Here is a 115,343-nt window from a genome sequence, read left to right on the forward strand (position 1 = left end):
ATCGCTTAGATATGCAGTTGCTTATTGCTGCTCCAGAAAACATCAGCCCAGAAAAAGGGACGACCTATAAACTGGTTCGTAAAGTGTTCAAAGATCACGAGCATGTTCATGTGGTTGGTTTACGAGGTTTCGCCCAACCCGAACAGGGCGAGGAAACAGAAGAAGCGCTCATGGAGTAACGCTTATACCCGAGTCAAAAAAAGCTGCTCAGTAGAGCAGCTTTTTTTGTTTTGCGTTTTATAAACTTAGCTAGAACTGCGCGGCTGAGCCGAATTGTTTGGCTGCGTAGGCGACTCTTTGGCTAGCATCTGGGTAGACTCTCGGTGATCCCAAATTTTCTATATGGTGTAAGCGCGGGAGTAGACCGACACCATTTGCAATTTGAATCGCGAGCCCAGGCCGAGCATTGAGTTCCAGAACCATAGGACCTTCTTCTTTATCAAGTACCATGTCTGTCCCCATATAACCAAGCCCCGTCATCTCCCAGGCACTGGATGCAAGGGTTAATAAACGCTGCCAATGTGGTACTTGTAACGTCGAAAGATCTTTACTTGTATCAGGATGGTGAGTGATGGGATGATCGAATTGAACAGCTCTAACCGCTTTGCCTGTAGCAATATCAATACCCACACCCACGGCACCTTGGTGAAGGTTTGCTTTGCCGTCAGATGCTGCGGTCGAACACCTCATCATGGCCATCACTGGGTAGCCTTTAAATACGATAATACGAACATCTGGCACTCCTTCGTAGCTAAAGCCATTAAAACAGTCATCGAATTTAATCAGATTTTCAACAACCGCAACATCGTTTTTTCCCCCAAGTGAGAATAGGCCAGCCAATGCGTTACTTATATGCCTTTCAACATCTTGTTTGTTTATAGAGGCACCAGAGGGCTTAGTGTAGACTCCATTTTGGTGGGACGTGACTACCAAGATACCTTTACCCCCACTTCCCTGAGCCGGTTTAATAACAAACCCAGGCCAATCTTTAACCATGTTGTGGATGTTCTTAACTTCCGCTTGATGGCTGATAACACCGATTAGCTCAGGTGTAGTGGCTCCGTGCTGCTGAGCAATGATTTTAGTTTTAAGTTTGTCATCAACCAAAGGGTACTTAGAGCGATCATTGTATCGGCCTATGTAGCTGTGATTGCGCTGGTTCATGCCCATAATACCATTAGAGCGTAATTTATTAGGCGACGTAAACTGCGAAGTAAATCGTGACAGCATAGTTTAGTCCTCCGCTAATGGTTTAAAGCGCCTTAGCTCGGTCAGGCGGTACCCTGTGTATGTTCCAAGTAGCAAGATACCGGCTAATACAATCAGCTGAAGACCAATAAAGTTAAATGTCAGATGCTGAATGTATGAATTGGTCATAGCAAGGTAAACAAGCGTCGCAGTGGCAAGCGAACCACCACCTTGGAGAATCACTTCCTTAGCGCCTTCCTCCTCCCATAGAATCGACATACGTTCAATGGTCCACGATAGAATAATCATCGGGAAGAAAGTAATCGAGAGTCCCTCGGTTAAGCCGATCTTAAACGCCACAACCGTAAATACGGAAATAATCATGATTACGGTGATAATAACGGCAGATATTCTGGCGACGAGCAATAAATTTAGCCTAGAAAGGTAGCTGCGGATAATCAACCCTGTACCCACGATCAATAAAAATCCGACGATTCCTGTTAGCAGTTGGGTTTGTACGAAAGCCACTGCTATTAGCACAGGCATGAAAGTTCCTGATGTTTTTAGTCCAATAATCACGCGTAGGAATACCACAATGAGTGCGCCAATAGGAATAAGCATGATGGTCTTAAACATAGCTTGTTCTTCAAGTGGTAAACTGTGTATGGAGAAGTTAAGCAGGCCATCCGCTTCGACTTTATCCAGTGTCGCTTGCTTGGGTGAGACATCTTGAGCAATCATCGAAAAATGAACCTGACTATTTTGCCCACCGACGATATCTAGGAGCGATACGTTTGACTCATCCCAGACTAATATATTCTCATCAATGGCTTGAGTCGCATTTTTGGGATTAAATAGGACCCATTCACTGCCGTCCCAGACTTGGTTCATCAGCTCAATAGTTTGACGGCGGCGGCCGTCCTCCAATTCGATAACACCAACAATTTTGCTTGGAATTTTGGCATAGGCGAGGACTTTATCAACGGCAGAAACCTTGTCCATTTTATTGAGTAGCAGTCCCGCATTCTGACTGTCTGAATCGTTGAGGATTTTAATCAGTTCTCTGGTGAAAGTAACATCGTCCGCTGAACTCTTATTGGCTTGTTCTATAATGGATATGGCGGCGGCTTCGGTAGGTCCATCAAAGGTTGGTGAAATGATTTTCTTTGTAGGTGCTTGTGTTTTTACTTTTGCTTGAGGATCAACAAGAAATTGAGCTTTATAATATATCGTTTGGGCTCCAGCAGCCTGTCGGATTGACCATTCAGCGCGGCGCCCTGAATCAGACTTTATATAGGAGACACCATAGCCTGAGGATGAAGAGGATTCATTGATCAAAGTAAAGCCATTTTGTGTATGAGGAATGGCTAACGAGGCTTTAACTGGTTTAGATTGAGCATTAAATTCTACGCGAGCTTCTATATCCCAGATCTGGCGAGTTTCACCGGGAGTCCAAGGGACACCATATGTCTGGTGACGAAACATACTCAGAGCAATACCTGCCACTATGAGTAAGGCGACAGATATATAAAAGGGGACTTTAGACGTCATAAGCTACCTTATTTTTTTTGTTCAAGTTCCGTTTGAATGTATTTTTTACTTACATCCACCACTGCAATGTCTCGGATGAAATCGCGACCTAGCAATACAGGATGGATCATTTGGGAGCGATCTGCCAAAGTAAACTGTGTCTTTTCGTGAATTTTGCCCAATCTAACCCACAATTCAACCACAGGACGACGTTCTAGTTGACAATTTGTCGCCTGACGTATCTTTGCATAACGAATAATAGGGGCTTCAATCCAATTGTTATCATCCAATGGTGTTATACCATCGGAGAGATGAAAGCGTATCCAATTTTTGCCATTACGTTCAAACTCTTCGACATCGACAGCATTCAGCGATGATGTTTCTGAACCAGTATCGATACGAGCATCAAATTTCTGCTCTACGGAGCCTATGACAACTTTTTCAATTTCACCGAGCATTAGTGCTCTAGTCGAATGAGCTTGGGTCTTTGTAGACGCTGATGGTATGTGGTCTACTCGTGGTTTGCCTGCCTGGACTAGCGTTTGTTGTCTGAGCTTTCGAACTTCAGAGCTAAGTGAGTCAACTTTTGCTGTTAGAGTGGAAATTTGATTATCTTTATCAGACATCTGCGCATGTATTTGGTCAAATCTTTGCGCGGAATTGGTTTCGGAAGCTTGGATCGCAGCCAAGGTTTCTTGATGATATTGTTCACTGTTAGTAAGAGTACAACCGGAAACAAGTGTTATAGCAATTACCGGAGCCAATTTGATTAACATGAAAAATCCTAATAATAGGTTAAAGTGTTCTGATTAGTTTAAAGATTAAAACTGCCAATACTCGCAGAGTGAAACTATCATGATTTCACTACAATGAGTTGTTTTCTTTCCTATATGAAAGAGTTGTATTCATCAGAAGATTCTAAATCTTTTCAAGCTTTAGATTAAGGGGGAGACAGACTCGAAAGGTTAAGAGTCTGTCAAAAATTGTCTTAGTGAGGTTTTTTCGCAACAAGAGTAGCGCGACGAGGAGCAGGATGACCTTCTAAGGTTCTACTTGGATCCTTGGGATCGAGATAATCAGGGAGCGAATTATGTGTCATCCATGAGGTAGTTCGCTGCTCATCAGTCGTCGTAATATTCTCTTCAGCAATAATCACATTTTCAAAGCCGACCTGCTCCAACCAAACTTTGAGAGCTTTCGCTGAAGGAAAAAAGTATACATTACGCATTTGTGCGTATCGGTCTGTTGGGACGAGCACAGAGGTTTCATCGCCTTCAATAACCAGAGTTTCAAGTACCAGCTCTCCTCCAGAAACAAGCTGATCTTTGAGCTGAATGAGGTGATCAAGCGGCGAACGGCGATGGTAGAGAACACCCATACTAAACACAGTATCGAAAGCTTCCAATTTAGGGAGTTGCTCGATTCCAAGTGGCAAAAGGTGGGCGCCCTGATGATCCCCCATGAGTTTGCGCACTGCCTCAAATTGTACAAGGAACAAATGGGAAGGATCGATTCCTACGCATAGGCGGGCGCCTTCTCCGAGCATTCGCCACATATGATAGCCGTTACCGCAGCCTACATCGAGAATGTTGCGATCTTTTAGTGGTGAGATATGAGGTAGAACCCGGTCCCACTTCCAGTCGCTTCGCCATTCCGTATCAATGTGAATACCATGTAGGTGATACGGACCTTTACGCCATGGATGGAAAGTGCGCAATAGATTTTCTAGCTTCTTAAGCTCACACGGTTCCAAAGGCGTATCGTTGGACAGGGTGACTGAATTTTTTATATCGATTTGGTCAGGAGAACCAACAGGAATTTTATTAAGGGCTTTGAGCCAGCGACCAAAGTCACCATGTTCTGAATTTTGCCAATCTGTAAGCTGCTGTGGCAAGACATTAAGCCATGGCTGAAGGCGAGTATCGGTTGCAATTAACTTATAAAAATTGGCAAAGTTAAACATAATATTTCACTGATAATAGAGTTGAGAATGTTTGTGTAAATGTAAGGAGTAAGTGCAATGTTTGACTATTTTATCGCAAACATTGAACCAAAATTAAAGCACTGAAACCAAACATCGAAGCTACTATAGCCAATCTTTGCGAAACGCTCGTTATGTGTGTTTTTGGAGTCAGGGCGCATGATGTTCTCTATCGCACTGCGCTTTTGGCTAATTTCGAGTTCGCTGTAGCCATTGGCACGTTTAAAATCGTGATGTAAGTCGACAAGGAGCTCATTGGATACGGTATCTTCAAAGACAAATTTCTCTGAAATAATCAAAATTCCGCCTGGGCGCAAACCCTTGTATATGTTCTCCAGTAGCGCATAGCGATCGTCAGCTGATAAAAACTGCAGCGTAAAGTTAAGTACGACTACTGAGGCATTATCGATTTCAATATCGCGAATATCGGCTTCTATGACATTTACGGGAGTATCACTGCGGTAAGCGTTGATGTGGAGTTTGCAACGCTCAACCATAGCTGAAGAGTTGTCGACCGCAATAATTTGGCATCCTTCTTGGGTGATGTTTCGACGCATGGATAGCGTGGCTGCACCCAGTGAGCACCCTAAATCATAAATATTGGAATAAGGCTTAACAAAGCGCTCTGCTAACATGCCGATTGCTGAGATAATATTGCTATAGCCGGGTACAGAGCGCTGAATCATATCAGGGAATACTTCTGCGACACGTTCATCAAAGGTAAAATCCCCAATTTTATCGATTGGTGTTGAAAAGATAGTATCAGGGTTACTCTTAGGGTTCATAACAGCTTCTCTCAACTAAAGGCTATCAGCCTTACAGTCCTACAGATTTAAAAAACTGTACATTTTATGTGAATTTTCATCTTCTGTCATGTTTCAAGCGCTTTACGTCATAACTAGCTGACTTCAACACAAGCTAGATTATTGTTGAGACACGCCATTACTGACTAACAAGAGGGCATAGAGTCAGCAGCTAAAACATTTGTATCTGTTTGTTTTCTTTAGTAGCAGGGAAACAATTGAGGTCTGGTAGTGTTACTTTCTCCTGTAGCTGCCGATAAAGATTTGCTGCCAGCTCAGGCGCAAGGATATTATCTGCGGTGTGTATCATTAAATAAGGCTGTTTACCTTGGCTTACCCAGTCTGCAAGTTTGGATAGCCAAGGGACAAAAAAGTCATAGTTGTTGTTTTCTAATGGGTGGCCGATAAACCTCACCATGGGATTGCTGGCTGTAGCGAGTGCGTGAACCGGAACCTTAGGTTTTTTCTTTTGAGCATCGATAATGGCGTCGTTATTGGGTTTTGCGGTAAACACAGGTCGACTGTCCATTATGATTCGGTCGTATTCTTGCTCTATGAGCCAAGCATTAAGTGCGCGTTCTGCATCGCCTTTTAAGAAAAATGCTGGATGCCTGACTTCTATGCCAATGGGAAATTCTTTAGGAAATAGGGCGCAAAATTGTTGAAGTTGGCTCAAATGTTCAGGGCCAAAGGCCGCTGGCAACTGAATGGTCCACTGTCCAATTCGATGATGTAATGGTTCCATGATGGATATAAAATCATGCAATTCCGCTTTGCAACCGCGCAACATCTGCTGATGTGTGATGTTTTTGGGTAACTTAAAGGTAAAGCGGAACTCATCATGTGTTGATGCGTGCCAGTTACGTATTGTTGCGGCATTAGGTGTCGCGTAAAACGTGGTATTGCCTTCTACGGTATGAAAGACGCTGGCGTATTTTTCTAATCGCTCATTGGGCTTTGTGCCACTGCCGTAAAAAGTTTGCTGCCAATTATTATGAGACCACATAGTGAGTCCGAGCCTGACTGGATAAGCATTCATATCTATATTTCGAATAATGATTGATGAGAATTTTGCCGAATCACCCTGAATAAGGCTATAATCAGCGCCAATTTTTCGTATTGCTATTGTTTTAGCCCTCTATTGGTGTAAAAAACACCAATAGATGATAAATCGCAATAACTTGTGCGTTGAGTAGTCGATTTTAAGACACTTTCAGCGTATAAATGGAGCTTTGCACTATCGGTAAAGTTATCACCGATGGGTAGTAATTAACATACTAAAAGAGATTGGGAAATTCATTATGCGTACCCATTACTGTGGTCACTTGAACAAGTCCCTCGCAGGACAAACTGTAGAACTTTGTGGTTGGGTTAATCGTCGCCGCGATTTAGGTGGACTAATTTTCATTGATATGCGAGATCGTGAAGGCATTGTTCAGGTAGTGGTGGATCCAGATATGGCAGATGCGTATGAAGTGGCCAATACACTTCGTAATGAATTCTGTATCAAGCTTACCGGTGAAGTTCGAGTCCGTCCGGATAGTCAGGTCAACAAAGACATGGCGACTGGGGAAGTCGAGGTTATTGCTAAAGGTTTAGACATTATAAACCGCGCTGACGTTCTTCCGTTAGATTTCAATCAGAAAAATACAGAGGAGCAACGCCTTAAGTACCGTTACTTGGACTTACGTCGTCCAGAAATGAGTGACCGTATTAAGCTGCGCGCCAAAGCGTCTAGCTTCGTACGTCGATTCCTAGATGAAAATGGTTTTCTTGACATTGAAACACCAGTACTCACCAAAGCGACCCCTGAAGGTGCTCGTGATTATTTAGTACCCAGTCGAGTCCATAAAGGAAGTTTCTACGCGCTACCTCAATCTCCGCAGCTTTTTAAACAGTTGCTAATGATGTCTGGTTTTGATCGTTATTATCAGATTGTAAAGTGTTTCCGCGATGAAGACTTGCGTGCTGACCGCCAACCAGAGTTTACTCAGATTGATATTGAAACCTCATTTATGACTGCAGATGAGGTCAGAGCTACCACAGAGAAAATGGTTCGTGATATGTGGCAAGAACTGCTTGATGTTGATTTAGGTGCATTTCCAGTAATGCCTTTTTCTGAAGCAATGCGCCGTTTTGGTTCAGATAAGCCTGATTTGCGTAATCCACTAGAGCTAGTTGACGTTGCTGACCTAGTTAAAGATGTTGAATTCAAAGTTTTCTCTGGTCCAGCTAATGATGACAAAGGCCGTGTTGCTGTTATTCGAGTTCCAGGTGGTGCTTCGTTAACTCGTAAGCAAATCGATGGTTATGGTGAGTTCGTTGGAATCTATGGCGCTAAAGGTCTTGCGTGGATGAAGGTTAATGATCGCGCTGGCGGTATGGATGGCATTCAGTCACCTGTTGCTAAATTCTTGAACGAAGAAGTGATCGAAGGCATTTTAGATCGCACCCAAGCTCAATCTGGCGATATTATTTTATTTGGTGCAGACAAAGCGAACACGGTATCGGAAGCGATGGGAGCACTTCGCCTTAAATTGGGTAACGACCTAGAACTTACCGATGAGTCAGCGTGGGCACCATTATGGGTTGTGGACTTCCCAATGTTTGAGGAAGACGATGAAGGTAACCTCCATGCCATGCATCACCCATTCACATCACCACTAGGCGTCAATGCCCAGGAACTGAAAGCAAACCCAGCATCAGCCAACTCTAATGCCTATGATATGGTGATTAACGGCTATGAAGTGGGTGGTGGCTCTGTGCGGATTCATAACGCTGAAATGCAGGCGGCAGTATTTGATATTTTGGGTATTGAAGCTGAAGAGCAGCAGCAGAAGTTTGGTTTCTTACTGGATGCGCTTAAGTTCGGTACTCCGCCACACGCAGGTTTAGCTTTTGGCCTTGACCGCTTAGTTATGCTTTTGTGCGGAACTGAGAACATCCGCGATGTGATTGCATTTCCAAAGACAACCGCGGCAGCTTGTTTGTTAACGGATGCTCCAAGTCTGGCTAATCCTGCTGCATTGGAAGAGTTAGCGATTGCAGTGACGGCTGCCAAAGAGAAAAACGACGCTTAGTCAATATATTCCAATAGTTTTTACTGTCACAAATAAAAAAGCGCTTCGATGAAGCGCTTTTTTAAATGGTTACCTTTTTCCATTCCCCGGGCTTTAGATCACCAAGGCTAAACTCTCCCATTGAATAGCGGATAAGACGCAAAGTAGGGTGTCCAATATGGGCTGTCATTCTTCTTACTTGGCGATTACGGCCTTCAATTATGGTGATTGCTAGCCATGTAGTCGGGATATTGGCCCGAAAACGAACTGGAGGATTACGAGGCCAAATATCAGGTTGCGGGATGACTTCTATTTGTGCGGGAAGTGTCATTCCATCTTTGAGCTCTACACCTTTTCGCAATTTGTCTAAATTTTTTTCTTCCGGTGTGCCATCCACTTGTACCCAATAGGTTTTGGTAGATTTTGATTTCGGTTGGGTAAGCTTGGCTTGCAGTATGCCATCATTTGTTAGCACCATTAGTCCTTCACTGTCACGATCTAATCGACCCGCTGCGTACACCTCTTTGACTAAGATATAGTCGGCAAGTGTCTTCCTACCTTGACCATCAGTAAATTGGCTAAGAGTGTCAAAAGGCTTGTTAAAGAGAATAACCGTGCGATTTTTAGGAGTAACTGGTGGAGGATTACGTTTGGTTTTATTCTTGATAGAAGCTGAGTGTGGTTTGGTTTGCCAGTCTCTCTTTGAGTGTTTAAAACCCGATTTACCAGGGTGACGATTGGTTTTAGAAGACTCACGTTGAGAGCGTGATGACATGTTAACTACCTTGCAAAATTGTGAATGAAGTGTGGGTGAAAATTTTAAACTTAGCTGTTTTAAGCTATCATGTGCGCGCCCAAAGACAGGATTGAAACCGCAAAACGATAGACTATCGTACCAATTTTGTTTAATTATAACGTATTGTTCTCACGGATCTTACGCTAAAACTAGACGTAAGGAAAAGACAAAAGAGACAACAAAGCCGTTTGTAAGTGACTTACCTACGGATACATCAACCAAAGCCGTCTACTGACGCGCTTTGCAAGAACGGATAGGGAAATTTCATGCCTACAGAAAAACCTACAATTATTTACACTATCACAGACGAAGCACCAGCTTTAGCAACGTATTCATTATTGCCTATTATTCAGTCGTTTACTGCTTCTTCTGGTATTGAAGTTGAGACTCGTGATATCTCTCTTGCCGGTCGTATTCTTGCAAACTTTCCTAAGTATTTAACAGAGCAGCAGCGTATTAACGATGCGTTGACTGAGCTTGGTGAGCTGGCTAAAACGCCAGAGGCGAATATCATTAAACTGCCTAACATTTCAGCTTCTATCCCGCAGTTGCAAGCCGCAATCAAAGAGCTACAAGCCAAAGGTTACAACTTGCCTAACTACCCAGAAGAGCCAAGCACGCAAGAAGAAAAAGACATTAAGGCGACGTACGACAAGATTAAAGGTAGCGCCGTAAACCCAGTGCTTCGAGAAGGCAACTCTGACCGCCGCGCCCCTTTATCTGTTAAAAACTACGCGAAGAAAAACCCACATTCAATGGGTGCTTGGGCAAAAGACTCAAAATCCCACGTTTCTAGTATGTCTGGGAACGATTTCTTCGGCAGTGAAAAGTCACACACAGTCAATGGTGCAACGCAAGTTAAGATCGAATTTACCTCTACGGATGGCCAGGTCAAAGAGCTGAAAGCACCTTTCGCAATACAAGATAAAGAAATTATCGATTGCTCTGTGATGAACAAGAAAGCTTTGATTGAGTTTTTCGAAGCAGAAATCGAGGATGCCAAAAAACAGGACGTCTTACTGTCGCTGCACATGAAGGCAACCATGATGAAGGTCTCTGACCCTGTTATTTTTGGTCATGCGGTTCGAGTATATTATAAAGAGGTATTTGCCAAATACGGGGATGTATTTGAACAATTGGGCGTTGATGTAAATAACGGAATTGGTGATGTTTACGCTAAAATAGCCTCCCTTCCTGCTGACCAAAAAGCAGAAATTGAAGCGGCAATTCAAGACGTTTATTGTACCCAGCCTCCGCTGGCTATGGTTGACTCTGACCGTGGTATCACTAACTTGCATGTACCGAGTGATATCATTGTTGATGCGTCAATGCCAGCCATGCTTCGTTCGTCTGGACAAATGTGGGGTCCAGATGGAAAGCAAAGCGATACCAAAGCGATGATTCCAGATCGTAGCTACGCTAGTATTTATCAAGCGGTAATTGATTTCTGTAAGGAAAATGGTGCGTTTGATCCAACTACAATGGGTAGTGTACCCAATGTTGGTTTAATGGCTCAAAAAGCAGAAGAGTACGGCTCGCATGATAAAACATTTATTCTTGATCAAGCAGGTACGATTAAAGTAGTAGATTCTGCAGGGGCTGTTTTACTTGAGCAAGTCGTGGAAGAAGGTGATATTTTCCGCATGTGCCAAGTAAAAGATGCACCTATCCAAGATTGGGTAAAACTGGCGGTGACGCGCGCGCGCGCGACAGGAGCTCCAGCAGTATTCTGGCTAGATGAAAATCGAGCGCATGATGCTCAACTTATCAAGAAGGTGAACACCTATCTACCGCAGCATGATACGTCTGGCCTCGACATCAAAATATTAGCGCCACTTGAAGCGTGTAAGTTTTCTCTGGAGCGAATTAAACTGGGCTTAGATACTATCTCTGTAACAGGTAACGTTCTACGTGATTACTTGACCGATCTGTTCCCTATACTGGAGCTAGGTACATCAGCTAAAATGTTGTCTATTGTACCTCTGATGAATGGTGGTGGTTTGTTTGAAACGGGAGCTGGAGGTTCAGCGCCTAAGCACGTACAGCAAGTTGAGAAAGAAAACCATTTAAGATGGGATTCATTGGGTGAGTTCTTAGCATTAGCGGCTTCTTTGGAGCATCTTGGTACGGTAACGGGTAACGTTAAAGCTAAGGTACTTGCGGATGCTCTAGATCTCGCAACGGGAGAGTTCCTAGATAACAATAAGTCGCCGTCGAGAAAAGTGGGTGAGTTAGATAACCGTGGTAGTCATTATTACCTTGCTACATACTGGGCACAGGCGCTTGCTAAACAAACGTCTGACGCCTCACTAGCAGAAGAGTTCGCTCCAATTGCTCAAGCCCTGTCTTCAAAAGAGGCAGAGATTGTAGCTGAGTTAAATGGTGCACAGGGTAAAGCGGGCGAGTTGGGTGGCTATTATGCGCCAGAGCTTGATAAAGCTGTAAAACTTATGCGTCCAAGTGAAACACTAAATGCTATTATTAATGGTTGATACTGTTTTGTAGATTTGAAACCGCCGAGTTTATCGGCGGTTTTTTTGTATTTGGTACCTTGAGTACCGGATGGTGAAATCTAGCAGCGAATTATTTAACGGCTTGAGCTTCCACGGGAACCACTGAACTTGCGTGGTATCCTTTTGGCCCTTCCTCCACTTCAAATGTTACTTGTTGGCCCGCTTTCAGTGTACGATACCCATCCATTTTGATAGTTGAATAATGGGCGAATACATCTCCATCTTCTCCTTCCGGACAGATAAAACCAAATCCTTTGGCGTTATTAAACCATTTTACTGTACCTGTAGCCATGCTATACATCCCTCATGCATATTGTTACTAACGTTGTGTGATTACACGAACAATCCGTGTGTAAACATAACAGTGAATAATCATTCAGCCGCTGCTAAATTTCCAGTCACTATGTGACCAATGTAGTCAATGCTTGGGAGCAGTCAATAGTGAAAATTGCTTGAACTGTGCATATTTGTAAACAAGTCACCTTTATCGTTTACGTTCTTGCAACTATTTTCACACTGAGACCAGTACTTTATAATAAAGAAAAGGGTTTTTGGTTTCTTTTTAATCAATTAGATAGATAATTCAGCCAGATACAAATCTTTTATTTGCAGCGATACAATTGCTGGATTAGTCTCTAAGTAAGGGCGTAAATTTGCTTTGCTCAATTTGGCCGCACTATAAGAGATAGATCTACATATAAAACGCATTGAAGTGTTAAAATCATATGAAAGGGACGTTGTTTTAAACACGAAGAGTCATGAGCAAGCAATTTGAATGGGTTTCTCCAGACCACGATTTACTGGAGCTTGAAAAGACTAAAGTGTCGCCACCATCTCGGTACAATGTCGTTCTAAACAACGACGATTACACCCCGATGGACTTTGTAATTGAGATCCTAGAGCGCTTTTTTTCGATGGATATAGACAGAGCGACACAAGTAATGCTTAAAGTGCATTACGAAGGTAAAGCGATTTGTGGCACGTATACTGCCGAGGTCGCAGAAACAAAAGTAGCGCAAGTTACAATGTATTCTCAGGAAAACGAGCATCCCTTGCTTTGTACAATGGAGCAAGTGTAGAGCTTAACCAAGCAATTTAAGTTGCTGCTAAGGAGGTACTTATGTTGAATAAAGAGTTAGAGTCGAGTCTTAATGGCGCATTCTCTCGTGCCAGAGACAAGCGACATGAGTTCATGACTGTCGAGCACCTCCTGCTAGCATTGTTAGAAAATGATGCGGCCAGAGAGGCTTTGCTGGCCTGTCAGGCGGATATCGACTCACTGAGGAATGAGTTAGATATCTTTATCGATCAAACAACACCATTAATACCAGAAAATGATGAAACAAGAGAAACGCAACCGACACTGAGTTTTCAGCGCGTCCTGCAGCGTGCAGTATTTCACGTGCAATCATCTGGTCGAAGCGAAGTGACAGGTGCCAATGTTCTGGTTGCCATCTTTAGTGAGCAAGAATCTCACGCAGCTTATTTGATGAAGAAGAATGACATTAGTCGCCTCGATATCGTTAACTTCATTTCTCATGGTATTACTAAAGCGTCTAGCTCAAGCGACGATTCATCTTCTTCCGATTCATACAGTAGTAACGATAGTGCTGAGGAGTCGGGATCCGAAGAACGTCTAGAAAGCTTTGCATCTAACCTCAATTTGCTGGCTAAACAGGGTCAGATTGATCCTCTAATTGGTCGAGACAAAGAGCTTGAGAGAACAATACAAGTTTTATGTCGTCGTCGTAAAAACAATCCTCTATTAGTCGGCGAGGCTGGTGTTGGTAAAACCGCTATTGCTGAAGGACTGGCTTGGAGAATTGTCGAAGGGCAAGTTCCTGAAATCATAAAGCAAAGCGTTATTTACTCTCTAGATATTGGATCCTTACTTGCAGGTACCAAGTATCGAGGTGATTTTGAGAAACGTTTTAAAGCAATTCTCAAACAGTTGGAAAAAGAGGATGATGCCATACTATTCATCGACGAGATTCATACCATCATTGGGGCAGGTGCAGCTTCAGGCGGTCAGGTCGATGCGGCAAATCTGATAAAACCCCTGCTAAGTAGTGGCAAATTACGTTGTATAGGTTCTACAACCTATCAGGAATACAGCAATATTTTTGACAAAGAGCGAGCTCTCTCTCGTCGTTTCCAAAAAATAGATATTGTTGAACCATCACTTGACGACACGACGAAAATTTTAATGGGGCTCAAACCTAAATATGAAGCACACCACGAAGTTCGCTACACCAATAAGGCACTTCGCGCTGCTGTTGAGCTTTCTGCAAAATACATCAATGAGCGTCATTTACCTGATAAAGCCATTGATGTGATTGACGAGGCTGGTGCGCGTCATCGCCTTGCTCCGGCAAGCCGTCGCAAAAAAACCGTCGGGGTTGCTGACATCGAAGCTATGGTTGCCAAGATGGCACGCATTCCAGAGAAGTCAGTATCTTCTTCCGATAAAGAAATCCTGCAAAATCTTGATGATAAAATGAAAATGCTGGTCTTCGGTCAAGACGATGCTATTGATGTCTTGAGCGAGGCTATCAAACTGACTAGAGCAGGACTGGGCGCCGATAATAAACCCGTCGGTTCTTTTTTGTTTGCTGGGCCCACAGGCGTTGGTAAGACTGAAGTTACGCTTCAGCTTTCTAAACTAATGGGGATCGAGCTATTGCGCTTTGATATGTCTGAGTACGGTGAAAGGCACTCTGTTAGCCGATTAATTGGTGCACCTCCTGGTTATGTTGGTTACGATCAAGGCGGTTTATTGACCGATGCTGTTATCAAACATCCACATTCTGTTGTTCTGTTGGATGAAATAGAAAAAGCTCACCCAGACATTTTCAATCTGTTGTTGCAGGTGATGGATAACGGTACGCTCACGGATAACAATGGCCGTAAAGCGGATTTCCGTAACGTTATTTTAGTGATGACAACGAATGCTGGTGTTCAGGAGACAGTCAAAAAATCGATTGGTCTGATCCAGCAAGATCACAGTCATGATGCGATGTCTGAGATTAAAAAAGTGTTTACACCTGAGTTCCGCAACCGATTGGATAATGTAATTTGGTTCAATAGCTTGGATGAGAATGTTATTCATCAAGTCGTTGATAAGTTTATTGTTGAACTACAGGCACAGCTGGATGCAAGAGGAGTTTCGCTTGAAGTTTCAGACAAAGCTCGCCATTGGCTGGCTCTTAAAGGTTATGACAAGGCGATGGGAGCAAGACCAATGGGGCGCGTTATTCAAGAACAGCTCAAAAAGCCGCTTGCGAACGAACTCTTGTTTGGTTCTCTAGTTGATGGTGGGACAGTGAAGGTCGACTTGAGAAAAGATCAGCTCAAGTTCAAGTATATGAGCCAAAAAGAAGTCGCCGTTCATTAATTCTATGACGAGCAATCTAAAGCCAGAGTGCCCAGTGCTCTGGCTTTTTATTTTGACTGATAACTACCTTTTCTTTCGTGGTATATTGAGCATGTCTTAAACCAGCTCCAACGTGTGCTGATAATGGAATTTGTATCCCAGCTCTTCTACGTGAGTTGAGCTAATACGCTTATCATCTTGCTGGACTGCGGGGGGCAACGGGTGCTTAGACTGAACACTATCCAGAGCGGCTTGGTAAAACTCGGCTTTACTCACGGTATTAGGTGTTGTGGCGTTAACAATGGCGTTTGACGTTAATGTAGAGATGAAACTGATCACGCCAATCGCATCAGTAAGATGTAACATGTTTGCTGGTGCACTTGAGCTAACTTGTTTCATTTTTCCAACAAAGCGGCTAGGGTGGCGATCTGGACCCACAAGACCACTACAACGGACAATTGCGTATTTTATGCCTGAGTCAATTACATGTTGCTCTGCTTGAAGCATAACCTTGGACTTTAGAGTGAAATCCTTGTTGTGTGAGGCGATAGACAAAGAGGCATCGTCTTCTGTCATGGTCTTTGCAATTTCAGGATAAACGCCGGTCGAGCTAACCATTATGATTTTTTCCACATGGGCTGATTGACATGCTTTAACCAGCTTATCCCAGTATCGCGTGTATTGTTCTCCATCACCGGTTCTAAATCCTGGTGGAAAACAGCCAATAACAAGATCAGGTTGAGCTCTTTTAATGCTACTCGTGATAGTGTTTACATCACCTTTTAGGTCGATTAATGTACCAGTAAGAAGTACATCATTGATTTCAGATACGCCAGCTTCAGTGGTTCTGCTAACTGCTACTCTATGGCCAATCGTTTGTAGATAGTGAGCGAGTGGTTTACCAAGCCACCCACCACCAATAATTAATATGTCTTTCATACTTATCTCGTCATAGTCTCGGCCTAGTTTGATTACTATCTAAGAGATCCAATAAATAATCAACCACAGTTTTTTAGGCTTAATGTCATCATAGATGAGACATAGCTTCGCTGCGGCTAAACATCATTAACTCTATTATTAATAGATGTATAACTGGGTACAAATTGTTGGGATTGGACGAAGTGGCTTTTGCTGTGTTGGCTTGGGTTCATACCTGTTCTTGTCTCGGCTAGCGACAAGGTGTATATGACGTCTTTAGATTGGCCTCCTTACTCGGGGGAAAATTTACGTGAAAATGGCTATTCTATCGCCATTGCTCGTGAGGCTTTCTCTGCTATGGGCTATGAATCGTAGATTTCGAGCCTTGGGTGAGGGCGGTTTCATTAGCCACCAAATCTGAAAAATATATCGGATATTTCCCCGAGTATTTCTTTGATACTCAAGACTTTGTTTTTTCGGATTCGATTGGTAGCGGGCCACTGGGCTTAGTCGAAAACTCAAATTTCCCAGTAACATGGAGTAAATTAGTCGATCTAAAAACACTTCGTATCGGTGTCGTTCAAGGGTACGTCAATACTAAAGAGTTCGATGATATGGTTGCAAATGGAGAGCTCGATGTAGAGGCATCGAGTAATGACACTAAGAATATTCATAAGGTAGCGAAAAGGCGTTTAGATGCTGCGGTAATAGATTCGAATGTGCTAGAGCATTTGATCAGTGAGGACTCTCAGGAAGCTGTCTTAAGACAGCATTTGCAAATGAACACTAGGCTATTGGACAACAAACAAATCTATGTTGCTTTTCGTAACGAACCGAAAGGAATTGATCTGAAGATGATTTTCAATCAAGGCATAAAAAAGATTGATATCGAGTCGATTATTCATCGGTTGAGCAAGCCAACCGATGCTGAGGGTAACATGGCTCAGTGAGCTAGGCGATTTCGCTGGAGAGTACTCGGAGTACTTTATCTGCGTGTTCCGCAACCTCAATGCCTTCGTCAGTGAGATAACCTCCGTCTGGTTGTGTACATAGCCCCTTATCAAAAAGTCTGCCAACCGCCGCTTGTATCTCATCGGTTGCATCTTGATGTACTTTTATCCCTGTTGCTGAACTTCGAATATCAAACTGAAGTAATAAGTTCAGTTCAGCCATTTTGTCCGCTGTAAATTTCATCTTTGTTCTCTCCATAACATACTACACAGCAACCTTAATCTCTGTAGGGATACAGGGCAACGCTGGCTAGCAAGAATTGTTATCTGTTGCCTGATATTCCATGCTTAACTCGGTAGTAATTAAGTTAAATCGTATCATCATCGATTATTCTTGCTGTTAGTCTGGTCTTAACGCGGGATTGAAATGACATAATTTAATTTCTTGATATGAAAATTAGCACTTGAAAATTACAGTGATAACAGTGATCATTCGCGGCCATAAAACCACAAAATAAAAGATGTTTTATGATGAACTTGAACCACTTTGATTCTTTGTTACCCCCTCAAATGGCTGAACGTGCGGCAGAAATAGGTGTTGGTAAGGTAACCAAAGACCCTATAAAGTCTTTTCTGTTAGCCATTTCAGCTGGTATTCACATTGGTATTGCTTTTGTCTTCTACACAATTGTCACCACAGGAGCGGCTGATCTACCATGGGGAATGACTAGGCTCATTGGTGGACTGGCATTTAGCTTAGGTTTGATACTGGTTGTAGTGACAGGCGGAGAGTTGTTCACCAGCTCAGTATTGACTCTGGTTGCTCGCGCCAGTGGCAAAATCAGCTGGAAGATGCTGTTTAAAAATTGGTTGATAGTTTATAGCGGTAATCTTATGGGAGCCTTGCTTTTAGTTATATGCATGTTGCTCACCAAGCAATACATGTTTGATGATGGCCAAGTTGGGCTCAACGCAATGGCGATTTCACAGCATAAGCTCCATCATGATTTTATCTCGGCTGTCGCTCTCGGCATTATGTGTAACGTATTAGTATGTATAGCCGTTTGGATGACATTTAGTGGGCGTACATTAACTGACAAAATTACGGTGATGATATTGCCAGTGGCTATGTTTGTTTCTTCTGGATTTGAGCATTGTATAGCAAATATGTTTCAGGTACCCATGGCAATAGGTATCAAATTCTTTGCACCTTCAGAGTTTTGGCAAATGACAGGGGTTAATCCGTCTGATTATGCAGACTTGAATTTGATGAATTTTGTAATGAATAATTTAATACCTGTTACCTTAGGAAACATCATAGGTGGCGGTATTTTTGTCGGCGTATGGTACTGGATGATTTATCTTAAAGACTAACACTATGCCTAGCGGTAATCTTGTCTTGGAGATTATGGGTCATACAGGATACTTATTGCTCAGCTCGAAAACTTATCCTGAAAGCTATGACACGGTTATCCACAGATTCTGTGGATAACATCGATACTTATTATTGGTGTTTGAAGTTGACCAATATCTTCCCTTCTTTGTTGATGCAATTGCGAATGGTGAGTGTCAGAGTGAGACTTAGGGATATCGACAACATGACAAATATAGCGATCATGATCAAGAGCTGATATTTGATCGCTATAATCGGGTTTGCCCCCCCTAAAATCTGACCTGTCATCATCCCAGGCAATGTCACTAAGCCTGTCGTTGTCATTGATGCGAGAGTTGGCGCTAATGATTTTCTTATTGCGTCACTGACAAAAGATTGAGTAGCAAACCGAGCTGAAGCTCCAAGTGCAATCGCTGCTTCGTACTCGCCTCGACATGAATCCATGGTAGTGAATAAGTTTTGTAACCCCACAATATTTCCGCTCAGTGAGTTACCCAGCAACATTCCTGCTAGAGGTATTATGTATTGAGCGTTGAAGAGGGGCACTGGCTTTATAATGACTATGCATAATACTGCTAGGATTGGTATTAGGCCGATAAGCAAACTCGCTGACACAGGGTAGATCAATCTTTTATGGGGAAGGTTTGCTTTACTAATAATAGCGCTCGCCCCTATCAAGGTCATAACGAGTAACCACACCGTGTTTATTACGGCGTTGTTAGTATTGAACAAGTATTCTAAATAGAGTCCCACCATAAGTAGTTGAATTGTCATCCTGACAATACTAATGATGATATCGCGCTCAATCTTAAGCCTAAAATAACGGTTGATAAAAAGAGGAATTGTTAGGGTCGAAAAGAACAGAAATAAGAGTGGCCAAGGAATATCTATCACACCACTATTCATTTAAAGCTCCTTATCTACAATGTTATCCGTCAATGGGTTCTATAGTCAGTTCTGATGATCATGAGTTAGAGTCTGTCAGCTTCCTAGCTCAAAATCTTGTCGAAAAATCCTATCAAAGATGGCGTTACACGCAAACAGAAACAGACAAAAAATAATAACATCAAAATGTTATACAGAAACTTCCTTTTTCTTACACTGTTAATATTTCTTCATAACTGTATTTGTGTCTACATAAATTTATTTAATCAGACACATATCTGGATGAGATCAATAAATTGTCAGTTATCTCATTGTTAGAGGGCTGAATTCCTTGAGCCACACAAAAAGTATGGTCTAATCTTTTTATCAATGATTGGGAAATAGCATCATCGTAATTATAAACTCAATCTAATAAACCGAATGATATGTGGGCATGTTTATGAGCGAATTTAACGATACAGAGAGTGGTGAGAAACGTTCTCTAGAGTGGAAAGCGTTCCTCTTCATCACTGTGGTTCTCTTTCCTGTCTTAAGTGTGGTCTTTGTTGGCGGTTATGGCTTCATCATATGGATGTTACAGGTGTTTTTTCTAGGTCCCCCTGGAATGCATGGTATGTAGTCTGAGTCATTTTTCCATAGTGTTAAGCCTGAAATTAGAGAGTAAATCATGAAAGCATTTTTTGTTAAGTTGTGGCGAACAATGATGCGTCCTGCCGTTCACATCAGTTTAGGTGTGTTGACTATGGGTGGTTTTATTGCTGGCGTTATTTTTTGGGGTGGCTTTAACACTGCTCTAGAGGCGACGAATACCGAAGAGTTTTGTATCAGTTGTCATACTATGCGCGACAATGTGTACGTTGAACTTCAAGATACCGTTCACTGGAAAAATCATTCTGGGGTGAGAGCAACCTGTCCTGATTGTCATGTTCCACATAACTGGACAGATAAAATAGCAAGAAAAATGCAGGCATCTAAAGAGGTGTTTGCTCAAGTATTTGGTAACTACAATGAGCCGGGTGCGTTTGAAGAGCGACGAATTGAATTAGCCAAGCATGAATGGGATCGTTTCTCGGCCAACAAGTCATTAGAGTGCAAAAATTGTCACAATTACCAATCGATGGATTTTGAGCAAATGTCACCAGCAGCGCGAATTCAGATGAAGCAAGCGGCTGAAAAAGACCAAAGTTGCGTTGATTGCCATAAAGGCATTGCCCACCAATTGCCAGCAGGTATGGAAAGCATTGGTGGAATAGTCGGCGAGCTTGAGCAGATGACATCTAGCACAGATTATTCAGTCGGTGAGTCACTGGTAAGTGTGCGTCATTTGCCCGTTTATTTTGATCAGCAAGGCGAACAAGAAGCAGGTCTTCTCAATCCGGCCTCAGAGGTTAAGGTTCTTGCAGAGAAAGGCAGTATGGTTAAGGTTGAAATTGATGGTTGGCGAAAAGCAAAGGGCTTCGGACGAGTAATTCAAGAAGATTTTGGTATGAATATCGCGGTTGGTTCATTGGTAAAAGAGGCATCAACGAGCGATGAAATTGTTGTAAAGGGTGAGAAAAAGGTTGATGAACTCACTGGGTTACCATGGGAAAAAGTGGCCGCAACGGTATGGATGAAAAAAGAAGCCATGCTTAATGATGTCACACCTATCTGGGAAAAAGCTAGCCAAGCGTACAAAACCAATTGCTCTGTCTGCCATACCCAACCGGATGAAGCTCACTTTGATGCCAATACATGGCCGGGCATGTTCAACGGTATGCTCGCCTTTGTCAATTTTGATACCGATAGTGAAGCTCTGGTATTGAAGTATCTTCAAAAGCACTCTTCAGATTTTTCTGAAGGTCACCACTAATGGGCATTGGATGGAGTTATTGAAATGGCTATTACACGTCGAAATTTTCTCAAAGGTGTCGCAACAACCAGTGCAGCATCAGTTATTGGTCCTAGTTTATTAGCCTCAACTTCAGCAAGATCAGCAGAAACTAGCGGCACTTGGAAAGTGTCCGGGTCTCACTGGGGAGCGTTTCGTGCACGAATATACGCCGGAAAGGTGCAGGAAATTAAGCCATTAGAGAGTGATACAAACCCTACGGACATGATCAATGGTATCAAAGGCATCATTTATAACCCTTCTCGTATCCGTTATCCAATGGTACGGCTAGATTGGTTGAAAAAGCATAAATATGGTGCAGAGACACGTGGGGATAATCGCTTTGTACGCGTGACATGGGATGAGGCTCTTGATTTGTTCTATCGTGAGTTAGAGAGAGTGCAGAAAGACTATGGCCCATGGGCGTTACATGCAGGACAAACAGGTTGGCGCCAGACAGGTCAGTTTCACAGTTGTACCAGTCATATGCAGCGAGCGGTTGGTATGCATGGCAATTTTATCACCAAGGTTGGTGACTACTCGACAGGAGCAGGACAAACCATTTTGCCATATGTACTTGGCTCAACAGAAGTCTACGCTCAGGGAACCTCTTGGTCGGAGATACTGGATAACTCTGATAACATCATTTTATGGGCCAATGATCCCGTTAAGAACTTGCAGGTTGGCTGGAACTGCGAAACCCATCAATCCTTTCCTTATTTGGAGCAACTAAAAGAAAAAGTGGCCAAAGGAGAGATTAAGGTAGTCTCGATTGATCCAGTAAAAAACAAAACTCAGCGCTTTTTGCAAAATTCTCACTTATATATCAACCCAATGACAGATGTGGCATTTATGCTTGCGGTTTGTCATGTTTTATACAATGAAGACCTATATGACAAAAAGTTTATCGATACGTATTGCCTTGGCTTTGAGGACTTTATTAAGTATGTGCAGGGGCAAAGTAAGGACAAAGTCGAAAAAACGCCGCAGTGGGCTGCTGAGATTTGTGGGATAAGCGCTGATAAGATCCAAGAGTTTGCCAGAATGCTTGTGAACGGAAGAACACAGATCATGATGGGATGGTGTATACAACGTCAGGAGCATGGTGAACAGCCATATTGGGCGGCCGCTGTGGTGGCTGCGATGGTGGGACAGGTTGGTTTACCAGGAGGAGGTATCTCGTACGGCCATCATTACTCTGGTATCGGCGTACCTTCTACAGGATTTGCAGCTCCCGGTGGTTTTCCCAGAAACCTAGATCAGGGGATGAAGCCTAAGTGGGACAACAATGATTTTAATGGTTACAGCAAAACGATTCCTGTGGCTCGTTGGATTGATTGCCTTCTCGAGCCGGGTAAGGAAATTCGCTATAACGGCAGTAAGGTTAAACTTCCGGCGTATAAAATGATGGTGATTTCGGGTAATAACCCTTGGCACCATCATCAAAATCGTAACCGGATGAAGAAAGCGTTTAAACAGCTTCAGACGGTTGTAACAATTGATTTTGCTTGGACTGCGACTTGCCGCTTTTCAGATATTGTCTTACCGGCTTGTACACAATTTGAGCGCAATGACATTGATGTCTATGGTTCGTATTCGGGCAAAGGTTTGATAGCCATGCATCGTTTGGTTGATCCTTTATTTCAATCTAAAACAGACTTCGATATTTTCACTGAATTGACTCGTCGTTTTGGGCGTCATAAAGAGTACACTCGAGGCATGGATGAAATGCAGTGGGTGCGTTCCTTATACAATGATTGTCGTGACTCTAATAAAGGTAAATTTGAACTCCCTGATTTTGACACTTTTTGGCAGCAAAGCGTACTTGATTTTGGCGAAGGCAAACCTTGGGTTCGCCATGCTGATTTCAGGGAAGATCCTGAATTAAATGCACTGGGTACGCCTTCTGGCTTTATTGAAATCACATCACGTAAGATTGGTCGTTACGGGTACGAAAAATGCCAAGAACACCCGATGTGGTTTGAAAAAACCGAGCGTTCACATGGTGGCCCAGGCTCGGATAAATTCCCTTTCTGGCTTCAATCTTGTCACCCTGATAAACGTCTCCATTCGCAAATGTGTGAGTCAGAAGAGTTTCGTTCAACCTATACGGTTCAAGGCCGTGAGCCAGTCTATATTAATCCAAAAGACGCCAAGAAAAAGGGAATCAAAGATGGTGATTTGGTACGCGTGTTTAACGACCGTGGCCAATTGTTAGCAGGGGCCGTATTAAGTGATAGCTATGCACAGGGTGTGATCCGAATTGAAGAAGGCGCTTGGTATGGGCCATTAAATGAAAAAGAAGGGGCAATGTGTACTTACGGTGACCCAAATACGTTGACGCTTGATCTGGGTTCTTCAGAGTTAGCACAGGCGACCTCTGCCAACACTTGTATTGTCAATTTTGAAAAATATACAGGTAAAGTGCCTCCAGTGACTTCATTTGGTGGTCCCACAGAAGTGGCGTAGCCGACTATGACCAAGTGCGAGCTTATGAGGAAGCACTTGGTCCCCTAATCAGTTAAGCCATATTTAATTTTGATATCTTGGAGCCTGATTTTTGCGTTGTCTTTGAAGTATTGATTGAGCTTAGAGACAATCTCTTGAGCGTGTGGGTGGTCTCTTCGAACTGCTGCGTGTAAGGGTGTTGAATCAAGATGGCTGCGACTAAAGTACAGTTTGCCCTTTCCAACTCTCATCTCTTGTACTGCCCATCTTCCTACCGCTTCGTCGGTGACTAAGACATCTGCCCGCTGCGTTAATACTTGTCGTATACTGTTAGCCAAATCGAGGGAATTGATTGGGATCATATCTGGGTATTGGCGTAAATTTCCCGCGTAGGCATAATCGTTAATAAGAGCTACTCTCAATCCCTTTAAACTTTCTAATGACTCAAATTCAAATTTCGTATCGCTACGTGAAACAAAGACCATCCGGTTGTTCATATAGCTATCCGTTAAAAGATAGTCTTTTTCCCTTTGTTCTGTTTTCCAGATAGCAATGATGACATCATTTTGTCCGCCCAGCGTCTCCTTGAGCACACGAGACCAAGGTTTTACCGTATAGTCGAACTCAAGTTCTGCTGCGTCGAGTGCGCCAGTGACTAGATCATAGGCAATACCACTACCATAGGCAGAATTTACTATATAAGGTGGCCAAAGATCTTGCGACACTCTAAGACGTTCATCTTCAGCTAATACGGAACGGCCATACATTAAGCTCATGATAAGTAAAGTATATAGTTGTAGATTTTTAAACTTGTTCACTCTCTCACCCAGCTTGGTTTTATGACTGCTTATAACTAGTTTAGTTCAGGATAAAACAGAAGGTCTCAAACTGAAAAATAGACATAAAAATTGGAGTAACCTAATGTAAATAAAGAAACATCATAAACCTAAGGGAAATCTGTATGTCGTTTTCAGTGACGCTGGAGAACGGCCATAACCTGCGAGTAAGAGACATTAACTTGCATGCACAAGTAGATACAAACGAGGTAACGTTCGTTTACCAAGGGCTGAGCAATGATCCCTGCAGTAGCAGCTACGTTTTGGCGATCACTGAATTTGTGTTTGATCACAATGCCGTCTTGCTTGGTGATGGATTTCAAATGTCTAGCCAAACAACTGGAACCATGGATAATACTGAAGATGTAGGGACACATTCAGATCAATCTAATCCTTATCAACTCTATTCTGCTTCGTCACCCAAACGTTATTACAATTATTTACTGATAGAAGAGGCGACTTGTTATACCTTGTTTGGCTTCACTTCTTGTTATCGCTTTGCTGGCTATTTTGAGTTAGCCGAAGTAGAGCAGCATCAATGGATCAAAATTTGTATTGACGCTGAAGAAACGTGTCCGCAAGATTGGTCATCCAATCAATTAGAATCTATCGCGATTTTAGAAGGAGATTCCTTAGCTGAGCTCTTTGCGGAGTACACACATCTTGTTTCTTGCCACCATAGCGAGAAAAAAGGGGTGAAAAAAGACGCCCCTTTAGTGTGGTGCTATCCACCTGATGTCTCAGAGAGCTTTGTAAAGGATAACCTTAGTCAAATTGAAGATGGTTTTGAAAGTCTCGACTATGTGATGATCGATGAGGGTTATCAAGCTTGTATAGGAGACTGGCTGATTCCATCCGATCAATTTCCTTCTGGAATAAAATCATTGTCCAAGGAAATTAAGCGCTGTGGGAAAAAGCCTGCACTCTGGCTTGCGCCGTTTGTTGTTCACGAAGAGTCAGAGGTTTTTCGTCATCATAGTGATGACTGGTTGGTCACTCACTCGGACGGCTCTTTACTCCGAGTCGAGGATATCGCTTATGAAGGAGGGCGATCTAAATCTGGGTACATACTAGATACGACTAACCCGGATGTTCAAGAGCATCTCACTCACATATTGGCCACTATGCGAAAAGAGTGGGGTATTAAGCTGTTTAAGTTGGATGCCTTATTTTGGGGCTCGGTAAGAGGTTGTCGTCATCAGGATGGGATCACAGGAGTGGAAGCTTATCGATTAGGAATGGAAGCTATTAATGATGGAGTTGGCAACGCTCTGATTTTGGGCTGTAATGCGCCTCTGTGGCCATCGCTGGGAATGGTTGATGCGATGCGAGTCTCTAGCTCCCTAGACTCCGATAATAAGTGTTTTATCGAGGATGCTCGTGAGGCTTTTTTTCGCAGTTGGCAACATAGAAGGCTTTGGCAGATAGCACCAGGTTGCGCCACTTTAATTCCTTTGCAAAATACCCCATTGGAGCAGACACATGTTGAATTTCATCGCAATGCACTGCTCGCGTGTGGAGGCGTGTTAATGTCGGGCGATCCATTGACCCAGCTGGATCATTTTGCAAAAAGTACATTGTCTCGTCTTTTTGTGCGTCATAAACATAACCAAAATTCCGCTCGATTTTCTTCGTTGTCTCTCGATCATGCCTATTTAAGGATGAATGATAGAAATGATTTACATTGTCTATTTAACTTCCACGCCTGTAAGCAGACAATGTGTTTGACGTCGACTATGCCGGTAGATTGGCATGATTACTGGAGCGGCAAGAAGCTTAATGTACAACGCACTGATGTGTTTGAGGTCGAAGTAAAGGCTCTGTCGAGCAAAGCTATTTTAACCAAACGATAAAGGTGAACCCTCGCTAATATGGTTGTGCTGGGCTACTATACCGAGTGTTTTAACCAATAGGTCTCATTGATATTATGTCAATCATCTTGGGTATCGATCCAGGCTCTCGGATCACAGGTTATGGGGTGATTCGTCAAGTAGGGCGTCATCTGCATTATCTGGGTAGTGGTTGTATTCGTACTTCAGAAAAAGACTTACCGGGACGCCTTAAACAAATTTATGCCGGTGTGACCGAAATCATTACCCAGTTTCAACCCGATGTTTTTGCCATTGAACAAGTTTTTATGGCAAGAAATGCGGACTCTGCATTGAAACTTGGTCAAGCGCGAGGCAGTGCCATTGTTGCGGCGGTTAATGCCGAATTACCAGTATATGAATATGCCGCTCGCCTAATAAAGCAGGCTGTAGTGGGAACGGGGGGAGCAGATAAAGATCAAGTTCAACACATGGTTCAGTCTATTTTGAAGTTGCCTGCTAAACCGCAAGCAGATGCAGCGGATGCACTCGGCGCAGCAATATGCCATGCCAATACCAATAAAACCTTGGTGGCTCTTGCTGGACAGGCGGTGAGTGCCCGAAGAGGTCGATATCGTTAACTCTGTAGTATTCAACAAATAAAGAACTGGATGTTTATCCAGTTCTTTATTATTCTGTCATAAATTCTCCAGTAAAGAGTATGGATTGTGATTGGACGTTTGCGTGGAATTTTATTAGAGAAGCAACCCCCAGAGCTATTAATTGAAGTCAATGGCATTGGCTATGAAGTGCAAATGCCGATGAGTTGTTTCTATGAATTGCCAAACATAGGCGAAGAAGCCGTTATCTATACGCATTTTGTTGTGCGAGAAGATGCGCAACTGCTTTATGGCTTCAATACCGTCAAAGAGCGTGCTCTGTTTAGAGAAGTGATCAAAGCAAATGGTGTCGGACCCAAACTTGGGTTGGGAATATTATCTGGTATGACAGCCAGTCAATTTGTATCCAGTGTAGAGCGCGAAGATATCTCGACACTTGTTAAGTTGCCAGGTGTTGGTAAAAAGACTGCTGAACGTTTGGTAGTAGAAATGAAAGATAGGCTCAAGGGATGGGGAGCGGGTGATCTATTTACGCCTCACACTGATGCAGCGCCTGTTGATGCTATAGAGCGTTCGAGTTCGAATAATGCGGAAGAAGAAGCAGTCAGTGCACTACTTGCATTAGGTTATAAACCGACTCAAGCTTCTAAGGTGATCTCTCAAGTGAAAACTCAAGATATGAGTAGTGAAGAGCTTATCCGCGAAGCTCTAAAGTCTATGGTTTAGTACACGGTTAGGAACGTTTAATGATTGAAGCTGATCGCTTAATTGCCCCTGATAGCGCCGTCTATAAAGATGAAGATGTCATCGATAGGGCTATTCGCCCTAAAAAGTTGGCAGATTACCAAGGGCAAGATCATGTCCGTGATCAAATGGAAATTTTTATCAAAGCGGCCAACCTTAGACACGAAGCTTTGGACCACCTGTTGATTTTCGGGCCTCCTGGGTTAGGAAAAACAACATTAGCAAATATTGTTGCCAATGAAATGGGTGTTAATATTCGCACAACGTCGGGCCCAGTTCTTGAGAAAGCTGGCGATTTGGCCGCATTACTGACCAATTTAGAGGAGAATGACGTTCTCTTTATTGATGAGATTCATCGACTTAGTCCCATGGTTGAGGAAGTCTTGTATCCAGCTATGGAAGACTATCAACTTGATATCATGATTGGAGAAGGCCCCGCTGCTCGGTCGATCAAAATTGATTTGCCGCCTTTCACTTTAATCGGCGCGACAACACGAGCGGGATCCTTGACCTCGCCCTTACGAGACCGCTTTGGTATCACTCAGCGATTAGAGTATTACAAGGTTGCTGATCTGCAGCATATTGTTCAGCGCAGTGCGGACTGCCTCGGTTTATCCATGGAAAAAGAAGGCGCGCTTGAAGTCGCTCGTCGAGCTCGAGGAACCCCACGTATTGCTAACCGTTTACTTCGTCGTGTTCGAGACTATGCAGAAGTGAAAGGTAATGGCCATATCTGTGCAGATATGGCTGACAAAGCATTGAATATGCTTGATGTCGACGTACAAGGCTTTGACTATATGGACAGAAAATTGCTGCTTGCCATTATGGAGAAGTTTGCTGGTGGTCCCGTTGGTTTGGATAACATGGCTGCGGCAATCGGAGAAGAAAAAGACACTATAGAGGATGTCTTAGAACCTTACTTGATTCAACAAGGATACTTACAAAGAACACCCAGAGGTCGCATTGCTACTGACAGAGCGTATTTACATTTCGGTATTGAAAAATAAGTTTCCAGGGTCAGTCGCTTGGTGGCTGGCTTCCCTTTATTTGTGATGAGACTCGCAATAATAGAATATTAATAATGTCAGAAAAGTAACTTAAAATTATCAGATGTTAATCAGTTGTTTGTCATAAACATTCTCTTTCTGCCTAAAATAACCGCAAGTTAACAAAAGCTCGTGTAAACTATTGATGTAGATCAAGTTGATTGTTTTTTGAGCAAGAATCTCAAGCAAAACTTGATGTAAATCAAGGCTAAGCCTAAAAACAAACCTTTTGAAAGAGATGGTTATTAGCAGTAGTATTAGTATAAGCTATATTAGCTAAAGCTTAACAATTAACTAACCGTTACGGTACATTTTTGCAACAACATGCTGTTTTTTGGCAACATTGTCTCATTCGTCTCAATGTTTACTGTGCTGCATAAATGTAGAAAGTGTCAGTATAGGCACATAGGAGTAAACATGATTGATGTCGTCGATCTGTCGCGGTTGCAGTTTGCACTGACTGCGATGTATCACTTCCTCTTTGTACCATTGACTCTCGGTATGGCGTTCCTACTAGCCATTATGGAGTCTTTGTACGTAATGACGGACAAGCAAATTTATAAGGATATGACTAAGTTTTGGGGCAAGCTTTTTGGGATAAACTTTGTTCTGGGCGTTGCCACGGGTTTAACCATGGAGTTCCAGTTTGGTACTAACTGGTCATATTATTCTCACTACGTCGGCGATATTTTTGGGGCTCCGCTCGCCATTGAAGCTTTGGTGGCTTTCTTCCTTGAATCAACGTTTGTTGGCCTGTTCTTCTTTGGTTGGGATCGACTGACCAAACGACAGCACCTTGCCGTCACTTGGTTAGTCGCTCTTGGATCGAACTTCTCTGCTCTTTGGATTCTGGTTGCAAACGGGTGGATGCAAAACCCAGTAGGTGCAGAATTCAACTTTGAAACCATGCGGATGGAAATGGTGAGTTTTGCTGAAGTGGTCCTTAACCCTGTCGCTCAAGTTAAGTTCGTTCATACTGTTGCTTCTGGCTACACCACTGGTGCAATGTTTGTTCTGGGTATTAGTGGTTATTACTTGCTTAAAGGACGTGATAAAGCTTTTGCTCGTCGTTCGTTCGCGATAGCTGCATCCTTTGGTATGGCGTCAATTCTGTCCGTGATTGTGCTTGGTGATGAATCCGGTTATGAACTAGGTGAAGTGCAGAAAGTAAAACTGGCTGCAGTTGAAGCTGAGTGGCATACAGAGCCTGCGCCAGCATCATTCACATTGTTTGGCATACCAAACCAAGACACAATGCATACTGATTACGCAATAAAGATCCCTTATGTTATGGGTATCATTGCGACACGTTCTATTGATGAGCAAGTTACAGGGCTTCGTGATTTGAGAGAAGAACATGTGGACAGAATCCGTAATGGTATGTATGCCTACGGTTTGTTGGAAAAACTGCGTGAAGGTGATAAATCGGAAGAAAACATGGCGGCCTTTGATGAAGTTAAAGGTGATTTGGGCTATGGCTTGTTACTTAAACGTTATACAGAAAATGTGGTAGATGCCTCTGAAGACCAAATTCAAGCCGCAGCTGATGATTCGATTCCTACCGTATGGCCGCTGTTCTGGTCGTTTAGAATCATGGTTGCGTGTGGCTTCATTATGTTATTTGTCTTTGGCGCTGCATTTGTCCAAACATGTCGTCAGAAAATTGAGCAGAAGCCATGGGTTCTTAAAGCGGCTTTGTTGAGTATCCCTCTACCTTGGATAGCAATTGAAGCCGGATGGTTTGTTGCTGAGTTTGGCCGTCAGCCATGGGCTGTGGGGGAAATCCTTCCTGTGGATGTGGCAGCGTCTGCTTTGACCGCTGGAGAAATCTGGACGTCTTTGTTTGCAATTTTAGGCCTATACACTGTGTTCTTAATTGCTGAAGTTTACCTCATGCTTAAATTTGCCCGTAAAGGCCCGAGCAGTTTAAAAACGGGACGTTATCATTTTGAGCAGGATATCAATTCTGTTGAAGATAAAGTCAGCCGCCAAGTTGACGCGTAAAGCACGGAGAAAAACATATGTTTGATTATGAAATCTTACGACTTATCTGGTGGGTTTTGATCGGTGTTCTTCTGGTCGGCTTCGCAGTAACAGATGGCTTTGATATGGGTGTTGGCGCGCTGGTACCTGTGATTGGAAAAACAGATAGTGAAAGACGAGTGATGATCAACTCTATCGCTCCGCACTGGGAAGGTAACCAAGTGTGGCTTGTTACCGCAGGTGGTGCGTTGTTCGCCGCATGGCCCTTGGTCTATGCCACTTCCTTTTCAGGTTTTTACCTTGCGATGATACTTACGCTGGCCGCTTTGTGGCTTCGCCCACTAGGCTTGGCGTATCGCTCAAAAATTGAAGACGAGAAGTGGCGTTCAACATGGGACGTGTGTATTTCAGTCAGTGGATTTGTCCCTCCAGTTATTTTCGGTGTGGCTTTTGGTAACCTGCTTCAAGGGGTTCCTTTCCAACTGACAGACTTTTTAATGCCAACATACCACGGTTCTTTCTTTGAATTGCTCAACCCATTTGCACTGCTTTGTGGCTTAGTCAGCTTGTTTATGATCATTATGCAAGGTGCAACTTGGCTACAACTTAAAACAACGGATGCCGTGCATGCTCGTTCGCGCAGTGTTGCGCAGATTATGGGTTTATTGACGGTTGCAGCTTTTGTCGCTGCTGGCTTTTGGATTCAAAGTATTGAAGGGTATGTGATTACCAGCGTAATGGACCATGGTGCGGCATCGAATCCATTAGCAAAAGAAGTTGTTCGTGAGGCTGGTGCGTGGATGAACAATTTTGAGCAATATCCACTTATGTGGGCTGCGCCAATCTTGGGAGTGGTTATGTCCTTGATCACTGTGATTGCCTCACGTCTTGATCGTGGTGGTATCGCCTTCTTTGCTTCAAGTGTAGGGAACGCGGGCATTATTTTCACGGCTGGCTTAGCAATGTTCCCATTCATCATGCCCTCGGATTTAATGCCTAACCACAGTTTAACCATGTGGGATGCGACCTCGTCTGAGCTGACGCTCAACTTAATGACAGGCGTTGCCTTTATCATGGTACCTGTGATCCTCGGCTATACCTCATGGACATACTACAAAATGTTCGGGCGTCTAGATAATAAGTTTATCGAAGACAACAAAGATTCACTGTACTAAGGAGCAAAGACTATGTGGTATTTCGCGTGGATTTTGGGAGTATTACTGGCTTGTGCATTTGGCATCATTAATGCGCTTTGGTTAGAGCATACTGAAATGATGGATAAAGACAGTGAATAGTATTGCCGAGCGAGTGGCTAAGCTGCATGCTCCGTTGGATAAAGTTCTGTTTAGAGCTTTATCTTTGATACTTGGTTTTTATCACGTGGCCCTCCTTATGTGGGATCCAAAACTGTATGCTGATCAAATTGGCGGATTCAACGCAGTTGTTTCGCCACTCATGATTTGGGCAATGTGTTCGAGTATGGTTTTTGGCTTGAATTTCAAGCCAAGGAATTTGTGCTGGCAAGTTCTGTTTAGTCCTTATTTTTCTATATCGATCCTTTCATATTTAACTATGGCTAGGCTTTTCTAAGTTTTCTTGGTTAGATAAGCTTAATTATTCAACAGATAGCACGACTGATATGATCAGCCGTGCTATTTTTGTTTCATGCGATGAAAATACGCCATTATTCCTTGCCTAATTGGTATTGGAGTAAGGTATAGTATCGTTAATCATGCTGACCAAGAGAAAAACGTGGACATCAACCAACCTGTATTCGAACTCCCTGTGACTGTCTATTACGAAGATACTGACATAGGAGGTCTGGCTTATCATGCCAATTATCTAAAGTACTTCGAACGTTGCCGCTCTGAATGGTTAACCCATATTGGTGTCAGCCAAACAAGCCTGAAGGAACAAAACACTATTTTTGTAGTCCGACATGTGGAAATAGACTTTTTACAAGGTGCCCGACTAGAGGATCGCTTAATCGTTAAAGCGACTGTTGCAAAGGCTCAGAAAGCCTCAGTTACCTTCTGTCAGGAGATCGTAAATCATGATGGAGATATATTGTGTAAAGCAATGGTTAAGGTAGCATGCATCGATAGCGAAAAAATGAAGCCGATAGCTTTTCCTCAAAACATTATTATGGAGTTAACTCAAAGTGACCGCTGATATTTCAATGCTTGATTTATTTCTTCAAGCAGGCCTCTTAGTAAAAATAGTGATGCTTACGTTGTTGGGCATGTCTATCGTTTCTTGGGCGATGATCATTAAACGCAGTAAAGTTTTGTCTCAAGCTGCAAAAGGCGCTGAAACTTTTGAGGATCAATTTTGGTCAGGTGCAGACCTTGCGGCTCTTTATCAAAATGCCAAAAAGCGCAAAGACGACATTAGTGGAACCGAGGAAATCTTTTACTCGGGCTTTACCGAATTTGCACGTTTAAGAAAAACTAATTCGGAGTCGCCTGATTTTATTATGGAAGGTACAGGCCGTGCGATGCGAGTCGCGGTTGCTCGTGAAGTCGATGAGTTGGAAACCAACTTGCCATTTCTTGCCACTGTTGGATCTATTAGTCCATATATCGGCTTATTCGGCACCGTTTGGGGTATTATGCATGCCTTTATTGCCTTGGGCGAAGTCAAGCAAGCGACCCTAGCTATGGTTGCGCCAGGTATTGCAGAGGCACTGGTTGCGACTGCCATGGGTTTGTTTGCTGCAATTCCGGCCGTCATGGCCTATAACCGATTAAGCAACAAAGTCGGTAAGTTAGAGCATAGCTATGCCACTTTCTCTGAAGAATTTCATAGCATCTTACACCGCCAAGCTATGGCTGGTCGTGATTCTGCCAGCAGGGGCTAATATCATGGCTGGTTATCAACCTAAAAAACGCAAAATGACGGCAGAAATTAACGTTGTTCCCTACATTGACGTTATGTTGGTTCTGCTTATCATCTTTATGGTGACATCTCCTTTTGTCACTCAAGGTGTTGATGTAGAGTTACCTAAAACCTCAACTGCTAAGCCTGTTTCTGACCTTGCAGGTGACACTGATGCAAGTTTTATCATTGTTGAAATTGATCGAGAGGGTAATCTTGGCGTAAGCGTCAACGATGAAGAGGTGACTCGCGGACTTTCGTTACAAGACGTCATTGTTCGCATCAAGGCTGAACTATCACTTAAGCCTGATTCTCCTGTGGCTGTTGGTGGTGATGCTGCGACTCCGTATGCAGAAGTTGTGTTGGTTTTAGATGAATTAAGTCGAGCGGGGATCCCTAAGGTTGGCTTACTCACCGAGATAAAGGAATAAGCGCGCTCTGGTTATGAAAGATAGTAAGCCGAAAAAAAAGAGTGGTTACGCTAAGTCGATAGTTATCTCTGTATTGCTACATGCATTGTTGGTGGTTGCCCTTATATGGGGGACAGATTTTACTATGTCTAAACCAGAGCCATCAGGCAAAATGGTTGAGGCGGTGGTGATTGATCCCAGCCTTGTTCGTCAGCAAGCCCAACAAATACGAAGCCAAAGAGAAGCCGCTGCAAAGAAAGAGCAACAACGCCTAGATAAATTGCGCCGTGAAAGTGAGCAATTAGAAAAGAGTCGCAAAGCAGAAGAAGAGCGTATCCGCAAGTTAAAGGAGCAGCAAGCCCGTGAAGCAAAAGCCGCTCGTGAAGCTGAGAAAGTAAGACAGCAAAAAGAAAAACAACGTAAAGCGGAGGAGCTGCGTGTTCGCCAAGAAAAAGAGCGGGCCGCTAAGCTAGAGGCGGAGCGGAAGGCTAAAGAAGCCGCTGTAGCGAAAGCGGAGAAAGAGAGAATCGCACGCGAAAAAGCGGCTCAAAAAGCAGAAAAAGAGCGGGTTGCCAAAGAAAAGGCAGCCAAAGAGGCGGCAGAAAAAGCTCGCAAAGAAAAACAGCGTCTGGAGCGAATAGAAAAAGAGCGCAAAGAGCAAGAAGCTGCGCTGAATAATATATTCTCTGGTTTGGAGACTGAAGCAGAGCACAATAGTTCAGCGCGCCAACAGCATGTTCAAAGTGAAGCTCAAAAGTATGGTGCCATTTTCAAAGGGCTTATTGAACAAAACTTGCTTTTGGAGGACAGCTATCGGGGAAAGTCCTGCAAAGTTAACTTACGCCTTATTCCAACGGGCAATGGTGCTATTGTGGGTAATTTGAATATACTCGATGGTGATAGCCGTTTGTGCTCGGCAACTAAGCGAGCTATTGCTCAGGTGGGGACGTTTCCGCTACCAAAAGAGCAAGATGTCATTAATGAATTAAAAAATATTAACTTAACTGTAGAACCTGAGTCATAAGGAAAAGCTTGTGTTTAAGCGACTAGTATTAGGGTGGTTGCTCATTGCGATGAGCGTATTTCAGGTAGCCAATGCGGCTTTAGAACTGGTCATTACAGACGGTATTGACTCAGCTCGGCCAATTGCTATTGTGCCGTTTAAATGGCAAGGGGCTTCACCTTTGCCTCATGATGTTTCCGCGGTCATCGCTTCAGACCTACAGAGAAGTGGTAAATTTAGCCCAGTACCTACAGGTAAGATGCCACAAACACCATACAGTGATAGCCAAGTTGATTTTGAAAAATGGACAGGTTTAGGTGTTGACTCGCTGTTAACTGGAACTATTACACAAAATGCTGATGGTGACTATGTTATCCAATATCAGTTGATTGATGTTGTTCGCGGACAACTGACCCAAGGCCAAAGTAAAACTTTGAGCTCTGATGGTGAGTTGGTGGTGTCAAAGGATCATATCCTATTTAGTAAGCGTGCGACTGTGCCAGGTGAGAGATTACGAGAGTACGCACATCGTATTTCTGATTTAGTATACGAAGAGTTAACGGGCGAGCGAGGCGCATTTTTAACTCGTGTCGCTTATGTGGTTGTTAATGACAAGGATAGCTATGCCTATCAGTTAAGAGTTGCCGACTATGATGGTTACAACGAAAGATTGGTATTGCGCTCAAAACAGCCGTTAATGTCACCTGCTTGGTCTCCAGATGGGAAACAGCTGGCTTATGTAAGTTTCCAAAATGGCCAAGCTGAAATATTCATTATGAATATCTACACGGGGAAACGTGAAAAGATCACTTCCTATCCTCGTCATAATGGTGCGCCACGGTTTTCTCCAGATGGCAATAAACTCGCGCTAGTACTATCTAAAACAGGCAGCTTACAGGTTTATACATTGGATCTGAATACTCGTAAGTTGACCCAAATAACGCGTGGCAGATCAAATAATACTGAACCTTTTTGGCATCCTGATGGTAAATCATTGATCTTTACCTCAGATCGGGGTGGTAAACCACAAATATATAAAGTAGATTTGGCCAGTGGTTCAACGAATCGTTTGACTTGGCAGGGACGTCAGAATCTGGGTGGGCAGATCACACCAGATGGGCGGTTCTTGGTAATGGTCAATCGTACCAACTCCGGGTTCCACTTAGCAAAACAGGATTTGGAAACAGGGTCTGTTCAGGTTTTAACCAAAACTTTGCTAGATGAATCACCGAGCATCTCACCTAATGGTGGTATGGTAATTTACAGTTCCATCTATAACGAAACTAACGTACTTTCGATGGTTTCGATCGATGGACGCTTTAAAGCTCGATTACCAGCAACAAATGGTCGTGTGCGTGCTCCGGCATGGTCACCGTATTTGTAGCCAGTAATATGTATCAAAACGAAGGAAAATATAACAATGCAACTAAACAAAGTTCTTAAAGGGCTATTAATTGCGCTGCCAGTACTTGCAGTTACAGCATGTAGTTCAAGCGATGACGCAGCAAACTCTACTGGCTCTGAAACGAACCAATCAACTTCTGGCTCAGCAAATAGTGTTGATACCACAGTGGTTTCGCCAATTGGTGAAAATGGTCAGCTTTCTGAAGAAGAGCTAAAAGAGCAGGCGCTTCGTGAGTCTCAAACTATCTACTTTGCGTTTGACAACTCTACTATTGCTAGTGACTACGAAGAAATGCTAGCTGCTCACGCTTCTTACCTAAGCAAAAACCCATCAATGAAAGTGACTGTCGAAGGTCATGCTGATGAGCGTGGTACTCCAGAATACAACATTGCACTTGGTGAGCGTCGCGCAAACGCCGTTGCTAAGTACTTGCAAGCTCTAGGTGTTCAAGCTGATCAGATCTCTATCGTGAGCTACGGTGAAGAGAAGCCTCTTCTAATGGGTCAATCTGAAGATGTATACGCTAAAAACCGCCGTGCGGTTCTAGTATACTAATCAAGGATAAGCCATATGTTCAGTAACCTTAAGCGCCTCATTACGCTTATGTTACTGGCAAGTACAGCGAGCCCAGTGTTCGCTGTACCAGCTCCAGTATCAGACGTAAGTGGCAATAATGCTTTGGTCTCTTCTTCTGCCAGTTCGGCAAATGAAACAGAGGTTCAACGTCTTGAGCGCTTGCTCGAAAATCGTAATCGTATGCAACTGCAAATGCAGCAGCAGCTTGACGATATGGCACTGGAGATTAATGATCTTCGTGGTCAGCTTGAAAAAAATAGCTACGATATGCAGCAAATGCTTGAAAGGCAGCGCGAGCTTTTTATCGAGCTTGATAAACTTCGTGGACAAGTGAACTCAGCCCCTGTTGCTGAAGCGGCCAAAGAAACTGCTGCTCCCAAGGGTAAGTTCAGTACCAATGTTGATGAGCAAACTGCTTATCAAAACGCTGTCGATCTTATCTTAAAGAAGCGTGACTACGCAGGTGCTATTTCAGCGTTTCAACAGTTTCAAAAAGATTATCCAGATTCTACCTTTTCTCCTAATGCGCACTATTGGCTAGGACAGCTTTACTTTGCTAAAAAGCAAGACAAAGAAGCTGTGAAGAGTTTTGCTGCAGTTGTTTCATATCCTAAGTCCAATAAACGGGCCGACGCTTTAGTTAAGCTTGGGGATATATCAAAGCGCAATGATAATGCCACACAGGCGACTAAGTACTATCAGCAGGTTATTGATGAATATCCTAGCAGTGCATCAGCTAAGCTTGCCGAAGAGCGGATCAAATAGATAATAGGGAGCGTAAATCGCTCCTTTTTTGTCATGGTATTGAACACTTGGCAACTAATTATGCTTGAAACTGGCATCCCTAACTCAGTGGGGTTAGAATATGCTGATTATTAAAAGTTGCCTAGAGCAAGAGCAATGAGCCACATTTTAGATACAGTTGAAACCGTCTATCCGTTTCCACCCAAGCCTATCCCGTTGTCTGATGAACAAAAGCAGACACACATAAAAAATATAAAGTCTTTGCTGAAAGAAAAAGATGCGGTGTTGATTGCGCACTACTACACGGATCCTGAAATCCAGGCATTGGCTGAAGATACAGGTGGTTTTGTTGGCGACTCATTAGAGATGGCAAAGTTTGGTAATCGTCATCCTGCTAGCACCTTAGTTATTGGCGGTGTTCGCTTTATGGGAGAATCGGCAAAGATATTGACCCCAGAAAAGCGCATCCTTATGCCAACACTTGAGGCAGAGTGCTCCCTTGATTTAGGCTGTCCTGCTGATAAATTCTCACAATTTTGCGATGCTCATCCAGATCATACCGTTGTTGTGTATGCTAACACTTCTGCGGCCGTTAAAGCCCGAGCTGACTGGGTAGTGACTTCCAGTATTGCTTTGGATATTGTCGAGCACCTTGATGCCGAGGGAAAACCAATAATTTGGGGGCCAGATCGCCACTTAGGCTCATATATCGCTAACCAAACTGGTGCTGATATGCTGCTTTGGCATGGCGAGTGTGTGGTTCACGATGAGTTTTCTGCTGATGCGTTACGCAAAATGAAAGCCGTATACCCAGATGCCGCCATCTTAGTCCACCCAGAGTCTCCTGCAAGTGTGGTTGCTTTGGCTGATGCGGTTGGTTCAACAAGTCAGCTTATTAAAGCGGCTAAACAGTTGCCTCAAACCAAGATGATTGTTGCAACAGATAAAGGTATCTTCTTTAAAATGCAACAATTGGTGCCAGAGAAGGAATTAATCGAAGCGCCTACAGCGGGTGCGGGTGCGACTTGTAGAAGTTGCGCTCATTGTCCTTGGATGGCGATGAATGGCCTTCAGGCGATCGAAGAGGCGCTGACCCAGGGTGGAGAAAAGCATGAAATTTTTGTTGATGAAGTGCTGCGAGTCAAATCTCTCATCCCACTGAATCGCATGCTTGATTTTGCTGAGCAGCTGAATCTTACAGTAAAAGGTAACGCTTAAATATCCGAATCAAACAATATAGATTGTAAAAGCCAGCTTGAACGCTGGCTTTTCTTGTTTTCTCAGGAAATTAACTTAATAGCCAATAACTGACAGGGTTATCCGGACACTGATAGGGTCCACATTCAGCAAAAGTAGACAGTATGTTTAGTGCCACGACTGCTAGGGCAAGCAAGCAAACCCACTTACCAAGGCCATTCATGGTGAAAGGTTTCGAGCTCCATTCTTCACGCCACATCATCAAGAGTACCGCGACGGCAAAAATAGTTGCGGCAAATAAGACAAATGCCCAAGTATAATAATGCATACCCAAAACAGGGCTGCCATAGCCAGGTGTTCCCGGAATGACATGTAAGGAAATTTGGCGAAGTGAAGTTGCTGCGCCAAATAGTGCGCCTATTAGTACAATTCCATAGTGGCGCTGCTCAGGGCCGTATTTTACGTTGAGCAAGAAACCAAACATCACCATGATAAAACCGATGCGCTGAAGGAGACAAAGCGGGCAGGGCAGCTCATTTAGTGCAAATTGGAGAACAAACCCAATTAATAGCACTAAAGTCATACCAAATAGGCCCAAGGTATTGAGTAGACTGACGTGATCACGATTCATAGCGCTTTCCCTTACAATAAAATGGAAAGTGCATCATTTGCATGATGATGGAACCAATACACGCTGACTAACACCGTTACGGCAAACATACCAAAGCTTAAAGACTTCTTGCCGGTAAAGGCACAAAGCATTGCTATAAAGAGCATAAGAAAGATTAAAGACATCATATGAAGCCCCTTGCTATGGTGTTGAAACCCTCATTTTGTGGGTTTCTATGACTTATTAGAAACATAGAACTCGCAAGTGACAATTGCGATATCCAAACACACAAACTTAGATTCCATTAAATACAATTATTGAATGGAATCCAACTCCTTGGAGATTATTTCAGTTTAATTAATTCTGCCCGCAGACATTGAGTATTCCATAATTAGGCCGCAAGTCGGTGATGATATCTTCAATGACTGGGTCTAATTGCTCTTTGCTGTCTATGTGTGGCATGGTTATAATATGCGCAACATCGCCTGAGGTTGCTAAGCAGTGTTTACGCCAAACCCAGTCGGAAGGTCGAGGGAAGACAATGGTATTGGAATTTTTATTTCTCCAAGCTTTGATACTGGCTTGTTGGAGTCTTTCAATAACATAGTCAGCCATTTCAAAGCATTGATTTATTTTTCTTCGCCAATCTGCCATCGAGTGGCTTTTAATAGCTGCCCACATAAATAGCACATTATGACCGTTTCTTGAGCCAGTGACAGTTTGATCCCGAGATGATATGTAGTCAATATCGGCAGAGATCTGGTCCACCATACAACGCTTGGCTAGTATAATACCGCATGGAATAGGTGAACCAATCATCTTATGGCCTGAGACGCTGATTGAATCAACACCATCTTCAAAAGAATAAGGTTGTGGGTCGTCAACAAACGGCATAATCATACCACTTAGTGCCGCATCAGCGTGTATATAATAATTCTCTCTATCTAACCCTAATACCGAAAGGTCGTGTTGGATTCGCTCAATATCATCGGTTGCACCACGCATAGTTGTCCCAATATTGGCAAAAATAATGGGGTTGCTCTGCTTGTCGCTTTGTATCTGTTCTATTAAGTGTACGTAATTAATTTCCCCACTAGATAATGAAGATATTTTTCTAGCGGGAATATTGAGCATCTTAACTATTTTTGCTATCGAGTAATGCGTCTCTTCGGAGTAATAAATAGTTCCAGTAGGAAACAGTTCACGGGCTAGGTAACATGAAAATAAGTTTCCTTCAGTTCCACCATTAGAGATATAACCCCAACTCTCTTTATTGGATATCCTAAATAACTTGGAAAAGAATGCCATTACTTCTCGTTCAAATTCAAAAGTATTGAGTTTGTAATTATTTCCAATTCGCCAATCTCCGCAGTTATTGATGGAGAATTTCAAGAATTTTTCGAGAACCGAATAATCAAAGTCAGCAGATTCTGGATAACCGACATTAAAATGTTGATTTTCTTTGCAGTAAAGCCAAAACTCATTGAGCTTACAAAGATCATCATTGGATAACTTCATTATTTAGCCTGTTGTTATGAGTTGAAAAATGATAAGGCGCATAAAGTTTTTATGCGCCTTAAGCTAAGTTGTCATGGATTTCTAGTAGCCTATGATTATCGCTCTTTTCTTTTCTTCTAATCGTGCCCACCAATTAACCACACTGGGCTCATGACTTAACTCTTGGTAATCAATGGTGACGCCAATCTGATTTAGATCTGAGGCAATCTTCATTATTCGGTTGGAATCGAAGCCATAGTTTAGGAGGTTTTTTTCCGGATCGAGTCCTCTAGGGTCATCGAGTAGGGCTTGTACCTTTTCATAAAGCCATTGGTAGCTTAGTACTGTCTTTGGTTCTAACACCGTCTGTGTGTTAATAACGTAACCCGTGTAGTTAGCCACATAACTCAATGCGCTAATGTGATCCTGATATGATAAATCCGCTACAGCGTCACTGACCATAAACGCCTGAATATTTTTCTTCAGGGCATCGGTAGCGGTGATTCTACCGCCTAAGTTAGCATACAAGCCAGTGATCAGCAGTTGGTCTCGACCGAGTTCTTGTAGGTGCTGAGCAAGCTCATCGGACTGCATTGCGCTGTAATGAGACTTACTAATCACGATATCGCCCTCTTCTGGAGCAATATAGGGTGTGATCATCTTTGAGCAAGGGGAGATTTCCTCGAAGCCCCAAAAATCCTCAATTAGAGGATGATCATGGTTTATGGCGTTAAACGTTATTTGCGTGTAGACAATAGGTATGTTTTTTTGTTTTGCCCAGTCTTTGATCTTGGCAATATTGCCTAACAAAGTGGGGAGCAAAACAGAATCTGGATCGTAGATATCAACAAAATAGCGCTGCATGTCATGTATTAGAAGTACAGCTCTGTTGGCTTCTAGCTGCCAGTCTGTTTTGTTTAAAAATGATGTCCTACTGGGCATTGGGTAACTGACGTTTTTTGGTAGTGGCATGGCCTTATTCCTCAAATTTCTTTGGCCTTCGACAAGGCGAATTGATAGATTAGTTAATGCAACAAGTTTCATTTTAGTGCAGTTTGCCAATTTTGCGCTTTAAACTATCCAAATAAACCCGATTTTTTGTCATATTTTGATGTACATTAAAGCTGCCACTTAGTACGTCACACTGGCATTAAAGCTGGAAGCTAAGAGTAACAAGTATTCTATCTATTTAATAAATATATATTTTTATTGTAAATGATTACTGTTTATAAAATAATGCTCTTGACAGTAAATTAATCAACACAGAGCATATGAGTGATTAATTAAACTCTCATGTTGGCTATTACAGTTAAGTGCTATGTCGGTTAAGTTTCTAAATCATTAACTCCATTTAGTTACCCCATGTATCGCTTTGTATAAAACGAGCCACTAAGGCTCCACTAATAAGTAGCAAAAGAAGGTGTGGTATGTTCGATTCTTCAAGTCTTCCCGATGAGCATTCAAAGAGGTTTGTCGCTGTACTCAATAAAAAAGTGGAAATGGGGAGATTATTTAATGCGCTGGGTCATATGTCAGTGGGGCTCGTCGATCAAGTCGGTGATGTTGAAAAACTGTGCTTTCTGCAATACCAAGACAAGGATGAAGGCATACATCCATCGATTTCACATTATCCTTTCATTGTTCTAAAAGCTGATAACTCAAATAAAATCAGAAAAGTGCGCAATGAGCTCCTAGAGCGAAACATTCCGTTTACCGATTTTGCCGATACCATGATTGTTGGCTCGTCACAACAGCAAGTTGTCGCTACGTCGGAAAAAGCAGAACACGAGTTAGAGTATTTCGGCATTTGTATGTTTGGCGATACAGAAGAGCTAAAAGAAATTACTGGAAAGTTTAGCCTTTTTAAGTAGATGGTGACAAGGGCGGGCAAATCTGAACTGATAAAAGTCGCCCTTTTTTATCATTGGCTAAGGGCTTTTCAACATCGCATTTCCATAGTGATCAGGTCCCAAACTTGACCGTCCCAAGAGCGTTCTCCTTTTTCAAGAGCAGTTTCGACAAAGCCTAATGACTCATAACAACGCTTTGCGGTTGTATTTGTGTTAAACACAGCGAGTGATAATAGTTCAGCTCGGTAACTTTGTTTGGTCAGAGTGATGAGATTGGCTAACATCAGTTTTGCGATGCCTTGCCCTCGAAAGTGCTCAGATACAAAAACACGGCATATGCGAAAGTGCGTGTCTGAGACTTTAAATAATTCAACGAATCCAGCCTCTGTCCCTTGTACGACATAGATAAATGGAAAAACATTGGCTTGATTATAGTGCTCATCAATTTGAGTTACATCTAAAGGGAAGTTAAAGCTTGGTCCTCCCCATTGATAATTGAGTTTTTCAGCGTCAATCCAGTGGATAAGTAGGCTGTAATCTTGAGTATTAAATGCTCTCAGTGCCATGGTTGTTTCTCTCGATAGTTATCTTATTGCCAGTAGACTTGGCTAGTTTAAGCTACTATACCTATCTCCCAATAAGCGAGTTTCACACTAATAACCTGATATAAATCACATTTATAGGTTTGTGACTGTTGTTTATCTTTGATAAATCTTAGTTTGTTTTATATTCGTCCACCTTACTGAATCTATGGTGCACTTATGGGCATATGGTTAGTCGTCAAAAAATGGTTTGAGTCGCATGTCTTTCATATTAGTAATAAAAATATTTTTATTTTAAGCATTTTGTATGTTGGGCTTTCATGGTGGCTGCTTTGGCTAGCAGGCGAAGCTGATCTAACACAAAACGGCTCACAGTTTATTTATTACTTGATGGTGACCGCTTCAACTGTGGGTTATGGCGACCTATCACCTTCATCGAATGCAGGCAAATGGGTTGTCGCATTATTTGTCATTCCGGGTGGTTTAAGTTTATTTGCTGCGGTTTTGGGGCGAGCGGCATCTGGAGCAATAGAGTATTGGCGGGCAGGCATATTAGGCAAGCGGAGAATTAGGATGGATAATCACATATTACTTTTGGGTTGGAATGGCCAGCGTACAATACACCTTATTCGTATGTTGCAACATGAAGAAGAAGGGAAACGTCCGATTGTGTTGTGCTGCCGGTCTGAGATTGAGAATCCGTTGCCAGGTCAAATTGGCTTCGTCAAAGTGACCAGTTACACGGATTCCCAAGAAATGAAACTAACCAATGTGGGCGAGGCAAGCTGCATCATTGTCGATAACCTTGAAGATGATATTACTTTATCAGCTGCTCTCTATTGCGCCAATATCAACCCCAATGCTCATCTTTTGGCGTATTTTAAAGATGAAGCCTTAGGCCATTTACTCAGTCAGCATTGCCCAAAAGCGGAATGTATTCCGGCGGTGGGGGCTGAAATGCTTGCTAAATCGGCGGTAGACCCAGGTTCTAGTGCACTCCATCAAGAGCTACTCGCTTCCACTCGAGGTATGACACAATATTCTGTGCTTTACCCACAAGACGCAGCTGACACTCGCGTCGAATCTCTTTTCACATTTATAAAGCAAGAATATCAAGCGACGCTGATCGCCATAGATACAGGCTCTGGTATTAAACTCAACCCTGAATTGACTACCTCAGTGTCAGCGGGCAGTCGCTTATTTTATATTGCGGATGAGCGAATTGAAGCTTTTAACTGGAAATTGTTAATGGAAAAGTAAAGCATTTCCATCAATGGTAGTATTGCTCTAGCCGATACTGCCAAGCCCCCCCACCAACGATACCTGATCCCAGTTTTTCTATTATTCAACCTGCCATTCGATGATTTGGTGACGATTAAATATTTAGCTGGAAAAATAAACCTTTTAAAGAACAATTACTTTTAGAGCATTCACTTTAACTAAGGTGTTTACCTGATATTGCTTGATATCTGTTCGATCCAAAATCTTGCCGAAAACATGACTTTTTATTTTTAAATAGCTTTTCAGTAGGAAATTCGATGCAAAAAAGTTTAATAGTTTTGGCCATGGGTTTATGTACGCCGTTTTTTTCTGTTTCTAGTGAGGTATCAGCGGTTGACGATGCACCGGCTCCAAGAATTATAGGTGGCTCAGCTACGAGTAAAAATGACTGGCCGTTTATGGCGGCTATGGTGGCTAAGTTCACTTCTGATACACAACAAGGCCAATTTTGTGGTGCAAGCTTTATAGGGGGAAGGTATGTGCTAACCGCAGCTCACTGCGTTAACGGTATAGAAGCGGATGAATTTGATGTAGCAGTGGGTGTTCATGACTTAAGCCATATATCTAATGAAGGGCAACGTATTGCTGTTCGTTCCTACTATATGCACCAAGACTACAATGAACGCACGATGAGTAATGATATCGCTATTGTTGAATTAGAACATCCAGTCGCATCACCGCAAGTTAAAGTAGCTGAAGAAGTGGATGTAAATAACTTAAATTCAGGTGATACCCTGACTGTAACAGGGTGGGGAAGGCAAGATGCTTATAACCCCTTGTCGTTTTCCAAGACTCTTTTCAAAGTTGATGTGCCTTTTGTTGACAAAGGGACATGTCAAAATTTAGGGCTCGATTATTTTTTAATTGGTGATGATGCTATTTGTGCTGGTGACTTGGCGGGAGGCAAAGATTCATGCCAAGGGGATAGCGGTGGCCCACTGATGACTAAGATTGGTAATGACTATAAACAAGTCGGGGTTGTGAGCTGGGGCCTTGGCTGCGGGAACCCAAATGCTCCTGGTGTTTATGCGAATGTTGGCCACTTTGAAGGCAATGGCTGGATTGAAAAAAATACTGCCAATGTGAGCTACACGCAAAATACGATACTGAGAGATAGAAGTGGCCAGCATGACGTGCATTTGCCGATAACAAACTTCAGTGCAGAGGCCTTCAATGTTACAGACATTACCTTACCAGCTGGCGTTAGTCTTATAGCGAATAACTGTAGTACCACGTTGAATGCCAGTGAAGTCTGCTCTATTGATGTAAGAGTCGATGCATCCGTAGCGTTAGCTAGCTCCGACCGTGCAACATTGAAAGTGGATACCAACCATAGTGTTGCTGGTGATTTGTTGATGAATATAGTTTATGCAGACGCAAAACCACAGCCAAGCTCGGGTGGCAGTAAAGGTGGTTCATTGTCTTTAGCAATGATGCTGTTAGCGCTGTTTGGTTTAGTTTTGAGAGGAAGAGAGCGGCATGTATAAGCCTTGGTTCGGTGTGGTTTTGATAGTATGTTCTTTTTCCGTCTTTGGGTGTTACTCACAGTCTGAAAGACAAACGGATGAATTGAGGGTGGAGCCTCTTGCGAGTTACTCTGTCAATGCTGACTCAATCGAATTTGATGCACTTTCGAATGGATGCAGTCACAATCGAGACTTTGCTTTTGTAGTTGACCATGAGACAGAACACAGTGGCCAAATTTCTATTATTAGACTTAAAGAGGATAATTGTAGAAAAATGCCCGCCTATAAACGGTTTAAGTTACCCTTGGATAACTCTTTACTTGGTAAGGAAATCATTATTCAAAACCTCATCAATGACATTTATAAAGGTTCAGCCTTATAAAGAAGTCGGCGCTCAATGAGCGCCGTTTTTATATGTTGTTGTTTCGATTGTTTTAGTAGTGAGAATTTAAGCCTAATACTGCCTGCATTAGACTAATTATTTGACTAAATGTGATCTAATGATCAATAACTTGCAGTTTATATGTTTATTCTTGCATTATTTATTTAGCTTATTAATATTTAGCGTTTGTTTAATATGAATATAATGGACAACAACTACGTGAAAGTAAAAATATCATCATTTTTTATAGGCTTAGCCATATCTTTTAGTACTTTTGCCCAGGGACCAGAATTAGCTGACAGAATGGCAAGTGCCAGAATTATAGGTGGAGCTGATGCAGATCCAAATAATTGGCCGTTTATTACCTATGTTAAAGTTGGCACCGAATCTTGTGGTGGTAGCCTTATTGGGGACAAGTATGTTTTAACCGCAGCCCACTGTGTTGCCGAAATAAGCGTTAGTGATGTTAATGTATACATAGGGCCAAATGACAGATATGACAGAGAGCCGACTAAGTATGAGCCTGCTCGCTCATACTATATACACAGTGGCTACAACGTGCCAAAGTTTGCTAATGATATTGCGATTATTGAACTAGAAAACACAGTGACGACACCTCAAATAACACTGGCTACAGAAACAGAGGTGAATACGTTAACTACAGACAGTAATTTGACAGTAGCAGGTTGGGGGCTAACTCAAGAGGATGGAAGTTCTTCCAATACTCTAAAAGAAGTGACTATACCTTATGTTGACAAAGGAACCTGCCAAAATATTGGAGGGGATTACTCCAATGTCGGTCCTTATTCACTTTGTGCTGGTAAAAAAAACAAAGATTCTTGTCAAGGGGATAGCGGAGGCCCTCTGGTGATAGGTGAGCCTGGTTCATATAAGCAAGTTGGTGTTGTTAGTTGGGGAGATGGTTGTGCAAGGAAAGACAAGTATGGCGTCTATTCTAATGTTGGTTACTTTAACACCAATGGTTGGATTGAAAGAAATACATCTGGCGTCAGCCATTCACCAGACATTCTTTTGAAAGAAAAGAGTGGAATTTACGACGATAAAATTGAACTTAGAAACTTGATTCCTGATGACAATTTTACCCATAAACTTAATGTTAGATCTGTTGAGCTTCCACAGGGTGTGACCTTGTTAAACAACAATTGTTCAGCGGAGTTGGAATATGGGGAGGCTTGCACCATTGATATCAGCATTGACGCATCGACTGTTTACGCAAACTCAGATAAAGCAACGTTAAAAGTGCTGACCGATCACCAAGTGTCGAGTGAATTGCCTATTTCTATCGTCTACTCATATGAAGATAGAAACGCTACTTCATATCAGTCAAATAATGATAGTAAAGACGGCGGTGGCTCGACTTCTTTGGCGATGATGCTATTAGCAATGTTTGGCTTTGGTTTACGAGCTAAAAGACAGCGCTAACACAAGTACTTTTTAATCGACACTTGAAGACAAGTAAAAGCCGGCATTTCAGTACCGGCTTTTACGTTACAGCTCTTGATCAACTAGCAGTGCGCCGCGAGCTGTCAGCCCACACAGCATAGGTGGGATTGCATTGAAGATTTCTTCAAATTGCTCTAAGCCTTCAATCCCTTGCTCGGCCAGTGTTACGAGGCAAGTTTCTGGGTCATAAAGCATACTAATCGATAACAAAACACCACCCAGTAACGCATTGTCTTCGCTGTTTTCAGGCATGATAGCTTCCCAGTCATCTTTGGTTAACTGCCAGCCTTGAAGTAAGCCTTCACAAAAATCGCGAGCTTCTTGGTTTACAATATCGGCATCATCAAGCTTGCATTCAGCTGGCCAGACCCATTGGTCTTCAAGAAGGTCTGGGCGATATTCGTTCCACATTGCAATAACTAATTCAATGTAGTTTTCGAGCTGCTCACCATCGCCAAATGGTGACACTTCTTCACCTCCCCAAAGAAAAGGAATCCACTCTTGAGGAGGAAGCAGGTTAGGTGCGGCTGCCATGGCAGTTACAAAACCTTGAGTCTTAGGTTCGTTGATAAGTCTATCTTTTAGCTCGGGTTGGGCGAGTATTTCGTTTAGTGTCAAAGCAAATTCCAAGCGGTCATGTCAATTTGAGGTAATATTAACAGTCCAAAGCAGACATAAAAAGGTCACAGCCTGCGTATATTCGCTATAATCTAAGCCAAACGGTAAAAATTCAAAGGCTTATGGAAATACATTCCTCGCTAAAAAGAAAGAGCTTTTTAGCCCTCACTGTGTATTTGGCCATCGTGATTGCGATTATTGGCTCGGTGAGCTATCTCGTTGTTGAGCCACCAATTAGAGAGCAATTGGAAAAGAATCTCGACTTAAGAACCGAGTTGATTGCAAGTGAAATAGAAGAGCCCCTCAATAGCTCAGTCAGTATTTTGCAGAGCGTAGTTGGTATTGGCAATACCAATGAATCTCAAGCGCATCAGGCAGAAATGCTTTACGAGCTGTTTTCAGTGCTTGATGGCGTGGTAGTCAGTGGTGGGCTTTGGCCAATACCATACTCAATTGATAAGAAAAAAGCTTACAGCAGTTTGTTCTTTAACCGTGCTAGCGACGGCCTAGTCGATCAGGTCTTTTCATGGGATAACCCTGAATCGGGTGGTTATGACAACGAGATATGGTATACCGCTGTGGTTGATAAGCCGCCGGGCACAGTGGTTTGGTCGCAAGTGTATATCGACCCCTTTACCCACGTACAAATGATCACGGCATCATCACCTTATTTTCACGATGGTGAGCCAGCTGGTGTTGCGACCATTGATGTCTCATTGGAGAGTTTGGTCGAATTTGTTAGTAAACACGCTCAAGATTACGAGTTAGGTATCGTACTTAGAGACTCTTACGGCGATGTTATTACCGACTACAACTTTCAGGTTGTGAAAAACATTTACATGAGCAGTACAGAGTTTGGCGATTTTCAGTGGAATATTGATGTTGTGAATGCCAATCGCCTAGTGGATGAAGAAGCGTTTTATGTGGTGACAAAAGTTGAAGCGGGCATCATTCCCATGATGTTATTGTGTGTAGTAATGGGGTATGTGCTCATCAATCGTTTCCTGATTTCTCCAATTGTGCTCATCGCTGAGAAAGTCAATGACTCGCGCACCGGAGCCATCGATGTGCGCTACAATAGCCAAGATGAAATTCGCCAACTGATTGATAACTTTAATCAAAAAACCAAATTCTTAGAACAAGAAAAACAAAAAGCTCAGGCTTCAACAAAAGCCAAAAGTGCCTTCTTGGCAACACTGTCTCACGAGATTCGCACACCGATGAACGGCGTACTGGGTACGGCGCAAATTTTAATGAAAACCGACTTAAGCAAAGAGCAGCTTAAGCATATGAAAACCTTGTATGATTCGGGCGACCATATGATGACCTTACTTAATGAAATTCTAGACTTCTCAAAAATTGAGCAAGGCTTTCTGGAGCTGGAGGAACATCCTTTTCCGCTCGAGTCCATATTGGGCAGCGTGAACAGCGTCTATTTTACTTTGTGTGCTGAAAAAGGACTGCAATTTAAAGTCTACTCTGAAGTTCCTCAGGGCCGCTGGTATATGTCAGACAAAGCGCGTCTTCGCCAAGTCTTGTTTAATCTTCTTAATAACGCTGTAAAATTTACATCACGTGGCTATGTGGAAGTCAATTTTTGCGAGTTCAGTCAACAAGGCCGTAACTTCCTAGAAATTAAAGTCCGTGATACTGGTATAGGGATTGCCAAAGAAGCGCACAACAAAATCTTTAGTCCATTTGAGCAAGCAGAATCATCGACAACGAGGCGATTTGGCGGCACCGGTCTTGGTCTTGCAATCGTCAAACAAATCTCAGAACTCATGGGGGGGGAGATAACGGTGACCAGTGAGCTTGGTATAGGGACTAGCTTTAAAGTCACCTTGGCTATGGAGCCTTGTGAGCCACATTTTCTTGAAATAGAAGAGCACAAGAACTTAAATTATCAGGGCCTTAAAGTGCTTATCGTTGAAGATAACCGAACCAATACCATCATTATGAACACCTTTATGACGAGTAAAGGCTTTGAGTGTGAGGTGGCCGAAAATGGAGAGATTTGTTTAGAAAAGCTGGTAAACAATAACTACGATTTAATTTTAATGGATAACCACATGCCAATAATGGATGGTGTTGAGGCGACCATTGCGATTAGGGCGTTAACCAGTTCAAAGGCAAAAATCGTTATATTAGGCTGCACAGCTGATGTGTTTAAAGAGACTCGCGAGCGTATGGTCGGTTCTGGCGTTGATTATGTCATTTCCAAGCCTATTGATGAAACAGAGCTTGATGATGCCTTGTATCGTTTTTCTGACCGTTTATACCAATATAAGCCGGGCCTGCGAGACAGAAGAGAAGTAGATCCACAACATATGGAGCCTCTTCTGGTTAACTTTTTTATGGCTCTGGATGATAAAGATTTTGTGAGTGCTGAAGAGTATTTCCAACGAATAAGAAACGAAATTGCTAATCCAAAAGATGATTTATTGATACAAACCCTTAACGCAGTACAAGAGAAACTATCAAGCAAAGAAGCGCCAGCCCAGTCTGATTTAGATGTTCTTACCATTTCTCTTAATGATTACTGCGGCTAGCCGTCTACAATACCTCAACGCTAAGGAGCGGAGAAAATCCGCTCGAATCAGCTATTAAATAATCAAACGATCAACGAGCAAGACTTTTTTTCCGAAAGAAGCTTGACCTACTCCAATAGAATCATTAAATTAGCGCCTCGTTGGTTATCGAAATCAACCAAAATTTATTTCGGTGAGTTGTCCGAGTGGCTGAAGGAGCACGCCTGGAAAGTGTGTATACGGCAACGTATCGAGAGTTCGAATCTCTCACTCACCGCCACATTCAAAACCCCAGCAGAAATGCTGGGGTTTGTCGTTTTAAACCATCTTTCTCGTTATTTAGGTATGGGACTCTAAGCCTGCGGAAAGCATCTAATTGTATGCTCGCGCTAGGGTGCCAGTGCCACTCACTTGATAGGCTTGAGAGTCGCAGGTGATCAGTACGGATTCTCCTTTACTCAACACCACGTAATGATGTGGCGCTTCTATGCGTATCTTCCCCTCAATACAGAACAGCACTTCAGCACTTCTTACATAAAGAGTTTGATGATCTGGTGTTGAAAACACAATATCAAAGCAAAAATCGTCCACAGGTACCGGATATGTCCATCTCGATGACTTGACTATCGGCGTCATAATCAAGTTAGAAGCAGGGGTAGATTTTGGCGATAAGTTTCTTAGAAGCTCTTCAGTATCAATATACTTTGAGGTTAAACCTGCTCGTAATACATTGTCTGAGTTGGCCATGATTTCAAGGGCGGTACCTGACAAATAAGCATGAGGCGTTTCCGCATTAAGAAACATCGCTTCCCCAGGGGCTAACTCGACAATATTCAATATGAAGGGGGCAAACAAGCCGACGTCATCTTGATAGTGTGCCATTAGCATTTTTGCTGTGTGAGAGGCTTCTCTGGCTTGACGGCTTTTCGGCGTCTTTCCAATCGCTGATTTCAATGCAAAAAGAGCATCAGCTTTGTCATGACCAGACAGTCGCATGATTTGGGTGAAAAATGCGCTTAAGCCGTTTTCGTTGGGCTGCGTGACCAACACGTTTAGCGGCTCGCTCAATACATCAATATTCAGCTCACGAAACAGCGCGATGATGTCATCAACAGGTCTAAAGCCATTGAGCGTGAGAAAGAAGGTAAGTGCATAAACAAGTTCAGGCTTATGGTTGGGATCTTTGTAGTTTCGGTTGTCAGCATCAATGGGAATACCCAGATCGTTCTCACGTTGAAAACCATCTTCCGCTTTTTGTTTACTCGGATGAACTTGAATAGATAGGGGCGAGTCAGCGGCAATCACTTTTAGCAAATACGGTAGTTCACCGTAACGCATAGCGGTGTAGGTACCCAGCATATTCTTGGTGTTTTTTGCCAATAGTTCGTCAAGCGCAATACCTTTATCCAAAGTACGAGAGCAGCCACGCGGATGAGCGCCCATCCACATTTCGGCTTGCGGTGTATGGTGAGGATTGTCGACATTAAACATCTCATGTAAAGAAGTTAGACTTCCCCAAGGATAGGTGTGAATGACGTTATTGAGTTTATGTATCGACATACTAATTCTCTCTTTACTTGCGGTTCAGTGTTTTGAAACAAACGCTGACAACGGGTCACATTACTCTACGTCTAGGAGCCACTTTTGTGCTGGAGTGAGTCGACTAGCGGTATGCTCTGTTAGCCACTTTTGTTGGTCTTGCTGTGGCTCGTCATTGCGGTCAATGTATAAACCATGCAACACTCGGCGACGGGTTCCGGCATAGTTGATAGTCCCGCCATGCCACGTGTGAGCATTAAAAATCATCACACTTCCTGCTGGACACTCTAAGTAGATTTCATCTGGATGCTCTCCTTCGATATCATCCAAAATGTCTTCGGGTAATTCTTTGCGTAAATGCGTACCAGGGATAATGCGAGGCGCGCCGTTTTCACGCGTCAAGTCGTCAACAGCCCAGATTGAGTTGACCAGATGGACTTTTGGGTAGTCTGGGCGTGGCTTTTTCCAGTCAGCATGCAGCGGCTGGTGGCCACAGTCTGGATGAGCTTCACGAGCGTTCAGGCTGGAGATTTTGAACGCACCACCGAAAATATGCTTACATGCAGAAAGTGCTAGCGGGTGTGCCCAGACTTTTTCCCATACCGTGCCCTTGTTGATAAGGTTGGCGATCCTTGTCACCCCCTCTTCTTGGTGGTGTTCGATGGCAAGGTTATCACCTTCACGTTCCTCTAACATATCGATGGTTCTGCGCATTTCTTCAAGCCAATCGCTATCAACGACATTGTGAATAATAGTGAATCCCAAAGTATCGAGTTCATGAGTCATTTTTTCAGAGAGTTCTAGGTCGGCACCTAGAGCGCTTAAATGCTGTTGAGCAGTCTGTGTCATAGTGGGCACCTTGTTGTGGTTTTGTTCTGTTGGTGATACTCAAATTAATCGAGTATGCGAAGTTTATAAGTAGGGTAATCGTTCGAAATGCTGGATTTTTGTTAGCTGTTTAAGAAAGTGTGATGTATGGCATGTTCTATTTTATTGGGCTCTTTTATCTTGCTTAAGAACATATATAGCAATACATTGTGGTATGTTATGTTGGCTATTTATTGAATGGAAAGGTTCTCTGTACTATCGATTATGCTAGACAAAAAATATTTACTTGAAGCACTCAATCACTATGCAAAGCACTCGGAAAATATTAGTGATGTTTACTTTGCGGGAAACCTACCTAAACCACCTCAGCTAGCCTATCAGGTGCATTTTCCGCGCGTGGAAATGGTACTGATCGGTGAGCTGGATATGGAGGTGGGCAATAGCCTTGGGATCGATACTCAATACACGTTAAAACAAGGTGGAGTGTTATATTTGCCCGCAGAGAGTTGGAATAAGCCTGTGTGGAATAAGCCCGTCGTTACCTTGACGGTAATGGCCGGCAAACAAAGCTTTGGTATGAGTTTACTTAGCTGGGATGGACAACAGTTTGATTCTGCTATTAAAGAAAGTGTCTTGCGTCGTGGTCCGCGAATCGGAGCTTTTATTCTAAATGCCATTGAAGAGCTGATTAAGCAGCCAGAAAGCCAAGACACCAAACGTTTATTGGTAAGTGCTTTGCTTAGCCATATCCTTGATCTGCTTGAAAGACCGGTTGAGACTCTATCCAAAAGTCACGCTTTGTTTGAAGCAGTGAGAGAGCATTTGGAACAACACTATCATGAGCCGCTTACACGTGAATCTGTGGCACAGCATTTTTATGTCTCTCCTAATTATTTATCTCAGCTTTTTCAAAAAGAAGGCCAGCTTAAATTTAATGAATATTTAAACCATGTTCGCCTTGAGAGAGCCAAATATCTGCTTATTGAATACGATATGAAAGTGAAAGAGGTGGCTCATCGCTGTGGATTTAAGGACAGCAATTACTTTTGTCGAGTGTTTAAAAATCAAACTGCGCGTTCTCCATCTGAGTACCGTGCGCAGTATTTAAGCTCGAATATTAGGCCTATGGACTAGAGGATAAGCTCTGCATTAGGGGGCGCATTGCGTATTTTTTCAATCGCGTGCAACACCTGATCGCTGTTGCGCAAAAAATGGGCAATAGAGCAGCGAACTATCCGCGTATGGTTAAACCGTTCAACACCCTCAATATTGATGTCGGCAATAATAACCGCAACATCTGCGGCATCGATGACACTCTCGTCGAGATAATTCTCACTCCCTAGCGCGCCCTGTGTTTCCACAGATATGTTATAGCCAGCTTTTTTACACGTTTTTTCAAGTACTTCGGCAGCCATATAAGTATGTGCTACGCCACTAATACACGCAGTAACGCCTACTATTTTCATTCTGGCGATCCTTTGTTTCCGTCATAGAGTAACGCCCAAACCTCACGGCAATACTGGGCTTATTGCTGGTTAATTATTGGTCATTGTATCATTATTTGATGTTAAAAATTTATCACCGATCACACTAAAGTGCATCTAGCACGTTGGTATTGTCTCCGTATATTTTTTCCCAATCGGCTCTAAATCCAGCCACACCAGAATCGGTCAATGGATGACTAAGTAGAAGATCGAACACATCTGGTGAAATAGTGACAGAGTGTGCGCCAGCAAGAGCGAGCTGGTGTATTTGCTGAACATTCTTGAATGAGGCTCCGAGTACTTTTGCATTGAGATGGTAGTGTTTGATTAATAAACTAATCTCCGCAGCTAGGTTGATTCCATCACTACAAATGTTGTCGAGCCGATTGACATAAGGTGCTAAAAATTCTGCACCGGCAACTGCCGCCATGAGCGCTTGCTGTGGAGTAAGAATAGCGGTAGCTGTGATACGAATGTCTTTTGCGGCAATCAGTTTTATTGCTTTAATACCTTGCTGTGTCACAGGTACCTTGATGATGAGCTCTGGATCAAGTGCTCTCATTGCGATCGCTTCTAGTAACATTGTTTGCGCATCGCTACCCATAACTTGTGCATGCAGCATGCGCTCTCTGCCGATACATTCTCTGATACCCAGCAAAATCTCTTTAAGCGGTCGATTTTCTTGTGCGATGATGGAGGGATTCGTCGTTACACCCGCTAAAGGGTATAGATCAACGGCTCTGCAAATTGCCTCAATATTGGCGGTATCTAACATGTAGATCATATCGAATCTCCTAATAAAAAAGGATGTTTTCCCTTAAAATGCTTACGTAAAATGAAATTCTTTCAAACACTGACTGATCGCCGTTTTACTTTCGGTAAAGTTCACACCAAGCTCACCAAGTTTGCTTGTATCTAAGCGAACATCACGTATTTTTGGGGCATCATATCGCTCCAAGACTTCAGCCAAACGGTGTTGCTGGCCAAGCTCAGTTAAGATGTGCTCAGCTATCTGATATCTGCTCAGCGAGTTGTGTGCGCCAGTGTGGTAAGTTCCATATGGAATGGTGAAAATTTTTGGAAATTGTTCAATCAGTTCGTGGACATAGGTGAGGCCGCGAAATTCATTGCTGCGCTCTTTCATTACCGAACCCTTGATCAATGCTTGAAGGGCATTCCAAATTACATTGGGGTTGATGCTTGTATTGCGTTCCGGTAATCCAAATAGCCAAGTGAAACGAAGAATCCACATATCATCTAGGATTGAACGCAGTGTATTTTCTGCCTCGAGCTTGTTTTGCCCGTAAATCGTATCTGGAATGGGATGATCTGTTTCTTTGTAAGGGCCAGCTTCGGGATTACCGTTAAACACTTGTTCGCTTGAAATAAAAACAAGTTTAGCTTGGTGGGTTTTACATGCTTTGGCAACGTTGATAGCTCCCTGAACATTGACTTGGTAAGCAACGTCAGGGTGTTGGTTACAGAAATCGGTAATGGCGATTGCTGCGGCATGAATGACATAGTCCGGTTCAAAGTCATCAAAGGTTTTGATGACTTTGCTATTGTCGGTGATATCAAGCTGTTTAGAGTCTAAACCAAGGATCTCAAACTCACCTTGATAGCGGTTGATAAAACGCGTGCCGAAGAAGCCTTTCGCTCCCGTAATCAGTATTTTCGCTGTCACAATTATCCTCCTATGATGACATGGTAACCATGGGCTGCGATGTGCTGACGTATGTTCTCTACCACCAGGTTGCTGGGAGCAGGCACGTCTTGTAGCTGATACTCGATGCCCAAGGTTTGGTATTTGGCTGCGCCATATTGGTGAAAGGGCAATAAGTGAATGTCGGTCAATTTAAATGGGCGTAGATAGTCGAGTATCTTGTCGATATTTATCAGATCCATTGTGTAGCCAGGGATAAGAGGGAGGCGAGGGACAAGATGGATCTTATGCTCAGCAAGCTGTTTAAAGTTGTCCAATGCGTGCTCTAAATGAATACCTATAATGGTTTTGGCTTTGTCTGGGTCCATAATTTTGAAGTCAAACAAAACTTGGTCGCATAGCTTGGCTATCTTGATCAAATGTTTCGCATTGCCATGGCCCGAGGTTTCGATGGCTGTTTGATAGCCTAATGTCTTGAGCTTTTCGAGCAACGCAATGGCAAATTTTGCTTGAGAAAGCACTTCGCCACCGGACAAGGTGATACCACCATGTGACGTCGTAAAGAAAATATCATCTTTGGTGACCTCTGCGATCACGTCATCGACGGTCATATCTGTGCCGACTTGTTGCCATGCACCACTTGGGCACTCATCCACATCCATTGCGCAGGTTTTGCATTGAATACACTTGGCTTTATTACGTTGGAAAGTTGTTCTGTGTGATCGCGACTCTGGGTTGGCGCACCAAGGACAGCGCAACGGGCAGCCCTTAAAGAACACCACAGTACGAATTCCAGAACCATCATGCAGAGAATAGCGCTGGATGTTAAAGATTCGCCCAGTAACCGGATGGGGCTCAATTTTGCTGATCATGTTACAGTTCATGAGTGGTGCGGCGAATGATGTCATCTTGAATCTCTTTTGACAGCTCGACGAAAAAAGCGCTATAGCCAGCCACACGTACCACGAGACCCGCGTAATTCTGTGGATTGTTTTGAGCCGCTTTAAGGGTCTCTGCATTCAGTACATTAAATTGAATATGTTGAAGTTTGAGCTTCATAAAAGCACGGATGAAATCAGACAGCTTATTCAGTCCTTGCTGACCTGCTAAAGTGGCGGGTGAAAACTTCACATTGAGCAAGCTGCCATTTGACAGCAAATAATTATCCAGTTTGCTGACAGATTTAAGAACCGCCGTTGGGCCGATTTGATCTTTACCAAGCATGGGTGATAAGCCGCCATCGGCGAGCTGCTCTCCAGATAAGCGGCCATCAGCGGTTGCGCCGACCACTTCACCCAGTGGAACATGGGCTGATACTGTGTAACAACCAGGTGTGAATTTTCCGCCGCGAGGGTTATTATATTTCTCCACTTCGAGGCAGAACATACGCAGTAGCTCTGAACCTAAATTGTCAACCTCATCGATATCATTGCCATACTTGTCATATTTGTTCATAAGACGAGTTCGAATTTGCTTGCCGTCTGGCCCATCGAAGTTCGCATTGAGAATATCGACAAACTCTTTGAAGCTTGAACGCTTTTCTTCAAACACATAACGCTTTAGAGCGTGCAAAGAATCGGAGAGATTGGCAATACCTATCCCTTGCACTCCTGAAAAATTATAGCGTGCCCCGCCATATGTAATGTCTTGACCTGCTTTGACGCAGTCACTAATAAACGAAGAAAGCAGAGGAACAGGTGCCCAGTCGCGGTGGCCAATATCACAGATATTGGAGCCTTCGACCATGAGTTTTACGTAGTGCTTAATCGCAACCCGAATCTCTTTTAACAAAAACTCAAAGCTTATCTCAGGGCTATCCACATTGCGTTGTAATACCAGTTCCATCACCTTAAGTAAGTTGAACATGGCAATATCATGCAGGCCGTATGTTTTTCCGGGAATAGAAAGCTCAACACATCCCACGACTGAATAGTCTCGTGAGTCTTCAAGGGATACACCGCGATTTAAAAAGGCAGGGACCACCACTTCATCATTAAATATTTGGGGGATGCCAGTACCTAAACGAATGGTTTGCGCTGTTTTTAGTAGGAAGTGACGGTCGATGAATTCATTCACACGTACACCCAAGTTAGGTTGAGGCAGTTGAACGCTCTGATAAGCCTCTAAACACAAATTTGATAACGCATTTACCGCACTTTTACCTGTGTGGGTTAGACCACCAAGCAAAATGGTGTAACCGGTTGGAAATCCGGCAAAAAATTTGGCGCTACTGGATGAGCGAAGCAATACGATGTCGTTGGTTTTTATCCATAAGCTTTCCAGCAGTTCTTGTATAAATGCTTGGGATTCTCCGATCTCAATAGACCGTTGGTAGAAAGGCAACATGTATTGATCAAATCGCCCAAGAGACAAGGAGCTTGCGTTTGACTCATATTGTAAAAGGATATTCATGTACCAAAATAGCTGACATGCTTCGTAGAAGGAGTCTGGCTTTTGAGTGGCTATTTTATTTGAGATTAAGGCGATGGTTTCGAGCTCTTGGCGACGCACCGAATCTTGGCACTCATTAGCCATTGTGGTTGCCAGCGCCCCGTAGCGATATATATGGCGAATCGACGCTTGCAACACAATCACAACCGCAGCATAAAATACGTTGTCGTGATGAGTCATTGCAAGGCGTTGCATTTCATCGAGTAGATAACCAAGGCCATGTTTGAGCAGACGCTCAAAGTCTATGATGATATGTCCTTGGCCTTTGTCTGTTTGGTTAACACTAAAAATCTTTTGCCCGATGGCATCTTTTACATCGGCTGGAATTTGCGCATTGATAAAATCTTTCATCGAATGCCCTGACCAGTAGTTTAATAACCTATCTCGATAGACTTGCTTGTCTTGTTCTGAGATGAAAAATTTGTCTTGAGGACGAGATATAAAGGTGTCGAGCTCTTTTGCAATCCAATAAGGGTCCATTTCAGGAGAAGCGATGCCAGCTCGTGCTTTGACGGTGCGATTACCCGCAATCAACTCGTTATCACGAATGGAGATTTCGACGTTATCAAGAATATGGGCGGTGGCGTTGGCACGGCGGATCAGTGTGTGCTGACCTTGAGTGGCTTGATAACTTTCGGTGTAAAGCAAAGCGCGTTCAAGAGATATTTCACGTTGTGATTCAAACAGTGCGGATTTGAGTTGCTCTATTCTTGGAGTGCTCATCTATGTGGCTCCTTGCAATACAATGCCAAAATGGTCTGACACTTTTGGCTGGTTAACCGTGACAATAACGTTATCGAGTGCGATCGCTCAGCCTATTTGCCCTTGGTCTCTTCATTAGGTCTTTCCCTCACCCCTCGCAAAGGGAGGGGGAAAGGGCAGACGATGATTTAATGCTTTGCTAAGCGGTTACTTTTGCTAAATGAGCGTCAATTTTATCCATGACGGCTGCGGAGCGTTTTACTGCGTCACTGACCCCAATACGAACAATGGTTTTACCCTCGAAACGCTCACTGTTTTTGATGTCAATATCTTTAGTTAGGATAACAATATCTGCGGATTTAATAGCACTCTCAGTCAGCTCGTTTTCAATACCAATGGAGCCTTGAGTCTCGACGGTACAATCCCAGCCCTTTGCTTTGGCTGCGGATTCGATGGCTTCTGCAGCCATATAAGTGTGTGCAACGCCTGAAGGACATGCGGTTACTGCTACGATACTCGTCATAATCTTGTTCCTTTTGTTTCTATTCGTGTTGCGATAGGGTGAATGGCACTGAGGCCTTTGTTATTGGATTTGGTCAACCGATTTCGATGTCGACATCGATATCATCAGAGTCTTCTTTAGCCTCTTCTGCTACGGGGCGACGAGCTTTAAGGAAGTTCACCAGCAAAGCGGTAACGAGTGAACCGACCGCCAGCGCGACGATAAAACTAATGCGACCATCGACAACGGGTAAAACGATTAGACCACCCCAAGCCGCGTAGCTCTGAACACCGAGCAGTGCCGCGGTTACGGCCCCAGCCGCGGTGCCAATCATAATGGACGGAATGACGCGCAGTGGGTCGCCGGCTGCGAAAGGAATCGCGCCTTCACTGATGCCCATAGTGCCCATCAAAATAGACGCACGGCCCGCTTCTTGTTCGTTCGAGTCATAGAGCTTTTTATTTAGGAAAGTAGCCAGTCCCATACCGATGGGTGGTACCGCGACGGCAACGGACGAAATACCTGCGACATTGTAGATCCCTTCACCGACACATAAGATCACGAATGCGTAAGCGACTTTGTTTACCGGGCCACCCATATCAAAGGCCAGCATACCGCCCATAATAACCGCCAAAACAACGATGCTTTGATCTTGCATGCTTTTTAGAAAGTCAGTCAGTGCGGCAGTCGCGCTGCCTATCGGCTCGCCTATACCCCAAACAATGGCACTGGCGGTAATGAAAGTACCAATAATGGGAATGACAAAAATGGGCATAATAGAGCGCGCAAAGGTCGGGACTTTTATCTTCTTCAGGTAGAAGACGACGATACCACCGAGAAGACCGGCGAATATCGCACCAAAGAAGCCGGTGTTGTACATATTAGCGCCAATAAAAGCGGCGATGGCAGAAGGCGCAAGCGCAGAACGGTCAGCGATGGAGTAGCCTATATAGGCCGCTAAGATTGGTACCATAAGTTGAAAACCGGCCACCCCAATAGAAAAGAGATCATGTAGCCAGGTTCCCTCTTTTGGTACTGCGCCTTCACCATACAGCATGACGGAAGCCGCGAGTAAAATGCCGCCGGCAACAACGAATGGGATCATATGAGATACGCCAGTCATCAGATGTCGTCTGGTGTCTTTTAAGATAGTGATTAAATCGTTCATAGACCTATCCTTGTGGCCAAGTTATTTTTATTAAATCTGTTTCACGTTAGTTTAGCTATTTAGCTTTGAACCTAATATTGTGAGTATTTATGCTGCTTAGTTAGAGGATTTTTATGCTATTTACTGGATATTTGTTAGGACTTAGGCAAAATTTGATCTCTATCTATATTCTTGTCCAGCTCAAGTTTTGTGAGATAAATAATAAAAAATTAATATTAATCAGTCGTATGCGGATTTTTTCTACTTAGTTATGCTTTGGCTAAACGCAAAGCCACCAAAATAGATAGTAAATTTGATGTTCTTCACACTTAAGCCTGAATATAACAAAAATCCAGTAATTAGCATTTTTATCCAATGGTTGAAGTGAGGTGATTTGATATTGTTGTTACATCAGCTCCGTTTATTACATAGAAGTAAAAAGGACAATACGAAATGAAAACCTTCTCTTTTTGTTGCGAATTATTAAATGGTGTTCATGCACGGCCAGCTAGCCATGTTGAAGCTCTGTGTAACCAGTTTTGTTCGGAGATTACTTGGCAAAACCAGCGCACAGGAATGAGTGGGAACGCGAAAAGCGTATTGTCTCTTATTGGGACGGATACACTGCTTGGTGATGAGTGCCTCATTACGATAAGTGGTCAAGATGAAGACACAGCCCTCGATCAGCTCAAGCGATTTCTTACCAATGAGTTTCCTCACTGTGACGAGCCGCTGCAAAATAGCCAAAGCAGTGACGTCGCGTTAGCGCCTTTGCCGCGCAATTTTTCAAACTTAAACATAGACCATCAACAAGGCCGCGCAGTGAGTGATGGTATCGGTCGTGGAATCTTGTCGATGATGGGAGCGGTAAACTTCGACAATTTGGATAACCTTCCTTCCGCGCTTTCGCCAAGTGACGAGCAGCAGCAAATGAAGCACGGTTTAGCGTCCGTTGTTAAGTCGATTTCGATTCAGCTTACATCGTCAGAGCACACCGAAAGCCAAGTGCTTCAAGCACATTTATCCATTGTGAATGATGAAGAGTTTCAACAGACGATAATCCGCCACCTTACAGAAGGACGAAGCTGTGCTGAGGCGATCATTGCGACAGCCAAACACTTTGGTGACATGATAAAAAACTCGTCCAGCCAGTACATGAAAGAGCGAGAGCTTGATATTCGTGACGTCTGTTATCAATTGCTACAAAGTATTTACGGCGAAGAACGCTTTGTTAGTCAAACGCAATTACTTGAGCCCACCGTTTGCCTCGCGCAAGATCTCACACCCAGCCAGTTTTTAGAGCTCGACAAATCTCTACTCAAGGGGCTTATTTTGTCTCACGGAGGCAGCACATCTCACACCGTGATTTTAGCGCGCTCTTTCGCTATTCCAACCATTGTTGGTCTGGATGCTGAAGCACTCAGCGAATGCATTGGGTCGCACGTTATCCTTGATGGTCATTTGGGGGTTATTGTCACTGACATCACAAAGCCAGTTGAACGCTATTACGAGCAAGAGCAAAAAGTGAAACAGATTGTTGCAACTCGCCAAGCCAAATATCGTGATTTAGCTGCGACAACCAAAGAGGGTAAAGCGTATGAAATTGCCGCCAATATTGCTCATTCTGTCGAAGCGCCTCAAGCCTTTTTAAATGGGGCAGAAGCGATTGGTCTGTTTCGTACCGAAATGCTTTATATGGATCGCACTTGTGCACCCGATGAAAATGAACTTTACAATATTTTCTGTCAGGCGTGTGAGGCAGCCAATGGTAAATCGATCATCGTTAGAACCATTGATATAGGTGGTGACAAGCCTGTTGCTTATCTCAATATCCCAGCCGAAAACAACCCATTTTTGGGCTATCGAGCCGTGCGTATTTATCCTGAGTTTGTTGAGATGTTCAAAACTCAATTACGCGCTATTTTGCGAGCGTCAGCGCATGGTAACCTCAAAATCATGATTCCGATGATTTCTTCTATGGAAGAGATTTTATGGGTCAAAGATGTGCTGGCAGAAGTGCGTCAAGAGCTTCGTAAAGAGCAAGTCCCCTTTGCAGAGCGTGTCCCTCTAGGCATAATGTTGGAAGTGCCGTCCATTGCATTTATCATCGACCAGTGCTGCGAAGAAATCGATTTCTTCTCGATTGGGTCTAATGACCTCACTCAGTACTTAATGGCGGTTGATCGTGATAACGCCAAGGTAGTGAATAGCTACAACAGTTTGAACCCCGCCTTTTTGCGCACGCTTGACCATGTAGTGCGAGAAGTGCATCGTCATGGCAAATGGATTGGTTTGTGTGGTGAGTTAGGGGCAAAAGGTTCTGTTCTTCCTCTGTTGATAGGCTTAGGTCTCGATGAAATCAGTATGAATGCTCCAAGTATTGCTGCTACCAAAGAGCGTATCTCAAAACTCGATAGCCGCGAGTGTCGTCAATTGCTTAATAAAGCCATGAATTGCCGAACCGTCCATGAAGTTGAGCACCTTCTTGCTCAGTTTCGAATGACGCAAGCCGAAGCACCTTTGGTGGCTAAAGATTGCATTAGCTTAGATCTCGACCTTCGTAGTAAAGAAGAGGTCATTAAAACACTGGCCGACAATTTGTTTATCACTGGGCGCTGCCGTTATCCAAACAAACTCGCTGATGATTTGTGGGCGCGTGAAGATGTCTTTTCAACCGGTTTAGGCTTTGGTTTTGCCATTCCTCATACTAAAAGTGAGCATATTGAACAGTCAGCGATCAGCGTGTGCCGTTTAGCCAATCCCATTGCATGGGGTGATGAGCAAGCGCAGTTCATTATCATGTTAACGTTGAACAAGCATGCAGCAGGCGATCAGCACATGAAAATCTTTTCCAAATTGGCTCGTAAGATCATGCACGCAGATTTCAGAGACCAGCTCATGCACGCAAGCACGGATGAGCAAGTTGAAGCACTTCTAAAACAAGAGCTTGAACTAGTATAAGCCATTTGATATTCATGTGAAGGAGCGTTTATGATCACTGACTTAAATCAACTACTTGCCCAAGAGGCTAAGCTGCAATTTCAATCTTTTGATCACCAAACCGCTTGGGAAATCGGGTGTTTATTAAAAGAAAATGCAGAGCAGCGCTCAGTTGCTGTCGCGATAGAAATAGTCAAAAACCGCCACTGTCTTTTTAGTTTTGCTATGCCCAATACGACCCCAGACAATCAAGCTTGGATTGAGCGAAAACGCAATGTGGTTGAGCGCTATCACCACAGCTCATGGTATATGGGTCAATACTATCAAGCTAAAGGCAAAACCATACAACAAGCTTCCTTTGTTGATGAAAAACAGTTTGCTCCATATGGAGGAAGTTTCCCACTCATCATCAAAGGCACTGGCGTGGTCGGCGCAATATCGGTCTCTGGCTTGCCTCAATATGAGGATCATAAATTGCTCGTCGATACTCTAGCTCAATATCTTGCCAGTCAGGCGCGCTAGTGATGGACTTTTTGATTAAGTGCTGCTTCTCACTAACGCTATGCATCAACGAAAGGAAATGTCGTGAAACAAACAAAATGGGTCACAGTTACGCTCAACCCTGCCATTGACCTATCTGCTACAGCTAACGGATTTGCGGTTAACCAAGTCAATACAGTGCAGGAAGAGCAGCGTGATGCTGCCGGTAAAGGCATAAATGTAGGCCGAGTATTATCTGATTTGGGCGCACAAGTCACATTAACCGGCTTTTTGGGGCAAAATAATAGCGAATTGTTTGAATCCATGTTTAAGCAACGTGGTTTAAATAACAACTTTGTTATGGTTGCAGGAACCAATCGAACCAATATCAAAATCCATGATAGCTCAGGCGATACTACAGATATCAACTTTAATGGCTTTGCCGTCACCCAAGATGATATTAAGCTTTTACACAAGCGGCTGCTAAAGCTTGCCAATACTCACCAAGGCTTTATTTTCTCCGGCAGTTTACCGAGCAATCTCGACCCCCATATTGTTGTTAGTTGGATTAAAGAGCTAAAAAGTCTTGGTAAAAAAGTTGTTTTGGACAGTAGCAAGGAGATGTTACGCCAAGGGATTAGCGCCAAGCCATGGATGATCAAACCCAACGAGACAGAAATATCCGAATTACTTGGCAAGCCGATTGTTACCGTCTCTGAGGGCGCTGCGGCTGCTATGGAACTGGTTAACCAAGGAATCGATAATGTATTACTTTCGATGGGCGAGAAAGGCCTAATTTGGGTAAACCAGAAACAGGTGCTCCTATCAACCCCTCCAGTCCTAAAGCCTGTTAGCACAGTAGGTGCAGGCGATTCCGTTGTCGCCGCATTTTGTTGGGCCAGCCAGTTTAACCAGCCTAACAAACAACTCGCCAACGCAACGGCCATGGGCGCACTAGCCGTCTCACAAACAGGCGTTGGCTTATCCTCACAAGCGGAACTTCAAGCAATGCTCAAGCGAATTGAGGTGAAAGAGTATAAGGCCTAGCCCTCATCCAAAAACTCTCTGCGAGAACACCAAAGCTAGTGTGAGGCTTTGGTGTTTTTGGTTTGAAGAAATGAATTAACCTAGTTTATTTAAATAAAATAATCTCATCGAAGAAATCTGCTTAGTTTCCGTTTATTATAAGTCCTAATAAACATATGATGTAAAAGCTAATTTTTGGGGCGTTGAGTTCTCCGAGATGTATCATTGCAACTTGCCTTGCTTGCGAAAGGGTTGATTTATGAATTCGACATTAGATTTTTACCACAAGCATGCCACGCGCTTAGCAAAGCAATATGACTCGCTTGAATTCGAAACTGTCCATAGGTCGTGGTCTACTTTCTGGCCCAAATGTGGGGCTAACGTATTAGATGTTGGTGCTGGCTCTGGCAGAGACGCCAGATGGTTTGCGGCTCAAGAATGTTCAGTAGTAGCCGTCGAGCCGTGTAAAAAGTTTCTGCAATTGGCAAAGAAAAGCAGCACTCAACCAATATGTTGGGTAGAGGACTCGCTACCTCATTTGCAGAATGTAACAACCAGCTCAAACCACTATGACTTGATACTCTTATCTGCAGTTTGGATGCATTTAGATCATAAGCAGCGAACCGTTGCCATAAAAAGACTACACGAATTGCTAGCAAGTAATGGGACTCTAATAGTGACTTTGCGTGATGGTGAGTTTAAAGATGGTCGTGAGACTTTTGGTGTTTCTGTCAATGAGCTAAGCCTTTTATGCTCTAGCGCCGGTTTTGAGATTTATCATGTTGCAACGGATGACGATTCACTCAATCGAGAGGATATCAGGTGGCAGACGGTGGTTATCAAAAAAGTGGGTTCATTGAAGGAATATTAACTTGTGTCGTATCAATATTACTTAGATAAATTTCGAAGCCTGACTATGAATAACGCTAATGGTAAAAAAAGCCCACATAAAGTGTGCATGCTATTGGCGGTTATGGATTTAATTCAAGCAAGTGTCATTACCTCAAATAAAATTGAGTTTAACCAAGTCCTTAAAGATAGATTTACGCAGCACTTTGAAAAGTTTGCTCAAGGAAATGACAAAAATACCCCTGAAAATCCTTATTTCTTTTTGCGAAGTGAGGGCTTTTGGCATTTATCCTATAACGCGGGATATGAAGAAGCTTCTACCAGTCGTTACTCTGCAAAAGCGATAGCCTTTGCTTATCTTGACCAAGAACTCTTTGATTATATGAGGAGTTTTATTGTGACCAATGAGCTTAAAGATGCCTTGATTTCGAACTTTTCTGATATGTCTTCTCGCTATCGCCAATGGCTAATGGACGTTGGGAAAACAGAGGAAACGGCTGGGAAATACCTTGGCGTAATACAAGGCTCAATTTCCAATTGGCTTATGGATACAGGTGACATCTGTGAACCTATTACCAGCATAAAGTCCTACAGGCAGTTTACCAAGTATGAAGACAAAGTGCGGCAGTTGGATATTTTTAAACTGACAGATGAAAAAGAACAAGGTTTGTATAGTGAGGCATTATCCCATTATCAACGCTTTTTAGTCGAGCTCGCCCAAATCGATCTGAATGCAGATATTCGACAAGTTATGGTAGATAAAACGCTTACCGATACAGAAAAAAGCATCATGGTAAGTGCTAGGGTTGGCCAAGGCCATTTCAGAGCTCAATTGCTGCAAATGTGGGGTGGCTGCGCTGTCACCGGCTATCGAAATACTCAAATGTTACTCGCTTCTCATATCAAACCTTGGCGAGATTCAAATCATCAAGAAAGGTTGGATAAGTTCAATGGCTTATTATTGTTGGCTAATTTAGATAAAGCGTTTGATCTTGGTTTTATATCGTTTGATGACAGTGGCAAAGTGCTGATTTCACATTACCTTGAAGCACCGGAAGTACTGGGTCTCACAGAAGACATGTCATTTAATGTTATGGCTGAACACAAGCCATACCTGCGCTACCATCGCGGAGAGCTGTTTAAAGGCTTGTGAATCATGCCGGAGTTGCCACGTTGTGCGTATTTTAACGCGATGAGATGGGTAAGGCATCATCCTGAATGGCTCCTTTCGTATTGGTAAGTTGATATTTTTCTATTTCTATTGACCTAAAGTGATGTACAGGTCTCGGTTAAAGCAAACATCATCGGATAGATTTGATACACAAAAAGTAATAAGAAACAAAAGACCAGACCCCATTAACACTAAAAATGTTACCCAAATCTCAAATATAACCTTCAAATCTATCGCTACTTCAACGCTATTTCGACCAACTCCCTTCCTTAGATACAACTTCGCTCATATTTTAATTGACCAATACTTTTCCATATTAGATTATGTGCAATTGATCTCTTATTTTTGGGTGTTGTTGCTGACCTAAAACAGGAACCAGCTTGTCAAGGTCAAGCCAGCATTATTCAGCGCAATAGCTAAATAATTCCTGAGTCATAAATTTAACAATCCGTGTGTTACTTAACTTAGATATTGATGAAAATAGAAGTAAATATCTATAAATGTTAATGCGATTGGCTTGCGATAGTTTTATTAAGAATGTTATACAGTTGGAGCGGTGGTGATGGATGAATTAAGCTCGAGTCAATATTATATCGCCCATCCAGATCTTGAGTATGGACATCACCAAAGTGTTTATGCTCATTTAAAAGCGGTTAGCGAATTGTCGGGCAGGCTTGCTGAAAAAATAGGCTTTGCCGACCTAGGACAGCTAATTGGCTTAATGCATGATTTTGGTAAATATAGCAGTGTATTTCAAAACTACATGCGTCTTATTATTACTGAGCATACAAGCTACAACCCTGATAATGATGAGGGAAGTGGTGAAATCCAAAACAGCAAGCGTCTAAAAGGCAAAATTGACCACTCAAGTGCGGGCGCACAATGGGTATTAAAAACTTTGTGGCCTCACTTAGGGAAATTAAAGCAACAAGACCAAGTACTTGCACCTTATGGGATTGCCGTTATTCAAGCACTAAGCATGTGTATTGCTTCTCACCATAGTGGTCTGATTGATAGTTTGTCAGAAAATGAGAATGTTTTTGCAAACCGAATAAAAAAGCCTGATGAGCTAACCCATCAAAATGAATGCGTTAAAAATGCTGATCCGGAGTTACTCTCGCAAGCGCAGTCTCTAGCGAGTTTTGAGTTAATTCTAGAAAGTAGCCAACATATCAAAGGTATGTTTGATAAGTTCGAGCTTTCAGCAATTGAGCATGACTATTACCTTGGTATGTTCACCAAAATGCTGTTTAGTTGCCTAATTGATGCTGACCGAATTGACAGTGCCGATTTTGAGCAGCCAGGAAATAAACCTGAGCGTTTAAAACAAACTAATTGGGTTTATGCCTGCGACAAGATTGAAGGATTTATCGCACAGCTTAAACCAGACAATTCAATCGATCATATTCGTGCACAAATATCAGAAAATTGTTTTCAGCGTGCGCAAGATGAAACAGGAGTATACAGTTTAACTGTACCTACGGGGGGCGGTAAAACATATGCTAGCCTTCGCTTTGCTTTGCATCATGCTCAAAAGCACAACCTAGATAGGATTATTTACATCATCCCATTTACCTCTATCATCGAACAAAATGCCAATGCCATTCGTGGTGTTTTAGGTGAGGAGAATGCCGATGATTGGGTACTAGAACATCATTCAAGCTTGGAGCCAGAGCAACAAACATGGCGATCAAAACTCGCCTGTGAAAATTGGGATAAGCCTATAGTGCTTACTACAATGGTTCAATTTCTTGAAAGTATGTTTGCAAGTGGGACACGCGGTTCAAGGCGTATGCACCAACTTAGTAATGCGGTATTGATCTTTGATGAAATTCAAACACTCCCTATTCGTTGTGTTCATTTATTCAATAACACCATTAATTATTTAACGCGTTTCTGTAATACCACAGCACTTATGTGCACTGCCACGCAGCCTTTGCTTAACCAGCTACCTGAACAGATAAAATCGTTTGGTGAACTGCAACTACCACTTGAAAATGAACTCACTCCAAATATCGGTAAGCTCTATCAACAGCTAGAGCGAGTATGTTTAAACAACCTAACTAAAAAAGGTGGTTGGAATGAAACCGAGATTACTGAACTAGTTCAGAAGCAATTAACAGCGGTACAAAGCTGTTTAGTGATTGTAAACACCAAAGCTTGGGCAAAAGCTTTATATCAAGCGCTGCAAAGCCAAGCTATTAATGAAACAAAAATATTCCATTTAAGCACCGGCATGTGTTCGGCGCATCGTAAAGAAATTTTAGATGAAGTCAGAGCGCGTCTAGAAAGAGGGCTAGCAACTTTGTGCATTAGTACCCAACTCATCGAAGCAGGTGTTGACGTTGATTTTGGTAGCGTGATCCGCTTCGTTGCTGGGCTAGATTCAATAGCTCAAGCAGCAGGGCGGTGTAACAGAAATGGTAAGCAGCAAAAAGGCCATGTGTTTGTGCTGAATCCTGCCCAAGAAAATGTAGGCATGCTAGAAGATATTAAAACAGGAATTGCAGCCACTACGCGAATATTTACTGAATTCAATGAGGCAGATTTACTCAAGCCTGAGGCGATGACTCGTTATTTTCAATACTACTTTTATGAGCGCCATAAAGAGATGGCATACCCAATTAAGCAAGATCAATCCTTACTTAATTTGTTAAGTGGTAATAGTAGAAACATTAATAACACCAATAACACCCCGTTTGCATTGAAGCAGTCATTTATGACCGCAGCGAAACAATTTAAAGCCATTGATGCACCGGTGCATTCCGTAATCGTGCCATTTAATGATGAAGCGCGAAGCATAATCACACAATTGTGTGCGCTCGATAAACGTTTTGATGCTGAAACCTATCGCAGCTTACTAAAGTTGGCGCAAAAATACAGTGTGAATATCTTTCCCAATGTTTGGCGAAAACTTAACGAGAATCAGGTTGTGTATTCAATAGCGCAAGACGAAGCTGTGTTTTATTTGAGCGAAGAATTTTACAGTCAAGACTTTGGTTTGAGTATAGAGGTAATAGGTGTTCAACAAGATCTAATTATTTAAAAGCAATCATGTTTTTAACAAGGAGAGCCAAGTGAAAAACAGCATTAGCTTTAGGCTATGGGGTAAATACGCACTATTTACCGACCCCATAACAAAAGTAGGCGGTGAAAAATGTACGTATCACATTCCCACCTATGAGGCGATAAAGGGAGTGTTAAAGTCAATCTACTGGAAGCCAACGCTAGTTTGGCATGTTGACCGAGTTAGAGTGATAAAGCCACTTCGCACTCAAACTAAAGGCACCAAGCCTTTAAACTGGGGGGGCGGTAATACCCTTTCGTATTACACCTTTTTACACGATGTCGAATACCAAGTTGAAGCCCATTTTGAGTGGAATAAGAATCGCCCGGAATTAGAGAAAGATCGTATAGATGGTAAGCATTTCTCCATTGCAAAACGCATGTTAGAAAAAGGCGGGCGACAAGATATCTTTTTAGGTACTCGCGATTGCCAAGGTTATGTTGAACCTTGCGTTTTTGGCGAAGGCGAAGGTGCTTACGATGATATTGACGAGTTAGGCTTTGGTTTAATGTTTCATAGCTTTGGTTACCCAGATGAAACCGGAAACAATGAACTGATTAGTCGATTTTGGCATGGTGTAATGAAAAACGGGGTAATTGAATATCCTCATGTCACAGCGTGCCCAGTAACACGTCATGTAAGAAAAATGAGCGCAAAAAGTTTTGAGCTTGAACAAAATTTACGGAGTGCAGAGCAAACGGAGAGTTGTCTATGACATGGTTAACAACGCTCTACAAAAGCTACGATGAGCTTGAAAAACGCAATGCTAATTTACCATTTGAACAGCAAGTGATGCCGATTTGTCACACGCTCCAAAATGCACATATTCATATTGCCATCAACAGTCAAGGTAAATTTCTTCGTGCAGAGGTTCTTGAAAAAACGCAAGTTGTCTTACCTGCAACAGAGCAATCAGCTGGGCGCAGTAGTGGCTTATGTGCGCACGCACTGGCCGATAAAATTCAGTATATTGCAAAAGACTACGTTGAATTTGGCGGCATAAAGAAATCTGGTTTTGAGTTCTATCATGCGCAATTAAAAGCGTGGTGTGATTCAGAGTTTAGCCACCCTGCGGTAAGTGCCGTGTATCAATATATCGCCAAAGGCACGGTTGTTGCAGACTTAATCGCCGAAAAAGTGCTTTATGCACAAGATAGGCAATTGCTTACAAAGTGGCATGATGAGGGAGACTCCCCTGCATTACTAAAAATTCTACCCAAAGAAAAAGGCTTATTTGATCAAGGTTCTGCGCTTGTATGTTGGAGCGTTGAAATACCCGGCGAACCACAATCGAAAACTTGGCTTGACCCAAGTATTCAACAAAGTTGGATTGCATTTGATAGTGAAAATGGTGATAACACAGCTTTGTGCTACGCTACAGGTGAAAACAAGTTGGTGGCGAGTAATCACCCTGCAAAAATTCGTCACAGTGGTGATAAAGCCAAGTTAATTTCAGCGAATGATAAGAGCGGTTATACCTTTCGAGGCCGTTTTTTATCAAATGACGAGGCTTGCAATATTAGCTTTGAAGTGACACAAAAAGCGCATAATGCACTGCGCTGTTTGTTAACTAAGCAAAGTGTGTTTAGAAATGATACTCAAGTTTATTTAGCGTGGGCGGTATCGGGTAAAGAGGTGCCTAAATTCAACGAATTAGACCTAAATGACTTAGCCAGTTTTCTAGAACAAACAGACAATGTTGATCACACACAGGATCTAGGTCAAGCTTATGCCAATCAGCTAAAACGTTACTTTAAAGGTATAAAAACTAAAAACCAGCTGGACGATAACGAACAAATTGCATTGCTAGGGCTAGATTCCGCCACGCCGGGGCGAATGGGTATTTTGTATTATCGTGAAACCATTGCGAAAGAGTTTTTAGCGCGATTAGAGCAATGGCACCGCGATCTCGGCTGGCAACAAAGAGTCAAAATCAATGAACAGTGGCAATGGGTTAACAGTGCGCCGAGTTTATACAGGGTACTTGATGGCGTATACGGCGATGTACTTAAATCAGCAGACACCTTAAAGAAAAACCTCATTACGCGTTTATACCCGTGTATCGTCGAGGGCAAACCTATCCCGCAAGACATTATGCAAAGCGCGTTTCACCGTGCAATTAATCGAGTCGCCTATAAATCAGATCAAACTTGGCTTTGGTTACAAAATGTAAGCATAGCCTGCTCACTGATCAAAGGGTTTTATACCCGCACAACCAATTCAATTATTCGAAAGGAATACCCAATGGCATTACAACAAGACAATACCAGTCGTGATTATTTGTTTGGTCGTTTATTGGCGCTGGCAAACAAGGTTGAAAAAATAGCGCTCTCAAGTAGCGAAGCAAACCGTTTAACAACGGCAGAGCGATTTATGGCGCAATTTGTTAATAGGCCATCATCAACTTGGCTAAATATCAGTAATGCCCTAGTGCCTTACCAGCAGCGACTTTTTAACAACTATCAAGGGTATGACAAAGCAACAAAAGCATTAATTAGTCAAATAACAGATATGTTTGAGCCTGCTGATTTTAACTCAAACCAAAAGCTAAGCCCTGAATTTTTGCTTGGATTTCATAACCAAATGATATGGTTGGAAACTCATAAAGTAGAGAAAGGCCAATGGGTTAAGAAAGTGAATGACGAACAAGTTAAAGAAAATTTAGCAGAAACAGTTTAAGAAAAGGAACATCACAATGACTCTACAAAATAAAATAGACTTTGCACTAATTTTTAATGTGCTAAACGCTAATCCCAATGGTGATCCACTGAATGGTAACCGTCCTCGTACCGATTACGATGGCTTTGGTGAAATTACTGATGTGTGTTTAAAGCGCAAAATTCGCGACCGTGTACAAGAATCCGGAGAGAGTATTTTTGTACAATCGGACGAAAAGAAAACCGATGGCATGACAAGCTTACGTAATCGAGCCGAATCAGACGATTTCGGTCTCGGTAAGGATACATTCAACAGTAAAAAAACAGCGCCAGAACAAGCTGCAAAATTATGCTGTGAAAAATGGTTTGATGTACGTGCATTTGGTCAAGTGTTTGCGTTTAAAGGCACAGGCTCTGATGGGGTTTCAATTCCTATTCGCGGTCCTGTAACGATTCAAAGTGCATTTAGTATCGAGCCTGTAAGCATTACCAGCACACAAATTACTAAAAGTGTCAGTGGTGAAGGGGATGGTACTAAAAAGTCATCAGATACTATGGGAATGAAGCATCGTGTTGATAACGCAACCTATGTGACTTTTGGTGCTATCACACCGCAATTGGCTGAAAAAACAGGTTTCAGTAATGAAGATGCTGACAAAATTAAAAATGTGTTGGTAAAACTTTTTGAAGGTGATGCGTCATCGGCACGCCCCGAAGGCTCAATGAGCATTTCACACCTTATATGGTGGCAGCATGAGTCCAAGTGGGGCCAGTACTCTTCGGCAAAAGTTCACCAAACATTAAGAGCACACATTGAACAAGGCTTACCGCTTGAAACCTCGGCACTTAATGATTCACTGATATCTTCGCTAGATGGATTGAAGCCGGAAGTAGTAGAAGGCTTCTAATGCTAGAAGCTCGCTTAGTCAACATCTCTGCTTTACAGCACTTTGCTTTTTGTCAGCGTCAGTGTGCGCTGATCCACCTCGAGCAAGTGTGGCAAGAAAACTACCTTACCGCACATGGTCGGCATTTGCACGAGCGGGTAGACAATGGCGAGCCAGAAATGCGCAAAGGTGTGCGGTTTGAACGTGGCGTAGTAGTTTCTGCGCCACAACTAGGCTTAACAGGCAAACTCGATTTGCTAGAACACCATAAAGCCAGTAATCAATTTATACCCGTTGAATACAAACGTGGTAAGCCAAAAACTAATGACATAGATAAAGTGCAACTCTGTGCGCAAGCACTGTGCATTGAAGAGATGCTTAACGTTGAAGTGAAACAGGGCGCGCTGTGGTATTGGCAAATACGTAAACGTATTGATATTAAACTCGACAATCAACTACGAACGCGAACAAAATCTTTAATAACTCAAGTGCAGCAGCTGTTTGCAAACGTAAAAACGCCTTCGCCAACCAAAGGTAAACACTGTAAGGTATGTTCTTTGATTGATATATGTCAGCCAGATGTAACCAATAATGATAGTTCAAGCGGTTATATAACTGCATTATTTAACACGGATGTTGAATGAAAAAATTGCAAAACTCGCTCTATATCACCAAGGACGGTGCCTATTTACACAAGCAACGTGAAACCCTGTTGATTGAACAAAAAGTGGATGGTAAAAAGCAAAAACTCATGCAGCTGCCCATTCATTCTATTGGCAATATATTTTGTTTTGGCAACATTATGGTCTCGCCGCAGTTACTTGGGTTTTGTGGTGAAAATGGTACACATCTTAGCTTTTTTGATATGCATGGCCGTTTTCTCGCCAATGTTGTGGGTAAACAAACGGGGAATGTATTGTTGCGTAGGCAGCAGTTTAGTATTGAAGAACAGGCCGCAAACGATCTTGCCAAACATATTGTTACCGCAAAAATACGTTCCTCTCGTATGTTGCTTTTACGCTTTAGACGCAATCATACCACTACGCCACAGATAGAAAAGGCCATTGAACGTTTAAAGCAAATTATTGAGCAACTGAAAGGTGTGACCACCCACGATACAATTTTAGGGCTAGAGGGAGAAGCTGCATCGCATTACTTCTCCGCGTTCGCTGAGATGTTTAAAGGCAACGAAAGTAAACAGCTGTTTGATAAGCGGACTCGAAGGCCACCTAAAGATCCAGTTAATGCGGTTATTTCACTGCTCTACTCTGTATTAGGTCAAGAGATCAGTGGTGCATTACAAGGTGTGGGGTTAGATCCGCAAGTTGGTTTTTTGCACAAAGAGCGACCGGGTAGAAATAGCCTCGCCCTCGATGTGTTAGAAGAGTTTAGAGCCTACATTGTCGATAGCATTGCCCTAAAACTCTTTAACAATAAAACCCTCACCACAAAGGATTTCGATACAGATTGTCTTGGCGGTGTAACCATAAAAGATGAAGCGAGAAAGGCAGTTTTTCAGGCTTATCAAACTAAAAAACAAGAAGAAGTTATGCACCCTTTCTTGCAAGAAAAGGTACAAATTGGCTTATTACCGCATGTTCAAGCCATGTTACTAGCTCGGCATATGCGTGGTGATTTAGCTCACTACCCACCATTTGTGATCAAAAAATAAGGAGAGTGAACCATGATGATATTGGTCACCTACGATGTATCCTTTGATAGTAAAAATGGTCAAAAACGCCTCAGGCAATTAGCAAAAGTATGCTTAGACTATGGCGTAAGAGTGCAATATTCTGTCTTTGAATGCGAAATAGATGCAGCACAATGGTTGCACTTTAAAAACAAGCTGCTGTCAATTTACGACTCTGAGGTAGATAGTTTGCGTTTTTATAAGCTCGGTAAAAACTGGCAAAACAAAGTAGAACACTACGGTGCGAAAGTTGCAATAGACATATTCAGAGATACCCTTATTTTATAATCGCTAGGCTTTAGTTCTCAGTCAAACACTTGAGATCTAGCGATTATATAAGTTCTTTAAAAATATAGGAAACATTGATTTGTATAGATTCACACAAAATTGTTTTTGCTCTGCTGAGTAAAGTTAGCGGTAAACAGTAGAAAGTGCTAGTCTATACCAGCCTTCAACAAGAGGCAGTCGCACCTCCCGCAGGTGCGTGGATTGAAACACTGAAAATTAAAGGCGAGTAGTCGTGATTTTTAGGTCGCACCTCCCGCAGGTGCGTGGATTGAAACAAGTTCGCGACCAACACAATAAGCAATATATACAGTCGCACCTCCCGCAGGTGCGTGGATTGAAACATGCAATTGTTACCTTTAGAGTTTGCGCTCTAGAGGTCGCACCTCCCGCAGGTGCGTGGATTGAAACTTTGAAGCAGTCAGCAGATTGAGAGGACAGATTAGTCGCACCTCCCGCAGGTGCGTGGATTGAAACCTTTATGGTTCTCATTTGCAATAAAAGAGTTATGTCGCACCTCCCGCAGGTGCGTGGATTGAAACTATTAAACTATTATTAGAGCGATAAGCTGCTTGAGTCGCACCTCCCGCAGGTGCGTGGATTGAAACTGATCGATGTGGTCAAATTGAATCTTGGCCAGCGTCGCACCTCCCGCAGGTGCGTGGATTGAAACAAATCTTATTGTTCAGTCAGGGCCAATCATTGAGGTCGCACCTCCCGCAGGTGCGTGGATTGAAACATTGTCATTAGGTAATAAAGAAATTAACACATGACGTCGCACCTCCCGCAGGTGCGTGGATTGAAACAGGATGTCACCGTATCTGTATCGGGTTCTAATGGCGTCGCACCTCCCGCAGGTGCGTGGATTGAAACAACCAAAGTATTACCAAACTTTAACGGTGTAGGCGGTCGCACCTCCCGCAGGTGCGTGGATTGAAACAACTAAAGCTCTTAACTTAGTCATCAAATTATCAATGTCGCACCTCCCGCAGGTGCGTGGATTGAAACCACTAATTCGTCTGTATTGTTAGTTTGTTCTATGAGTCGCACCTCCCGCAGGTGCGTGGATTGAAACATTACAGTAGTTAGCAACTTGTACCTTTTGCTCCGTCGCACCTCCCGCAGGTGCGTGGATTGAAACCTTACGTCTGGTTATAGCTTCCTCCTTAGTCTCAGTCGCACCTCCCGCAGGTGCGTGGATTGAAACTTGTTTATTCATAATCTGAATGAGACCGCCATTTGTCGCACCTCCCGCAGGTGCGTGGATTGAAACACATTTGGTTATACGTTCAATCATCATCTCTACTTGTCGCACCTCCCGCAGGTGCGTGGATTGAAACTTGAGCCTCGCGCTGCTTTTTTATTTCGCCGAAGTCGCACCTCCCGCAGGTGCGTGGATTGAAACAGGACTAATGACCAATTTGGAGTTAAGAGCCAAGTCGCACCTCCCGCAGGTGCGTGGATTGAAACTTTTGCTGATGGAATAACTATAACTATCCGCTTAGTCGCACCTCCCGCAGGTGCGTGGATTGAAACCGGAGGAGTTTTATATTCCTGAAGCTACGCAAATGTCGCACCTCCCGCAGGTGCGTGGATTGAAACATCTTTTTCTACAAAACCATCGGGTGAAAATAAGTCGCACCTCCCGCAGGTGCGTGGATTGAAACATCCAACGGATAGCATGTAAATTCTGTGCTTCATGTCGCACCTCCCGCAGGTGCGTGGATTGAAACTCTTTAATTGAAGCAGTTGGTTAAGTGAGGCTGGTCGCACCTCCCACAGGTGCGTGGATTGAAACAAATTCAATATTGATCGATTCTCCATTAACTGAGTCGCACCTCCCACAGGTGCGTGGATTGAAACCAATAAACATGCATCTCTGATTGATACTCTTTTGCGTCGCACCTCCCACAGGTGCGTGGATTGAAACTTGTTTGGCGGTTTCACCATTGGAATAGATATGGTCGCACCTCCCACAGGTGCGTGGATTGAAACAGCTATCACTAGCAGCGTTTCTAAGAAAGAACCACGTCGCACCTCCCACAGGTGCGTGGATTGAAACAAGACTCCATAGCTGATTCAGTTCACAGAGTGTTGTCGCACCTCCCACAGGTGCGTGGATTGAAACTAGTTTCCCGTATCACATGGAGATGTGTAGGTGGTCGCACCTCCCACAGGTGCGTGGATTGAAACATTGATGCTATCGCCGACAATGTAGCGAATACGGTCGCACCTCCCACAGGTGCGTGGATTGAAACTTAACTCCACGGTACAGAGCCTAATGCCCTATTGTCGCACCTCCCACAGGTGCGTGGATTGAAACTTTAAACCTCGTGGTGTTGTTATAGCTGCACATGAGTCGCACCTCCCACAGGTGCGTGGATTGAAACCTTTTGATATTCGAAATTATATTGATAAAGCTGCGTCGCACCTCCCACAGGTGCGTGGATTGAAACAGATCCTGATAAAGGAGTGGAATCGTGTGTTAAAGTCGCACCTCCCACGGGTGCGTGGATTGAAACAAATTACTGGCACTCTGACTATCAAAACCATCACGTCGCACCTCCCACAGGTGCGTGGATTGAAACAATTGACTGAGCATCAACCTCATCAGCTAATGTCGTCGCACCTCCCGCAGGTGCGTGGATTGAAACCCTCTCACCATAGCTGGAATAACTTTAGTAGCAGGTCGCACCCATAGGTGCTGAAGAAAGGGTTAAATCTTTCCTTTTGCTCTTCCTAATTTTATCCATAAGCTAGCCAATTCCATTAAATCGTATCATGCCCCATTCGTAAGTACCTCCCACTCTACCCGTGTTTGTCCTCGAAGATAGCGACTAAACCTGTCACTTAGAGCGTTTTGATAGTCAAACTAACTATTTGGTTGGTAAATGCCGCAAAACGCCTTGTTAGGCGTGATAAATAATTGAAAATATTGATATGATTTGGTTTATTTTTTATTAAGGCTAACTCCCATGCGGTATGAATCTTTCCCATATGTCCCAGAAGAAAGACAAGAAACCACAAGAGAAAGAGCAGCGCGTCAACGTCAAGAACGCAGAGCGGAACTTACTTATACCGCTAAGGACCAGAAACGTTGGGCCGAAAACAGAGAACGCGTTCTTGCTGAGCGTAAATTGGCTGAAGAGTGGAAGCCTGTAGAGGGTAACTTCCCATTACTGGTCTATCAAACACAAAATAAAATGGATGACTTTGATGCGCCTGATATGACTTTTGGTGATGAGACCAAAGAGGAAATAGAACAATACGGCTTAATGACTCCTTTTGAAGATGATTCCATAAATTTACCTTTCACAGATATTGCTGTTTTTGGTGAAGATCAATTTACTTTGCCTGTAAGTGAACATTTCGAACGTATGCGTAGTTTGGCAAATGATGTTGCTTTAGGGATTGGCTTTTCAACAAAAGGAGAAACTAAAGATATCTTTTTTGAAATGGTCGATAAATTTGAGCGTAACGAGGGAGGCTATTACAGTAACCCATCGTTAACTAGTGCACTAAAGGAGCACGAAACAACCGCTAATTTTCATCAGGCTCTAAAAAAGTGTTTAGAAGAGAGTCTTAAAAATGGTAAGTTACCTTCTGATATTGTCAGTGTTTCGAGTCAATACATGAAGTCTTCAAAAGGTAAACCGCTACCACAATTTTTGGTTGGGGATATTTTAGACCCTCATAAGAACCTTTTTGATGGAACAGTTCTTAATGTTCATGGCATTTGGTCTATGCGTGTTTATGTTGAACAACTTGAATACAAAGGAAGTCAAATTCGAGGTCTTTTTAAGTATGAAGTTCAAGATCATTTCGGTTTAGATAAAAAAGATATCAATAACAATCCAATGAATGGAGATAAGCCTTTTGAGTTAATTAGCGGTTTTCGGTCTTGGTATTTACTACAACATTATAAAGAATATGCTTATAAACCATTTATCACAAAAATGGATTTTTCTTTATGATGACTTTTATTCGCTATTCACTTTTGTTATTGCCCTTATGTTGGTATGTTTTGATTTGGGATAGTATCGTCTTTAATGGAAGCATCCCAAGACCAACTATAAATAATTACCCACCTTGGGTGGATGGGTTATTGGTTCCGATCTTTTGGCTTGTAATTACTCCATTAAGTTTTTTTATCGGTTCGATATATACAGCTTACAAAAAGCTTTGGTGGTGGTTTGCTGCCTATATGATCCTTGGCTTTGGTTTTTGGGTTTACCTGCGTATTTAGGATGATCGTTATCTTTACAACAAACCCCAGCACTGCTGAGGTTTTGTTGTATTTGGTACTTAAACTTTCCTCACCCATCACAAATCCGGCGCGAGGACTGGGCCTAGTGTCCAGCTGATGGCATTACCTTTGAGTTCTCTTATTGGTGTGATGTGATTTGTATCATCTGTAAGCTGATAGCCTTTGCTAATTAACGTATATTGATAAGCGGCATTAAAGCAGCCAGCGTATAGATGAGGGTTAAGTTTATAATCTGTCTTACCTTGCTCTACCTCTTCCCATGGCTGGGAACAGAAATGTTTACCGGTTTCCTTGAGTTTACTCAGACTAAACGAGTCATTTATCCCCAGTTCAGAGCTATTAAAAAAGAAACCGCTGATCGCATATAAATCTGAGCCTGCTCCTAGCTGTGCGCTCTTGGTGTTAACGCTTTGAACATCATTGATAAGCGGCTCAACTTTTTCTGCGCATTCCCCAAATTCTCCAGTACCCAGTTGATCATTGGGCAAAGGATAATCCTTGGGAAAGCATGCCGCTTGATTGAGATATTGACTAATTGCCAAATTCTGACCCAAACCAAGGTAGCTGGTTGAAGAAAGAGTGAAATTTAGATTTCCGACAGTGACATTGAAAAGGTCATCGCCTGTGTTCGTTTCAAAGGTGATTTGGGTTGAAGCCCCGCCAAGATCCATAATGCCAGTTGTTTTTTGGCTATTAAAAAAAGCCCCATTAAAGTAGTTGGCGGTGAGCCAAGCATATGCACCTTCTGTTTGCCCTGTGATTGTTTTAACTTTGATATCCGCATCAGGGAAGCGCTTGGCCAGTGCATCTTTGACTCTTTGATTAACCAAGTTTCTCTCAGTCGCTGAAATGGTTCTCATACCAGCGGTAGAATAAAAGTACAGGTGATCTGGAATCGTTTTGGTTTCCACAAATAGGCTATCAATATAAGTGTTTAAGTCTGTTTCCTTGACAGTTTGTATACCGCCTTTGATGTCTTTATGTTGAATTTGTTCATCAATTACAGGTAGCCCGTGTTCGGATGAAATATCATGGTGGTATTGATATTCGAATAATCTCGAGCCTGAACTGCCTGCATCAATGACAAACGTAGTGTCTGCTAGGGCGGATGAGGATACTAATATTGCAGCTAAATAAGATAATTCTCTTATATTCATTCAAATGCCTATTACTAAACTTTAACTATCTTGGAGCAAGGTATTACCTGTATAACTATGATTTATTTTATAAAACCAGCCCCATATTATAATTTCCACCATGGGTTGTTAAATATAGACATTTGGTCAGACCAGAAATAACAAATTTCATATCAGTGTTTGTCATACAAAAAGCATGTTCACTCACTGACATATTTTGCTAGTAAATACCATAGACTTTGGTTTTGTCACTTACGCGTTTTGTACGCTCTATCGTCGTTTTGATTGGTTATCGTTTGGCAGTTTTCTAAATTGCAAATTAAGGATAATCCCGTGCCTGACGACTCTAAAGTGCTTGTGCCTTACAACGTTCTGAACACCTCTTCCGATCAAGTGACTCCGCTTCTTTATGCTGGCTCTGGCCTAACATCGATTGAAACCAACCGCGCGGCAGCTGAACGTGCTGCGCATGAGTTCCCACAGACGCCACGATTGCCGATTAGCAAGCCGGAACCCTCCGTCTCCATAGAAGGGCTGAATGTGCCGCAAGTACTCGACAAAAGAGTGAGCACCAGTGCCGACCCGTTAGAGCTGGTATGGCAAGCGTGGCAAGACAAATACGAGCAGGCCAAGACCTTTATTGAGCAAGGATACAATGAACAAAACATTGATATTCAGCGTGACTTAATCACAGAGCTTGAACAGGCCAAAGAATCGATCACCAATATACCCGCTGAGTTGTCGTCACCCGTTGATGCCGTGATTGCGGATGCCAATAACAAGTCGAAAGGCTGGATTGATGAGTTGGCCAAATCTGATAGAGCCAACGCGTATCAGCTTGCAAGGCACATCGATGGCAGCTTGAAGGCAGTTACTGAGGCGTTGAAAGCGTTTGAACATGACCAAAACTTACAGCTAGAGACTTGGAAAGAGAAAGTGTGTGCCGGATACAAACAAAAGCATGGCCTGACTCAAGATACGGAGAACCTGCGTCATCATATGACGCTGCGCAGGCACGCTGTGAGAAATCGTCTTCAAGACGTACGCCATGAGCTGGAGTCGAGTAAGAACAAGATACAGCGCAAGGGTTGGCGAAATACCTTCAAACGAGAAGACGAGGTTAAACACTACTTTACTAAGGTGATGAATGCGCTTGAGGTGGTGATTAATGACCTTAAGAATAAGCAAACGCAGTTTGATCCGAGTTTTAAAGACAGCGCAGCTTCAATGTTTGTCTCCAAAGCGGGTCAGAGCAAAGAAGAAAAACGTCAGCGCGGAGAGCATAAACAAGACAAGGAAAGTAAGAGCATTAACCTTGCCGATGTAGAAGTGGCCATGGGTGAGCAGATCCTCAAGTTTGAGGATGCAGCGGTTAAGGCGGGTAAAGCGACCAAAAGCACAGTGGCCAAAATGGGAGAAGGGGCCAAAAATAAGATGGCCAAAGTGGCGATGCAAGTGGCTCGAACCCCAACCTATGTGGCGCCTACCGCGATGCATTTACTGCATAAAGCGCGCTCACCCATGGCCAAGAGTGTCAACAAAGCCCTCAACCGCAATCTTTCAGACGAAGATCAAATCATTCGCTCTATTGTGCGCAGCTTGTGTTGGGTACTCATCCAGCCAGCGTTTCGCATGCAGTATGACTATGCGCCTTTGCTTGGCGCCGCCCAAACGCTAGCTAAGAGTAAACCTAGTACCACCGACAGTGCTGATCTATTGGAAACGGTGACTGAGGGCAGTGCGGCGACCTCGGGCATCAACAAAGCGGCGAGCGCTCAATCTGAAGAGGTTTCAGGTGAGGCAGAAAAGTCTCGCCAAGAAGTGCTTGAGCCAAGCCTTAAGAAAGCGGAGCAAGCATCAGAGTCACTGCTGGCGCAAGTGTCACTTGGCGGAAACGGTGCGCTAAAAGACGTACTTAAACACTATCCGCTTAGCGATTTAACCCAGCTCTTGGAGCAGCTCCAAAGCCTGTCAATCAGTGAAGAAACACCAGATACCAAGATCCGCCCTTCACTTAACAGAGACGTACACACACTGAAAAACCTGTTGGCGCAAGAGCCTTCAAGTCGCGGCGCCCAATTGAACCAAGTCTCAGCCTCAGAGCGTGAGCGTTTAGTGAACATCTTATCTACCATCAAAGATATGGGCCTGTCTGAGCAAAGGTTTAACAAGACGGTGGAGTACTTCCTTGGGTTGGGTCAAGAAGTCTTAACCCAAAAAGGACAGGAAAGTCTTGGCAAGATTGTGGTGAAAATTGAAGATGCGCTGCGCAAAGGGGAAGCGTACAAAAAAGTCAGGGCAATGGCGCTGAGACTGCGTTCCCGCGCGACGAAAGCATCAGACTATCAAGACAGCAGTCTAGATAGCATCATACATAAAGCCCGTTTTGCTGGGTTAGCTGCCCGAGATGCGTACGATGAACTGGATTCACTGGCCCTTAAACATACCGGCCAACCGCTTGGGCCTTTCTCGCGAAGATCGAGGGTAGCTAAAGACTGGGGCATGTGTGCCAATGAAGTATTGCGTGAAGCTGGGCATACAGATGCTGCGCTTATCCCAGATACCGAAGTGATCCGTCATACATTGACCGAGCGCGGTATGCTGACTGGGTTGGCGTCAGACAACGACCCATTGGGGATCTTTTTCTCAACCCGAGTGGAGGGAGAGTGGCGCTATGCGTATCGCGGTGAAACGATTAAGCCCATGAGCCCTGCCGATTATGCAGCGCAGGAGAAAACACTGGCAGAATTTATCGTCAGTTGGTCGCAAAAGCGTTTAGCACGAGGAGTGATTGTCAGCTTTATCGAAGGGGGCGTGGATGTGGTCGGTGGCCTGACGGTCACGCCGATTAAAATCGGCATTCGAGCGGGCATTAAGGTGCCGATTTCTCTGATCCGTATTGGGTATGACGTGCACAAAATCAAGCAAGGTGTGATGCCAGGCGAAGATAAACCTTACAAAGTGATCAAAGCGCGTATCACCCACAGGCTAGAGCAGCTGGGCTTTAAGATGCTAATGATCCCAGTTGGAAACACAGTCAAAACTGTCTTTGCCGCTGGGGTATCGGCGGCGGCGCACGCCCACAACGCCATGGTGGAAAAAGAAGAAGATAAGGTCAAAATTAGCTCTTGGGCTAAGGTGCTGGGCACGGAAGCGCTACTTACTGGTGGGTCAGTCCCAGTGAGCCTTGGCGCGAAAACCGCGGCGGATTTAGTGATGGAGCCTTCACCGAAGTTAACCACAGAAGAGCAGCAAGTGGTTGAACAAATTAAACAGGCACTGGTGGGGGAATCAGCGTCTCAAGAGATGGATGCCGTAGATGAGTCGAGCCCAATCTCTAACGCGTATCCCGATATTGACCGAGGTGAAGGGGAATACAAAGAGGCGGTAGATAAGTCGCTTGCTAAAATCGCCCGTACCCATTTTGGGCGTGACTTGATTGAGTCGATGAATAAGCAGGGAGTTGAGGTCACTCAGCCTAATGAAGAAGAGCGTCTTCGCCAAGAGGGTGGCCAAACGTTTTACGCGACTTATGCTAACCCTGAACAAAATACGATTTTCTTTGACCCATGGAATACCCTCGCAGCAGAAAGCGATGAGCAAGCGAATGATAAACCTTGGCTAAGGCGAGATCCCTCGATTGCTTTGTTCCACGAAATGCTACACCTCTACTACCATAGCCATCCTGTGAAAGTGAATTATCAAAGCGACTGGTTCAAGATCGACGAGCTGGGTGCGAAGTTGGCGCCCGAAGGGGCAAGTGAGGAAGAAAAAGAGTCATTGAGTCATGGGATCTTTGAACATTTTGTCGCAGGCGCTGACTACGATGCCAATGATGTCCATCTGGCTTTTTCTGACCCGAGCTTTATCGAACAGTCAGTCCAAGTCGGCAATGGTCGTTATATCAGTGAAAACGATTATCGTGAGGCTTTCTACCGTGCGCAAGGCCAAGCTGTCATCAAAAGGTTGGATTACGGAGATTCGAGTTTTACCGGCCATGATGGAGACAGGTATGCGCCTCAATCTAAGACTTCGAACAGCGAAAACCCCATCTCTGACTTTGATGAGCTTCCCGACGCCGATAAAGCCGAGTATGAAGAATACATGAATGAAGTAAAAACTTGGCAGTATGAGTTAGAAGGGAGTGGTCATATTGAAATTACTGGTACAGAAGAATATTTTGACAATATCTCAGAGGTGCTTAATGACTTGAATAATACTGAAACTGGAAAGAAGATTTTCCATGGTTTGAATAATGGGCAAACGTATTTTATTTGTCCACCGACACCCGAAGTGGGCAGAGAAGGAGAATATCGCAATCGAGTTAGTACTGACATTAGTACTAATACAATTTATTTCGACCCGTTGACTTGTGTATCGATAGATTCAGAAACGGATGGTGCCCATTTACCCACACTCATGCTTGCTCATGAATTGATACATCTTATTGACTATCAAAATATATCTCTGGATATAAATTCTGACGTAATGACTCAGGAGCAACGTGATTTACTAGAGCATATGGCTGTAGGTATAAAGTATATTGCTTCAGATGGAACAGAAATTGACTTCAGCATTAAAGATGTTAAGCACGAATATCTTCGAGATGGTGCCCCTGCCATCACGGTTAATCAGTTGCGAGAAGAATTAGGTCTTCCGAAGAGAAGTGCTTACATCAGTTCGGAAGGCAATAATAGCGGGCATCTGTTTTATCAATCCAATGGTCAAAGTAATGTTCATATCGCTTTGCTTGAGGACAATATTAGAGGTCTTGAACAGCAACTTGAATGGCTTGAAGCTAAGAAGAGAAATACATGGAAGATCAGGTTTATAAAAAGAAAGGCTCTTAACAAAAGGATATTAGAACGTCGTTCTAGAATTAATCGCATTCGCTCACAAATAGCAGACTTACGCGCCCAAGAAGCCCCCACACCTGTAGAAGTAACACCTGAGCCAATAGGCCGACCAGATCTTATAGACATTTCGAACAGTCCACAGTTACAGGCTATAGTTTCAGTCCATGAGCAATTGTCACAACATCTGAGAAGCTTAAGTTCGTCTTCGCTTTATGCAGAAACTGCGGACCAGCTTCAATTACGTATACTCGAAGAATTAAAGGGTGATAGTGCTAATGTTGGTCAGCCATTAAAGCTCGATTACATCGATATTGGTTTACCGATGAAAAGCTTAGGTGAAGGGTGGGGCATTGAGGTAAGTGTTGATACAGAACTTATCGACCACCTTTTGAAAGTTAGTTTTCCAGGCATCGCTGAAACTATTAATTCATCGAGTCCAGTGATAGTTACAAGTGATAATGGTGATGGTAGCCAAGCACTCTCTATATTAAATGTGGGCCAGCTTATAAGCGCGGGTCGATCCAGTCGCCTTGACACACCATGGGGAAGAGTACCATTTCAAGTTTTTAGAGTTCCCCCGTCCATTGAACCAATTCAAACCGTACTGAAAAACGTCCACGATAAGATTAGTTCTGAGCCACAAGATAGACTGAATCGTATTTATACAGCGAAAAGCCGCTATCAGAGATTAGATCAATCTCTTCAGCAACATTACAGACTGACTCCGGGAGACTTTGACCGACGCCCTACTCCTCAGAATGTCGTGAATGCTATGAATAACCTTAAAGGGGCGATTGCTTATTTGGCATATGATTATGAGTTGTTTATGGTACGTCCTGCGGACCTGAATTCATCTAGGGAAGGTTATGCTGGTTATGTTGAAATGAGAGAGATGGTGAATCGTTTAAAGGGATCGCTTGATTCCTATTTAGAATCAGAAACGGGCACTCGTTACCTCGAACCAAAGGCGGCTGTCGTAGCTAAAGCGTTATCAGATGGGAGTCTGGAAAGTACGATTGGCTCAGAGATAAACTCAAGATTGCTTGAAGAAGCCACCAAAATATCTGTTCAGTTTCCTGAAATACTTAAACCGGATTCGGTTATTGAAATTACACATGTGATTCATGACGAGTTTCTGGGAGAGCTTACCAGTGTGGTCAGAATGTCAGTTTCTGATATGTTGATGAAGACGATACCAACAGGTGAATGGCGATGTGTGAGCAATTGTATCGGCGGTGGCGAGATTTCTAATAGTGATAGGGATAGAATTATTCCTATTGTGACTCAGGCTCGATATAACATAGAGACTGAGATTCCGTTTCAGCAACATGTTGATATTATGAATTCTGAGCTGGAGTTTGTTTTGGACACGTTACTCAAAGTTCATACACAAGAGTTCTTGAACAAAAACGCTGTTCCTCATTACCAAAAACAACTGTTGGAATCGTTTTTATCTGGTCAACAAAAAGCCTATCGATGTGCTTACGATGGCCATATTATTCATAGTTCGGTATTTATTCCATATGATGCAAATAATGGCCAAAACCAATTGGGCACAATGCCGAATAAAGACGGCCTGTTATATTCCCCCTATAGTGGGTTCACTTGGATCAACAGTTCTAATTACAGCTTGTCCGATGTACAGCAGGAGGCTATCCGTAGTGGACTTGCACCTCAGGGTAAGAGTGTTTTTGATCGTAGTGTCAGCACAAAATTTATTTATGATTCTACGCTTAACAAGCGTTTCCCCGTTGACCCTCTTCGAAACTTTGATACTCAAATAGGAGATATGTCCTTTGACCCAGATACTCTTTCCCAATATCTAACAAATTCAATGTCAGAGTATTTTGATAAGGTGTTTGATCACCAGCATGACTCTCTTCAAGAGGAATGGGCGAAAGTACACAATAATCTCAAAACTGCGGTTGCCCTTTTATCCTTAATCGCAATTCCTGTCCCCCAACTTAGCTTGGCTTTGGTCGCGGGAAATATTACCGTGAGTATCATAACTTTGACCGACCCTAGTTCAAGTCGTAGTGATAAGGCTTGGGCCATAGCGGAAATCGGTTTGGAAGCACTTGGTGCGATTGGAGATGTGATCACTTTGTCGAAAGGTGCGAGTCGGACATTAATGACGACCCTTGAGCAATTTGGTTCAGACTCAGCAGAATTTAAGCGCGTTTTATCACAGCTTACAGAAGCAGAACTTGTGCAGCAGAAAGGACGTGGAAATAAATTGTTCGGTATTGTCCATCGGCCTAAAAAGCCGGCAGTGCCGAGTCCAAGATTTAATCCTGACCCATCTGTAGGTACCTATACCCGTGTGAGTCAAACGGCAGAAGAAAGTGCCGCTATTAATGAGATAAAATCCCAAGTCGTCAGACTACCCAAAATGGAAGGCTACATAACAACACCAGCCGAGAATTGTCAGAATGCAGCAGAAATTATTCATCAGCATCTACGTGGAGTGGAAGGCGTAGAAAACATCAAAATAGGTAACATCGCCATATGGGATGAATTTATTGGTAAGCCAGCTGATATGTTTGATAACCATTGGGTCATATTTGCACGGTATAAAGGCGTTGATGTCGTCTTTGACCCGACTGCAGGGCAGTTTTCCAAATATGGTATCCAAGGTCCAATTTTTGACACCAGTAACAACTGGTTTGCTCAATATCAAAATGCGCTTGGAGGTTATAAGAACCGGAAAATATTAGCTAAAATTGCCTATCCAGATAATTTTGGCTCTAGTGCACCATACCGTTCTCAGGAAATTCGTTCGGCCTTTGATCCTGTTACATCTGGGGACCCTAAAGTACTTGTTCAGTCTCGTTGGTATAATGAAATTGGGTTTGATTCAAACTTGAAATCACAAAGTAAGCCACTTCTTAAAGGGGGTAATGACGGCTTTTCTTGGCCTAAATGGAAAGCAAGTAAACCTGAATCCACCAACATTAAAGTTTTTGATACTACAAATACAGATGGGGATCCTATTAAGGCAAACGTGGTTAGAAAGAAAGTGGGCGAGGATTTTATGTTGTACACCACAGATGATGGTGTTCAAGCTGATGCATTGTGGGTTTCTGTACATGGTGGTTATCATGCCTCGCCGTCTATTCTGAGTGCTGCAGGAAAGACGGGTGATATGCCTGTACCAGAAGGAGTAACAATTGAATTTTTAGGACCTCATGGAATGGCCTTGGAAGATCCAACAATAGGTCTCATGAACTCTCGAAGTTTATCGCCATACTCAACAGTGACAAGCGATGGTGCTACTCATGCAACAGGTGATCTATTAGACGCATCTGGCTCAAATCAAGTTGGTCATATAAAAGATTATAGAATGTCCAAATACCAAAGAAGCAGTGGTCGAGGTGCTGAAACAGAAGACAAAATCGCTAGTGCTTTGGTTAAAAATAGACTTTTTGATGGAAATAGAAAAACTGACGTACTGACTGTTAGGGACCGAAGTTTAACTTTGTCCACAATTGGCCTAAGTGATATGTTCGAGCAGCTAAAATTGAATAATTCGCAGTATAAATATGTGACCTTTAGCGGCTGTCGAAATGAGTTATCTGTTTCAAATCCAGTCGGATACTCCGTAAAAGGGGAGCAGCGCATGCTTATTACTGTTGATATATCTGGGGACGTGCCAAGAGTAGTCTACGCTAGGCCGATTACTGACTTGTTACAGCATGTGGATGGACAAGGAGATTCTACTGACTCTCGTTCATCGGATGATTGATAATGGAAATTTAGAACTTTTTATTAGTGTCAAACACCGCCAATCGGCGGTGTTCTTTTTGCGTGTTTTGTACGCTCCATCATCGTTTTAATTGGTTATCTTTTGGCAGTTTTCTCAAATGCAAATTAAGGATAATCCCGTGCCTGACGACTCTAAAGTGCTTGTGCCTTACAACGTTCTGAACACCTCTTCCGATCAAGTGACTCCGCTTCTTTATGCTGGCTCTGGCCTAACATCGATTGAAACCAACCGCGCGGCAGCTGAACGTGCTGCGCATGAGTTCCCACAGACGCCACGATTGCCGATTAGCAAGCCGGAACCCTCCGTCTCCATAGAAGGGCTGAATGTGCCGCAAGTACTCGACAAAAGAGTGAGCACCAGTGCCGACCCGTTAGAGCTGGTATGGCAAGCATGGCAAGACAAATACGAGCAGGCCAAGACCTTTATTGAGCAAGGATACAATGAACAAAACATTGATATTCAGCGTGACTTAATCACAGAGCTTAAACAGGCCAAAGAAGCGATCACCAATATACCCGCAGGGTTGTCGTCGCCGGTTGATGCTGTGATTGCCGATGCTAATAGTAAGTCGAAAGGCTGGATTGATGAGTTGGCCAAATCTGATCGAGCCAACGCGTATCAGCTTGCAAGGCACATCGATGGCAGTTTAAAAGCAGTGACTGAAGCGCTAAAAGCCTTTAAACATGACCAAAATCTAGATCTGGATTCTTGGAAAGAGAGAGTTTCTGCCGGGTACAAACAAAAGCATGGCCTGACTCAAGACACGGAGAACCTGCGCCATCATATGACACTGCGCAGGCACGCTGTAAGAAATCGTCTTCAAGACGTACGTCATGAGCTGGAGTCGAGTAAGAACAAGATACAGCGCAAGGGTTGGCGAAACACCTTCAAACGCGAGGCGGAAGTCAAAGCCTATTTTGATCAGGTGATGAATGTGCTGCAGGTGGTGATTCGCGATCTTAAGAGTAAGGAAACGAAGTTTGATCCGAGCTTAAAAGACAGCGCGGCTTCAATGTTTATCTCCAAAGCAGGCCAGAGCAAAGAAGAAAAACGTCAGCGCGGAGAGCATGAACAAGACAAGGAAAGTGAGAGCATTAACCTTGCCGATGTAGAACTGGCCATGGGCGAGCAGATCCTCAAGTTTGAGAAGGCAGCGATTAAAGCAGGTAAATCCACCAAAAACAAGATGGCCAAAGTGGCGATGCAAGTGGCCCGCACTCCAACCTATGTGGCGCCAACTGCTCTGCACTTATTGCATAAAGCGCGCTCACCCATGGCCAAGGGTGTAAACAAAGCCCTCAACCGCAATCTTTCAGACGAAGATCAAATCATTCGCTCGATTGTGCGCAGCTTGTGTTGGACGCTTATCCAACCGGCGTTTCGCATGCAGTATGACTATGCGCCTTTGCTCGGCGCGGCACAATCACTCGCTAAGAGTAAACATAGCACCACCGACAGTGCTGATGTATTGGAAACGGTGACTGAGGGCAGTGCGGCGACCTCGGGCATCAATAAAGCGGCGAGCGCTCAATCTGAAGAGGTTTCAGGTGAGGCAGAAAAGTCTCGCCAAGAAGTGCTTGAGCCAAGCCTTAAGAAAGCGGAGCAAGCATCAGAGTCACTGCTGGCGCAAGTGTCACTTGGCGGAAACGGTGCGCTAAAAGACGTACTTAAACACTATCCGCTTAGCGATTTAACCCAGCTCTTGGAGCAGCTCCAAAGCCTGTCACTCAGTGAAAAGACCCCTGACACCAAGATCCGCCCTTCTCTTGGCAAAGACGTACAAACATTGAAGAGCCTATTGGCGCAAGCGCCTTCAAATCGCGGCGCCGAGTTGAACCAAGTCTCAGCCTCGGAGCGTCAGCGTCTGGTGAATATCTTAGCCACCATCAAAGACATGGGTTTGTCAGAGCAACGATTTAAAGACACCGTGGCGTATTTCCTTGGTATTGGTCAAGAAGTGTTATCCGAACAAGGACAGAAGAGCCTTGGCGAGACTGTAGTGAAAATCGAACATGCACTACGTAAAGGGGAAGCGTACCAAAAACTCAGAGTGCAGGCATTGAGGCTACGCGCCCGTGCGACCAAAGCGTCAGAGTATAAGGACAGCAGCCTAGATAGCCTGATACACAAAGCGCGCTTTGCTGGGTTAGCCGCCCGCGATGCCTACGATGAACTGGATTCACTGGCGCTTAAACACACGGGCCAACCGCTTGGGCCTTTCTCGCGAAGATCGAGGGTAGCTAAAGACTGGGGAATGTGTGCCAATGAGGTACTGCGTGACGCTGGGCATACGCAGGCGGCGCTCATTCCAAACAGTGAAGTGATCCGTGATGTTCTGACAGAGCGCAATATGCTAACTGGGTTGGTGTCAGTTAAAGACCCCTTAGGGATCTTCTTCTCAACCCGAATTGCAGGCGAGTGGCGCTATGCGTATCGCGGTGAAACGATTAAGCCGATGAGTCCAGCAGAGTACGCAGCGCAGGAGAAAACACTGGCAGAATTTATCGTCAGTTGGTCGCAAAAGCGTTTAGCACGAGGAGTGATTGTCAGCTTTATCGAAGGGGGCGTGGATGTGGTCGGTGGCCTGACGGTCACGCCGATTAAAATCGGCATTCGAGCGGGCATTAAGGTGCCGATTTCTCTGATCCGTATTGGGTATGACGTGCACAAAATCAAGCAAGGTGTGATGCCAGGCGAAGATAAACCTTACAAAGTGATCAAAGCGCGTATCACGCACAGGCTAGAGCAGCTGGGCTTTAAGATGCTAATGATCCCAGTTGGAAACACAGTCAAAACTGTCTTTGCCGCTGGGGTATCGGCGGCGGCGCACGCCCACAACGCCATGGTGGAAAAAGAAGAAGATAAGGTCAAAATTAGCTCTTGGGCTAAGGTGCTGGGCACGGAAGCGCTACTTACTGGTGGGTCAGTCCCAGTGAGCCTTGGCGCGAAAACCGCGGCGGATTTAGTGATGGAGCCTTCACCGAAGTTAACCACAGAAGAGCAGCAAGTGGTTGAACAAATTAAGCAGGCACTGACGGGTGAGTCAGAGCCTCAAGAGGTGAATGCTTTAGATGAGTCGAGCCCAATCTCTGACGATTATCCCGACATAAACCGAGGGCAAGGGGAATACAAAGAGGCGGTCGATAAATCGCTTGCGAAAATCGCCCGTACCTCTTTTGGCCGCCACCTGATTGAGTCGATGAACGAGCAGGGGATTGAGATCACAATGCCGAGTGATCATACCAATACATCAGATGGTGACCACGATCATGACCCATCGGTGGGTAACTATGCCAATCCTGATAATGATACGATTTTCTTTGATCCTCACTATAAGCCGAGCACTGAAGATATCAAAGGCCGTCCATGGCTAGATTGCGACCCCTCTGTCGTTTTATTCCATGAGATGCTGCACCTTTATTACAGTGAAAATCCGATTCAATTTGAGGTGTCAGGACAAACTTATCAATTTGGTGGTAAGGGCGATCCTATCTCAGAGCATATGGTGGCAGGGGCGGACTATGTTAATGAACAAAAGGTTGAGTTCCGTTTTTCTGATCCCGAATGGGTTAAACAGCACCTTAAGATGGGTAACTATGTGAATGAGAATGACCTTCGCAGGGCCTTAAGCCAGCCAATACGCAAAGACTACTACTTTGATGCACGACATACGGGGGCAGAACAAGCGAGGTACTTTAACCCATCTTCACCCGTTGAAGAAGAGCCAACACTCGATGTGGCAGAGCCTGAATTTAAGGACAAAATACGTCCTTATAATCAAATCATCTCTGAGCACCGAGAGCCTAATATAACGTTAGAAACAGGCTCAAGTGATGAGTCTTATAGTGCGCGTCAACTCATTCACAGTTTTTGCAATGCACCTGATGGTTTCCAATTGGGGTTACCTAAGTTGCTTAATCTTATTGATTCTGGGCGTTTCTCTGAGGGTGTCTCAAACCTTGTCAGAGAATGGGCAGCCGAATATCAGGCGGGTTATGGTATAGATAGGAATATATTAGAAAAAGTTCTTAAAGATAAAGGATACGCTGGTTTGACTGACCATGCGATTGTTGTGTCGGACGATCAAAACTCTGTATATGTTTCCAGCTTGGACAAAATCATGGCTTCGACTCATCTTCGCTCTGGCTATTTATCAGGGTTCACTGAAGGGACGGGAGCGATCAGTATAGCGGAGTTGCAGGATATTTATAAACAATATCAGTCAATGAGCAGGTTAATTGGCAGCACCTTTGAGCACTTTCGTAACAACACAGACCGCACTTCAGCCAGTGTCCAGTTATATCGTGACCCCATTGAATACATATCCGAAGGAGCGGTTTGGCCTAACCTCAATACTTTTTCAGCTGTGCTCGAGCCTGACGATGAGCGCGCTTTTAAATCCACACTCCAGAAGATGGATGCACTAGAACAAGCGTTAAGACTGCTTTATAAAGAGATTCTGGGCGTTGAGCCAGCTTACAAACTTGGTGTTGAATCACGGGAGGATCTCGCTCAGCAGCTGGATTCCTTTGGGGAACCAGGCTCAGAGTTTATCGATGAACACCCTGAATACCTGAATTACAGGTTGACTTGGAGAAAAATAGAAGCGCTGGGAGGAGACATTGCAGATTATCTAGCGTCACCTTCACACCTAAATTGGCCGATGGCTGAAGATGGTATTGGTGAAGATGCTACAGAGCTTGCGTCTTCATACAGAAGCATGCCGACAGATGCTAAACAAGAGCTGTATTCAAATGCAGTAGAGTATGTGCTGTTTCAGATTGGTAGAGATAACCTGCTTAGCCAAGGTACACGAGATGCTGCTTATAATGCTCGTCTTAAAAATGAACCATGTGTTGTGGTTGACTCCACCAAGCCAAATAGTTTCTTTTTGCCTGACAGCCCTGGTGCTAAATCGGGGCTTTATATCGACTTGAATAAACCGGGGCAGCCCTATCAAAGAAAGGCCAATCTTACCTATCAGCCTTCAGATTTAGTCAGTTTAAATACCTTGTCACAGCAGTTAGTGACGATAACCGATAGTCACGCAAATAATGATGAAGAGGTTGCAGATCTTATTCAGCATGTATTACCAAAGAGCATACTGGGAGCCCAAGTTCCGGACTTGGGTGTGTCTGCAGAGCAAGTACAGCTAGAGCTAGAATATACTTTTGCGACGTCGAGTTTCTCAGAATACCTGAGATCCATAAGCCGTCCGTTTGCCTCATTAGCCAGTCAGACCCAATTAATGATTGATGACGGAAATGGCGTTACTTTACAACAAACAGAAAAAAATCAGCAACAAGCGGAGTATATTGGGGCTTGGATTGATACAGGTATAGGTGTTGTGACGTTGTTCATCCCTCAAGGGCGTGTTTTGAATGCAGCTCAAAGTTGGGCTGGTATCGCCGCTGATGTGGCGGATGGGAAAGATCCGGACCCAGTTGACCTCGCAGGCGCTATTTTGGGATCTATTCCAGGTTCAAGAGCTGGGGCTCAAATAGATAAGTTTAGTAAAACAGGAGGTCAAGGCGTCAGAGTATTACTTAAAGTTGGTGAAGAAACGGTTGATCTTATCGACTTTGGTCGAGGAGTCAAACAAGCTTGCGAAAGTGGAGACCCTCTTGACCTATTTAATGTTTTATTGACTACGGGAATGAAAGCGCAAGATGTTATCGAACGTGCTCACCAGATTAAACCCGACTTGGCGGATGCGGATATACCTAAGCAAAACCAGTGGTTGATTGAGAATGGAGTCGACAATGGCTGGGGAAGCTCGCGTCCTCCTCTAGGTGTTGAAGGTAATCCTCCTGTTCCAGGAACAACGGGGCGTTCCCTTTATGGGCAGGCTGTACCATTTCGAAGACCTGAATTAGATGGAGGAGAATGGACGGGTCAATCAGGCACTCTACCAGGTACAGATGCGGACTATTTTGCCTATATTAACGCGGGGGGCACACCGGAAGGATATTATGCGACTCTAAAAGAGGCTGAACCAGCGGTAACTCAAAGTCTGTTCAGTTTCTTTGGCAAACAATATCAGGGCCGAGTACAGGATGGCCAGTTTGAGGTTAAGAAAGTCGGTAGTGATGAATGGAGAGCTGGGCATTGGTGGGAAGAGTTTACATGGCGTTTTAAAAATCGAGGGGGGCGAGTACAGAGCTCAGCTGAACTTGATAAACGTATCCTAAAGGCGGCAGCTAAAGATACAGGTTTCAATTTTCTGTGCAACCTAAGTGCGATTAATACAGCACAAGCCAGCGGAGAGCTGCCTAAAGGAGTCGCAACAAGTCTGCAAAGTACTAAGTTTAATTCACCAGTCTATAAGCAGGCATTCAGTCTTCCTGCTTCAGTGATGGAGCCTTCAGGTTCTTCTCTTGTTGAAGGACCATTGAGTAAAGAAAGTATCACCGAATCAGGTTTTATCCATACTGGTGTTAAGGATGAAGATGGGAATGTTCACTATGAACATGTTATATACGCCTATGTCCAAGATGGCGAAGTCACATTATACCAAAGTAATAGCAATACTTTCTATGAAGCTTTTGGTGGAGATATACAACAGCCTAGTAATAATCGGGTTGGTCAATCATCACTCACAAAGATAGAATGGAGTGAAAAAACTGATACAAAACTGGCCGAAGAACAGAGAACAAACCCGAACTTAGTGTATTCATTTACACCGACCAATCAGGTAAAAAATGTTGCCGACATCAGTGTCCAGCAAAATGGAGATGTTGAGGTCAGTGCGGGCGAACAAACAGAGGTCTTTTCTGTCGGAAACAATGCGCAAGAAATCGCAAGAATCCCTTTCATGAACGAAGGCAGAAGGGTAGAAGTGCGAGGTTATACCTCAGAGTTTCAAGGGAAGGCTGGCCAAGAAGCGCTCTCAATACATGGGGATCGACAAGGTAATTTTTATCTCGCAAGGCAAGGCCATCCTATGACCGCTCAGCAGCTTGTTGACTATTTAAAATCTCAAGGTGTTGATCTTAAGTCTGGGAGCGGCCCTGTACACCTGTTGTCCTGTTACTCAAAGAGCAGCGGCGCTGCACAAGCACTCGCAGATGTCATTAATCGTCCAGTCATCGGGTACTCAAACCGTGAAGTTCAGCTGCCTACATTACAGCAATTGACACAAAACCCCGTTCAAATTGGCAGTAAAATGGGCAAGTTTGATCCCCGTAGGTTCCTTGCACAAAGCGATTTTAAACCTGCAACACCTCGTGTGTATCACCCTCGCAGTGATTCAAGTCAGGGGGGTTCAACAAGTGGAAGGGCATCGTTAGAAATGGCTGGGTCTGGAAGCGGCAGTAATGCGAAGCAGATGGCCTTCAACGCTTTGCCTCAAATGCAGGCCTCACCAAGTTGGTATAGCGCAGAAAATATCTACACCCCAAAAACCAGCGCTCACGGGGTGATATTTAAAGATCCTGACAACCCAGATAGGCTGATTAAATTTTACAAGCGGCCAAGTGATAAAGGTATCGCTGAAAACAACAGAGATGTCATGAATAGACTGTATGGCCAGGACGCGGAATTGATCACTCTCACAGGTCCTGATGGACAACGTTATTACGCAGTTAATATGCCCAAAATGGAGGGTGTCTCGATAGAAGATATTAAGGACCCTCAAGTTATGCAAGATATGCTTGAGAAAATCGAAGAAGGTGACTTTATTGCCCATTGGGCGGGTAAGTTACAGGATAATGGTATCCGAGTAGAAGACTTGAACCTTGGTAGTGTGTTGTATGACCCAAGCACTGGGCGCTTCAGTTTGGTTGACTTTGATTCTTCAACGATTTCAGATTCAGTAAGTAATGCACACTATAAACAAATGTATAGAAGCTTGCACACGCCGATAAGGGACGTGCTTATAAGGCAAGCAAAAACATTATTTGCCGGTCAACAAGATAAGCTCGACCTGGTGAACAGGGTGGAGGGAAAACTGAGTCAACGGTTTAGACACCTCATGGAGCTCGATGAACGTGGAGAAGCCAGCTTTAGCACTCTGATGGAAGAACGAACCCCAGCCGAGGTGGAAGTAGCTGTTGGTGCGAGAAACCAAGAAACGGCTTCAGCTGGTCATGCAGATGAGCCAATACAGCTAAGTCAAGGGGACTGGGACAGCATACCGAATAAGATGGAAATGTTTGGCGCAGATTCTGAGTACTTTTATGAAGATTTTGATGGTCAAATATACAAGTATGAAGCCGCTGATGGAGAAATCACATATCTTGGGAAACAGGATGGAGAATACATAAATTTAAAAAATGACCAAACATGGCAACCAAGGCATTATAACGTGGCTGGTCAGAACGCTATCAAAACTTGGCTTACCGGTGATCCGGCAACATTGTATGCGGATACAGATAGGGTTATTGCAGATAGGAGTGCTTCATATGATAACGAAAGGTTGGAGAATATACGAAACGGATTTGATCAAGGTCATTACTTACCACCCATAGATGTACGATGGGATAATGGGGTATTTAAGGTCATTAATGGAAATCACCGACTTAAAGTGGCCATAGAAATGGGAATGGAGAGTATCCCTTATCGTTTAATACGCTAATTTGAACTGCCTGAAGGTTTTTGTCGGAATTTGCTTTAAACGACAAAAACCTCTCTTGAGGGCGTTCAAAAATCTGTGTCAGTTAATTTTGGCTAGATATCTAAGACGTCATCCAAGCGCCCATAAGCATGAATCGCTAACTGAGACAATGTCATATTCCAGTTTAAGATTGGCATTGTCCACTTCTTAGTTGTTATTCAAAATTGAATTTTAGGCATTTTAGTTTTGTAACTTGCGCATTTATTACATTCCACCATCGTTTATATTGGTTATATTAAACGTCTTTTTTCAGGTATTAATTCAAGGATAATTTATCGTGTCGGATGAGTCTCTAGAACCTTCATCAACAAATCCAATCAAATCTTTAACTTCTCTTGCAACACCATTGGTGTTTGCTGAATCTGGCCTCACATCGATTGATGCTAATCGTATTAAATCACATGGGAAAAGCTTTTGGCATTCTTTACAAGATACTTTTGAAGATTCTGCGGGTTTATTGAAGCAGGAGGTAAGCCAGCAGTATCATGACATTCACGACCAAGTGGAGGCAGAGTTTCAAGAAGTTAAACACACCATAGAGTCTGTTCCTGAAGAAATATCTAAACAGCTGGGTTCTGCGGTAACCGATATGAAAGAAAAAATGAGTGATTACCAAATCGATAAGCGCATTGAGAGTAGTTTCGATTCTTTAAAGAATGCTTTTGATGTATTTAAATGGTAGCCAGCCTATTGAACTGAAAAAAATCAAAGTAGAAATAGTGGATATTACTCCAAAGTAAAGGTGAAAATTTTAAAATAACTATATGTGAGTGTTTTAATAGAAACTAAATACATTATCCATAGCTATTTACAATCTAGAAATATATATTTTCGATAGGCTGAGAGCTCACATTAATTTATATAATGAGGAGCTTCAGTTTATGACCGAAGAAATAAATCCCCTTAATTCACTACCCCCTTATGTTTTTGGGGAAGTGAGCAATACTAATTTGTCCGTTTCCCCCAGCATTGATCATTTAACAACACCGCTTATCCTGCCTTGGAATGGTATTTCAGAGGATGGGACGGTAAGCCGTTCAAAGAGAACACGTCGAGATACTTATGCATTTAATCCAGCATCGAGCCCAGTTCGGCTTGATACAATATCGGAAGTTCATGGTAGGTTAACTCGTAGGCTAGCGAGTATGTCAACGTCAGATCTCAATTCCTTGTCATCTGAAGTCTTTATGATGGATCAGCTTAACTGGCTTCGTTGTTATTTTAGTTCTGACCCCGAGGCATTGAGGTACATAGATGGTGATCTGAGAGCTCGAAGTCTATGTTTGCAGTGGAACGTACACAGTGACACAGATTCTGTTTTACTCGATGATCTGTTGGCAGTTGGATTCCCTGGATTGACTGATGGCGTGAGTGCGACAAGCCCTGCGATCTTAGTCAGTCGCATCAATAGCGGTGGAGCACGAACATGGGATGCATTCCATGTACTCCCTTTGGGAAAGATATTTGGCGCCTCCGATGGCATGAGGCTTGAAGCCGCATGGGGACGAGCTACTTGTCGACCTCTCTATCAAAAATCGGATAATTATCGTCGAGGGTATGCGTCAGGTTCTACTGGTTTACCGTTAGAGGTCGACGCTATAAAAAGCCCATTACTGTGGGCATATAACCAAATACGATCAGAGGGCACGGACAAAACGATACGCAGCATTACTGCCACTGAACGCTATGACCAATTGGAGCGAGATATGCAGGCTCGCTTTGGCTTCTCACAGGGAGAATTTGAGCGTACATCACAAGATCCAGAAATATTGAGCACTCTCATTCGGTTACAAGGTGCGGTGGCATACCTAGCTTATGATCATGCTGTTCTCACGGGTAGCAACCCTCAGCTAGATCCAGCAGGGGAGGGCTATGTGGGGTATATGAATCTGCGTAATATGTTTACCGCTTTATTAGCAGGCTTGAGGCGATATTTGGCTACATCACAATCAAATATGTTGGAAGTCAAAGCCCAAGCATTAACTGCGGGCACTCTATTAGATACTGTTAATGCGAATATGAAAAACTTACTCGACGAAGAAGTAAGAAAGTTTGTCGCTAAATTTTCAGCTAAGTATCCCAGAATCTCCCTTACGGAAGGTTCGACGTTTTTGATTAGAAGTTTGTCGGTTCCCCTCATAGCTCCTGTAGGACCAATGGGGGCAGTGTCTTACCCAATTGGATCGAATCCATATACAATGGAGAGAATGGCACTTTCTGACATGTTGATGAAGCCAATACCAAGCGGGGAATGGTATTACCCAGATGGACGGCCAGTTTCTAATGGGGACAAGGCGTGCATTGCAGATGAGATCACCAAAACCAGATCTGACATGGACACAGAAATTCCATTTCGCTTTGACCAAGTTCTTCGCTCAAAACAAGCAGACTATACCCGTGTGCTGGGCAGTGCGTTAGAACTCCATGCCAACCAGTTTGTTCATAATGAAGCGAATCCAGCACATCAAAGAGAGTTGGTTGAAAAATTTAAAAAAGGTAAGAAGCCAGCCTATAAATGTGCGTTTAAAGGCCACACGGTTTATGGGTCAGTATTTATTCCATATTCAGATGACGACAGTCAAACGAAATACGGTTCGGATTTGAGTAAAAACGGGCTCCTGTATTCTCCATACAATGGTTTTGTTTGGCTTGAAACCGACCGTTTTACCGATACTCAATATGTGGCAATGAGAAATGGATTGAGCATACAAGGCAAAGCTGAGCTTGATGCCGCTATGGAGGTAAAAAGTCTGCCCGCAACAGGCTTGATATATCCGGGCTATATGGGGATGGGTGGATATGTTCAGATCCCTCCAATTTCAGTAGGGCCTTTGCAGTATTTTGAAGGTCAAGTGGATAGCGAACATTTGACGTTCAATTACAGTACAACGCCCCTCTATCTAACCAATTCTATTTCAGAGTACTTTGATGAGGTGTTCTTAGCTTCTCATGTGTCACTACAAGATAGATGGGATGAGATAAGAGATCACTTGATGTTAGCTGTCAGCATTCTAAATATCGCTGCAATACCCTTCCCTTATCTTGGTCTTGCGTTGATTGCAGGCAACATCACCATAGCTATTGTCACTCTTGCAGATCGCACCTCAAGCACAGGAGATAGAGCTTGGGCTATTGCCGACTTAGTCTTGGAACCACTTGGTGCAGTAGGAGACATCTTAACTTTGTCCAAGAGAGCAACGAAAATGTTGACTGATATTGCGCAGACTTCCGGAGCAAACTCTCCAGCTTTTACTCGAAAGCTTATAGAGCTTGCGCAAGTTGAGTTGATAAAACAGCCTAAGAGAGTGAACGATAAGATAGTAGGTATCGTAGGTCGGATTGGTGATAACTCTGATTATCCAAGTTTTGCGACCGCGACGCTTACTCCAAATGTCCCTTCAGATGGGATGTGCCGAGGTTTGGCATTCAAAGATGCTATCAGCCGATTAAATGGTTCGCCTATTGATAACCTAACCACTGAGTTTTCTCAAAACTTATCCTTAGCAGATGATGTTCAAGTTTTACATCATACTCAACCTGTGGTGTTAAATCGTTCGCAAGTACTGAGTAGTGGAGAAGCAAGGCTTGCAACAAGAAAGGCTGTGGGAACTTCAGAGAGGGGAGGTAACTCCGTTAGCCTAGATGAAGAAATGACATTCTCACGAGCGAATGCGGAGATCTTGGTTCAATTAGCTAAACATGATGAGCTGAGCATGGTAATCGGCACTCGTACTCATGCCGTTTCTCTTTCTAAATCTGGAATAGGAGCGAATGCCAAACTGACTTTATTTGACCCAGCGGCAGACCAGCTTTTTGAGTGGCCACTTGGCAATGAAAAGCAAAATGTTGCTGATATACTCAACTATATTGCGTCCAATTATGATAAGGGTGTATCAAGGCAACTTGGCGATAATCCACTGTTTTTGACTGTGTTAACCAAGAGTCCTGAGTCCCGTCACATATATGTACCCAAAGCTGGAATGGAGTCATTGATGACTGCTGTTAACCAGCTTGATTTGGATGTTTCACAAGGTAGGCTCATCCAACCGATTATGGTTAAGAACTCAGCAGAAAAAGCAGCGCTGCAAGCCGATCTCGTAACACTAGCCGCAACGAAACCAGAACTAAAGCCGTTGCTTGATAGTCTTGAAATCGAAGAGTTACAGCTTAATCGATTGTCAGCCTTGTCTATAGAAAATAGTGCCCTTACTGTGGTTGGGCAAAGTGATGTGCCTGCATCAGATATCGTTACTGATCTCAGCGCGCTGCCAAAAGGTTATATCGATATTCGCTACCTCGATGCGCGCCGTGCAGCAAACGATTCTATGTCGGTGAATCATCTTACTCGCCAATCCAGTAGCGAACACTTGGTCATTGTTGGTGGCACAGATATCAAGGCAACCCCATCCGAAGCATTAGCAACTGCGATGGAAAGTGCTGGATATTCTCATACTCGGGTAAGAGATGGAAAGCTAACATTTCCGCTGAATCGAACTCGAGAAGAATGGAATATCATAGGGTTAGAGCAGCGTGGAAGAGCAAAGAATGTCATTGCACAAAATTCGAATCAAAGTGGCGATTCTAATGGTGTTGCACTTGCTTTGCGTGACAACCGGGAAAGAAAACTCTTGTATCTGACAAGCCCTCGTGATTACAGGGGACATAAGACGTTGCGTTATTATCTTGACATGGGCGTTGAACGTGAGCAAATCTGTGTTATCAATATCAACCCAAGGGACGAACAACTCCCAGATGATATACAAGCTCTGGGTAAGGTAATCATCCTAAACAGCCGGTCAGGTATAGAAGTGGAGCCCAACCAAGTTTATCACGCGCTTACTGGTTCTTTGGGGAAAAATAAGTCCCAATTTATAGACAAATTGGAGGGTTATGAAGAGGTTGAAAGAGAACTTAAGGCGTTTGGTGTCGATGAACCAAGTGATGTTGGTCAAAGTACTAGGCATATTGCTCACGATATCGCAGGTGGTGATTCACAGGCTACAAAAAACTTCTTTACGCGAACTTGGAATGCTTATCAAAACCAAGCAGTGAATGCTGAGGTTACTCAACAAGTGGATGAGGTTTACAGACAGATCAAGGACAGTATAACTCGAGAAGGGTGGGAAGGTGTCTCTCTGGTATGGTCAAGGGGATTGAATAGCGAAGAGTATAGTAAATTACGAAGCTTGGGCGACAGGAACAGTCTATCTGTTTCTTCACCAATTGAGCAGGTTGAAGAGGTTAAATCCTTTAAATTGCTTGATGAGCAAAAGAGAAACCCTCACCACTTAATGACACCACAGCTATACGAAACGCTGAAGGAGGTCAACACCAAGAAAAAAATGCTCACTATCCCTATTGGCGATCCTATTGAATATTCTCCGTATCATTCAGCGCTAACGGGTGCAGCTAAACAATACTATTTAAATAGTGATGTCTCTGATGCATTAAATCTACTCCAGTATTGGAACAAATCGAGTGAGCTAAGGGACGTAAACCACGGAAAGTTTAATCAAGGTGTATTCTTGCAGCAGCTTTTCAAAAAATTGAGTGAAGATGGTATTCCACTGCAGCAGGTAGGGTTACGCTCTGGTGAGATGGAAAAAGGGGCTTATATGGGGATCCCGACTCTCTATCTTGAAGAGCATAATGCAGCCAAAGGTAGTGCACGTTTACTACCCGTTACCAGAGGTGGAGAAAGTGCAAGAGAAGCTGATGAAAGCCAACGAGTAAAAGATGATGCCACGAAAATAGCTCAAAAGACAAAGCAAATTCAAAAGTTTAACAATGATATTTTAAAGAATAACGACAAGTTATCTAACATACGAGCAACGGACTCAACCCACCCCGGAATTGCTGGTATCGTAAAAAACATTGAAAAGCTTGAAGCTAAGAAGAAGACTTTGGAAGCAGAGGTGGCTCAGCTTGAAGAGTCGATAAAAGCATATCAGCTAGATGCCTCTTTTTCGGCTCCCCATCGTGTTGTTAATGAAGGTGACGGCTTGGGTGGGTTACCTTACTTTATAAGAGAAAATCTTGAAAACTACGTGGGTCTTTATGCGGCGCAGAATCCTGCGGATATGCAATCACTTCGGCTTTGGTTACGCGATATAGCATCGCAGGGCGCGGATACTGCGTTTGAACGTATTCCGGAGCATATTGCTAAAGGAACCATGACGCCTTTTGAGGTGGATGTACTCGTAAACTATATAGAAGACGTTATTGCTAATTTCACAGCGTATCGGACTACATATCTGCCCTAGATAGCATTACTCATAGCTAATACATTAGGAGCCAGCTTGGCTCCTATTTTTACTTGTTTGTATCTATTACCAACTCACTGTAGCCAGTTGTGTTATCTTGCTGCCTTGAAAAACTCAGGTTTGGGTAGTGATGAATGATAAGCTCAGCAGTGGTATCAATGATGGTATTGTCCAGTAAATGCCCACCAATGACCTTTCCCGTTTCGTCGGCAACCGATAAGTGTATATGTTGATGAGTCGGCGTGAGTGTCCCCATCATAGAGACAATCTCAAAGGGTTGAGTCAACGTTATTGATTGTGTGGCGCCAGCAAGGCGCAGGCTGACTTGCTCTAAACTCCCGACACAAGATGCGATGGACCCTGCTTGTATAGCATGTTTGGTCACCAGAGACTGGATTTGTGTTTTTAAGTCTTGTCCCTTGGTCAACCTTATTACGATAGGCTCAATCATTATTTGTTCCCAACCTTGCGTAGCGAGTATTTGCCAAGTATCTCATACCACTTATTTTATTGAATAGGTTTTAACATTGGGGTCAGCAGCTTGTGCTGAGGGTTTTTCTTGGTTAGCTTGGTCTAGAGGAATCCACTTGAGCGCGCCGTTAGTCTCAAAATCGTTTGCGCGATCGCAAGTCATATAATGCTCTCCCACCTGCAAAATTGCGCCCAAAGAATACGCTTGATCTTGATAGTAACAAACCCGTTTTCCTGCATTGCCGCCATCTATCGCGATGACAGCTTTGCCAGGAGTAGTAATGATATTGGCAGAGACTGGCCCTGCGAGAATTAAAAATACGGCCAAAAATGATTTGCGCATATCGTCTCCTAAGCAATAAAGGTCTACTAGTAAAGAGTAACCAGATATATGGGTTAAGGCGACAGCATCAGCCACAAAAGTTAATCATGAGCGAGAACAGCACTAGCGACCAAACTTTCTTTGGTATCTGGGCAGCATACTTTCGTTACCAAGTACGCCTCCTTGGTGGATATATAAAATGGTTTTATCTGAATTATTTGGGTGCCAATTGAGTAAACATTGCCACATCATAGGATCGTACAAGAGATCAAATTCAACCCGGGTTTGTTCGAGCAGAGCCAGCCATATTTGGTAGTCATTGTGATACAGCTTACCAAAGTGATGTTTGTTACCTAGCTGCTGAATTTGAGGTAGAGAATCAATATTGAGTGACTGGATTTGGTCAATTAAGTAATCTTTACCGCCCACACAGGGGCAGGTGATGACCTCGATTCCGTAAGGCTTAAGAAATTGCTGTAGATAAGCGCTTGTTGTTCCCGTACCAGAGGGAAGAGCGACAACAAAATCCATAGATTTTTGCGATTGGCTCCAGCTAACAATTTCGTCTGCTAACCCTTTAATACCATGTTGAGCATCTTGCTCTCTTCCTCCTTCGGCTACGACTAAACAGCTTGAATCAGGACAGCGGACAGTTTGGATAAAGTCTACTGGATGAAAGGAGGTATCATGCACTGCAATCACTTTAGCCCTAAGTTTAAGAGCGCCACCATAATTACCGATTGGTTTGTCGCGCAGCCAATCAGGGATGCGGTCAACATAGTACTCAAGCTTCCAACCTTTCAGCTTACAAAGCGCGGCAAGTGAATAAAGAGAGTTAGCTTGCGGGCTGCCATAGCTTATTAGAGTCTTAATCTGAGGCTGTTCACTTTGCAGCAGATACATGAATTTACGAGCTTTATTGCCACTAAACTGAGGATGGAGCATATCATCCCGCTTTAGAAAAAATTCAATACCTTCAAACTTGTGTTGAGTAATGGGAGAGTTGTTTAGCTTCATTCGTGGCTCTGTTAAATACCAAGACAAGCAGTGTAACCCTTAAATCGGGCTTATCAGAGTAATAAATTAAAATTCTATTTGCGCCAGGCATCCTCGATTGGGGTGATTAGTGAGACTAAAGCGCCAATTGTAACGCTGGCAAAGGTCATCAACGATCATTAATCCAAGTCCATGACCATTAGCATCAGGAGTTTGATTCAACCCTGGTCCGTCGTCGATAATGGAAAGTCGGTCCTGGGACAACGCAACATCGATTTTACCATTGGCTGTTGCAGCGATAGCGTTACGAATAAGATTACCCACAATCATGGTGACGACTGCTGGCGTTGCGCGAACCTCAGGCTGCCCTGATATTTGCATTTCTATTGAGATAGATTTCTGCTCGGCTTGATCGGTATGAGAGAAAATAATTGACTCCAGTTCAGCTTTGCTGATTTCACGTAACGGTGAGTTGTCGATATTGCGCTCGTAACGCACGATGGATAGCAGAGCGTCGACCATGACCGTCATTTGTGTACTGGCCTCTTCAATTCGCGTGATTTGTCTGTGCTGAAACTCAGAATGTTCTGAGCGGCTAAGAAGTGAATTTGCGCCTTTGACAACAGTTAAGGGGGTCCTTAACTCATGACTAGCATAGCGGGCGAATGCTTGCTCTCGTTTAATGGCAGTAGTCAAATCATGTCGATATTGGTTGAGCTGTTGAGTGAGAATTTGGAATTCATCCGCAGCGCCTTCGCCAAGCACAAAAGCTTGGTTTACGTCACCTGAATGCTCTTGTAACTGTTTAGCGATTTCATTGACAGGCTCAATCAGGCGTACTGATAGGCGATAAAGCAAAGTACCAAACAAGAACATGAGTAAAGAAACTAGGGTAATGACGAGCAAGCCTGAATAAACAAATTCATCGGTGTTAAATTCGACTTTATCGATCAAAGATAATAACACTAAGGTTTTGTCTTCGCCTTTATCGGTATACGAGCCTTTGTAGACCATGTAAGCATTAGGGTGCTCATCGGAATCAACCTCGCCGAGATAGGTATCATATTGCTCAGTGTATTGGCGATAAAACTCTGGTAACAGAGAGAGATCATTGTAGGCTTTGGTCAGGCTATCAATTTCTATCATGCCTTTCTCACCATTAAGGAAACGTTCTACCGCCGTGTCTCTGTCTATCAAAATAAGGCGCTCACCGACACGATCTTCAGACCAATCAAGCGAGAACATAAAAATCATAGAGATAATTACACCAATGATGCAGGAGATAGTGGTAAAAAAGAGCGCTAGACGTCCTGTGAGGGTTCGAGTACTGGAAAGAAAGGGTTTCATTCTATATTTCCTCAAGCCGGAAACCTATTTTTGGCAAGGTTGTTAGCATAGGGCGAGAGAAAGGCTTATCAAGTTGATTACGCAATTGATAAATGTGGCTACGCAGGACGTCATTGTGGGGCTCTTTTTCTTGCCAGAGTTTTTCAGATATTTCACGCCGAGTCACAATTTCTGGGGCTTTCAGACATAGCTGTTCAAGGATGGTGTAAGTCGTAGGGTTGAGTGCGAGCTTTTTGCCTTCTCTGTATGCTTGGCGAGTTTTTTGGTCTACCCGAAGACTTCCAAAACTGAGAGTACTTTGCGTCACCTCACCGCGGTAACGTTTAATGAGCGCTTTGATGCGCGCCTCGAGGATTTCCAAATCGAAAGGCTTAGTTAAATAGTCGTCTGCACCATGTTTAAAACCATTGAGCATATCTTCACGATTATCTAGTGCAGTGAGCATAAGAATAGGGGTATAGTTACCGGCATCTCTTAGCGAATTGCATACGGTTAAGCCATCCATGCGCGGCAGCATGAGATCGAGAAGAATTAGATCGAAGTTCTCATTGAGGGCTAATTGCAAACCAAGCTCGCCGTTATCCGCGTAGTCTAGTTCCATTCCAAGGCTTTCGAAATAATCAAAAAGCACCCCCGCAACTTCACGATTGTCTTCTACCAACAGTATTTTATGCATACCTACCCCCTCAAACACTAATAACAGCAGATATTACGTGAAAAAAATGTCAACGACATTGTTTTCACACTGCTGTCGGTAAGCTTGCTTAAGTCTAGGACTGAAGTGAAAAGTGTGCGCGATGACGCTTCGGTTAATGTTAGGAATCAGTACGTATTACGAGACATCAGAGTACGTACACCAGTAAAGTGATGAACTTATGGGATTAGTGACACCATTACCAAACCAATCAAGAGGTGTAACCTTGTCGGTTATTGTGCCTTTTTACAATGAAGAAGACGTTTTACCCGAGTTACACCATCGACTTATGTGTGTGTTAGAAAGTTTGTCTGAGTCCAGTGAAGTTATCTATATCGATGATGGCAGTACGGACAAGAGTAGCCAGCTTGTGACAAGCTTTGAATCAGATTTTGCTTCAATTCGCTGTATCGAGTTAAGCCGCAATTTTGGCAAAGAAGCAGCGATGAGTGCAGGACTTGAGCATAGTCGGGGGCTTGCTGTGATAATCATTGATGCCGATTTACAAGATCCTCCAGAGCTTATTCCCACTATGTTAGCAAAATGGCGCCAAGGATATGATGTTATCAACATGCAGCGCAGTGAGCGGCATGGCGAAACCTGGCTAAAGAAAACCTCAGCAGCGCTCTTCTATCGCTTGATGAACACTTTAGTCAAATCTGACATTCCAGAAAATGTGGGTGACTTTAGGCTTCTGAGCCGTGAAGTTGTCGATCATATTAATCGTCTTCCCGAGCGTAATAGGTATATGAAAGGCATTTTTGCTTGGCCGGGATTTAGCCATGCCACGATTCCATTCAAGCGTGACGCAAGATATTGTGGTGAAAGTAAGTGGAACTACCTCAAATTAATTGGCTTAGCCATTGATGGCATTACTTCATTTTCTATTCGCCCTCTTCGTCTAGCAACCTTGATCGGTGCCTCCATTGCTTTAGGGGCATTTATTTATGGCGGTTTTATTGTTTTGAAAACGGTATTACTTGGGGAAGCTGTCAGCGGATACCCGTCACTTATGGTTACACAACTAGCGTTAGGGGGTATCCAATTGTTATCGATAGGGCTACTAGGAGAATATGTAGGACGAATCTTTATCGAAGTCAAAGCTCGCCCTCTCTATTTGATCCGCACAGTGACAGATAAATCAGCCTCTGCGACTATTAAACAAATGGAGAGAAAGCGTGAGTTTTAATCGGGTGCATTTATGGATTTTACTTGGCGTGACTTTAGTTACTCGTTTGCTGAGCTTGGGTGCTTACCCTCTTATGGATACAACCGAAGCGCGCTATGGTGAAATGGCCAGGTTAATGGTTGAAACCAATAATTGGATAACGCCTCAGTTTGACTATGGCGTGCCATTTTGGGGTAAACCTCCTCTTTTTGCGTGGATGAGCGCACTGGGTATCAAGCTATTTGGCGTGAATGAGTTTGCTGTCCGCTTTCCGCATTGGTTAGCGGGCGTTCTAATTGTAGGATTGGTTGCCTACTTCGCTAAGCGGGTGGGCTTTAGTGGTCTAGTTTCAGCCTTGGTTTTATCAACGTCTGGTGTATTCCTTATTTCGGCTGGTGCTGTGATGACAGATATCGCACTTACCTTGGGGATGTCGCTAGCACTAATAGGGTTTTATTTGTGTTGGCAGGGCTCAAAGTTATGGGGCTATCTTGCGTTCTTAGGTTTAGCAATCGGTCTTTTAGCAAAAGGGCCATTAGTCATTGTTCTGGTAGGGTTAGCTGTTGTTCCATGGCTTGTGATGCATCATGGCTTTTTGGGATCGTTAAAAGTGCTATGGCAAAGGTTTCCAATGGTTGGCGGGCTATTGGTGATGGGGGCTATTTCTATTCCTTGGTATATTGCTGCCGAGCGAGCCACACCGGGCTTTTTAAATTATTTCATTATCGGTGAGCACATAAAACGATTTGTTGTCAGTGGCTGGCAAGGTGATCTCTATGGGACTGCTCATAATGAAGCGCGTGGGACCATATGGTACTTCTGGCTTTATGCGGCTGCTCCATGGTCATTGATTCTCCCTATTCTATGGTGGAACAAGCGTAAGCAGTTGGGTATAGGTATTGACCCTGAAAGTGGGTTGTTGAGCTTTCTTGTTTTTTGGATGCTATCACCCATGCTTTTATTTACCTTTGCGGGCAATATTTTACCCGCTTACGTATTGCCGGGCATACCTGCAATGAGTGTGTTGATTGCGATTTTACTGTCCGACGAAGGCAATGATAATCAATGGTTTAAGATTGTTTCTGGTGTTGTGCCCATCCTTCTACTTGGGGCGGTAATCTTTATTCAGTCAGGGACAGGCAATAGACGAAGCGACAAGGCTCTGCTTCGTGATATAGACCCTAGTGTACCCACTTATTATATTGGACGGCGCCCATTTTCTGGCCAGTTCTATAGCAGCGGGAAAGCGAAATACCTTCAAAATTACGAAATCTTAGACCATTTAAAAAGAGCGCAGCTTATTGGTAAAAAAGAGGCTGTTGAAGAGGTCGTTCATAGTAAAAAGATGAATTGCTCTATCGATACTGTGGAACATAGTCGGCGAGTACTATATCGATGCGAGCGTCCAAGATGAGTAGCAGAATAGTAAGTTTTGCTGTCGTAGGCGGGGTGGGTTTCCTCGCTGACTCTGCTTTATTCTCAGCCTTGTATTATGGATTGGAATTCGAAATCCTGTCAGCACGCGTCGCTTCATTTTTGTTTGCCGCAACTATCACTTGGTTGGGCAATAGGATGTTTACCTTCGCAAATGTTACTGGCGGTAATACTGTGATCCAATGGCTGAAATTTATGACAAGCGCCACAGTCTCCTTACTTCCTAATTTAGCCATGTTTAAACTCATTATGTTGTTTTATACGAATGAAAGCACAAGTGTAATGGTTGCTTTTATTGGTGGGGTTTTATCTGGAATGGTCAGCAATTTCTTACTTAACCAGTATTGGGTGTTCGGTAAAGAAGAAGCGATAAGAACGCACTAAATCAAGTGAATAAAAAAAGCCCAGAGCAATCCGGCCCTGGGCAGATACAAAACATAGGAGTTATATAAGAAAAAGCAGCGTAAATTAGTCACGTAAGTCGAGCAAGCAGGGTGTTTATCAGCCTGCAAACTCCATAAATATTGGCTAACTACATATAGTCAGACTCAACTCTTCTCAATCGGTTCCATTATTTTGCAAAATTATTTTATTTTTTAAATTAACCAATCTGCTCATCTGGTCTGACCATCATTGAAAAATGTGATGTTAATAACTTGTTGGATACTTGTTTCGGTTGTATATTTCAAACAGATGTTTAATACGAGCGATTGAAATATCGATGAGACAGACGACCAAAGACAAAATCCTAGATGTCGCTGAAGCCTTGTTTGCCGAGCATGGCTTTAATGACACGTCACTGCGGACAATCACCAGCAAGGCTGGCGTTAACCTTGCGTCGGTGAATTATCATTTTGGTGATAAAAAGACCTTAGTGCGTGCGGTGTTGAACCGATACCTAGAAGCCTTCATGCCTGCAGTTCAAGATGCGTTGATTACACTTAACCTCGATCAAAGTTACTCGATGTCAGATGTCTTTGAGTCGTTGAGAGGTCCACTACGAGCACTCAATGATATACGGCCAAATGGAACAAGCCGATTTATGTTATTGATTGGTAGAGGGTATACCGATGTACAAGGTCATTTGCGCTGGTTTATCACCACTCGTTATCAAGAGGCCTTATCTTTGTTTACTCAATCGGTACTCAAAGCGAATCCAAACCTGACCCAAGAAACCTTGTTTTGGCGGCTTCACTTTACGCTCGGAACTTGTGTTTTCACCATGGCTTCAAGTCAAGCTCTGATGGAAATTGCAGAAAATGATTACGAAAGGCAGATGGACGCTAAATATATCGTCGATCAGCTTATTCCTTATTTAGCTGCTGGTGTGGCGGCTGATTAAGAATGGGATACAACAATTATAAGTTGGACCACCAACTCGTGACAAAAGGAACTTATTATGTGCTCTTTACGTAGAAAATGGGTCAGCGACCCCGCTTTTAAAATGTTCAAGAAAGTACTGCCACCTCTTTCCAGTACGGAACGAGAAGCGATGGAAGCGGGTAGTGTTTGGTGGGATGGCGAACTGTTCTCTGGGCGCCCGGATTTTTCTAAACTGCACAAATACCCAATGCCAAGTCTATCGGCGGAAGAGCAATCTTTTGTTGATAACGAGTTGGAAACTTTGCTCTCTATGTTAGACGATCACAAGATTGTTAAACATGACCGAGATCTTCCAAAAGAGGTTTGGGAATATTTGCGTAAAGAACGCTTCTTTTCGTTAATTATTTCAAAAGAATATGGCGGACGTGAATTTTCAGCGCTTGCTAATTCAACTATTGTTACCAAAATAGCGACACGCAGTATCAGTACGGCGGTATCGGTTATGGTACCGAACTCTCTTGGACCAGGTGAGTTGTTATCGCATTATGGCACGCAAGAGCAGAAGGACTATTGGCTCCCACGCTTGGCTGATGGCACCGATATTCCGTGTTTTGCTTTAACAGGCCCTGAAGCAGGTTCAGATGCTGGTGGCATACCAGATGAAGGCGTGGTTTGCTATGGGAGATACAAGAATAAAAAGGTACTAGGTATTCGCCTCAATTGGAACAAGCGTTATATCACGCTTGCGCCAGTGGCCACCGTATTGGGCCTTGCCTTTAAAATGTACGATCCTGAAGGTTTGATTGGTGACAAGAAAGATCTCGGTATTACCTGTGCGCTGATCCCTGCTGATCACAAAGGGGTCGAAATAGGCGAGCGTCACGATCCTATGGGATTAGCGTTTATGAACGGCCCAACCCGAGGCAAAGATGTCTTTATTCCTATGGAATGGCTGATTGGTGGACAAGAGTACGCGGGTAGAGGCTGGCGAATGCTAGTTGAGTGCTTGTCAGCAGGCCGTGGTATTTCATTACCAGCGTTAGGCACAGCAATTGGTCACTTAACGGCACGTACGACAGGCGCTTATGCGTATGTACGTAAGCAGTTTGGGATGTCAATTGGTAAGTTCGAAGGAGTAGCTGAAGCACTGGGTCGAATCGGTGGCTTGACGTATCTTCTAGAAGCCAGTCGCACATTGACTACTACATCGTTGGATTTAAAAGAAAAGCCGGGAATTGTCACCGCCATCGCTAAATACCATATGACAGAAATGGCTCGTACCATTTTAAATGATTCAATGGATATTCATGCCGGGCGCGCGATTCAAGATGGCCCAATGAATTATCTTGCTACTCATTATCTTGGTATTCCCGTTGCGATCACGGTCGAAGGGGCGAATATTCTAACTCGTAACCTGATGATATTTGGTCAAGGGGCAACCCGCTGTCATCCGTTCGTTCTCAAGGAAATGGAATCCGCGGCCAACCAAGACCAAAAGCAGGGTGCGAAAGAATTTGATGACTTGTTATTTAAGCACATAGCTCACGCGGCTAAGAATACTCTTGGCGCATTCGGCGCGGCTCTGACAGGCTCTTACTTTATTAAAGCCGACATGAGTGGTCCAACCCAAGTGTATTACAAAGACTTAACTCGCCTCAGCCGTGCTTTGGCAGTGAGTGCAGACATCGCTATGGCAACGTTGGGCGGCGATTTGAAACGTAAAGAGATGATTTCCGCTCGTCTTGGTGACGTACTGGCATACCTCTATATGGGCTCAGCAGCATTGAAGAAATATGAGGACGAAGGGCGCCAGCAACAAGATTTGGATTATGTTCATTATTCTGTTCAGCACTGTTTGCATAATGCTGCTCGAGCTCTGACGGAAGTGTTTAGTAACTACCCACAAAAAATGGTTGGTGTGTTGCTTAAAGGTTTGATATTCCCTCTTGGTAATCATTTCAACAAGCCAAGTGATGATTTGACGGTAAAACTAGCTGAAAGTCTGATGACTCCGGGCGTGCACCGCGACCGACTCACTCACCTTTGTTATGTGGGTAAAGAGCAAGATGATGCGGTTGGTTTGATGGATGAAGCTTTCCTTGCCATGTACGGCATTAAAGGGCT

Annotated in this window: 89 protein-coding genes, 1 tRNA gene and 1 CRISPR repeat array (2 of these 91 only partly in view); of the genes, 57 read left to right on the forward strand and 33 right to left on the reverse strand. The window is 43.5% G+C overall.

Features of this window, described 5'->3' with window-relative positions:
• Positions 1 to 179, forward strand: the 3' portion of a protein-coding gene (mukB, locus tag FIV01_RS05455; protein WP_152430087.1) for a chromosome partition protein MukB. 4,276 nt of this gene lie to the left of the window's left edge; 179 of the gene's 4,455 nt are visible here — the last part of the coding sequence; its start codon lies off the left edge, out of view; its stop codon occupies positions 177 to 179.
• Positions 180 to 249: 70 nt separating this feature from the next.
• Here the strand turns inward: mukB and FIV01_RS05460 are convergent, their stop codons facing one another.
• From FIV01_RS05460 to FIV01_RS05485, 6 genes are all read right to left on the reverse strand, one after another.
• Positions 250 to 1,230 (reverse strand): alpha-L-glutamate ligase-like protein, encoded by a 981-nt coding sequence (locus FIV01_RS05460; RefSeq protein WP_152430088.1) that lies wholly within the window; start codon positions 1,228 to 1,230, stop codon positions 250 to 252.
• Positions 1,231 to 1,233: 3 nt separating this feature from the next.
• The gene (locus FIV01_RS05465; RefSeq protein WP_152430089.1) at positions 1,234 to 2,739 is read right to left on the reverse strand and encodes an inactive transglutaminase family protein; all 1,506 of its coding nucleotides are present in this window, start codon (positions 2,737 to 2,739) and stop codon (positions 1,234 to 1,236) included.
• Between the two features lie 8 nt (positions 2,740 to 2,747).
• Positions 2,748 to 3,494: a putative ATP-dependent zinc protease gene (locus tag FIV01_RS05470; protein WP_152430090.1), complete on the reverse strand. Its 747-nt coding sequence runs from the start codon at positions 3,492 to 3,494 to the stop codon at positions 2,748 to 2,750.
• Between the two features lie 212 nt (positions 3,495 to 3,706).
• Positions 3,707 to 4,681, reverse strand: a complete 975-nt coding sequence (gene cmoB, locus FIV01_RS05475; RefSeq protein WP_152430091.1) for a tRNA 5-methoxyuridine(34)/uridine 5-oxyacetic acid(34) synthase CmoB — start codon at positions 4,679 to 4,681, stop codon at positions 3,707 to 3,709.
• Between the two features lie 65 nt (positions 4,682 to 4,746).
• Positions 4,747 to 5,484 carry a carboxy-S-adenosyl-L-methionine synthase CmoA gene (gene cmoA, locus FIV01_RS05480; protein ID WP_152430092.1) on the reverse strand — a complete coding sequence of 246 codons (738 nt, stop codon included), beginning with the start codon at positions 5,482 to 5,484 and terminating at the stop codon, positions 4,747 to 4,749.
• Between the two features lie 190 nt (positions 5,485 to 5,674).
• Positions 5,675 to 6,541 (reverse strand): DUF72 domain-containing protein, encoded by an 867-nt coding sequence (locus tag FIV01_RS05485; RefSeq protein ID WP_152430093.1) that lies wholly within the window; start codon positions 6,539 to 6,541, stop codon positions 5,675 to 5,677.
• A 262-nt stretch (positions 6,542 to 6,803) separates the two neighbouring features.
• On the opposite strand from FIV01_RS05485, the gene aspS reads away from it, so the two are divergent.
• Positions 6,804 to 8,582, forward strand: coding sequence for an aspartate--tRNA ligase (gene aspS / locus FIV01_RS05490; RefSeq protein WP_152430094.1), 1,779 nt, complete (start codon positions 6,804 to 6,806; stop codon positions 8,580 to 8,582).
• A 61-nt stretch (positions 8,583 to 8,643) separates the two neighbouring features.
• Here aspS and FIV01_RS05495 read toward each other — a convergent pair whose 3' ends face one another.
• Positions 8,644 to 9,336 carry a pseudouridine synthase gene (locus FIV01_RS05495; RefSeq protein ID WP_152430095.1) on the reverse strand — a complete coding sequence of 231 codons (693 nt, stop codon included), beginning with the start codon at positions 9,334 to 9,336 and terminating at the stop codon, positions 8,644 to 8,646.
• A 287-nt stretch (positions 9,337 to 9,623) separates the two neighbouring features.
• On the opposite strand from FIV01_RS05495, the gene FIV01_RS05500 reads away from it, so the two are divergent.
• Positions 9,624 to 11,849: an NADP-dependent isocitrate dehydrogenase gene (locus FIV01_RS05500; protein WP_152430096.1), complete on the forward strand. Its 2,226-nt coding sequence runs from the start codon at positions 9,624 to 9,626 to the stop codon at positions 11,847 to 11,849.
• 91 nt (positions 11,850 to 11,940) lie between these two features.
• On the opposite strand, the gene cspD is transcribed toward FIV01_RS05500, so the two are convergent.
• The gene (cspD, locus tag FIV01_RS05505) at positions 11,941 to 12,162 is read right to left on the reverse strand and encodes a cold shock domain-containing protein CspD (protein WP_114787146.1); all 222 of its coding nucleotides are present in this window, start codon (positions 12,160 to 12,162) and stop codon (positions 11,941 to 11,943) included.
• 466 nt (positions 12,163 to 12,628) lie between these two features.
• Here cspD and clpS point away from each other — a divergent pair, with 466 nt between their 5' ends.
• Both clpS and clpA read left to right on the forward strand, forming a co-directional pair.
• Positions 12,629 to 12,949, forward strand: a complete 321-nt coding sequence (gene clpS, locus FIV01_RS05510; protein WP_152430097.1) for an ATP-dependent Clp protease adapter ClpS — start codon at positions 12,629 to 12,631, stop codon at positions 12,947 to 12,949.
• Between the two features lie 41 nt (positions 12,950 to 12,990).
• A complete protein-coding gene (clpA, locus tag FIV01_RS05515; RefSeq protein ID WP_152430098.1) occupies positions 12,991 to 15,264 on the forward strand; it encodes an ATP-dependent Clp protease ATP-binding subunit ClpA in 2,274 nt (757 codons plus the stop codon).
• A 96-nt stretch (positions 15,265 to 15,360) separates the two neighbouring features.
• On the opposite strand, the gene FIV01_RS05520 is transcribed toward clpA, so the two are convergent.
• The gene (locus tag FIV01_RS05520; RefSeq protein WP_152430099.1) at positions 15,361 to 16,182 is read right to left on the reverse strand and encodes an NAD-dependent epimerase/dehydratase family protein; all 822 of its coding nucleotides are present in this window, start codon (positions 16,180 to 16,182) and stop codon (positions 15,361 to 15,363) included.
• 368 nt (positions 16,183 to 16,550) lie between these two features.
• Here FIV01_RS05520 and FIV01_RS05525 point away from each other — a divergent pair, with 368 nt between their 5' ends.
• Positions 16,551 to 17,111: a substrate-binding periplasmic protein gene (locus tag FIV01_RS05525; protein WP_343040058.1), complete on the forward strand. Its 561-nt coding sequence runs from the start codon at positions 16,551 to 16,553 to the stop codon at positions 17,109 to 17,111.
• 1 nt (position 17,112) lies between these two features.
• Here FIV01_RS05525 and FIV01_RS05530 read toward each other — a convergent pair whose 3' ends face one another.
• Positions 17,113 to 17,355 (reverse strand): TIGR02647 family protein, encoded by a 243-nt coding sequence (locus FIV01_RS05530; RefSeq protein WP_152430100.1) that lies wholly within the window; start codon positions 17,353 to 17,355, stop codon positions 17,113 to 17,115.
• Between the two features lie 287 nt (positions 17,356 to 17,642).
• Between FIV01_RS05530 and focA the strand changes: the two genes are divergently transcribed.
• Positions 17,643 to 18,485, forward strand: a complete 843-nt coding sequence (focA, locus tag FIV01_RS05535; protein WP_152431664.1) for a formate transporter FocA — start codon at positions 17,643 to 17,645, stop codon at positions 18,483 to 18,485.
• 130 nt (positions 18,486 to 18,615) lie between these two features.
• Here the strand turns inward: focA and FIV01_RS05540 are convergent, their stop codons facing one another.
• The gene (locus FIV01_RS05540; protein WP_152430101.1) at positions 18,616 to 19,410 is read right to left on the reverse strand and encodes an ABC transporter permease; all 795 of its coding nucleotides are present in this window, start codon (positions 19,408 to 19,410) and stop codon (positions 18,616 to 18,618) included.
• A gap of 418 nt (positions 19,411 to 19,828) precedes the next feature.
• On the opposite strand from FIV01_RS05540, the gene torE reads away from it, so the two are divergent.
• From torE to torA, 3 genes are read left to right on the forward strand one after another with little or no spacing between them, the layout of a single operon-like run.
• Positions 19,829 to 20,008 carry a trimethylamine N-oxide reductase system protein TorE gene (torE, locus tag FIV01_RS05545; RefSeq protein ID WP_152430102.1) on the forward strand — a complete coding sequence of 60 codons (180 nt, stop codon included), beginning with the start codon at positions 19,829 to 19,831 and terminating at the stop codon, positions 20,006 to 20,008.
• Between the two features lie 48 nt (positions 20,009 to 20,056).
• Positions 20,057 to 21,241, forward strand: coding sequence for a pentaheme c-type cytochrome TorC (gene torC, locus FIV01_RS05550; protein WP_152430103.1), 1,185 nt, complete (start codon positions 20,057 to 20,059; stop codon positions 21,239 to 21,241).
• Positions 21,242 to 21,265: 24 nt separating this feature from the next.
• Positions 21,266 to 23,728: a trimethylamine-N-oxide reductase TorA gene (gene torA / locus FIV01_RS05555; protein ID WP_152430104.1), complete on the forward strand. Its 2,463-nt coding sequence runs from the start codon at positions 21,266 to 21,268 to the stop codon at positions 23,726 to 23,728.
• A gap of 44 nt (positions 23,729 to 23,772) precedes the next feature.
• Here torA and FIV01_RS05560 read toward each other — a convergent pair whose 3' ends face one another.
• Complete coding sequence (locus tag FIV01_RS05560) at positions 23,773 to 24,525, reverse strand: substrate-binding periplasmic protein (protein WP_246210429.1); 753 nt, start codon at positions 24,523 to 24,525, stop codon at positions 23,773 to 23,775.
• A 143-nt stretch (positions 24,526 to 24,668) separates the two neighbouring features.
• Here FIV01_RS05560 and FIV01_RS05565 point away from each other — a divergent pair, with 143 nt between their 5' ends.
• The 16 genes from FIV01_RS05565 to nadA all read left to right on the forward strand — a co-directional run bounded on the left by FIV01_RS05565 (position 24,669) and on the right by nadA (position 38,977).
• Positions 24,669 to 26,396 carry a glycoside hydrolase family 36 protein gene (locus FIV01_RS05565; protein ID WP_152430105.1) on the forward strand — a complete coding sequence of 576 codons (1,728 nt, stop codon included), beginning with the start codon at positions 24,669 to 24,671 and terminating at the stop codon, positions 26,394 to 26,396.
• Between the two features lie 74 nt (positions 26,397 to 26,470).
• A complete protein-coding gene (gene ruvC / locus FIV01_RS05570) occupies positions 26,471 to 26,992 on the forward strand; it encodes a crossover junction endodeoxyribonuclease RuvC (protein ID WP_114787156.1) in 522 nt (173 codons plus the stop codon).
• A gap of 87 nt (positions 26,993 to 27,079) precedes the next feature.
• Positions 27,080 to 27,697 carry a Holliday junction branch migration protein RuvA gene (gene ruvA, locus FIV01_RS05575; protein ID WP_114787157.1) on the forward strand — a complete coding sequence of 206 codons (618 nt, stop codon included), beginning with the start codon at positions 27,080 to 27,082 and terminating at the stop codon, positions 27,695 to 27,697.
• A 20-nt stretch (positions 27,698 to 27,717) separates the two neighbouring features.
• A complete protein-coding gene (ruvB, locus tag FIV01_RS05580; protein ID WP_152430106.1) occupies positions 27,718 to 28,722 on the forward strand; it encodes a Holliday junction branch migration DNA helicase RuvB in 1,005 nt (334 codons plus the stop codon).
• A 456-nt stretch (positions 28,723 to 29,178) separates the two neighbouring features.
• On the forward strand, positions 29,179 to 30,765 hold the full coding sequence (gene cydA / locus FIV01_RS05585; protein WP_152430107.1) for a cytochrome ubiquinol oxidase subunit I: 1,587 nt from the start codon (positions 29,179 to 29,181) through the stop codon (positions 30,763 to 30,765).
• A 17-nt stretch (positions 30,766 to 30,782) separates the two neighbouring features.
• Positions 30,783 to 31,919 (forward strand): cytochrome d ubiquinol oxidase subunit II, encoded by a 1,137-nt coding sequence (cydB, locus tag FIV01_RS05590; protein ID WP_152430108.1) that lies wholly within the window; start codon positions 30,783 to 30,785, stop codon positions 31,917 to 31,919.
• 12 nt (positions 31,920 to 31,931) lie between these two features.
• Positions 31,932 to 32,039: a cytochrome bd-I oxidase subunit CydX gene (gene cydX, locus FIV01_RS05595; protein WP_000270285.1), complete on the forward strand. Its 108-nt coding sequence runs from the start codon at positions 31,932 to 31,934 to the stop codon at positions 32,037 to 32,039.
• Positions 32,032 to 32,334 (forward strand): cyd operon protein YbgE, encoded by a 303-nt coding sequence (ybgE, locus tag FIV01_RS05600; RefSeq protein ID WP_152430109.1) that lies wholly within the window; start codon positions 32,032 to 32,034, stop codon positions 32,332 to 32,334. The genes cydX and ybgE overlap by 8 nt, the downstream gene beginning before the upstream one ends.
• A 162-nt stretch (positions 32,335 to 32,496) precedes the next feature.
• Positions 32,497 to 32,916 carry a tol-pal system-associated acyl-CoA thioesterase gene (gene ybgC / locus FIV01_RS05605; RefSeq protein WP_152430110.1) on the forward strand — a complete coding sequence of 140 codons (420 nt, stop codon included), beginning with the start codon at positions 32,497 to 32,499 and terminating at the stop codon, positions 32,914 to 32,916.
• Positions 32,906 to 33,604 carry a protein TolQ gene (tolQ, locus tag FIV01_RS05610; protein WP_152430111.1) on the forward strand — a complete coding sequence of 233 codons (699 nt, stop codon included), beginning with the start codon at positions 32,906 to 32,908 and terminating at the stop codon, positions 33,602 to 33,604. Before ybgC ends, tolQ begins: the two co-directional genes overlap by 11 nt.
• Before the next feature lie 4 nt (positions 33,605 to 33,608).
• On the forward strand, positions 33,609 to 34,052 hold the full coding sequence (locus FIV01_RS05615) for an ExbD/TolR family protein (protein WP_152430112.1): 444 nt from the start codon (positions 33,609 to 33,611) through the stop codon (positions 34,050 to 34,052).
• Between the two features lie 13 nt (positions 34,053 to 34,065).
• A complete protein-coding gene (gene tolA, locus FIV01_RS05620) occupies positions 34,066 to 35,055 on the forward strand; it encodes a cell envelope integrity protein TolA (RefSeq protein WP_152430113.1) in 990 nt (329 codons plus the stop codon).
• 49 nt (positions 35,056 to 35,104) lie between these two features.
• On the forward strand, positions 35,105 to 36,418 hold the full coding sequence (gene tolB, locus FIV01_RS05625) for a Tol-Pal system beta propeller repeat protein TolB (protein WP_415846720.1): 1,314 nt from the start codon (positions 35,105 to 35,107) through the stop codon (positions 36,416 to 36,418).
• A 36-nt stretch (positions 36,419 to 36,454) separates the two neighbouring features.
• Complete coding sequence (pal, locus tag FIV01_RS05630; protein ID WP_152430115.1) at positions 36,455 to 36,994, forward strand: peptidoglycan-associated lipoprotein Pal; 540 nt, start codon at positions 36,455 to 36,457, stop codon at positions 36,992 to 36,994.
• A 15-nt stretch (positions 36,995 to 37,009) separates the two neighbouring features.
• Positions 37,010 to 37,780, forward strand: coding sequence for a tol-pal system protein YbgF (ybgF, locus tag FIV01_RS05635; RefSeq protein WP_152430116.1), 771 nt, complete (start codon positions 37,010 to 37,012; stop codon positions 37,778 to 37,780).
• A 135-nt stretch (positions 37,781 to 37,915) separates the two neighbouring features.
• Complete coding sequence (gene nadA, locus FIV01_RS05640; RefSeq protein WP_152430117.1) at positions 37,916 to 38,977, forward strand: quinolinate synthase NadA; 1,062 nt, start codon at positions 37,916 to 37,918, stop codon at positions 38,975 to 38,977.
• A gap of 70 nt (positions 38,978 to 39,047) precedes the next feature.
• On the opposite strand, the gene FIV01_RS05645 is transcribed toward nadA, so the two are convergent.
• The 4 genes from FIV01_RS05645 to FIV01_RS05655 form a co-directional block, all read right to left on the reverse strand.
• On the reverse strand, positions 39,048 to 39,587 hold the full coding sequence (locus tag FIV01_RS05645) for a disulfide bond formation protein B (protein WP_152430118.1): 540 nt from the start codon (positions 39,585 to 39,587) through the stop codon (positions 39,048 to 39,050).
• A gap of 11 nt (positions 39,588 to 39,598) precedes the next feature.
• A complete protein-coding gene (locus FIV01_RS20585; RefSeq protein ID WP_172971816.1) occupies positions 39,599 to 39,754 on the reverse strand; it encodes a DUF5993 family protein in 156 nt (51 codons plus the stop codon).
• 169 nt (positions 39,755 to 39,923) lie between these two features.
• Positions 39,924 to 41,084 (reverse strand): histidine decarboxylase, encoded by a 1,161-nt coding sequence (locus FIV01_RS05650; RefSeq protein ID WP_152430119.1) that lies wholly within the window; start codon positions 41,082 to 41,084, stop codon positions 39,924 to 39,926.
• An 81-nt stretch (positions 41,085 to 41,165) separates the two neighbouring features.
• Positions 41,166 to 42,035, reverse strand: a complete 870-nt coding sequence (locus FIV01_RS05655; RefSeq protein WP_172971817.1) for an isochorismatase family protein — start codon at positions 42,033 to 42,035, stop codon at positions 41,166 to 41,168.
• Positions 42,036 to 42,490: 455 nt separating this feature from the next.
• Between FIV01_RS05655 and FIV01_RS05660 the strand changes: the two genes are divergently transcribed.
• The gene (locus FIV01_RS05660; protein WP_152430121.1) at positions 42,491 to 42,934 is read left to right on the forward strand and encodes a DUF2000 domain-containing protein; all 444 of its coding nucleotides are present in this window, start codon (positions 42,491 to 42,493) and stop codon (positions 42,932 to 42,934) included.
• A gap of 68 nt (positions 42,935 to 43,002) precedes the next feature.
• Here the strand turns inward: FIV01_RS05660 and FIV01_RS05665 are convergent, their stop codons facing one another.
• Positions 43,003 to 43,479, reverse strand: a complete 477-nt coding sequence (locus tag FIV01_RS05665; RefSeq protein WP_152430122.1) for a GNAT family N-acetyltransferase — start codon at positions 43,477 to 43,479, stop codon at positions 43,003 to 43,005.
• A gap of 195 nt (positions 43,480 to 43,674) precedes the next feature.
• Between FIV01_RS05665 and FIV01_RS05670 the strand changes: the two genes are divergently transcribed.
• The 4 genes from FIV01_RS05670 (at position 43,675) to FIV01_RS05685 (ending at position 48,027) form a co-directional block, all read left to right on the forward strand.
• Positions 43,675 to 44,715, forward strand: a complete 1,041-nt coding sequence (locus FIV01_RS05670; protein WP_152430123.1) for a potassium channel family protein — start codon at positions 43,675 to 43,677, stop codon at positions 44,713 to 44,715.
• A 278-nt stretch (positions 44,716 to 44,993) separates the two neighbouring features.
• Complete coding sequence (locus FIV01_RS05675; protein WP_152430124.1) at positions 44,994 to 46,223, forward strand: S1 family peptidase; 1,230 nt, start codon at positions 44,994 to 44,996, stop codon at positions 46,221 to 46,223.
• The gene (locus FIV01_RS05680; RefSeq protein WP_152430125.1) at positions 46,216 to 46,584 is read left to right on the forward strand and encodes a hypothetical protein; all 369 of its coding nucleotides are present in this window, start codon (positions 46,216 to 46,218) and stop codon (positions 46,582 to 46,584) included. The genes FIV01_RS05675 and FIV01_RS05680 overlap by 8 nt, the downstream gene beginning before the upstream one ends.
• Before the next feature lie 204 nt (positions 46,585 to 46,788).
• Positions 46,789 to 48,027 carry a serine protease gene (locus FIV01_RS05685; RefSeq protein ID WP_172971818.1) on the forward strand — a complete coding sequence of 413 codons (1,239 nt, stop codon included), beginning with the start codon at positions 46,789 to 46,791 and terminating at the stop codon, positions 48,025 to 48,027.
• A gap of 66 nt (positions 48,028 to 48,093) precedes the next feature.
• Here FIV01_RS05685 and FIV01_RS05690 read toward each other — a convergent pair whose 3' ends face one another.
• Complete coding sequence (locus tag FIV01_RS05690; RefSeq protein ID WP_152430127.1) at positions 48,094 to 48,666, reverse strand: UPF0149 family protein; 573 nt, start codon at positions 48,664 to 48,666, stop codon at positions 48,094 to 48,096.
• Between the two features lie 122 nt (positions 48,667 to 48,788).
• On the opposite strand from FIV01_RS05690, the gene FIV01_RS05695 reads away from it, so the two are divergent.
• Both FIV01_RS05695 and FIV01_RS05700 read left to right on the forward strand, forming a co-directional pair.
• Entirely contained in the window at positions 48,789 to 51,215 is a 2,427-nt protein-coding gene (locus FIV01_RS05695) for a hybrid sensor histidine kinase/response regulator (RefSeq protein ID WP_152430128.1), read from the forward strand.
• 171 nt (positions 51,216 to 51,386) lie between these two features.
• Positions 51,387 to 51,474: transfer RNA gene (locus FIV01_RS05700), tRNA-Ser, on the forward strand.
• A gap of 92 nt (positions 51,475 to 51,566) precedes the next feature.
• Here FIV01_RS05700 and manA read toward each other — a convergent pair.
• Together manA and FIV01_RS05710 are read right to left on the reverse strand one after the other, a co-directional pair.
• Entirely contained in the window at positions 51,567 to 52,754 is a 1,188-nt protein-coding gene (gene manA, locus FIV01_RS05705) for a mannose-6-phosphate isomerase, class I (protein WP_152430129.1), read from the reverse strand.
• 60 nt (positions 52,755 to 52,814) lie between these two features.
• Positions 52,815 to 53,582: a phytanoyl-CoA dioxygenase family protein gene (locus FIV01_RS05710; protein ID WP_152430130.1), complete on the reverse strand. Its 768-nt coding sequence runs from the start codon at positions 53,580 to 53,582 to the stop codon at positions 52,815 to 52,817.
• A 216-nt stretch (positions 53,583 to 53,798) separates the two neighbouring features.
• Here FIV01_RS05710 and FIV01_RS05715 point away from each other — a divergent pair, with 216 nt between their 5' ends.
• Entirely contained in the window at positions 53,799 to 54,695 is an 897-nt protein-coding gene (locus FIV01_RS05715) for a helix-turn-helix domain-containing protein (RefSeq protein WP_246210430.1), read from the forward strand.
• Here FIV01_RS05715 and FIV01_RS05720 read toward each other — a convergent pair.
• The 7 genes from FIV01_RS05720 to FIV01_RS05750 form a co-directional block, all read right to left on the reverse strand.
• Positions 54,692 to 55,027 carry a PTS fructose transporter subunit IIB gene (locus tag FIV01_RS05720; RefSeq protein ID WP_152430131.1) on the reverse strand — a complete coding sequence of 112 codons (336 nt, stop codon included), beginning with the start codon at positions 55,025 to 55,027 and terminating at the stop codon, positions 54,692 to 54,694. The genes FIV01_RS05715 and FIV01_RS05720 overlap by 4 nt on opposite strands.
• Positions 55,028 to 55,151: 124 nt before the next feature.
• A complete protein-coding gene (locus FIV01_RS05725) occupies positions 55,152 to 55,829 on the reverse strand; it encodes a transaldolase family protein (protein ID WP_152430132.1) in 678 nt (225 codons plus the stop codon).
• Positions 55,830 to 55,871: 42 nt separating this feature from the next.
• Entirely contained in the window at positions 55,872 to 56,729 is an 858-nt protein-coding gene (locus tag FIV01_RS05730) for an SDR family oxidoreductase (protein ID WP_152430133.1), read from the reverse strand.
• 2 nt (positions 56,730 to 56,731) lie between these two features.
• Positions 56,732 to 57,616, reverse strand: a complete 885-nt coding sequence (locus tag FIV01_RS05735; RefSeq protein ID WP_152430134.1) for a [formate-C-acetyltransferase]-activating enzyme — start codon at positions 57,614 to 57,616, stop codon at positions 56,732 to 56,734.
• Positions 57,582 to 59,882 (reverse strand): formate C-acetyltransferase, encoded by a 2,301-nt coding sequence (locus FIV01_RS05740; RefSeq protein WP_152430135.1) that lies wholly within the window; start codon positions 59,880 to 59,882, stop codon positions 57,582 to 57,584. Before FIV01_RS05740 ends, FIV01_RS05735 begins: the two co-directional genes overlap by 35 nt.
• Before the next feature lie 178 nt (positions 59,883 to 60,060).
• Positions 60,061 to 60,384: a PTS fructose-like transporter subunit IIB gene (locus tag FIV01_RS05745; RefSeq protein WP_152430136.1), complete on the reverse strand. Its 324-nt coding sequence runs from the start codon at positions 60,382 to 60,384 to the stop codon at positions 60,061 to 60,063.
• Positions 60,385 to 60,457: 73 nt separating this feature from the next.
• Entirely contained in the window at positions 60,458 to 61,531 is a 1,074-nt protein-coding gene (locus FIV01_RS05750; protein ID WP_152430137.1) for a PTS fructose transporter subunit EIIC, read from the reverse strand.
• Between the two features lie 432 nt (positions 61,532 to 61,963).
• On the opposite strand from FIV01_RS05750, the gene ptsP reads away from it, so the two are divergent.
• From ptsP to FIV01_RS05820, 14 genes are all read left to right on the forward strand, one after another.
• Entirely contained in the window at positions 61,964 to 64,471 is a 2,508-nt protein-coding gene (gene ptsP, locus FIV01_RS05755; protein WP_152430138.1) for a phosphoenolpyruvate--protein phosphotransferase, read from the forward strand.
• Positions 64,472 to 64,501: 30 nt separating this feature from the next.
• Entirely contained in the window at positions 64,502 to 64,972 is a 471-nt protein-coding gene (locus FIV01_RS05760) for a heme-degrading domain-containing protein (RefSeq protein WP_152430139.1), read from the forward strand.
• A gap of 63 nt (positions 64,973 to 65,035) precedes the next feature.
• Positions 65,036 to 65,977 (forward strand): 1-phosphofructokinase, encoded by a 942-nt coding sequence (gene pfkB / locus FIV01_RS05765; RefSeq protein WP_152430140.1) that lies wholly within the window; start codon positions 65,036 to 65,038, stop codon positions 65,975 to 65,977.
• Positions 65,978 to 66,215: 238 nt separating this feature from the next.
• Positions 66,216 to 66,827, forward strand: a complete 612-nt coding sequence (locus FIV01_RS05770; RefSeq protein WP_152430141.1) for a class I SAM-dependent methyltransferase — start codon at positions 66,216 to 66,218, stop codon at positions 66,825 to 66,827.
• A gap of 3 nt (positions 66,828 to 66,830) precedes the next feature.
• On the forward strand, positions 66,831 to 67,958 hold the full coding sequence (locus FIV01_RS05775; protein ID WP_152430142.1) for an HNH endonuclease: 1,128 nt from the start codon (positions 66,831 to 66,833) through the stop codon (positions 67,956 to 67,958).
• A gap of 580 nt (positions 67,959 to 68,538) precedes the next feature.
• Positions 68,539 to 71,022 (forward strand): CRISPR-associated helicase Cas3', encoded by a 2,484-nt coding sequence (gene cas3, locus FIV01_RS05780; protein WP_152430143.1) that lies wholly within the window; start codon positions 68,539 to 68,541, stop codon positions 71,020 to 71,022.
• A 31-nt stretch (positions 71,023 to 71,053) separates the two neighbouring features.
• On the forward strand, positions 71,054 to 71,758 hold the full coding sequence (gene cas5c, locus FIV01_RS05785; protein WP_152430144.1) for a type I-C CRISPR-associated protein Cas5c: 705 nt from the start codon (positions 71,054 to 71,056) through the stop codon (positions 71,756 to 71,758).
• Positions 71,755 to 73,722, forward strand: coding sequence for a type I-C CRISPR-associated protein Cas8c/Csd1 (cas8c, locus tag FIV01_RS05790; RefSeq protein WP_152430145.1), 1,968 nt, complete (start codon positions 71,755 to 71,757; stop codon positions 73,720 to 73,722). The genes cas5c and cas8c overlap by 4 nt, the downstream gene beginning before the upstream one ends.
• Before the next feature lie 16 nt (positions 73,723 to 73,738).
• Positions 73,739 to 74,608, forward strand: coding sequence for a type I-C CRISPR-associated protein Cas7/Csd2 (gene cas7c / locus FIV01_RS05795; RefSeq protein WP_152430146.1), 870 nt, complete (start codon positions 73,739 to 73,741; stop codon positions 74,606 to 74,608).
• Positions 74,608 to 75,231, forward strand: a complete 624-nt coding sequence (gene cas4 / locus FIV01_RS05800; protein WP_152430147.1) for a CRISPR-associated protein Cas4 — start codon at positions 74,608 to 74,610, stop codon at positions 75,229 to 75,231. The genes cas7c and cas4 overlap by 1 nt, the downstream gene beginning before the upstream one ends.
• Positions 75,228 to 76,259 (forward strand): type I-C CRISPR-associated endonuclease Cas1c, encoded by a 1,032-nt coding sequence (cas1c, locus tag FIV01_RS05805; protein ID WP_152430148.1) that lies wholly within the window; start codon positions 75,228 to 75,230, stop codon positions 76,257 to 76,259. Before cas4 ends, cas1c begins: the two co-directional genes overlap by 4 nt.
• A 12-nt stretch (positions 76,260 to 76,271) precedes the next feature.
• Complete coding sequence (gene cas2 / locus FIV01_RS05810) at positions 76,272 to 76,565, forward strand: CRISPR-associated endonuclease Cas2 (protein WP_152430149.1); 294 nt, start codon at positions 76,272 to 76,274, stop codon at positions 76,563 to 76,565.
• A gap of 176 nt (positions 76,566 to 76,741) precedes the next feature.
• Positions 76,742 to 79,216: direct repeats of the CRISPR family, unit length 32 nt; unit sequence GTCGCACCTCCCGCAGGTGCGTGGATTGAAAC.
• Positions 79,217 to 79,537: 321 nt separating this feature from the next.
• Positions 79,538 to 80,536, forward strand: a complete 999-nt coding sequence (locus FIV01_RS05815) for a DUF3289 family protein (protein ID WP_152430150.1) — start codon at positions 79,538 to 79,540, stop codon at positions 80,534 to 80,536.
• Entirely contained in the window at positions 80,533 to 80,808 is a 276-nt protein-coding gene (locus tag FIV01_RS05820; RefSeq protein ID WP_152430151.1) for a hypothetical protein, read from the forward strand. Before FIV01_RS05815 ends, FIV01_RS05820 begins: the two co-directional genes overlap by 4 nt.
• A 77-nt stretch (positions 80,809 to 80,885) precedes the next feature.
• Here FIV01_RS05820 and FIV01_RS05825 read toward each other — a convergent pair whose 3' ends face one another.
• Positions 80,886 to 81,986, reverse strand: a complete 1,101-nt coding sequence (locus FIV01_RS05825; protein ID WP_152430152.1) for an acetate and sugar kinases/Hsc70/actin family protein — start codon at positions 81,984 to 81,986, stop codon at positions 80,886 to 80,888.
• Between the two features lie 312 nt (positions 81,987 to 82,298).
• On the opposite strand from FIV01_RS05825, the gene FIV01_RS05830 reads away from it, so the two are divergent.
• From FIV01_RS05830 to FIV01_RS05845, 4 genes are all read left to right on the forward strand, one after another.
• The gene (locus tag FIV01_RS05830) at positions 82,299 to 90,566 is read left to right on the forward strand and encodes a M91 family zinc metallopeptidase (RefSeq protein WP_152430153.1); all 8,268 of its coding nucleotides are present in this window, start codon (positions 82,299 to 82,301) and stop codon (positions 90,564 to 90,566) included.
• Between the two features lie 139 nt (positions 90,567 to 90,705).
• Positions 90,706 to 99,162: a DUF8038 domain-containing protein gene (locus FIV01_RS05835; RefSeq protein ID WP_172971819.1), complete on the forward strand. Its 8,457-nt coding sequence runs from the start codon at positions 90,706 to 90,708 to the stop codon at positions 99,160 to 99,162.
• 316 nt (positions 99,163 to 99,478) lie between these two features.
• Positions 99,479 to 99,883: a hypothetical protein gene (locus FIV01_RS05840; protein WP_152430155.1), complete on the forward strand. Its 405-nt coding sequence runs from the start codon at positions 99,479 to 99,481 to the stop codon at positions 99,881 to 99,883.
• Positions 99,884 to 100,082: 199 nt separating this feature from the next.
• A complete protein-coding gene (locus FIV01_RS05845; RefSeq protein ID WP_152430156.1) occupies positions 100,083 to 105,464 on the forward strand; it encodes a hypothetical protein in 5,382 nt (1,793 codons plus the stop codon).
• Between the two features lie 49 nt (positions 105,465 to 105,513).
• On the opposite strand, the gene FIV01_RS05850 is transcribed toward FIV01_RS05845, so the two are convergent.
• The 5 genes from FIV01_RS05850 to FIV01_RS05870 all read right to left on the reverse strand — a co-directional run bounded on the left by FIV01_RS05850 (position 105,514) and on the right by FIV01_RS05870 (position 109,276).
• Complete coding sequence (locus FIV01_RS05850; RefSeq protein ID WP_152430157.1) at positions 105,514 to 105,915, reverse strand: PPC domain-containing DNA-binding protein; 402 nt, start codon at positions 105,913 to 105,915, stop codon at positions 105,514 to 105,516.
• A gap of 51 nt (positions 105,916 to 105,966) precedes the next feature.
• Entirely contained in the window at positions 105,967 to 106,278 is a 312-nt protein-coding gene (locus FIV01_RS05855) for a DUF1496 domain-containing protein (RefSeq protein ID WP_152430158.1), read from the reverse strand.
• 102 nt (positions 106,279 to 106,380) lie between these two features.
• Positions 106,381 to 107,274 (reverse strand): 1-aminocyclopropane-1-carboxylate deaminase/D-cysteine desulfhydrase, encoded by an 894-nt coding sequence (locus FIV01_RS05860; RefSeq protein ID WP_152430159.1) that lies wholly within the window; start codon positions 107,272 to 107,274, stop codon positions 106,381 to 106,383.
• A gap of 66 nt (positions 107,275 to 107,340) precedes the next feature.
• A complete protein-coding gene (locus FIV01_RS05865; protein WP_152430160.1) occupies positions 107,341 to 108,600 on the reverse strand; it encodes a sensor histidine kinase in 1,260 nt (419 codons plus the stop codon).
• A 1-nt stretch (position 108,601) separates the two neighbouring features.
• Positions 108,602 to 109,276 carry a response regulator transcription factor gene (locus FIV01_RS05870; protein WP_152430161.1) on the reverse strand — a complete coding sequence of 225 codons (675 nt, stop codon included), beginning with the start codon at positions 109,274 to 109,276 and terminating at the stop codon, positions 108,602 to 108,604.
• Positions 109,277 to 109,475: 199 nt separating this feature from the next.
• Between FIV01_RS05870 and FIV01_RS05875 the strand changes: the two genes are divergently transcribed.
• From FIV01_RS05875 to FIV01_RS05895, 5 genes are all read left to right on the forward strand, one after another.
• Positions 109,476 to 110,483, forward strand: coding sequence for a glycosyltransferase family 2 protein (locus tag FIV01_RS05875; protein ID WP_152430162.1), 1,008 nt, complete (start codon positions 109,476 to 109,478; stop codon positions 110,481 to 110,483).
• Entirely contained in the window at positions 110,473 to 111,876 is a 1,404-nt protein-coding gene (locus FIV01_RS05880) for an ArnT family glycosyltransferase (RefSeq protein ID WP_152430163.1), read from the forward strand. The genes FIV01_RS05875 and FIV01_RS05880 overlap by 11 nt, the downstream gene beginning before the upstream one ends.
• The gene (locus FIV01_RS05885) at positions 111,873 to 112,280 is read left to right on the forward strand and encodes a GtrA family protein (protein ID WP_246210431.1); all 408 of its coding nucleotides are present in this window, start codon (positions 111,873 to 111,875) and stop codon (positions 112,278 to 112,280) included. Before FIV01_RS05880 ends, FIV01_RS05885 begins: the two co-directional genes overlap by 4 nt.
• Before the next feature lie 337 nt (positions 112,281 to 112,617).
• Positions 112,618 to 113,238 (forward strand): TetR family transcriptional repressor PsrA, encoded by a 621-nt coding sequence (psrA, locus tag FIV01_RS05890; RefSeq protein ID WP_415846716.1) that lies wholly within the window; start codon positions 112,618 to 112,620, stop codon positions 113,236 to 113,238.
• A gap of 57 nt (positions 113,239 to 113,295) precedes the next feature.
• Positions 113,296 to 115,343, forward strand: the 5' portion of a protein-coding gene (locus FIV01_RS05895) for an acyl-CoA dehydrogenase (RefSeq protein WP_152430165.1). 244 nt of this gene lie beyond the right edge of the window; the window shows 2,048 of its 2,292 coding nt (coding positions 1–2,048); it begins with the start codon at positions 113,296 to 113,298; its stop codon lies beyond the right edge, outside the window.

Origin of the sequence: Vibrio aquimaris, assembly GCF_009363415.1 — a bacterium.
Lineage (GTDB): Bacteria > Pseudomonadota > Gammaproteobacteria > Enterobacterales > Vibrionaceae > Vibrio > Vibrio aquimaris.

What these genes read in the sequence shown, in the direction of transcription:
- FIV01_RS05565 (WP_152430105.1), top strand. Translation starts at nt 24,669, where the DNA reads ATGTCGTTTTCAGTGACGCTGGAGAACGGCCATAACCTGCGAGTAAGA.
- FIV01_RS05465 (WP_152430089.1), bottom strand. Translation starts at nt 2,739, where the DNA reads ATGACGTCTAAAGTCCCCTTTTATATATCTGTCGCCTTACTCATAGTG.
- FIV01_RS05845 (WP_152430156.1), top strand. Translation starts at nt 100,083, where the DNA reads ATGACCGAAGAAATAAATCCCCTTAATTCACTACCCCCTTATGTTTTT.
- cas4 (WP_152430147.1), top strand. Translation starts at nt 74,608, where the DNA reads ATGCTAGAAGCTCGCTTAGTCAACATCTCTGCTTTACAGCACTTTGCT.
- FIV01_RS05885 (WP_246210431.1), top strand. Translation starts at nt 111,873, where the DNA reads ATGAGTAGCAGAATAGTAAGTTTTGCTGTCGTAGGCGGGGTGGGTTTC.
- FIV01_RS05735 (WP_152430134.1), bottom strand. Translation starts at nt 57,616, where the DNA reads ATGACATCATTCGCCGCACCACTCATGAACTGTAACATGATCAGCAAA.
- cas7c (WP_152430146.1), top strand. Translation starts at nt 73,739, where the DNA reads ATGACTCTACAAAATAAAATAGACTTTGCACTAATTTTTAATGTGCTA.
- nadA (WP_152430117.1), top strand. Translation starts at nt 37,916, where the DNA reads ATGAGCCACATTTTAGATACAGTTGAAACCGTCTATCCGTTTCCACCC.
- FIV01_RS05740 (WP_152430135.1), bottom strand. Translation starts at nt 59,882, where the DNA reads ATGAGCACTCCAAGAATAGAGCAACTCAAATCCGCACTGTTTGAATCA.
- FIV01_RS05675 (WP_152430124.1), top strand. Translation starts at nt 44,994, where the DNA reads ATGCAAAAAAGTTTAATAGTTTTGGCCATGGGTTTATGTACGCCGTTT.
- cas3 (WP_152430143.1), top strand. Translation starts at nt 68,539, where the DNA reads ATGGATGAATTAAGCTCGAGTCAATATTATATCGCCCATCCAGATCTT.
- cas2 (WP_152430149.1), top strand. Translation starts at nt 76,272, where the DNA reads ATGATGATATTGGTCACCTACGATGTATCCTTTGATAGTAAAAATGGT.
- cydX (WP_000270285.1), top strand. Translation starts at nt 31,932, where the DNA reads ATGTGGTATTTCGCGTGGATTTTGGGAGTATTACTGGCTTGTGCATTT.
- FIV01_RS05725 (WP_152430132.1), bottom strand. Translation starts at nt 55,829, where the DNA reads ATGATCTACATGTTAGATACCGCCAATATTGAGGCAATTTGCAGAGCC.
- cmoA (WP_152430092.1), bottom strand. Translation starts at nt 5,484, where the DNA reads ATGAACCCTAAGAGTAACCCTGATACTATCTTTTCAACACCAATCGAT.
- FIV01_RS20585 (WP_172971816.1), bottom strand. Translation starts at nt 39,754, where the DNA reads ATGATGTCTTTAATCTTTCTTATGCTCTTTATAGCAATGCTTTGTGCC.
- ybgF (WP_152430116.1), top strand. Translation starts at nt 37,010, where the DNA reads ATGTTCAGTAACCTTAAGCGCCTCATTACGCTTATGTTACTGGCAAGT.
- pal (WP_152430115.1), top strand. Translation starts at nt 36,455, where the DNA reads ATGCAACTAAACAAAGTTCTTAAAGGGCTATTAATTGCGCTGCCAGTA.
- ruvC (WP_114787156.1), top strand. Translation starts at nt 26,471, where the DNA reads ATGTCAATCATCTTGGGTATCGATCCAGGCTCTCGGATCACAGGTTAT.
- FIV01_RS05870 (WP_152430161.1), bottom strand. Translation starts at nt 109,276, where the DNA reads ATGCATAAAATACTGTTGGTAGAAGACAATCGTGAAGTTGCGGGGGTG.
- FIV01_RS05685 (WP_172971818.1), top strand. Translation starts at nt 46,789, where the DNA reads ATGGACAACAACTACGTGAAAGTAAAAATATCATCATTTTTTATAGGC.
- FIV01_RS05745 (WP_152430136.1), bottom strand. Translation starts at nt 60,384, where the DNA reads ATGACGAGTATCGTAGCAGTAACCGCATGTCCTTCAGGCGTTGCACAC.
- FIV01_RS05680 (WP_152430125.1), top strand. Translation starts at nt 46,216, where the DNA reads ATGTATAAGCCTTGGTTCGGTGTGGTTTTGATAGTATGTTCTTTTTCC.
- FIV01_RS05770 (WP_152430141.1), top strand. Translation starts at nt 66,216, where the DNA reads ATGAATTCGACATTAGATTTTTACCACAAGCATGCCACGCGCTTAGCA.
- clpS (WP_152430097.1), top strand. Translation starts at nt 12,629, where the DNA reads ATGAGCAAGCAATTTGAATGGGTTTCTCCAGACCACGATTTACTGGAG.
- FIV01_RS05875 (WP_152430162.1), top strand. Translation starts at nt 109,476, where the DNA reads ATGGGATTAGTGACACCATTACCAAACCAATCAAGAGGTGTAACCTTG.
- FIV01_RS05470 (WP_152430090.1), bottom strand. Translation starts at nt 3,494, where the DNA reads ATGTTAATCAAATTGGCTCCGGTAATTGCTATAACACTTGTTTCCGGT.
- FIV01_RS05645 (WP_152430118.1), bottom strand. Translation starts at nt 39,587, where the DNA reads ATGAATCGTGATCACGTCAGTCTACTCAATACCTTGGGCCTATTTGGT.
- FIV01_RS05460 (WP_152430088.1), bottom strand. Translation starts at nt 1,230, where the DNA reads ATGCTGTCACGATTTACTTCGCAGTTTACGTCGCCTAATAAATTACGC.
- torA (WP_152430104.1), top strand. Translation starts at nt 21,266, where the DNA reads ATGGCTATTACACGTCGAAATTTTCTCAAAGGTGTCGCAACAACCAGT.
- cydB (WP_152430108.1), top strand. Translation starts at nt 30,783, where the DNA reads ATGTTTGATTATGAAATCTTACGACTTATCTGGTGGGTTTTGATCGGT.
- FIV01_RS05820 (WP_152430151.1), top strand. Translation starts at nt 80,533, where the DNA reads ATGATGACTTTTATTCGCTATTCACTTTTGTTATTGCCCTTATGTTGG.
- torE (WP_152430102.1), top strand. Translation starts at nt 19,829, where the DNA reads ATGAGCGAATTTAACGATACAGAGAGTGGTGAGAAACGTTCTCTAGAG.
- clpA (WP_152430098.1), top strand. Translation starts at nt 12,991, where the DNA reads ATGTTGAATAAAGAGTTAGAGTCGAGTCTTAATGGCGCATTCTCTCGT.
- FIV01_RS05650 (WP_152430119.1), bottom strand. Translation starts at nt 41,084, where the DNA reads ATGAAGTTATCCAATGATGATCTTTGTAAGCTCAATGAGTTTTGGCTT.
- FIV01_RS05670 (WP_152430123.1), top strand. Translation starts at nt 43,675, where the DNA reads ATGGGCATATGGTTAGTCGTCAAAAAATGGTTTGAGTCGCATGTCTTT.
- FIV01_RS05695 (WP_152430128.1), top strand. Translation starts at nt 48,789, where the DNA reads ATGGAAATACATTCCTCGCTAAAAAGAAAGAGCTTTTTAGCCCTCACT.
- FIV01_RS05860 (WP_152430159.1), bottom strand. Translation starts at nt 107,274, where the DNA reads ATGAAGCTAAACAACTCTCCCATTACTCAACACAAGTTTGAAGGTATT.
- focA (WP_152431664.1), top strand. Translation starts at nt 17,643, where the DNA reads ATGAACTTGAACCACTTTGATTCTTTGTTACCCCCTCAAATGGCTGAA.
- FIV01_RS05710 (WP_152430130.1), bottom strand. Translation starts at nt 53,582, where the DNA reads ATGACACAGACTGCTCAACAGCATTTAAGCGCTCTAGGTGCCGACCTA.
- FIV01_RS05760 (WP_152430139.1), top strand. Translation starts at nt 64,502, where the DNA reads ATGATCACTGACTTAAATCAACTACTTGCCCAAGAGGCTAAGCTGCAA.
- tolA (WP_152430113.1), top strand. Translation starts at nt 34,066, where the DNA reads ATGAAAGATAGTAAGCCGAAAAAAAAGAGTGGTTACGCTAAGTCGATA.
- cydA (WP_152430107.1), top strand. Translation starts at nt 29,179, where the DNA reads ATGATTGATGTCGTCGATCTGTCGCGGTTGCAGTTTGCACTGACTGCG.
- FIV01_RS05855 (WP_152430158.1), bottom strand. Translation starts at nt 106,278, where the DNA reads ATGCGCAAATCATTTTTGGCCGTATTTTTAATTCTCGCAGGGCCAGTC.
- cas1c (WP_152430148.1), top strand. Translation starts at nt 75,228, where the DNA reads ATGAAAAAATTGCAAAACTCGCTCTATATCACCAAGGACGGTGCCTAT.
- FIV01_RS05720 (WP_152430131.1), bottom strand. Translation starts at nt 55,027, where the DNA reads ATGAAAATAGTAGGCGTTACTGCGTGTATTAGTGGCGTAGCACATACT.
- FIV01_RS05495 (WP_152430095.1), bottom strand. Translation starts at nt 9,336, where the DNA reads ATGTCATCACGCTCTCAACGTGAGTCTTCTAAAACCAATCGTCACCCT.
- FIV01_RS05665 (WP_152430122.1), bottom strand. Translation starts at nt 43,479, where the DNA reads ATGGCACTGAGAGCATTTAATACTCAAGATTACAGCCTACTTATCCAC.
- FIV01_RS05655 (WP_172971817.1), bottom strand. Translation starts at nt 42,035, where the DNA reads ATGCCACTACCAAAAAACGTCAGTTACCCAATGCCCAGTAGGACATCA.
- FIV01_RS05815 (WP_152430150.1), top strand. Translation starts at nt 79,538, where the DNA reads ATGCGGTATGAATCTTTCCCATATGTCCCAGAAGAAAGACAAGAAACC.
- FIV01_RS05485 (WP_152430093.1), bottom strand. Translation starts at nt 6,541, where the DNA reads ATGAATGCTTATCCAGTCAGGCTCGGACTCACTATGTGGTCTCATAAT.
- aspS (WP_152430094.1), top strand. Translation starts at nt 6,804, where the DNA reads ATGCGTACCCATTACTGTGGTCACTTGAACAAGTCCCTCGCAGGACAA.
- FIV01_RS05715 (WP_246210430.1), top strand. Translation starts at nt 53,799, where the DNA reads ATGGAAAGGTTCTCTGTACTATCGATTATGCTAGACAAAAAATATTTA.
- manA (WP_152430129.1), bottom strand. Translation starts at nt 52,754, where the DNA reads ATGTCGATACATAAACTCAATAACGTCATTCACACCTATCCTTGGGGA.
- FIV01_RS05500 (WP_152430096.1), top strand. Translation starts at nt 9,624, where the DNA reads ATGCCTACAGAAAAACCTACAATTATTTACACTATCACAGACGAAGCA.
- tolB (WP_415846720.1), top strand. Translation starts at nt 35,105, where the DNA reads ATGAGCGTATTTCAGGTAGCCAATGCGGCTTTAGAACTGGTCATTACA.
- FIV01_RS05825 (WP_152430152.1), bottom strand. Translation starts at nt 81,986, where the DNA reads ATGAATATAAGAGAATTATCTTATTTAGCTGCAATATTAGTATCCTCA.
- torC (WP_152430103.1), top strand. Translation starts at nt 20,057, where the DNA reads ATGAAAGCATTTTTTGTTAAGTTGTGGCGAACAATGATGCGTCCTGCC.
- FIV01_RS05660 (WP_152430121.1), top strand. Translation starts at nt 42,491, where the DNA reads ATGTTCGATTCTTCAAGTCTTCCCGATGAGCATTCAAAGAGGTTTGTC.
- FIV01_RS05520 (WP_152430099.1), bottom strand. Translation starts at nt 16,182, where the DNA reads ATGAAAGACATATTAATTATTGGTGGTGGGTGGCTTGGTAAACCACTC.
- FIV01_RS05850 (WP_152430157.1), bottom strand. Translation starts at nt 105,915, where the DNA reads ATGATTGAGCCTATCGTAATAAGGTTGACCAAGGGACAAGACTTAAAA.
- cmoB (WP_152430091.1), bottom strand. Translation starts at nt 4,681, where the DNA reads ATGTTTAACTTTGCCAATTTTTATAAGTTAATTGCAACCGATACTCGC.
- cas8c (WP_152430145.1), top strand. Translation starts at nt 71,755, where the DNA reads ATGACATGGTTAACAACGCTCTACAAAAGCTACGATGAGCTTGAAAAA.
- ruvB (WP_152430106.1), top strand. Translation starts at nt 27,718, where the DNA reads ATGATTGAAGCTGATCGCTTAATTGCCCCTGATAGCGCCGTCTATAAA.
- FIV01_RS05615 (WP_152430112.1), top strand. Translation starts at nt 33,609, where the DNA reads ATGGCTGGTTATCAACCTAAAAAACGCAAAATGACGGCAGAAATTAAC.
- FIV01_RS05530 (WP_152430100.1), bottom strand. Translation starts at nt 17,355, where the DNA reads ATGAAATTTACAGCGGACAAAATGGCTGAACTGAACTTATTACTTCAG.
- FIV01_RS05540 (WP_152430101.1), bottom strand. Translation starts at nt 19,410, where the DNA reads ATGAATAGTGGTGTGATAGATATTCCTTGGCCACTCTTATTTCTGTTC.
- ptsP (WP_152430138.1), top strand. Translation starts at nt 61,964, where the DNA reads ATGAAAACCTTCTCTTTTTGTTGCGAATTATTAAATGGTGTTCATGCA.
- FIV01_RS05750 (WP_152430137.1), bottom strand. Translation starts at nt 61,531, where the DNA reads ATGAACGATTTAATCACTATCTTAAAAGACACCAGACGACATCTGATG.
- psrA (WP_415846716.1), top strand. Translation starts at nt 112,618, where the DNA reads ATGAGACAGACGACCAAAGACAAAATCCTAGATGTCGCTGAAGCCTTG.
- FIV01_RS05865 (WP_152430160.1), bottom strand. Translation starts at nt 108,600, where the DNA reads ATGAAACCCTTTCTTTCCAGTACTCGAACCCTCACAGGACGTCTAGCG.
- cspD (WP_114787146.1), bottom strand. Translation starts at nt 12,162, where the DNA reads ATGGCTACAGGTACAGTAAAATGGTTTAATAACGCCAAAGGATTTGGT.